Raw genomic sequence first — 115,343 nt, 5'->3', positions numbered from 1 at the left:
AGTACTCATAGTATTTTAGTCATCAGCTTCAATATAGCTTACAATTAATGTTGGAAATGTTAAGCAGAATAAGTACAATTTAAAGCTCAAAAATATTATATCAAATAGATTTGTACCTCAAAATAAATCGGTTAAAATATTGTAAATTCGCAGTCCTTAGAGAATAGACCATGTTAGAGAAATTAAATATAGTAAAACAACGTTTTGATGAAATAAGTGATCTTATTATTCAACCAGATATTATTTCAGATCAAAAACGTTATGTAGAGCTTACTAAAGAATATAAGGATCTTAAGAAACTTATGGATGAGCGTGAAAACTACATTAGAGTTACAAATCGCATTGAAGAAGCAGAGGAAATTATTGCCGATGGTAGTGATCCAGAAATGTCTGAAATGGCTAAAATGCAACTTGATGAGGCAAAATCTGAATTGCCAGCTTTAGATGATAAAATTAGAATGATGCTTATCCCTAAAGATCCAGAAGATTCTAAGAATGCTGTTGTGGAAGTGAGAGCAGGTACTGGAGGAGATGAAGCTAGTATTTTTGCAGGAGATATTTATAGAATGCTTACTAAATTTTGTGAGAGCAAAGGTTGGAACTGCAGTACTGTCGATTTTAGCGAAGGTACAAGCGGCGGTTTTAAAGAAATTCAATTTGAAGTTTCCGGAGACGATGTTTACGGTACTTTAAAGTATGAGGCAGGTGTGCACCGTGTACAACGTGTGCCACAAACAGAAACGCAAGGTAGAGTGCATACAAGTGCTGCCACTGTAATGGTATTTCCAGAAGCAGAAGAGTTTGATGTAGAAATAGATCCAAAAGATGTAAGAATAGATTATTTCTGTTCTTCTGGTCCTGGAGGACAATCTGTAAACACTACATATTCTGCAGTACGTTTAACTCACGAACCAACAGGTTTAGTAGCACAGTGTCAAGATCAAAAATCTCAACATAAAAATAAGGAGAAAGCTTTTAAAGTGTTACGTTCTAGACTGTATGATTTAGAACTAGCTAAAAAGCAAGAAGAAGATGCTGCTAAACGTGGTAGTATGGTGACAAGTGGAGACCGAAGTGCGAAGATTAGAACATACAACTATGCGCAAGGCCGTGTAACAGATCACCGTATTAATCTTACAATATATGACCTTCAAAATATTATAGATGGAGACATACAGCGTATTATTGATGAACTAAGACTAGTTGAGAATACAGAAAAATTGAAAGAAACAGGAGAGATGTTTTAATATAAAACTCTATGAAGATTGAAAGCTTAATTTCAGAAATACATAAAAAGAAATCATTTCTCTGTATAGGATTAGATGTCGATTTAAATAAGATTCCTAAGCATTTATTAGAAACTGAAGATCCAATTTTTGAGTTCAACAAAGCTATAATAAATGCAACGCACCATCTTGCAGTTGCCTATAAACCTAATACTGCTTTTTACGAAGCTTATGGTATAAAAGGATGGCAATCTTTAAAGAAAACGATTGATTATCTTAACGATAACCATCCGGAAATCTTTACAATAGCAGATGCTAAGCGAGGAGATATAGGTAATACATCTACAATGTATGCCAAAGCCTTTTTAGAAGATTTAAATTTTGACTCGGTTACTGTAGCGCCATATATGGGTAAAGACTCGGTTGAGCCTTTTTTAGCTTTTAAGGAGAAGCATACTATATTACTAGCACTTACTTCAAACCAAGGTGCTTTCGATTTTCAATCAATAAATAATACAGACAACCAACCACTTTATAAGAGCGTTTTAAAGACCTCAAAGACTTGGCAAAACAGTGAAAATTTAATGTATGTTGTTGGTGCAACAAAAGCAGAGTACCTAAAAGATATACGTGCAATTTTACCAGAAAGCTTCTTACTTGTGCCAGGTGTAGGAGCTCAAGGCGGTAGTTTAGAAGATGTTTGTAAATTTGGAATGACCAAAAATATAGGCCTTTTGGTAAACTCATCTAGAGGGATTATTTACGCATCACAAGATCAAGATTTTGCTACCAAGGCAATGTTAAAAGCAGAGGCTTTACAGCGAGATATGGCCACACAGATAAATCAATTTACATAGTATGAAAACTTTTAATTTAGAAGAATATATACGTGATGTAAAAGACTTTCCTAAAGAAGGTGTTCTTTTTAAAGATATTACACCTTTATTAAACCATCCTCAAGCTAGCGAACAATGTTTGCAAGAGTTACTGGATTTAATAGGAGATCTAAAGATAGATAAGGTTGTGGGAATTGAGTCGCGTGGCTTTTTTTACGGAACATTATTAGCTAAAGAATTAAATGCTGGTTTTGTGCCAGTTAGGAAACCAGGTAAGTTGCCATATAATACAAATTCTGAAACCTATGATTTAGAATATGGTACAGATACCTTAGAGATTCATAAGGATGCCATTAAAAAAGGTGACAAGGTATTGTTGCATGATGATGTTCTAGCAACTGGAGGAACTGCTAAAGCTGTAGTTAATCTCATTGAAAGCTTGGGTGGGGAAATTGTACAATGTAACTTCTTAATGATTATAGGCTTTTTAAAGGGTAGTGAGAAGCTTAAAGACTATAATGTAGCTTCTGTACTTAGTTACTAATCCTCTAAAGCATTTTTTGTAACCCATAATCTAAAACCAAACACGGCTTTTTGCAAAAGTGTTGCTTTTGTGAGATCTAACTCTTGTTTGCTGTAGCTAGGCAAGAACTTCTTATTAAACTTAGCTAATTTTTTAAAAAACATCTTTTTCATGTAATAAAGTTACAAAATATTACAGACTATTTTAAAATTTCAACCACTGTGCGCGCTACAGTAATTGAAGGTTTTGTAATTGTTAGTCACATACTTATAAGATCAATAATAAAATAAATAAGAGCTGTCATAATACTAATTTTTTTGGTTAGCTAAACACATCTTTTGCGTTTGTCTTTTGAAGATATGTAGTAATAATCCTTCATTACAAACTTTTATATAACTATTATTCTATTTGACTGCTAATTTGTAAGTAAAAAAACACATTGTATTTCGATATGAAATACACGTTTCTTAATTTATGTTTTAATATGCAATGTATTTTGATCTTTTTACAAGTAAACTGTTATAATTGCAGGGTGCTTTTAATCACTTTTTAAATTACCAAGGGCTATTGCATTTAAAAAGTAGGTGTTTTCTGGGGTTCTATTTTTCAGGAATAAAAAAACGTCTTCCATTCAAAAAGGAAAACGTTTGTGTTTTTACAATTAAAACATGCTATTTAAACTCTTCAGAAAGTAGTCTGGCCATTTGTCTTACATTCCAAATTGGATAAATCATTTCGCCACGTTTTCTTACAATGGGTAATTTTACGCTGTAATCTTCTTCGTTTTCAAGTTTTAGCAAAACGTAAAGCGCATCGTAGTATCGTTTGCGGTCATCTATATTAATCACTTTAAAAGGTGTGTGTTCATTTTGCATTAAAGATATCATCTGGTCACAACGAGGACACTCATCTTTTGTAAAGACCACTAGGTCATTGTCTAAAAGCGTAACAAAATCTTGTAATTCAGGGTCATCTTCAAACTCAACTGTAAGATTTTTTTCCTTATCGTTTACAACTAAGAGGTGCGTGTAAGAAGATGTTTCATTTTTTAGAGGTATTAATGTAATCATTTCAACTTGCGCGTTAGCGGGAATATCTTTAATAATAGGTCTGTCACTACTTCTTCTATAGCCAACACCATCAATCTTGAGAAATACATTCAGGCTAGAGTTGGTATTATTTTTAACAGAAATGATAGTTCGTTTTGGTTGTACGTCTTCAACTAATGTTACGCGATCATCTTCAAATTGACCATAACCGGTTGAAAATATGCAGAATATTATTAGTGTTAGTAATAGTTTCATTAATACGTTTAATTTTGAAAAAGTAAATTTAGGCTTTACTGCTTGATGTAAATGTTATCCTTTATTTTTGTTCAACAAGAATGCCAAACTTTAAATAGCAGTAAAAATAGAATATGGAATTAAAACTCACCAAACCCATTTGTTTTTTTGATCTCGAGACAACAGGTGTAAATGTAGCTAAAGATAAAATTGTAGAAATTTCTATACTTAAAGTATTCCCAAACGGTAATAAAGAAAGTAAAACCTGGTTGGTTAATCCAGAGCGACCGATTCCTGCAGAAACTACAGCTGTTCACGGCATAACAGATGAAAAGGTTGCTAATGAGCCAACCTTTAAAGAGTTATCTTCTTCTATATATGAAATGATAAAAGGATGTGATCTTGGCGGTTTTAATAGTAACAGGTTCGATATACCATTGTTGGCAGAAGAGCTTCTTAGAGCAGATATAGATTTTGATATGAAAAATTCTTCTGCAGTCGATGTGCAGACTATTTTTCATAAAATGGAACAACGTACACTAGTAGCTGCCTATAAATTTTACTGTGACAAAGACCTAACAGATGCTCACTCTGCAGCAGCAGATACTGAGGCAACATACGAGGTTTTAAAAGCGCAACTAGATAAATATCCAGATCTACAGAATGATACAAAGTGGCTAGCAGAGTTTAGTTCAAGAAAACGTTTTGCAGATTTTGCTGGGTTTATAGCTTACAATAAGGATGGTGCAGAAACATTCTCTTTCGGAAAGCATAAAGGAAAACTTGTTGAAGATGTTTTAGAAAATGAACCAGGTTATTTTGGGTGGATACAAAATGCAGATTTTCCTCTTTATACTAAAAAGGTGCTAACTGCAATTAAATTAAGAAGCCTAAACAATAAACTCTCTTAACTATGAAAATAATTTGCATAGGCCGTAATTATACAGATCATATTGCAGAGTTAAATAATGAGAAACCTACAGATCCTGTAGTGTTTTTAAAGCCAGATACAGCAATACTATTAAAGAAACAACCATTCTTTATTCCAGATTTTTCATCAGATGTGCATTATGAGGTAGAGGTATTGGTAAAGATTAATAGAATAGGGAAGCATATAGAAAAAGAATTTGCTCATAAGTATTATAATGAGATTGGACTAGGAATAGATTTTACTGCTCGAGACCTACAGAAAAAATTAAAAGAAAAGGGCTTGCCTTGGGAGAAAGCAAAAAGTTTTGATGGTGCAGCTGTAATTGGAGATACGTGGATAAATAAATCTGAAATAGAGGATATTAATAATTTAAACTTTACCTTAGAGAAGAATGCTCAAGTAGTACAAAAAGGAAATACAAGTTTAATGCTTTGGAAGATAGATGAACTTATAGAATATGTCTCCAAGTATTTTACTTTAAAGATTGGAGATGTTATATTTACCGGAACACCATCTGGTGTGGGAAAAGTAAATCCTGAAGATAAATTAAAGGGCTTTATAGAAGATAAGCAGATATTTAATATTAAAATAAAATAGTATGTACAACCTAAACGATATAAAGGATATTGCAAATGGTGATCAGGAGTTCTTAAGAACACTTATAAAGACGTTTATTGTTGAGGTGCCGCCAGATGCTAATGGTCTTTCTGAAGCCGTGGAAAACGGAAATGCAGCCTTGGCATACCAATATGCACATAAGCTAAAGCCTAACTTAAAATCTTTTGGTTTAAACCTAGATTTTGAGATTGGTGTAATTGAGAATTGGTCTGAGCGAAAAACAGAGCAGGAAAATGCGGCTAAAGCATCTTTAGCAATAAGCTCTACAATTCACAAAGTAATTAAGTCACTTAGGGAAGATTACAGTTTATAATGAATGCAGAGATAATAACTATTGGCGATGAGATTCTCATAGGTCAAATTGTAGATACTAATTCTGTCTTTATTTCAAAAGAACTTAATAAAATAGGTGTTTCTGTGTATCAGATCTCATCTATTCAGGACGACCGTCAGCATATTTTAAATGCTCTTGAAGAGGCGTCAAGTCGTGCAGATATAATTTTAATAACAGGTGGCTTAGGGCCTACCAAAGACGATATCACTAAGCATACTTTATGTGAATATTTTAACGATACTTTAGTTGAAAATAAAGATGTTTTAAATCACGTAGAGCATTTGTTTGAAAACTATGTAAAACAACAAATTTTAGACTCAAATAGAATGCAGGCATTGGTGCCTTCTAAAGCAACTGTTTTACATAATCAATTTGGAACAGCTCCAGGAATTTGGATAGAAAAAGATAATAAAGTATACGTATCTATGCCTGGCGTGCCTTATGAAATGAAAGGCTTAATTGAGTCTGAAGTTATTCCACGACTTCAACAAAAGTACAAGCGCCCATTTATTCTTCACAAAACAGTGCTTACATATGGCTTAGGAGAAAGTATTATAGCAGATAAAATAGAAGATTGGGAAACTAATCTTCCAAAATTTATAAAACTTGCTTATTTGCCAAGTTTAGGTAAGGTAAGGTTACGCTTAACAGCTAAAGGAGACGATGAGGAAATTTTAAAGACAGAGATAGAACGCCAAATAGTTAGTCTGCATAAACTTATAGGAGATATTATTTTTGGATACGAAGGAGAAGATAGTATAGAGCAAGAAATAGGTAAGCTATTAGCTACTAAAAATGCAACACTGTCTTTAGCAGAAAGTTGTACTGGAGGATTAATAGCTTCTAGGTTTACTGCAAATCCAGGTGCGTCTTCTTATTTTGTTGGAGGTATGGTAACCTATGCTACCCAATCTAAAGAAGCCTTATTAGGTATAGATATGGCATTTATAACAAAATATGGTGTTGTAAGTGAAGCAGTTGCAAAAGAAATGGCAGATAAGGTAAAACAAAAGTTTAATAGTGAATATTCAATTTCTGTAACAGGAGTTGCAGGACCCACAAAAGGAGATAGTAAACAAGAGGTTGGTACAGTTTTTATTGGCGTTTCTTCTCCTGAAGAAACCAAGGTTCATAAATTTAATTTTGGTAACCACAGAGAAAAAACTACTCGAAAGGCTGTGAACAAGGCATTAGAGTTGCTATTGAAAGATTTGCAAAAACTATAAAATATTTTCTCATAAATAGTTGCCAGTCTTATAAGATTTCTTAATTTTGCAATCTGTTTTGAAATAACGCTAAACAATAGAAACATGTCAAGAGTTTGTGAACTTACAGGAAAAAGAGCGATGGTTGGAAACAACGTATCGCACGCAATGAACAAGACCAAGCGTAAATTTAACGTTAACTTGATCAAAAAGCGTTTCTACATCCCAGAAGAGGATAAGTGGATGACCCTAAAAATATCAACGTCTGCTTTAAAGACTATCAACAAGAAAGGGATTTCAGCAGTAATAAAGGAGGCCCGAGCTAAAGGGTTTTTAAACCAATAAGACCGTCAAAGTTTTAAGATATGGCAAAGAAAGGCAATAGAGTACAAGTGATTTTGGAGTGCACAGAGCACAAGGATTCTGGTAAACCAGGAACGTCTCGTTACATCACTACCAAGAACAAGAAAAATACACCGGACAGATTAGAGATTAAGAAATTTAATCCTATCCTACGTAAAATGACAATTCACAAGGAGATAAAATAATTTACCATGGCAAAGAAATCAGTAGCAAGTTTACAGACAGGATCTAAGCGATTAACTAAAGCCATTAAAATGGTGAAGTCGCCTAAGACAGGAGCTTATACATTTGTTGAGTCTGTAATGGACCCAGACAGTGTGAATGACTTTTTCGCTAAGAAATAAGTCTTACTATAATATTTGTATTTAGCCGTTTCTAAAACAGAAACGGCTTTTTCTATTTTAGTATATTTGCAATACAAATACTTAACAATATAACCGCCTCTTGGCTTTCCGGTTTTAACTATGGCATTATTTAAAAACTTATTCTCTAAAGAAAAAAAAGAAACCTTAGATAAAGGATTAGAAAAAAGTAAATCTTCTTTCTTTGGTAAATTATCTAAAGCAGTTGCAGGAAAATCTAAAGTAGATGATGATGTTCTAGATGAACTTGAAGAAATTCTTGTAGCTAGTGATGTTGGTGTTACTACAACTATAAAAATCATCAAACGTATTGAAGAACGCGTTGCTAAAGATAAATATCTTGGTACAGATGAGCTTAATCTTATTCTTAGAGAAGAAATTGCAGGTCTTTTAAGCGAAACAGAAACCGATTCTAAATTAGGTTTTCATATTCCGGAAGGTAAAAAACCATATGTAATAATGGTTGTTGGTGTTAATGGTGTAGGTAAGACTACAACTATTGGTAAACTGGCACATCAATTTAAAAGTCAAGGTAAGAATGTTGTATTGGGCGCAGCAGATACGTTTAGAGCTGCCGCTATAGACCAACTCCAAGTTTGGGCAGACCGTACAGGTGTTCCTATTGTTAAACAGCAAATGGGAAGTGACCCAGCATCTGTTGCTTTTGAAACTGTGCAAGAAGCTGTGAAACAAAATGCAGATGTAGTCTTAGTTGATACTGCAGGTCGTTTACATAACAAGGTAAACCTTATGAATGAGTTAAGTAAGGTTAAACGTGTAATGCAGAAAGTTGCAGATAATGTACCAGATGAAGTGTTGTTAGTTTTAGATGGCTCTACAGGACAAAATGCATTTGAGCAGGCTAAACAATTTACTGCAGCTACAGAAGTTACAAGTCTTGCTATTACAAAATTAGATGGTACTGCTAAAGGTGGTGTTGTTATTGGTATTAGTGACCAGTTTCAAATTCCTGTAAAATATATTGGAGTAGGAGAAGGTATTGAAGATCTTCAAGCCTTCGATAAATTTGAATTTGTAGACTCTTTTTTCAAATAAAGAACTGTTTAATCACCAAATACAAGGTTTAATTTTTCCCATAACTCATTGTCATAACCAGATGGTCCTTGTAGTTCAGCGTCAGATGCGTCTCCCATTCTTACAATCACTAAGTCTTTGCTAGGTATAACATAAAGTTTCTGATCGTTTTTACCTAAACCAGCAACAAGATCTGCTGGAGCATTTGGAATAAGCTCTCCGTTAAATGTAGCGTTTAAAGTAGGCAATTTGTAAGTAGACTTTCCATTAAGCCACCATAAATAACCGTAAGCTGGATTTAATTCTTGCGAGGATGTTTGGCTTTCTGTAACAAGTTCTGCAGAAAGTAATTCTTCTGTATTCCAAATACCTTTGCTTAAATTTAATAACCCAAATCTTGCCATGCTTCTCGCTGTGCTAAAATATACCCTTACATAACCAAGCTGAATCCAAGCTCCATTCATACCAATTTTATTCTTCAAATTAGTCTCGAAGTATGAATCAAAACCATCTGGGATAGCATTATTTAAAACTGGTTGTAATAATGAGTAAAATGCATTGTGATAATACCAATTGGTGTCAGGATCATTTAAATAATTTAAACATTCAGGGTCTGTACAAGAAGTATTTTCAACAGTAAAATCGCCGCCAGAAGTCATTGTCATTTGGTGCCTTATGGTAATATTCTGTTCCTGTTCTGGTGTCATATTAGTCCACCCAACTCCTAAATAACTAGTTGTCGGATCATCTAAATGAATTAAGTTGTTTTCTGCAGCTTGTAAAATAAAGAACGCTGTAAGTGTCTTACCTGCAGAGTTCCAAGGTAAATTATCTGAAGCTTCACTGTTATTGTAATACTTTTCTAATATTATTTTGCCTTTGCTTAATATTATAAAAGCTTTAGTACCGCTTTGTACTAGAAATTCGTCTAAAACATCAATATTTTCTGTGTGCCAACCTAAAGATTCTGGTGTAGCTGTATCCCAGTTTTCAGAATTAATAGGCGGAAAATATAATGTGCTATTGGTTGGTGTTTCAGGTGTCTCTTCAGTAGGATTTTCAGTTTCATCAACAAAATCTGTAGAGCTAGTGCAGCTCAAGCTAAAGACTATTAAATAAAAGAGATAAATTGCTTTCATAAGTGTTTGACAGCTAAGATATAAAATAGTTTAATGCTCACGCTAAAGTTAACACGTTCGAATTCGCTCTTCTAAATTTAAGGCGCTATCTTTGCACACATTTTTTTCAATATAAGCAATGCGTACAAAAACAAGGAAAAAGAACAAGATTAACGTTATCACTTTAGGCTGTAGTAAGAATGTTTACGACAGTGAGGTGCTAATGGGACAGCTAAAGGCTAACAATAAAGATGTTGTTCATGAGGAAGAAGGTAATGTAGTGGTCATTAATACGTGTGGCTTTATAGATAACGCTAAAGAGCAAAGTGTAAATACCATATTAGATGCTGTAAAGCAAAAAGAAGAAGGTATTATAGATAAAGTCTTTGTTACAGGCTGTTTGTCTGAACGCTATAAGCCAGACTTGCAAAAAGATATTCCAGAAGTAGATCAATATTTTGGAACTACAGAGTTGCCAAGTCTTTTAAAAGCATTGGGAGCAGATTATAAACATGAATTAGTCGGTGAGCGTGTAACCACAACTCCAAAGAACTATGCTTATTTAAAGATAGCCGAAGGTTGTGATAGGCCTTGTTCATTTTGTGCAATTCCTTTAATGAGAGGTAAACACAGATCTACTCCTATTGAGGATATTGTAGCAGATGCTAAAAGCCTTGCAGCAAACGGAGTAAAGGAACTTATTCTTATTGCTCAAGACCTTACTTATTATGGCTTAGATTTATATAAGAAGAGAAATCTTGCAGAGCTGTTAAGAGAGCTTGTTAAGGTTGAAGGTATTGAGTGGATAAGATTACACTACGCATTTCCAACAGGATTCCCTATGGATGTTTTAGATGTTATGAATGAGGAGCCTAAAATTTGTAATTATTTAGATATACCGCTTCAACACATATCAGATAAGATTCTTAAGTCTATGCGTCGAGGTACAACACAGGAGAAAACCACTAAGCTACTTAAAGAATTTAGAGCTAAGGTGCCTACTATGGCAATTAGGACTACTTTAATAGTTGGATACCCAGGCGAAACTGAAGAAGATTTCCAAATTCTTAAGCAATGGGTTAAAGATATGCGTTTTGAGCGTTTAGGGTGTTTTACCTATTCCCACGAAGAAAACACGCACGCCTATAATTTAGAGGATGATGTTCCGGAAGATGTAAAGCAAGATAGAGCTAACCAGATTATGGAAATTCAAGGACAAATATCTTGGGAACTTAACCAGCAGCATATTGGTAAGGAGTTTAAGGTTGTTATAGATAGAAAAGAAGGTGGCTATTTTGTAGGAAGAACAGAATTTGATTCTCCAGATGTAGATAATGAAGTATTAATAGATGCTGAAAAACACTACCTGAAAACTGCAGAGTTTGTAACTGTAAAAATTACTGAAGCTTCAGATTTCGATTTGTATGCAGAACCAGTTATCAATTAAACGTTTCTAAATTATGATAAGGTTTACAGGTTTCTTTTTACTTATATTAAGTTTAATCTCTTGTAAAAACAGCTCTAAGGAAAAGTTAGAGAATATTGAAAACCCCAATTCTAACACAACAACGGTTGAGTTGTTTTCAATGCAGTTGGCCTCCAAAAGTTTAACACCTTATCTTTTAGCTACAGATGAAGATGTGTATGTGAGTTGGCAAGAAACTGAAAATGACAGTGTATTCAAACTCAAATATGCTAAGTTGGGCAACACTTCATTTTCTACTCCAGAAACCATAACTCAAGGTAGTAACTGGTTTGTGAATTGGGCAGATTATCCAGTAATTTCAGGAAATGACAATCTGTTTTTAGCACACACGTTGCAAAAATCTGCTACAGGAATTTATACCTATGATGTTATGCTTAACAGAAAAGTTAAGGATTCGTCTTGGTCACAGTCGTTTAAACTTCATAAGGATAATGTTGAAGCAGAACACGGTTTTGTGTCTATGTTGCCTATGCCAGACCAAGAGTTTTTTGTAACCTGGTTAGATGGTCGTCATACAGTAAATGTTTCTGAAGATAAACGCGCAATGACAATTCGTGGAGCTTTTGTAACACCTGAAGGTGAAATTTACAATAGTGTTGAGCTCGATGGCAAAGTGTGCGATTGTTGCCAAACAACTGCTGCACTTACAGCTAATGGTCCCGTTGTTATTTATAGAGATAGGAGCGATGCTGAGGTACGAGATATGAGTATTGTAAGATTTGTAAATGATACGTGGACAAGTCCTAAAACACTATATAATGACAACTGGAAAATAAATGGCTGTCCTGTAAATGGACCACGTGCGGCATCAATAGAAAACACTTTGGTAGTAGCTTGGTTTGCGGCACCTAATGAAGCCTCACAAGTAAATGTGATTTTCTCTGAAGACGCTGGAGAGCATTTTTTGAAACCTATTAAGGTAGATTTGGGTAACCCTAATGGTCGTGTAGATGTAGATTTAATAAATGAGCAAACAGCAATAGTAAGTTGGTTAGAAGACGCATCTATATATGCAAGAACAGTTTCTAAAGATGGTAAATTAGGAAAGGTGGTTACAATTTCAGATACTTCAGAAAAACGATCTAGTGGTTTTCCTCAACTCGAAATTTTTAAGGATCGCGTATTTGTTGCTTGGACCAAAGTTACTAATGAAAAAGGTAGTAAAATACAAGTTGGTCAATTGCCATTAAATTCATTTTTAGATTAGTTTTTAACGTTTAAGCTCTACAACTTCCAAATCTGAAATAGTTGCATTGTCAACTTTAAAGCGAAGCATTGTTCTCACCTTATGAAAACCGTGCTTTCCAATAGCACCAGGATTCATATGAAGACAGTTTAGGTTTTTGTCATTCATTACTTTTAAAATGTGAGAGTGCCCACATATAAATAACTTGGGTTGTTCGCGTTTTAAAATAGGGTAAACTCTCGGTTTGTAGGTTCCAGGATAGCCACCTATATGTGTCATATATACTTTCACGCCTTCAACAGTAAAAACAGAATCTAAGGGAAACTCTTGTCTTGCTTTGGTGTCATCTATATTACCATACACAGCTCGTAGTGGTTTAAGCTTTGCAATAGTGTCTGTTACTTTTAAATCACCAATATCTCCAGCGTGCCAAACTTCATCTGCTTGCTTTACATATTTAATAATAGTATCATCAATATGACTATGTGTATCACTAAGTAATAAAATGTGTTTCAAGGCTAAAATTTTAAAAACAAAATAACAATAAATTCAGCATTTCAAGTCTTAATTATAGCCAAGAGATTAGATAAATTGTATGTGAGCCTTTATAATTGTAATCAATACCAAAGCCTATTACTCCTTAAGGTATATGCCTTATCTTTGCATTTCTATATTGTATTAAAGTAAAATTTTGCGCTACTTCTTAGACATAGCTTATAATGGAAAACCCTATCATGGTTTTCAAAGACAACCCGAAGATATCTCTGTGCAAGAGGTGTTAGAGGATGCTATAGCAGTATATTTTCAAAAAGCTGTTACTATTTTTGGTGCAGGCAGAACAGATACAGGTGTTCATGGTAAACAATTAATAGCGCATTTTGACAGTGATACTACTATAAATGAATCACAGTTTTTATATAAGCTGAATAAATTGTTGCCAGATAGTGTAGCTGTTCGAGATGTTTATCTTGTAAATAGTGAAGCACACGCAAGGTTTGATGCTATGGCTAGAGAGTATGAATATGTGGTGACTACAAGAAAAGATCCTTTCTTGTCTGAAAGTGCATTGTACATTATTAAGCCATTAGATGTAGAAGCAATGAATACTGCAGCCAAAGTTCTGTTAGAGTATACAGACTTTGAGTGTTTTTCTAAGGTTAAGACAGATGTAAAAACCTTTAATTGTAAGATTACCTACGCGCATTGGTCACAACATGGACATAAACTCGTCTTTACTATACGAGCAGATCGGTTTTTAAGAAATATGGTGAGAGCAATTGTTGGTACGTTATTAGAAGTAGGACTTGGTAAACGTTTACCAGGAAGTATACACGATATAATTGCAAGCAAAAATAGAGGTGAAGCAGGAAAGTCTGTTGCTGCACAAGGTCTGTATCTTACAAAGGTATTGTATCCAGACTGTATTAAAAATTTATCATTAACAAGAGAAGAATTTACATATAACTAATGGGAAAAGAATCTGGAAATGCATTTGATTTTAGGTTGTTTAAGCGATTGCTTAAATACACAAACCCGTATAGATTAACGTTATACTTTGTAGCATTTTCTGCAATTGCATTATCGGCATTTGGAGTATTAAGACCAATCTTACTTAAACTTACGATAGATGAGTCTATAGTAAATACTAGCATGGAAAACTTAATTTTCTATGTGAGTTTAATGATTGGAGTCTTAATCTTTGAAGTAATTTTTCAGTTTTGTTTTATTTATTACGCCAACTGGTTAGGGCAGGAAGTTATTAGAGATTTAAGAGTTAACCTATTTAGGCATATGCTTAAATTTAGAATGGCTTATTTCGATAAATCTGCCGTTGGTCGGTTAGTAACTCGTGCAGTAAGTGATATAGAAACTATTGCAGGTATATTTAGCCAAGGTTTGTTTATGATAATTGCAGACCTTCTTAAAATGGTTGCTGTTCTTGGTGTTATGTTGTATTGGAGCTGGAAGTTAACATTAATTGTACTTATTGTTCTTCCGTTTATTCTTTATGCTACGCGCATTTTTCAGAAGAAAATGAAATCTGCTTTTGAGGAAGTGAGAACACAAGTTTCTAACCTAAACTCTTTTGTACAAGAGCGTATTACGGGAATGAAGATTGTTCAAATCTTTGCTAGGGAAGAAACAGAATATAAAAACTTTAAGGTTATAAATGACAAGCATAGAAAAGGTTGGATAAAAACCGTTTGGTACAACTCTATCTTTTTTCCAATTGCAGAAATTGCTTCTTCTATAACTATTGGTCTTATTTTCTGGTATGGCGGTTTACGTGTGTTAGAAAGCGATGCTATTTCTTTAGGGGTTATTGTTATGTTTATGGAGTTGGTACAAATGTTCTTTAGACCACTTCGTCAAATAGCAGACAAGTTTAACACCTTACAAATGGGAATGGTGGCTACAAACCGTGTGTTTGGAATTTTAGACACACATTCTTCAATAGATGATGAAGGTAGTACAGTGTTAAGCGGAATTAAAGGAGATATAAGTTTTAAAGATGTAAAGTTTAGCTACGTTGAACATGAAGAGGTTTTAAAAGGCATCTCGTTTGATGCTGAAGCAGGAGAAACCATTGCCATTGTTGGAGCAACAGGTGCCGGAAAATCTACAGTAATTAATTTATTAAGCCGATTATACGATATAAAATCTGGTGAGATTCTGGTTGATGGTATAAATATTAAAGATGCAACATTAGTATCCTTAAGGAAGGAGATAGCGGTTGTACTACAAGATGTTTTCTTATTTGCAGATACTATTTTAAATAATATAACATTAAATAATCCTGAGGTTACAGAAGAGCAAGTTATACAAGCTTCAAAAGAAATTGGGGTGCATGATTTTATTTCAACTCTTCCTAACGGGTATCATTATAATGTAAAAGAACGTGGTGTAATGTTATCTTCTGGACAGCGCCAGCTCATTGCATTCTTACGAGCGTATGTTAGCAATCCTAGTATATTGGTATTAGACGAGGCAACCTCTTCAGTAGATAGTTATAGCGAGCAACTCATACAAGATGCTACAGATAAAATAACTAAGGGAAGAACATCTATCGTAATTGCACACCGCTTAGCCACTATTAAAAAAGCTGATAGAATCTTAGTTATGGATGCTGGTAAAATTGTAGAGCAAGGCACACACAAGCAATTATTAAAGAAAGAAAATGGCTATTACAAAAATTTGTACGAAGTACAGTTTATGGAAGAGGCAATTTAGAATCTTTAAATAGGTTAGTTGTTAAGCGTCATTAAGAAAGATCTTCTTTAAGCTTTAATTTAAGATCTTTTAAATCTTCAAACATTGCAAAATCGCCGTCTTTAAGATAAGATATTTGGCCGCTTTCTTCACTTACAACTAAAGCAATAGCATCAGTTTTTTCTGTGATTCCTACAGCTGCACGATGACGTAAGCCAAACCTTAAAGGAATTTTCCTGTCGTTACTAACTGGTAAAATAGCTCTTGTAGCAGTAATAAGATTGCCTTCAATTATTAACGCACCGTCATGTAGTGTGCTGTTTTTGTAAAAGATAGATTCAATAATAGGTTTGTTAACCTCAATATTCATTTCATCACCAGTATTCTTTACAAACTCCAAGTTGGTGCTTCGTTGTATAATAATTAAAGCTCCAGTCTTGCTCTTACCCATATTATCGCAAGCATCTACAATGGCATCGATATCTGTCTCTGTTTCCTTAGAGCGTCTCATAAATTTAAACTGCCGAATTAAATTTCGTTTTGCGCCAAAATTTGTTGAGCCTATCATTAATAAAAACTTCCTAATCTCTTGCTGAAATACCACGATGAGACCAAAAATACCTACGCCTATAAATTGACCTAGTACATTACTAAGCATTTCCATTTCTAGAAATTGCGTAAGTTTCCACACCAAGTAGATAATTACGATACCAATAAAGATATTAATGGCAACAGTACCCTTTACTAATTTATAAATATAGTAGAGTAGGACAGCAACCAGTAGAATATCTACAATGTCTAATATACGAAGCTCTAAAAAATTGAAATCCATAGTAAATGAAAGTGTCCTATTGTTAGCTCTAAAATAGGAATTCTTTCAAATGTAATGGGAATTTTTGAGTTTCGCATTGTCTGCGAGATCTAAAAATTAAGAAGGTTTTTTAATTGAAGGCTTTTAATTGCTTTTAAGCGCATTATAAAGTGTTATCACTTCCATAGCTTCTTTAACATCATGAACACGTAAGATATTACTGCCTTGTTGTAATGCCCAAGCGTGCATAGCTGTAGTGCCATTTAAAGCTTTTGATGCTGTAGTGTTTAAGGTTTTGTAAATAGTAGATTTTCTTGAAAGCCCTACTAACATTGGCAATCCAGTAATATTAAAACTATCTAGATGGTCTAAAAGCTCAAAATTTTGTTCACGTGTTTTAGAGAAGCCAAAACCTACATCTAAGATGATATCATTTATTCCTAAAGTGTTTGCTTCAGAAATTTTTTCAGAAAAATAGAAAAGAATATCTTTAGTAAGATTGTCATAATTAGTGTTACTTGTCATTGTTTGCGGAGTACCTTTCATATGCATCATAATATAAGGAACTTGCAATGTAGCAACTGTTGGCATCATCTCTTTGTCTAATTGTCCTGCAGAAATATCATTTACGAGACTGGCGCCAGCGTTTACACAAGCTTTTGCTATAGAGCTTCTAAAAGTATCTATAGATATAAGAGCTTCAGGAAATGTTTTACTAATAGCTTCGATTACTGGGACACTTCGCTCTAGTTCTTCCGTTTCAGAAACATCATCTGCGTTTGGTCTACTGCTGTAAGCACCAACATCAATAAATGTTGCGCCATTTGTAAGCATATGTTCAACATGTTTTAAAACATCAGATAGTTTTGAATAGGTACCGCCATCGTAAAAAGAATCTGGTGTCACATTTAAAATTCCCATCACTTTAGGTGACTTTAAATCTATTAAAGAACCGTTGCAATTTATAGTTAAAGATGAGGTGTTGCTAAATGCCATAAGGTGTGAAATAATATTAATAGAAATTATTGGTGTGGTGGTTTAATGTTTCAGATTTGAAATTAAAACTAATGATCTAAATTCAATATACACTTATCACAAAGTTAGGTATACTTTTTAATTCGAACTTCGTACTTTTACAAGGAACTTAACAATGACTAACGCATCTTCAACATGCAAGATACTTCAACGCAATACGACGCAATTATAACGACCTGTCGTACCCTTTTTAAAAATAAAATGAGCGATTATGGTAGTGCTTGGCGCATCTTAAGATTACCATCTTTAACAGATCAAATATTTATAAAGGCGCAACGTATTAGAGGTTTGCAGCAAAATGCTGAGCAAAAAGTAGATGAAGGTCAAGAGTCTGAGTTTATCGGTATCATTAATTATTGTGCAATGGCTCTTATACAGATAGAGCTTGGTGTTATAGAGCAGCCAGATTTAGATTTAGAAAAAGCAGTAGCCTTGTATGATGAGAAAATTAGTGAAACTAAAACCTTAATGATGAATAAGAATCACGACTATGGTGAAGCTTGGCGTGATATGAGAGTTAGTTCTTTAACAGATTTAATTTTACAGAAATTACTTAGGGTAAAACAAATAGAAGATAATCAAGGTAAAACTTTAGTAAGTGAAGGTATAGATGCAAATTATCAGGATATGATAAATTACGCTGTCTTTGCTATGATACATTTAAGCAACAAATAAATATATTAGAATGAAAGTACTAGTTGGCATTGTAAGAATATTTGTAGGAATATTATTTATAATTAGCGGGTTTATAAAGCTTAACGATCCTGTTGGTTTTTCTTATAAACTACAGGAATACTTTAGTCCAGGAGTTTTAGATATTCCATTTTTAGTGCCAATTGCACTTTTTCTAGCAGTATTTTTAGTTGTATTTGAGCTTATTTTAGGTGTCATGCTTATTATAGGGTACAAACCTAAATTTACGGTTTGGAGCCTATTGCTTATGATTCTGTTTTTTACTTTCCTAACATTTTACTCAGCATACTTTAATAAAGTGACAGACTGTGGTTGTTTTGGAGATGCAATGCCACTTACGCCTTGGGAGTCTTTTAGCAAGGATGTAGTGTTGTTAATTATGATAATTCTCCTATTTGTTAAGCGTAAATATATCCAGCCACTAATTCCTAAGTGGACACTTAAGTGGGTTATTTTTGTTGTCTTTATTGGTTGTCTTTGGTTTGCTTACCATGTATTAATGCATTTGCCAGCAATAGATTTTAGAGCTTATAAGGAAGGCGTTAACATACAAGAAGGGATGACTGTTCCCGAAGATGCTCAAGAAGCTATTTATAATTACGCCTGGACTTTTGATGTAAATGGGAAAGAGGTTACTAAAAACACTACAGGAAGTTACCCTAATGTAGATGGAACTTTTCTAGGTGTAGAAACTACACTTTTAGAAGAAGGTTACATTGCACCAATTCACGATTTTAGTCTAGAAAAAAACGATGAAGACTATACAGATGAGATTTTAAATGAGGATAAAGTCCTTATGGTAGTTGCTTATAATTTATCTAAAAGTGAAGCTGCAGGATTAAGAGCAATAACTAACACTGTTAAAAATGCTCAAGCTAAAGGATATAGAGTGATAGGGCTTTCTGCATCTGGAGAAGGAGATGTACAAAAGTTAAAAAGCACCTATAACTTTAATTTCGACTTCTATTTCTGTGATGAAACTGCTATTAAAACCATTGTAAGATCTAATCCTGGATTGGTAACCCTTAAAAAAGGAACCATACAGCAAAAATTACACTGGAATGATGCTGAAGACTTAAACCTTTAATCTTAAATAGGTGGTAAGTTACATCCTAAATAAAATGGGGTACGCAGTACTTACGCTTTTAGGAGTGGTAACCGTAATTTTCTTTTTGTTTACAATTCTTCCAGGAGATCCAGCACAAATGATGTTAGGTCAAAATGAAAGTGAAGAACAATTAGAAATTGTAAGAGCTAAATATGGTTTCGATAAATCTATAGGTACACAATATCTATATTACTTAAATGATTTATCTCCAATTTCATTGCACTCAAAAAATGCTTCAGATTATACTTATCTTTCAGATGGTAAGTATAGTGCTCTGTCAATAGTAAGTTTAGGTAACACAGATCTTGTATTAAAAGCACCATATTTAAGAGAGTCTTTTCAAAAAAGTGGAAAGTCTGTAACATCTGTTATAGGAGATACTTTGCCAAATACTTTTGTGCTAGCAGTGTCTGCAATACTAATTGCAATATGCTTAGGTGTAATTTTAGGAATAATTTCAGCTTTACAAAAAGACACTTGGTTAGATAAGGCCATTCAAATTTTAAGTACACTAGGTATGAGTGTACCTTCATTTTTTAGCGCCATTTTGTTTGCTTGGCTATTTGGGTATGTATTACACCAATACACTAACTTAAATATGACAGGTAGCTTATATGAGCTAGATGATTTTGGAGAACAAAATCATTTAAAACTTAAAAATTTAATACTGCCAGCGATAGTATTAGGGATAAGACCTTTAGCGGTAGTAATTCAATTAATGCGAAACTCCTTGTTAGAAATTTTACAGCAAGATTATATAAGAACTGCTCGAGCAAAAGGCCTAAGAGAGTTTCAAATTATTAAGAAGCACGCCTTAAAAAATGCTTTAAACCCTGTAGTAACTGCAGTTTCTGGTTGGTTTGCATCTATGTTAGCTGGTGCTGTGTTTGTAGAATATATTTTCGGGTGGAATGGTTTAGGTAAAGAAATAGTTGATGCACTAAATACATTAGACCTGCCAATTATAATGGGAGCTGTTTTAGTGATAGCTACAATGTTTATCCTAATCAATATCTTTGTAGATATTATATACGGTTGGTTAGATCCAAAAATAAACACATAAAACAAAACGTAAAATTTAGTGTTATGAAGTACCTGGGAATTATACTTATATGTTTTAGTGTTGGGATTGGCACTCTAAAAGCACAACAATTTCCTGAGAAAGCATTAAATGATACGTTTTTAAATGAAGATGAGACAGTTATATCTTTATCAGAGGTTTTAGAAACTTACAAAGGGAAGACTATTTTAATAGATATATGGGCAACCTGGTGTAGAGATTGTATCGTTGGACTACCAAAATTAGAAGCATTACAACAAAATTTTCCAGACGTAGCTTACGTTTTCATTTCATTTGATAGATCTGTAGAAAATTGGAAAATGGGTATTGAAAAATATAACTTAAACGGCCATCATTATTTTTCGAAAAATGGGTGGAAAAGTAATTTTGCAGCTGCGATAGATCTGGATTGGATTCCGAGATACATAGTAGTAAATTCAAGCGGTGAGATTAGTCTTTATAAGGCTATAAAAGCAGATGACCCTAAATTGATTAAAGCATTACAAGAATAAAAACACATTCAATAAACATATTATGAGAAAGCATATTGTAGCAGGAAACTGGAAAATGAATATGGACTTAGCACAAACGCAGGAACTAATTTCTTCATTAAAATTACAGTTAGTAAAAGAAACAGATGTAGAGATTCTTATTGCACCACCTTTCACTAACCTTTATCCAGCATTTGAAGCGTTAAGAGAAACGCCAATTAAGATAGCTGCCCAAAATATGCACCAAAGTGATAATGGTGCCTTTACTGGAGAGATTTCTGCTAAGATGCTAAAAAGTGTAGGTGTAAAAACTGTTATTTTAGGCCATAGTGAGCGTAGAGCTATGTTCCATGAGTCAAACGAAAGTCTTTCAGAAAAAGTAAATACAGCTATTGCAAACGAGATGACTTCAATTTTCTGTTTTGGAGAAGAATTGGAAGATCGTAAATCAGACAATCATTTTAATGTCGTGAAAAAACAAATTCAAGATGGTTTGTGTCATATTAATGAAAAAGATTGGAGTAGTATTGTTTTAGCCTATGAGCCAGTTTGGGCAATTGGTACTGGAGAGACAGCCTCACCAGAGCAAGCTCAAGACATGCATAAATTTGTAAGAAACTTAATTGCTGAAGAGTATAGTGATGAGGTGGCTCAAAATGTGTCCATATTATATGGTGGTAGTGTTAAACCAAATAATGCCAAAGAAATTTTTAGCCAACCAGACGTAGATGGTGGTCTTATAGGTGGCGCAGCTTTAGATGCTGTAAGCTTTATGCAAATTGTTCACTCTTTTTAATAGTATATGAATTATATAGAATTCAATTTTAAGGTAACACCGCTTCAGCCAGCTTCAGATATTCTTTTAGCAGAATTGGGAGAATTAGGTTTTGATAGCTTTGTAGAGACTGAAGATGGCTTACAAGCTTATATTTTAGAAGAGTACTATAAGGAAGATTTACTTAAGTATGTTTTTGTGCTAAATAATCCAGAGTTTGAGATTACATATAATACAAAGACTATTGAGCAAGTAAACTGGAATGCAGAATGGGAGAAGAATTTCACGCCAATTGTTGTAAGTGACAATTGTAGAGTAAGAGCTCCTTTTCATGACAAAGGCAATGAGGAGTATGATATTATCATAGAGCCTAAAATGTCATTTGGTACAGGTCATCATGCTACAACGCATATGATGATACAGCATATTCTTAAAGATGACTTTATTGGTAAAAAGGTTCTAGATATGGGTTGCGGTACTGCTGTATTAGCAATCCTAGCCGAAATGCGTGGTGCAGGACCATTAGATGCAATAGATATAGACGAATGGTGTTACCTCAATTCAATTGAAAATGCAGAGCGTAATAACTGTACTAAAATTACTGTAGAGCAAGGAGATGCTTCGTTATTAAGTAATAGAAAATATGATATTATTATTGCTAATATAAATAGAAACATATTGCTTAATGATATGAAGACATATGCAAATTGTCTGTCTAAAGATGGTGTTATCTATTTAAGCGGATTTTATGAAGAAGATCTCGATCTTATAAAATCCGAATGCACTAATCAAGGCTTAACCTATGTTAATCATTACGTTAAAGACCAATGGGTAGCTGCAAAATTTATAAAAGACTAATAAGAATTTTTTATCTTTGCACTTGAAGAAGATAGGTTATGAGTCCAGAAGAAAAACTTTTAGAAGCACTAGACATTAAAACAGTTGAGAAAAAGGAGAATGAGATCGTACTCTATAATGACGATGTCAATACTTTTGATCACGTAATAGAAACTCTCATCTCTGCTTGTGATCATCAACCTTTACAAGCAGAACAATGTGCACTTTTGGTTCACTACAAAGGAAAGTGCACGGTAAAATCTGGTTCTTTTAATGATCTTAAACCGAGATGTTCTAAATTGTTGCAAGCTGGTCTAAGCGCAGAAATAGTTTAAATACACATTTACCCCATTAAATTCATAGGCTTTATAGGGCTTGAGCGTTAATTTAACACCAATTAACTCATGTCTAATGCATTATGCTGCTCATTAACATAATCTTAAAATTTTCTTAATATTCAGGTCTGATTTATATTATTCGAATTAAAATTCAGAATTTAGTGTCATAACCACAAATGGTGATGTTGTAACACACCAAAATATTACAAAACCAAACTAAATTTTAATTTAAATTCAAATCAATTATGAAATTCAGAAAATTATTGATCATACCTGCAATCTGCGGGATGGTATTCGTTTCTTGTGAGAAAGATAATGATACAAACAACGCAGAGGTTGCAGACACTAATGAAGTTACAACAGGTTCTCTTGAAACTTTAGGTGTTAATACAGACCTTACCCCAACAAATTTAGATCAAGCTACTTTAGATTTAATTGCTTCTAAACATCTTAGTCCTATCGGAGCTCAAGAAGAGTTAAGATATTTACCAGACGGTACATCAGAAAAAGCTATACGTATAGAAGGTGATATCGTAATGACTAAAGCTGAACTTGAAGAGTTGGAGTTTAATGGTTATTCAAATGAAAATGCTCAATATAGTACTAACGCATTAGTTAGTCCTCAAACAATTACAATTATTGGTTATACTGGTGGAAGCCAGGCGTTAACTAGTAGCGAGCAAACTGCATTACAATGGGCAGTTGCAAACTATAATAGATTAAACCTTAACATCAATTTCTCTTTAACTTTTGGTACAAACTACCAAAACAAAGATATGGTTGTTTACAACAATACTGTAAATAACCCAAGTGGTGCAGGAGGATCTGCAGGTTTCCCAAGTGGAGGAAACCCACATAAATTTGTACAGATTTATGGATTAAGTAACTATAACACAAATGTAATTGAGCACGTTATTACTCACGAAATAGGACACTCTGTAGGATTCCGTCACACAGATTACTTTAGCCGTCAGAGTTGTGGTCAAAATACAAACGAAGGAACTGCAGGAGTTGGTGCTAACCACATCCCAGGAACTCCAACAGGATATGATTCTACGTCTATTATGTTAGCTTGTTTTAGCAGTGGTGAAGATGGAGAGTTTAACAGTAATGATATTACTGCTTTAAACTACCTTTATTAAGCAAAAATCTTAGCACGTGTTACAACACTAAAGCGCTCTTTTAAAGAGCGCTTTTTTTTATTTATTATTTTAAATGTAACAGCTTTTTATTTTAAAAGAAAGTTATATATTTGCACCCGCATTTAATTATGCTAACGGCCGCGTGGCGCAACTGAATAGCGCACTTGATTACGGCTCAAGAGGTTCCAGGTTTGAATCCTGGCGCGGTCACAAAAATTAAACTCCTATTTGCATATTGCTTTTAGGAGTTTTTTTTATGTTTTATCTTTTAACTATTTAATTGAAGTAGGAAGATGAGTTTTGTGTATTAAAAAAACATAGAAGTTTATCTAGTAGTTCCTACAAAATATCAAATATAACACCTAATAATATTCGAGTAATAGTTACTCGAATGAGTATTTATTACCCAGTAATATTATATTCTTATGGTTGTAATTGGTTAAATAACAACTTGTTGTAGTTATGACTGCTTTGTTTGCTTGAATTTTGCATTATGCCATTACTAAATACAATTAAATGGCAACAAAAGAAAAATATAACTTTAGGCAAAAGTTTAATTTAGCACTCGCTTTATTAGCAGTTTTTTTCTTAATCCTCGCAACCAATTTAGTTGATAGGAGGCATTTTGAAACAGCACAAGAAGCACTAACCTCTGTTTATGAAGACCGTGTAGTTGCACAGCATTATATATTTGAGATAAGTACAATTGTTTATCAGAAAGAGCAGCAATTTATTGAAAACAATACCAATAAATGGTCGGTAGAGAATGATGCCCGCATAGAAGAGTTGATGGAGAAATTTGCTGGCACTAAACTTACAACTTCAGAACGTAGACAGTTTGAGTCTTTAAAAGAACATCTTACTACACTAGAGAGAATTGAATTAAAGTATAGAGAAAATTCTATAAATAATAATACTCATGTTATTCCTGAAATATTTAAACATATTAAGAACGACCTTAATGATTTAGCTGAAACACAAATACTTGAAAGCAAAAGTAAAATGTTCTTGGCACAAAAATCTTTAAATACTACAAATCTTCTCTCAAACCTTGAATTAGGATTGCTCATTATAGTTGGTATTGCCATCCAATTTGTTATATTCTATAGAATCAAGAAAACATCGTACGGCTCTAATTTAAAGACTGTCGACTAGTATTAAATTTTTCTTTTTAAAACATTATTAACTTTAAAAATTAAAGTCATTTAATGACTACCAAACTATTATCCCCTTTTCAAAAATTTGTAAAAATTGAATCCCTAAGTGGTATTCTACTTTTAGCAACTACTATATTAGCATTAGTCTGGGCAAATTCTCCTTACGCAAGTAGTTATGATGCAATCTGGAATTACGAATTAGGTATCACCACACAGAGCTTTGAATTCACAAAACCTGTTATACTATGGATAAATGATGGGCTAATGGCTATCTTCTTTTTCCTCATTGGTTTAGAGATTAAAAGAGAAATCCTAATCGGCGAATTAAACTCCGTAAAAAAATTAGCCTTCCCATTATTTGGAGCATTAGGTGGTATGATTATTCCTATTGCATTATTCTTTTTAATTAATCAAAACCCCGAAACGCAAGATGGTTGGGGAATTTCTATGGCAACAGATATTGCATTTTCACTTGCTGTACTCAACGCCTTAGGAAAGAGAATTCCGTTAAATCTAAAAATATTTCTTACAGCGTTTGCAATTGTAGATGATTTAGGTGCAGTTATGGTAATTGCTCTATTTTACAGCGGAACAATTAAAATGGGTTTACTTGCTATTGCTTTTGGAATATTAGGGCTCTTATATATACTTGCTGCACGCCAATTCTTTTCAAAGTTTTTACTTTTAATAGCAGGAATCGCTGTGTGGTTTTTATTTTTAAAGGCAGGTATTCATCCAACAATTGCAGGAATATTACTGGCATTTTCTGTACCCGTAAGACAAAAAATGGTTACAGATGATTTTATAAATTCATTAGGTAAATTTTATAATGACTTTAAAAAAGCTCGTATTCTTAAAAAACCAATCTTATCTAAACAACAACTTGCTCAACTTAATAATCTGGATGAAACGACAGATCAATTTCGATCACCGCTTCAAAGCTTAGAACATGACTTACATGGTTGGGTGGCTTATTGTATTATACCAATTTTTGCTCTTGCTAATGCCGGCATTTCTATAAATGGTGTAGAGTCTGTAAACAGTTCATTTGCTATAACCATTATCATTGCTTTGGTATTAGGAAAAGGGATTGGTGTTAGCGGTATTGTATTATTAGCACAAAAACTAAAATGGATTACAATCCCTAAAGATATTAGCAAGCAACAAATAATTGGCGTCTCATTTCTCGCAGGTATTGGGTTTACAATGGCCATATTTATAGCAAATTTAGCATTCTCATCATCTATCTATTTAAATTCGGCAAAAATAGGAGTGCTTATTGGATCCTTAATTGCTGCAGTTATTGGATATATAATTTTACGCCGAACATCTTAATTTCACTAAATTGTATTTTTAAAACGCTATGAGTTAATGATGAATCTTCAAAACAAAAGCAATACAGAAGCGGCTTTAAAAGAGCGTATTAAAGAGTTAACTTGCCTTTATGAAGTATCATCTATCATTTCAAATGCTACTATAGAGCAGTTACAAGAAAGCTTAGATGCTGTAGCTTATAGTCTAAAAAAAGGCTTTCAATATCCTAAGCAAACCGAGGTTAATATTGTTACCTCTATCTGTTCAGCTAAAACAGATATAATAAATAAGTCTAACAAATTAACATCAAATATTCAGGTTTTTAATAAGCCAGAAGGTTTCATAATCGCCTCATTAAAAGATAATAAGTATTCATTTTTAAAAGAAGAAAGTCAATTACTTGATAATGTGGCTTTAAAAATTGGAAACCTTATTGAGCGTATCGAAATTCAACAAAATGAAATTTCACTTAAAAGGCAGATGGAGCACGCAGATCGTCTAGGTATATTAGGGGAAATTACTGCAGGTATAGCACATGAGCTTAATACACCTCTGGCAAATATTTTAGGATTTTCAGAATTAATTAAAGACGAAGTAAAGGGTAATAGTAATATTGCTGAAGATTTAGATAAAATTATTAAGAATGCTATTTTCTCGAGAGAAGTGGTAAAAAAGCTTTTGTTCTTTTCTTGTGAGATGCCACAGGAAATGCAAGAACTAAATTTGGTAACTAGTGTTTATAATTCACTTTCTCTTCTTGAGGCTTCATTCAAAAAAGCTAATGTAGAGTATAATGTAAAAATTGAAGACAAGGAGCTTTTTGTTCGAGCAGATAAGGTTCAACTTATGCAGATTATTTTTAATCTTATAATTAATGCAATCTATTTTACACCAGAGCATGGTTTAGTGACAATTTCGGTATCAGAAACTAAAATGCACATCGTTTTTAAAGTGTCAGATGAAGGATTAGGATTACCTGAAGAAATAATTGAAAAAGTTTTTCAACCTTTTTTTTCAACCAAACCAACAGGAGAAGGTTCGGGTTTGGGATTAAGTGTGGTGCACGGTATTGTAACTAGTCACAAGGGAACAATTACTGCAAAGAATAACAAAATCAAAGGTGCTACTTTTACAGTATGCCTTCCAAAAGTATAATGGTTTAAATGGAGCTAAGAAAAGAAAATATTTTAATTGTAGATGATGATATTAATATCCTCGAATTGTTGCAGCGCCATCTAAAATCATGGAGCTACCATACATATAAGGCACTTTCTGTAAAAGAGGCTGTTCAAATTTTACGGGACACTAAAATAGACTTACTAATTACCGACTTAAAAATGCCGCAAGTAGATGGTTCAGAACTCATCAAGTTTGTTTCAGAGCATTATCCAACATTACCAAAGCTCGTGGTTACGGGTTATCCATCTATTCAAGATTCTCTTGTAGCTATAAAGTCTGGTGTTGCAGATTATCTAACAAAACCATTTACTAAAGATGAGCTAAAAAGTGCTGTAACTAATTCGTTAGGTAAACGTGATAATTTAAATTCTTCCTCTTCAAACTTAAAACCTACAAATGATAATTCTTATGGTGAAATTATAGGAAAGTCAGAAAAGATTAATGATGTTATTCAGGTTATAGAGCGTGTTAAGGATAATAAGGCTACTATATTTATTAAAGGCGAAAGCGGTACAGGTAAGGAGCTTGTAGCGCGTGCTATACATTATCAAGGGAAATTTTCTAGAGCACCATTTATTGCCGTTAATTGCGGCGGTATTCCTGAGAACTTGTTAGAGGCTGAACTTTTTGGGTATACAAAAGGAGCTTTCACTGGAGCCGACAAGAACCGAGACGGTTTTTTTCAGGCTGCAAATGGTGGAACTATTTTTTTAGATGAAATTGGCAATGCATCTAAAGCTGTGCAAACACGATTGTTAAGAGTCTTACAAGAAAAAGAAGTGGTGAAGTTAGGCGCACAGAAAGCAAGCAAAATAGATGTTCGCATAATAGCTGCTACAAATGGTAACCTAAAGGAGATGATAAAAAAAAATACCTTTAGGGAAGATCTTTTTTACCGTCTTACTGTCGTTGAGATTAATGTTGCACCACTTCGTGAAAGAAAAGAAGATATCCCATTGCTCATCGAAAAATTCCTATTTAAATATGGCGTAGAGTACAAAGATCGCTTTGTACGTATAACACAAGAGGCAACAGCAATCCTGCAGCGCTATAACTGGCCAGGAAATATTCGAGAACTGGAGAATGTAATACAACGTGCTGTAATTATGTGTAACAAAATTATAGGTGTAGAACATTTACCAGATAACTTAAAATTTGATATCAGTTTCCCTGAAGATTCTTTATTGCCATTAAAACAAATTGAAAAGGAGTATATCCAGAAAGTTTTGAATGCTTGCAACAACAACAAAACAAAGGCTGCTGAAATTTTAGGAATCACCCGAAAAACTCTACGAAGTAAGATGGAAAATTAACTTTTCTATAAACGTTTACTTTCTACTCATCTGAGTAATTATTTACCAAATAATTTTCACTTTAAGTTTTTTAGAAATCAAATGAACCCTTATACAATAAGGGTTTTTTATTAAAGCCAATGTTGAAAAATTAATTGGCATATCGATTGCCTTTACTATAAAGAATCTTAAAACTAAATCTTTCACTCGCCATACCGCGAATTGAAATGATATAAATATAGTATGAGTGTTTATTAAATTAAATAAGATTTCAAGATATGAAATACGGAAGCTTAATAATAGAAAAAAAAGAATATGTGCTTTTAAAGCGCATACTTAATATTTCAAGCTATGCTAAAGATTTTGATACTCAAAGAGCAATAAAATGTTTAAATGATAATCTTAAGAATGCCCAAATTCTGGATGAGGAAGATGTCCCTACAGATGTTATTAGGTTTAACTCAAATATTTTGGTAGAGTTTAATGAAAATTTAAAGAAACACTTACATCTTGTTATTCCAGCAAGTAAAAATATAAAAGAAGATAAAATATCTGTTATTACACCATTGGGAGCCTTACTCTTTGGGTGTGCAGAAGGAGATGTGTTACACGAGAAATTAGGCTCTGGTATACAACATCTGCAAATTAAGAAAGTAATACAGGACAATATGCAGGGTAAAATAGACTTGGTAATATAAATATATAACGAAATGGAATTACAAAATATAGAAATCCATACTCAAGATTCTGATGTTGAGGTAGCACACAAAATTAATTCTATGGAATTGCACAATTGGATAAATCATCTCGCTTATGTGGGTGAAGAGTTAAAAAGCCTTGTCACATTTTTTAACTCTCAATCTTCTAGAAAATGGATGGAGAGAGAAAAATTATCTCAACGCTTTCAAATTATTATGTTTGATAATAATGTTATACATCGCCAGTTGCAAAACTTTTTGGATTCGCGTACTTCTATTGTTGAATGTCTGGATATGAAATGCAATATTTCTTTTATACAAGAACATGAGAAATGTAGAAGAATGTATCAATTTCATATAGATAAGTATAGAAAAATGAAAGATACTTTCTTTACAGATCTTCAGAGAAAAATAAACGAACAAGTAAAATCTGCATAAATTAAAATGAAAATTATGCCAAACATTAAAAATATAAAAACTGAAGCTCAAGACTATCTTAATGCTAAGATGAATAATATGACAACGAGTGATCGCGTAAAAGCTTCACGTGAAGGAAAAAGACTCATTTTGGTTATCAATGAGTTTTTTAAATCTACTAATGAAAAATCATTAATGGATTTAATGAAAGCTATCACAGTTAAAAAAAAGAAAATTGAAGTTCGTCTTAATGGGAAATAAAGACAGCTCTCTTAATTAATAAAAATGTCTATTATCGTTTAAGAGTGAAATGACCTTTTAATTGTTGACTCATAGGTAAACCACTAGAATCTTCATTAATTAATTGAACTAAATACCAATAATCATTAGAAGGCATTTGCTTGCCATGAAATGTTCCATCCCAAAATGGTTCAGATTGGGATAAAGCTTTTAATAACTTACCATATCTATCAAATATGTAAACCTGTGCTTTAGGGTCTATAGTAAAAACATTTCGAACATTCCATACATCATTAAAACCATCATTATTTGGTGTAAGAAATTCTGGAATTAAAATTTCATTAGGCGGTAGTATTACAGGAGGCTCACAGTCCTGTAGTGTTAATGTAAAAGTTTCTTCACTAAAGCAACTAGGTGTTGTCAATGCTTCATCATAAATATATAAAGTTACAGGGTAATTTTGAAAATCTTCAAAATTAAGTACAGTACCTGAAGAATAAGATGTTCCTGCACCATTTGAGCCTGTATAATACATTTCGTTTCCAGATAAATTATTTCCTGTAATTGTAGGTAATGTAAATGATTGGCATTCATTTACGTTTGCCATGCTATCAATTTGAGGAAAATTGATGACCACATCCTGATCCTGCGTCGATGAGTTTCCGTTGGAGTCCGTATAGGTCCAGGTCACGGTAGTTGACGAGGTGATCGGGAATGGCGTCGATGTAGTGGCGGTAACCTGTCCGTCACAGTTATCCGTCGCCGTCGGAGCAGCAATTGAATCGACCTGGCACTCCTCAGTGACCGTCGGTAGAGGATCGTTGTCTGCAACAGGCGCAGTGGTATCATTGATGACCACATTTTGATCCTGCGTCGATGAGTTTCCGTTGGCATCGGTATAGGTCCAGGTCACGGTTGTGGATGACGTGATTGGGAATGGCGTTGTCGTTGTACCTGTAACCTGCCCGTCACAGTTATCCGTCGCCGTCGGAGCAGCAATTGAATCGACCTGGCACTCCTCAGTGACCGTCGGTAGAGGATCGTTGTCTGCAACAGGCGCAGTGGTATCATTGATGAGCACATCCTGATCCTGCGTCGATGAGTTTCCGTTGGAGTCCGTATAGGTCCAGGTCACGGTTGTGGACGAGGTGATCGGGAAAGGTGTTGTCGTTGTACCTGTAACCTGTCCGTCACAGTTATCCGTCGCCGTCGGAGCAGCAATTGAATCGACCTGGCACTCCTCAGTGACTGTCGGTAGAGGATCGTTGTCTGCAACAGGCGCAGTGGTATCATTGATGAGCACATCCTGATCCTGCGTCGATGAGTTTCCGTTGGAGTCCGTATAGGTCCAGGTCACGGTTGTGGATGACGTGATTGGGAATGGCGTTGTCGTTGTACCTGTAACCTGCCCGTCACAGTTATCCGTCGCCGTCGGAGCAGCAATTGAATCGACCTGGCACTCCTCAGTGACCGTCGGTAGAGGATCGTTGTCTGCAACAGGCGCAGTGGTATCATTGATGAGCACATCCTGATCCTGCGTCGATGAGTTTCCGTTGGAGTCCGTATAGGTCCAGGTCACGGTTGTGGACGAGGTGATCGGGAAAGGTGTTGTCGTTGTACCTGTAACCTGTCCGTCACAGTTATCCGTCGCCGTCGGAGCAGCAATTGAATCGACCTGGCACTCCTCAGTGACTGTCGGTAGAGGATCGTTGTCTGCAACAGGCGCAGTGGTATCATTGATGACCACATTTTGATCCTGCGTCGATGAGTTTCCGTTGGAGTCCGTATAGGTCCAGGTCACGGTTGTGGATGACGTGATTGGGAATGGCGTTGTCGTTGTACCTGTAACCTGCCCGTCACAGTTATCCGTCGCCGTCGGAGCAGCAATTGAATCGACCTGGCACTCCTCAGTGACCGTCGGTAGAGGATCGTTGTCTGCAACAGGCGCAGTGGTATCATTGATGAGCACATCCTGATCCTGCGTCGATGAGTTTCCGTTGGCATCGGTATAGGTCCAGGTCACGGTTGTGGATGACGTGATCGGGAATGGCGTTGTCGTTGTACCTGTAACCTGCCCGTCACAGTTATCCGTCGCCGTCGGAGCAGCAATTGAATCGACCTGGCACTCCTCAGTGACCGTCGGTAGAGGATCGTTGTCTGCAACAGGCGCAGTGGTATCATTGATGAGCACATCCTGATCCTGCGTCGATGAGTTTCCGTTGGAGTCCGTATAGGTCCAGGTCACGGTTGTGGACGAGGTGATCGGGAAAGGTGTTGTCGTTGTACCTGTAACCTGTCCGTCACAGTTATCCGTCGCCGTCGGAGCAGCAATTGAATCGACCTGGCACTCCTCAGTGACTGTCGGTAGAGGATCGTTGTCTGCAACAGGCGCAGTGGTATCATTGATGACCACATTTTGATCCTGCGTCGATGAGTTTCCGTTGGAGTCCGTATAGGTCCAGGTCACGGTTGTGGACGAGGTGATCGGGAAAGGTGTTGTCGTTGTACCTGTAACCTGTCCGTCACAGTTATCCGTCGCCGTCGGAGCAGCAATTGAATCGACCTGGCACTCCTCAGTGACTGTCGGTAGAGGATCGTTGTCTGCAACAGGCGCAGTGGTATCATTGATGACCACATTTTGATCCTGCGTCGATGAGTTTCCGTTGGAGTCCGTATAGGTCCAGGTCACGGTTGTGGACGAGGTGATCGGGAAAGGTGTTGTCGTTGTACCTGTAACCTGTCCGTCACAGTTATCCGTCGCCGTCGGAGCAGCAATTGAATCGACCTGGCACTCCTCAGTGACTGTCGGTAGAGGATCGTTGTCTGCAACAGGCGCAGTGGTATCATTGATGACCACATTTTGATCCTGCGTCGATGAGTTTCCGTTGGAGTCCGTATAGGTCCAGGTCACGGTTGTGGATGACGTGATTGGGAATGGCGTTGTCGTTGTACCTGTAACCTGCCCGTCACAGTTATCCGTCGCCGTCGGAGCAGCAATTGAATCGACCTGGCACTCCTCAGTGACCGTCGGTAGAGGATCGTTGTCTGCAACAGGCGCAGTGGTATCATTGATGAGCACATCCTGATCCTGCGTCGATGAGTTTCCGTTGGAGTCCGTATAGGTCCAGGTCACGGTTGTGGATGACGTGATTGGGAAAGGCGTTGTCGTTGTACCTGTAACCTGCCCGTCACAGTTATCCGTCGCCGTCGGAGCAGCAATTGAATCGACCTGGCACTCCTCAGTGACTGTCGGTAGAGGATCGTTGTCTGCAACAGGCGCAGTGGTATCATTGATGAGCACATCCTGATCCTGCGTCGATGAGTTTCCGTTGGAGTCCGTATAGGTCCAGGTCACGGTTGTGGACGAGGTGATCGGGAAAGGTGTTGTCGTTGTACCTGTAACCTGTCCGTCACAGTTATCCGTCGCCGTCGGAGCAGCAATTGAATCGACCTGGCACTCCTCAGTGACTGTCGGTAATGGATCGTTGTCTGCAACAGGCGCAGTGGTATCATTGATGACCACATCCTGATCCTGCGTCGATGAGTTTCCGTTGGCATCGGTATAGGTCCAGGTCACGGTAGTTGACGAGGTGATCGGGAATGGCGTCGTCGTTGTACCTGTAACCTGTCCGTCACAGTTATCCGTCGCCGTCGGAGCAGCAATTGAATCGACCTGGCACTCCTCAGTGACCGTCGGTAGAGGATCGTTGTCTGCAACAGGCGCAGTGGTATCATTGATGAGCACATCCTGATCCTGCGTCGATGAGTTTCCGTTGGAGTCCGTATAGGTCCAGGTCACGGTTGTGGACGAGGTGATCGGGAAAGGTGTTGTCGTTGTACCTGTAACCTGTCCGTCACAGTTATCCGTCGCCGTCGGAGCAGCAATTGAATCGACCTGGCACTCCTCAGTGACTGTCGGTAGAGGATCGTTGTCTGCAACAGGCGCAGTGGTATCATTGATGAGCACATCCTGATCCTGCGTCGATGAGTTTCCGTTGGCATCGGTATAGGTCCAGGTAATTGTAGTTGAACTTGTAATAGGTGTTGTAGTAGTGGTAGTTCCAGTTACTGAACCAACACAATTATCTGTTGCTGTAGGTGCAGTCAGCATATCTATTTGACATTGATCTGTAAGCGTAGCCAATGGAGTTATATCTGGAACTGGAGCTATATTGTCTTGGTAAGTAAATATTGCGGTATCACTATAATTACTACAACCACCAACTTCAGTAATCAAAACAAAAAACTGATAGTTATCTATACTATTAGTATTTCCTGTAAGTGTTAACATTGTGCTTGTTTCACCACTTATAGTCACACTTGGTAAATTGGTGGAGTTAACTTCAATAAAATTTGTATTACTTCCATTATTTTCATTGAAATACCATTGGTAAGAAAGCATACCTCCATTTGAAGCTGTAGCCGAGACTGAAAAACTTGCGGTACAGTCTGATGAGTCACTAGGTTGTGTGTTAATCAATGGTGGTACACTAGAAGCATTGTAAATACCTAAGTCAGATTCATCGCCTTCTGTAAAGGTTGTCCATTCTGAAGTTGTAAAATTAGGGTTAGGTCCTGAGATATCTGTGTTTCTTCGGTACACATAACCTACTGTACCATCAATCTCATCGTGAAAATCATCTATTAGAGTTCCATTATTAAAAAGTTCTAATCTATCATCTGCGTTAAAACCATTGGTTGTATTTTCATAATCAAAATCTTCAATACCAGATCCACCACTATTAATTCTTCCAACTAATGCTTCTTGATCTTGAATTATTAACCCATTAGGAAACGTATACGTATGAGTAACTGTTGTAGTACTTAAATCACCATAACGATCTATAGTATAGTTTGACAGGTTTACAGGACTGCCTGTGCCATTAAATACTTCGATATAACCAAGAGAACCTCCATTATTATCAAAAACTTCTGAGATTATAATGTCTGAAAACATTACACTACAACTATTAGCATCGTTTAATTCTGTAAACGTTCCAAATGTGGTAGTACAACTTGAATCTGTTACTTCTATAGGACCACTTGTAGTTCCGTTTGCTACTGAGGCAATTAGTGTATTTGCATCAATAAATGTAACACTGCTTGCAGGATTACCATTTATAGAAACTATGCTAGACGCTGTAAAGTTTGTTCCATTAATTGTTACTTGTGTGCCATTAGTACCTTGTAAAGGAGTGGCATTTGTAATGGAGTGAACGCAAACCTGCGAAAAAGATGAAAAGCTTATAAAAAGCGTAAGAACTAATTGTAGAATATGTTTCATAAAAAAAACCTCACTAAACTAAACAGTTAAAACCTGCAATTTATGTTTTTAAGATTACCTGAATGTTAATAGTGACAGTTTTAGGAGCAACGGCATATTTTTTCGGTAAGTGTCTTAGTGATAGGGTGTTTTTAATAATTTATTAGTTAGCTTTTTTAATTTCAGACTTCATGTTTTCATTATAAAATTATTAGTTTAAAAATGAGTTTAGTGATGCCTAAAACATAAAAGACATTGTATTTTTGCTACTTCAAATACGATATATGACAAAAGGATTAACCATAATTATTCCTGTTTTTAATGAAATTGAAAATTTAGATAGGGTAGAGGAGCAGCTTTCAACGTATATAAGTAATTCTAAATTCCCATGTAATGTTTTATTTATTGATGATGGTTCTTTGGATGGAAGCTTATTTAAAATTGAAGAAATTTGTAACAGAAATTCAGCTTTCAATTTTATAGCTTTTGACACAAACTATGGTTTGAGTGCGGCAATTAAAGCTGGTTTTGATACCGTTGAAACTAACTTAACTGGTTATATAGATGCCGATTTGCAAACGGATCCTAACGATTTTGATATTTTACTAGAATATATTGAAGATTATGATCTTGTAACTGGTACAAGAACTAATAGAAAAGATAGCTTTCTTAAAAATGCCTCATCTTTCATAGCAAATTCTGTAAGACGATTATTTACAAAAGATGGTATGGATGATACGGGTTGTCCTTTAAAAATTTTAAAAACTGAAACAGCAAGACGTATTCCTATGTTTAGAGGTTTGCATAGGTTTTTACCGGCTATGGTATTGCTACAAAAAGGGACAATTAAGCAAGTGCCAGTGTCACATTTTCCAAGATTGGCAGGACAAGCTAAATTTGGGTTATGGAATCGATTAATAAGTCCGTTATTAGATTGCTTTGCTTTTAGCTGGATGAAATGGAAATATATAAACTACAGAATAAATAAACGCGGATGAATGATTGGTTAATCTATGCAGTAGGTTTTTTTGCACAACTTTTATTTTCAGGACGTACGTTACACCAATGGTTAACTTCAGAAAAAAAGAAAAAAGTTGTAACTCCGAGTCTCTTTTGGAAATTAGGACTTTTAGCAGCATTTATACTTTTAATTTATGGGTATTTAAGACAAGATTTTGCTATAATCCTAGGACAGTTTTTTATGTACTACATTTATGTAAGAAACCTACAGATTCAAAAAGTTTGGGATAGTTTTTATAATTTTTTTAAAGTTTTAATTTTAGCACTTCCAGTTTTATGTGTGTTAGGAGTTGTGTTATTTGGAACTATGGATACAGAAATGTTGTTTAAAAATGAAGACATTCCTTTTTGGTTATTATCCATAGGTGTTGTTGGGCAAATAGTATTTTCAACACGCTTTATATATCAATGGTTGTATTCTGAAGCAAGACAAAAATCATCTTTACCATTTGGCTTCTGGTTACTTAGTTTAATAGGTTCTGTAATTGTAATTTTTTATGCATTGTTCAGAAAAGATCCTGTATTGTTTGTAGGTCACTTTTTTGGACTCATAGTTTATGTGAGAAATATAATACTTATAAGAAATGCTAAGTCATAATAAAACCACGCATATCATACTGTTAGTTACGGTATGCCTATTGGTGTTTTTTGTTCACTTAGATGTGCTCTATGTAAATATTATGGAAGCCAGAAATTTTCTTTCTGCTAGAGATATGCTTAGAGAAAATAATTGGCTGCTTACAACCATGAACGCTTTGCCAAGATATGAGAAGCCACCTTTGCCAACCTGGTTAACGGCTATTTCTGGAGCTATCTTTGGATTAAAGAATGTTGCAGCTCTTAGATTGCCTTCTGCATTAGCCTCGCTACTATTGGTATTAGTAAGCTACAATTTTATATTAAAACTTACCAAATTACGAACACAAGCCTTTATAACTTCTTTAATACTGGCCACTTCATTTTATATAGTTTTTTCTGGTCGTCAAGGTACTTGGGATATTTACACGCATAGTTTTATGATGGTTGCTATATATGCGCTCTATAGTTATTTGCTTTCAGAAAAATTTAATTTAAAGTATGCACTATTAGCAGGAATTTTTATTGGCTTTTCTGCTTTGAGTAAAGGACCAGTTTCTATGTACGGTTTATTACTTCCATTTTTAATAAGTTATGGTGTCGTCTATAAGTTCAAATTGAAAAAGAATCTTGCAATTGGTCTTGTGGTTGTATTAGTATTAGCTATTGGCATATCTATGTCATGGTATATCTATATAATTATAAATGATGCTGAAACATTATTAGAAATAGCAAATAAAGAGACTAACGCTTGGAGTCATAAAAACATAAGGCCATTTTATTATTATTGGAGCTTTTTTACACAATCTGGTTTGTGGACAATTCCTGCTTTTATAAGTTTACTTTATCCGTATTTAAAATATAGAGTAAGCAATTTAAAAGCTTATCAATTTACGTTGCTATGGACGGTCTTTTCAGTTGTTTTATTATCTGTGATCCCAGAAAAGAAATCTCGGTATCTCTTACCAGTATTAATACCACTTGCATTTAACTGTAGTTTTTACATTCAATATTTATTTAAAAATTTTAAAACCTCAAAGTCTAGATACGAGGTGCTACCAGTATATATTAACTACACGATAATAGGTTGTGTTGGTTTACTGTTTCCCGTACTTGGGATTGTCATTATAGACGATTTAAGTGGTTATTGGTTCTGGTTTTTATTGGCATCTTTAAGTTTGGTAGGAGTCAGCATTTTTTTGTTAAGAGCACTATATAAACGAGAGATTAAAACCGTGTTCTATTTAAGTATTGTTTTTATACTATGCATAACAACATTTGGTTTGCCATTAGCAACAGCCTTAAGTGTAAATACCAATATGAGGTTGCCCGAAACAGTACAACCTGGAATAGAACAGAGACAACTACCAGTTTATGTGTTTAATAATGAAATGGTAGAGATATTATGGAGTTATGGTGAAAATATTCCTGTTGTTTATCACGAAGGGATGATAAATCTACCTACAGAAACTAAGTTTATAATTATTAGCCCTTTTGAATGTAATGAAGAACTATATGCTTTTTTTGAAAATTATAACCTTGAGCAAATAGATTATATAGACCTAAATACAATGCAAAGTAATCAAAGACATTACAATAAAAGATTTATAGCAAATGTGTTTAAGGCAACTCTTAGTAATTAAATTTGGAATATTTCCATAATTACGTATATTTACCTTATGGGACTACCACCAACACTTGAGGCAAAGCGTTTTAAACAAATTCGCGAAGAAAATAATTATACCCAAACTGAGTTTGCAGAGCTCTTAGGGGTTAAGAATACAACTGCAGATATAGAGCGAGGTCGTACCAAGTTATCGGGAAAAGTGATTGCAGAACTTTTAAGGCAGTTTAATGTTAATCCGTTATGGGTTTTTGGTGACAGCACAAAAAAATTCTTAACAACTACAAATGGTGATGTTAGTCCTCGTATATTAACTGTAGATTCTGATAACGAAGATGCTATGGTTTTTGTTAACCAAAAAGCAGCTGCCGGATATCCACAAAACATTCACGATGTAGAGTGGTATCAAAAACTTCCAGCCTTTAATATACCATTACCACAATATAGAAATGCAACCTATAGAGGTTTTCAGGTAGAAGGAGATAGTATGACTCCAAATTTACAGCCTGAAGATTGGGTGTTGGCAAAGGCAGTATCTAATATTACAGACTATAATATTAATAAAGTACACGTTGTGGTATTACAAGACTCTGTTCTTGTTAAAAAACTTCAGAAATTACCAGACCCTAAAAAAGTATTGCTTGTATCTTTTAATGAAGAGTATTTACCAATTACCGTTAATGTAGATGATATACAAGAACTTTGGCAAGTGAGTAGTAGATTAACTTTTGGAGTTGAAAACACTTCAGAAAGCACATTAATGAGAGAACTGCAACAAAGTATGGAGGATCTTAAAAAACAGATAAATAAATTTAGTGCATAAAAAAAGCCGCTCATTTGAGCGGCTTAACTTTTTTAAGATGATGACCTAATTTCCGTCTGTATCGACTTTAATTTTTGTGTCGCCATCTGCGTCTTTTTTAATTTTCACTTCTTTTTCTTCGGTTTCCATTTTTATTTTAACGTCACCGTCGTCTGAAGATCTTTCAATTTCTGCGCCTTCATTTTTCATTTCTTCAATGATTTTTTCTTCTTCGGTTTGTTCTTCTCTGCAAGATGCTAATCCTACAATTGCAAACATAGAAGCAAAAAGAAAGCCTTTATATATAATAGATTTCATAAATCTTTATTTTAAGATTAATTATCATCGGTACCACCTGTACCAGTGTTTTCTTCAACTTCATTTACACCTTCTTGTATGGTGTTTTCAATTTCATCGTCTGCATCATCATCTGTTTTTGCTTCTCTGCAAGATGTAACAGATGCAGTAATTGCAGCTAAAAATGCGATTGTTGCTATATACTTTTTCATAATTTTAAGTTTTAAAAATAAAAGCCACTTTTTAAAGTGGCTTTTAAGAGTTTATTATTAGTCGTCGTTTCCGATTTTGTCGATTTCCTCGTCAATTTCTTCATTAACTTCTTTGTCAACTTCTTCAGCCGCACGCTCTAAAGCGCCTTTTGTTTCTTCAGCTTCAACCTCAACTTCTTTTACAATAGTTTCAGTTTCTTTTTCTGTTTCTCTACAAGATGTAAAGCTTAAACCTGCAACTAGTACTAATGCAAGTGATAAGATTACTTTTTTCATAATTGATAGTTTTATTTAATGCCTCAAAATTAGGGATTCTTTATATGCACTTATGTATGGTTATTATTAAAGTTTTGCTAATTTTCTAAAGATTTTATATAAAACCTAAGAAATATTCGACATATATGAGTTTCAGAACATTATATCAATTTTTGAATGACTTACAAGCAAACAATTCGAAGGAATGGATGGACCTAAATAGATCTTATTATCATGATGTTAGAGATTGGTATATAGATTGGTTAAATGGTTTAGATATTGAGCTAGGTAAAATTGATCCAGACTATACGTATACACCAGGCAGGAAAGCAATAAATAGAATTAATAATAATCTTATGTTTCATCCAGAAAAACCAACTTACAAAAATCATTTTGGAGCAGGTTTAGATCACGAAGGTAAACAAGGAGATTTTTATATTCATTTAGGTACAACAGAATCTTTTATTGCTGGAGGTTATTGGAAACCTCCAACTAATACACTTACAAGTATTAGGGAAGCATTAGATTATAATGGCGAAGAGTTTGTGGCTATAATTGAAAAGCCTTCTTTTAAAGCTATGTTTGGAAGCATAATAAATCAAGATCCTTTAAAAACAGCTCCTAAAGGATTTTCTAAAGATCATAAGTATATAAACTTATTGCGCCATCGTACGTTTGCGGTGTCTCATGATGTGTCCCAACAAGAAGTAGTTGGAGGTGGTTTTAAAGAGAAAGTTATTTCTGTTTATAAAGAAATGTTACCCTTTAGAAGATATTTAAATCAAGCGACAACAGTTTAATCTTTTTATATTGAAGGTCTTAAAGTGTTATTAATATAATCTACAGTAATTTTAGTAGCACCAGTATTACTATTTATAAAATGTTCGGCTATTAAACCTGTTGTTTCTCTAAATGAATCATCATAGATTAGCTTGTTAAAAATTGAAGCTACATCGTCTTCATTTTTAACACTATATAATCCTGCAAGTTGTCGTAATCGGTTTGCTTCTGGAAATTTTTCATAATTACAGCCAATTACAATTGGAACACCAAAAGTTGCAGGTTCTAAGATATTATGTAAACCGCTAGTGCCCATAGCACCACCAACATAGGCAATGTTTGCATAGCTATAAATTTTTGTAAGTAGACCAATAGTATCTATTATAAAAACTTGATGGTCTTTTAAATTAGATGCATCCTTGTTTGAATAACTTACAGTTGGTAGTTTAAGCTTTTCCCTTAGTTTTTTAATTTTTTCAGGTTTAATCTCGTGAGGTGCTATTATAAACTTAACAGGTTTTGCTTTTTTCTCCTTAAAGCTATTTACGTAATTTATTAAGATAGCATCATCTTCCGGCCAAGTGCTGCCACAAACTACACAAAGGTGCTCATCTAAAAACTCTTCAATAAAAGCCAAGGTGTTGTTCATCTCAATTTGATGTGATACACGATCAAACCTTGTATCTCCACTAACGCTAACTTGATCTATGCCTATAGATTGTAATAAGGTTTTAGAAGCATTGTCCTGAACAAAATAATAATCAAAAGAGCATAGAGCTTTTTTCATAAAACCACCATAAGGCTTAAAGTATATTTGAGAAGACCTAAATAATCCTGAAGCCAAAATAGTTGGGATAGCTTCCTTCTTTAATAGCCTAAGGTAGTTAGGCCAAATCTCATATTTAATAAATACTGCAATATCTGGATGTGCTAATTTAATAAATTGTTTTGCGTTTTTTATGCTATCTAATGGCAGGTAAACTACAACATCTGCTATGCTGTTGTTTTTTTTCACTTCATAGCCAGAAGGAGAGAAGAAACTCACTAAAATTTTATGAATAGGATGGTTCTTTTTAAGAGCGTTTATTATAGGCACAGCTTGTTCATATTCACCTAAAGAAGCTACATGAAACCAGATTATATGATCGTTGGCCGCTATCTTTTCTTCAAGAGTATCAAATACGTGCTGCCTGCCCGTTACAAAAAGTTTCATCTTAGGGTTAAAGTGCGCTACTAGCTTTAAGAGATAGGACGCACAAATTATGAGACTGTTATATATAAAATTCAAAAGCTTGGGTTGTAGTTTCTGCTAATGTAAGGCATTCTATAAAAATGCTGACTTTCGATGCAACTTTTTGTATTTTCGTTGGGTTACAAATTATAGACAATGAAAAAAATTCAGATGGTTGACCTTAAGGGTCAGTATGAACACATAAAAGACACTGTAAATACTTCAATATTAAATGTTTTAGATACAACAGCATTTGTAAATGGACCAGAAGTGCACAGTTTTCAAAAAGAATTAGAAGATTACCTAGGTGTAAAACACGTTATACCTTGTGCTAATGGTACAGATGCACTTCAAATTGCAATGATGGGCTTGGGTCTTGAGCAAGGTGATGAAGTGATTACTGCAGATTTTACGTTTGCGGCAACAGTAGAAGTTATTGCATTACTTAAACTAACACCAGTATTGGTAGATGTAAATCCTAGTGATTTTAATATAGATATTAACGCCATTAAGAAGGCTATTACTCCAAAAACAAAAGCAATTGTACCTGTACATTTATTTGGTCGCTGTGCTAATATGGATGAGATTATGGCGCTAGCTAAAGAACATAATCTTTATGTTATAGAAGATAATGCACAAGCCATAGGTGCAAATTACACTCACAAAGATGGTACTAAGACTAAAGCTGGAGCTATTGGTCATGTAGCTTCAACTTCTTTTTTTCCTTCAAAAAACTTAGGCTGTTATGGTGATGGTGGTGCAATCTTTACAAATAATGATGATTTGGCACATACTATTAGAGGTATAGTTAACCATGGTATGTATGAGCGTTACCATCATGACGTTGTTGGTGTAAATTCAAGATTAGATAGTATTCAAGCAGCTGTGTTAAGAGCAAAATTACCACATCTGGATACCTATAATGCAAAACGCCAAGATGCTGCGAGACAATATACCGCAGCTTTAAAAGATCATAAGTATATAGATGTGCCAAAAGGAAAATGTAATGGCGTAGATACTATTTGTGATACCTGCGATTGTCATGTATTTCATCAGTATACTATAAAAATAACCAATGGAAGGAGAGATGAGTTGGTAAAGCATTTAAATGAACAAGGAATTCCTTGTGGTGTATATTATCCTATACCGTTGCATAAACAAAAAGCGTATCAAGATGATCGTTATAACGAAGCAGATTTCCCAGTTACCAATCAATTAATTCAAGAGGTTATGTCGTTACCAATGCATACAGAATTAGAAAATGACCAAATAGAATTTATCACAACGACCATTAAAGAGTTTTTAAACGATTAATTACCAATTATGAAACGTCTCATATTACTACTATTAATTTTTAGTTGTGCATCAATCTTTGCGCAAGATACTTACATTCATTGTGGTAAGTTATTTAATTCTGAAACTGCTAAAATTGAAACTGAAAAAACGATAGTTGTAAAAGGCGATAAAATAGATGCAGTTTTACAAGGTTATGCACAACCAAAAAATGCAGACGCAATCATAATTAACTTAAAAGATAAAACAGTGTTGCCTGGTTTAATAGATATGCACGTGCATATTGAAAGTGAAACTGGTGCCAATAAATATTTAGAGCCATTTGTATTAAATGAAGCAGATGTAGCTTACAATGCGCAAGAAATTGCACAAAGAACGCTAATGGCTGGTTTTACAACTGTAAGAGATTTAGGTGGCACAGGCGTAAATGTGTCTTTAAGAAATGCAATTAATCAAGGAAAGGTACAAGGCCCAAGAATTTTAACTGCAGAAAAAGCTTTAGGAACAACTGGCGGTCACGCAGATCCTACAAATGGCAGGAACAAAGAACTTATTGGAGATCCAGGTCCTAAAGAAGGAGTTGTAAATGGTGTGAGAGATGCTCGTAAAGCAGTTAGACAACGTTATAAAAACGGAGCAGATTGGATAAAAATAACTGCAACTGGTGGTGTTTTAAGTGTAGCCAAGAGTAGTAAAAACCCTCAGTTTACAGATGAAGAAATTGCTGAAATCTGTAATACTGCTGCAGATTACGGTATGAAAGTGGCTGCTCATGCACACGGTGATAAAGGTATGCAACGTGCTATAAATAATGGCGTAAAAACTATTGAACACGGCACATTAATGAGTGATGAAACTATGGATATTATGAAAGAAAAAAAATCTTTTTTAGTGCCTACAATCTCTGCAGGGAAATATGTTTCAGAAAAGGCAAAAATTAAAGACTATTATCCAGCTATTATAGTCCCAAAAGCTTTAGAAATAGGGCCAAAAATTCAAGATATGTTTGGTCGTGCTTATAAAAGAGGTGTGCCCATAGCCTTTGGTACAGATGCAGGCGTATTTCCTCATGGTGAAAATGCTAAAGAGTTTATGTACATGGTTGAAGCTGGTATGCCCGAACACATTGCGTTACAGACGGCAACATTCATAAATGCAGAAGTATTAGAAATGCCATTTCAAATAGGGCAATTAAAAAAAGGCGCTTTTGCAGATATCATTGCTGTAAACGAAGATCCTACTAAAACAATTACCGCTATGCAAAATGTTAGTTTTGTTATGAAAGGTGGCACTGTTTATAAGAAGGAATAATATTTTTTAAGCAGTTGGTTAATAATTGTTTAGCTTTATAGTGTTGCTAAAACATCGCTATTATGAAATCAACTATTACTCTTGTTATTCTATTCATATCCTTTTTAGCTTTTGGACAAACTACAACAGTACCAGATGATGTCTTTGAGCAAGCATTGATTGATCAAGGTATAGATAGTGATGGGACATTGAATGATACAGTCCTGACAAGTGACCTTGAAGCAGTTACTGAACTTTTAATATTCTCGCCAACAAGCTCTATTCAAGATATGACAGGTATTGAAGCATTCGTAAATTTAGAATCTTTAGAACTTCTTGAACACGACTTTAATAGTTTAAATATTTCGAATAATGTTAATTTAACGTTCCTTAACATTTCGACAGTATTTAACTTAACAAGTATCGATGTGTCCTCAAATATTAATTTAACTCATTTATTTATTTCTGAGACTTCTTTATCTTCAATTAATTTATCTAATAACATAGATCTTCAGTTTTTAGAATTATCACAAAATAGATTATCTGAAATTGATATTACAAACAATACAGAGCTTATTGAGGTTGATTTTTCAAACTATAATTTTGATACTTTACCAGGTAATATATTTACAACGGTTGATTTATCAAATAACCAACTACTCACAAAATTCTCTTGTTTTCATTGTGATGATTTATCCTCTCTAGATGTAACACCTTTGCCAGATTTAAGGGAATTGCATGTGGCGTTTTGTAATCTTGAAACTATAGATGTTTCAACAAATATATTTCTTGAAGAAATAACATTAGGCGCAGGCTTTAATTCATTTTTTGAAAATTCTAACGAGTTAGAATCTGTTGACTTAAGTCAAAACCCTAATTTAACAAGAGTGAATGTTACAAATACTTTGATTAGTTCATTTAATTTAAATAATGAAAATAATGAAAGTATAATTTCTATGAGAGCTGGTGATAACCCAGATTTAAACTGTATTCTTGTAGATAATGAAGACCAAGCGGCATCTGGTACTGGCAATTACGCCAATTGGATTTATGATGAAGAGGTCACTTCGTTTTCAGATACCGAATGTGTCTTGTCTGTTCCAGAAAAGCGGTTGCAGGAATTACAGGTGTATCCTAATCCTGTTACAAATAGATTATTTGTTCAATCAAATCAACCATTACAACACTTAGCTGTATATAATTTAAGGGGACAACTTTTAAGACAAAGTGAACAGAGTCAATTTATAAATGTGTCATCATTAGCTTCTGGATTGTACATTGTAAAATTAACTACATTAGAAGGCATTCGTCACGTTCAATTTATTAAAGAATAATTTTAGTATTTATATATGAATAAAAAAAAGCGTCTTAATAAGACGCTTTTAATATAGGTTTAAGCAATTACTAAATAGTACCGCTTTCTTTTTCAACAGTTCTGTCAATCTTACCAAGTAAGCCTTGTAAGACTTTGCCTGGTCCAACTTCTGTAAACTTAGTAGCACCATCTTTAATCATCTGTTGCATACTTTGTGTCCATTTTACAGGAGCTGTTAGTTGAAAGATTAAGTTTTTTTGTATTTCTTCTGGGTTAGTTACACCAAATGTTGTCACATTTTGATAAACAGGACAAATAGGTGTATTAAATGTAGTTGCTTTTATTGCTGCTTCTAACTCTTCTCTTGCTGGTTCCATAAGTGGTGAGTGAAAAGCACCACCAACAGGTAATACCAATGCACGTCTTGCACCTTCTTCTTTTAAGCGTTCACAAGCTGTGTGGATAGCGTCAATTTCACCTGAGATTACCAATTGTCCTGGACAATTATAATTTGCTGCTACTACAGTACCATCAACATCTGCACAGATAGCCTCAACCACATGATCGTCTAATCCTAAAACGGCAGCCATAGTACTTGGTTGAGCTTCACATGCTTTTTGCATAGCTTGAGCGCGTTGAGATACTAATTTAAGAGCATCTTCAAACTCTAAAGTTTTATTGGCTACTAAAGCAGAAAACTCACCTAATGAGTGACCTGCAACCATATCTGGCTTAAATTTATCACCCATAACTTTACTTAAAATAGTAGAGTGTAAGAAAATAGCTGGTTGTGTAACTTTAGTTTGTTTTAGATCTTCTGCAGAACCTTCAAACATAATATCACAGATGTTAAATCCTAATATTGAGTTTGCTTTGTTAAAATAGTCTTGAGCTTCGTTAGAGCTTTCGTATAAATCTAATCCCATTCCAGAGAATTGGGCACCTTGTCCAGGAAATATAAATGCGTGCATAGGTTGGTTTTTAAAGTTCAAAAATAGCAATAAAAAACAGGGTTTAAAAAAGAACCGTTATGCGTGTGCCTAAAAACCCTCTTAATTAATTTGTGGTATTTATGACTCTGCAGAAGATGTTGCTCTTACTTTAAATAGATTTATATATTTATTCTGTGTTGAATCCCAAAACTCTGCTTCTTTAGGTGTAAATTTTATTGCGGTAAGGTTTGGATCTGTAACACCATCAAACCAGCGATCATCGTCTTTGCTATATAAGTCTTCTAAAATAGATTGATCTGTAGAGATAAAAGCATTACCATAGACGCTTATAAATTCCATTTGCTTTGGATCACTATATACCAACTGTGTTTTTGGGTTATTTACAATATGCCCATTATGATCACTATGACCACCACTTAAAAACCAGATATTACCTAAGTCGTCTACCTTTTTAGTCATCATAGGAACAATATGAAGCGGTGTTTCTCCTAGTTTTGTAGCCATCATGGCTACTGTTATCTCCGTGACTAGATTTTTAAATTTAGCTTTGGTGTCTTTGTCAAACTCTTGTGTATTGCTCATAATAGTATCTTTTTAACTAAAGATACTTAGGATGACTAACTTGTGTAGTATTTAACCTGCTAAATGATTTCTAATGAGTGTTAAGGATTGTTAAGAAGCTGTTTTCTTAACATAAGTAAGGTATGTAAATGAAACGCTGTGGCGTTCATCTATTTCGTGAAACTCTTCGTTCATGAGCTCCCATTTAGAAAGATCTATTTCTGGAAAAAAGGCATCTGCTTCAAACGTATCATGAACTCTTGTAAGTTCAATTTTTTCAGAAGCATTTAGAGCAAGTTTATAAATTTCTCCGCCACCAATAATAAATGGCTGTGTGTCTTCTTCGGCAATTTTTAAGGCATCTTCTAAATTATGAACAACAATACAGCCTTCTTTAGTGTAATCTCTGTTTCTAGTAATTACAATATGAGTTCGGTTTGGTAAAGGTTTAGGAAAAGACTCAAAGGTTTTCCTGCCCATAATAATGTGATGGCCAGTTGTAAGTTTTTTAAATCTTTTAAAGTCGTCTGGCAAGTGCCAAACTAAGTCGCCGTCTTTACCTAAGGCATTATTTTCTGCTGCAGCAGCAATCATGGTAAGCATAGGATTCGTTATGAGTTTAGTGGTAGGTTGGGATCTGTAGGCCTCTGGTTTTGAAGATTGCTTTTTTTTTCTGGAACAGGCATATCTACAGCAACCTTTTGGCGCATTTCTTCAATCTTTTTCTTTTGCTTTTCTACTAATTTATCCATTTGTTTTTGCTCCCAATCTTTACCCATAAACTTGTTGGTAATTACAACGTTTAGTGCGTGAACCAAGAAGAAGAATGTCCAGAGTAAAATAGCCCATACAAACCAATCTGCTCCAAAAAGCTTTACATCTTTTCCATAGCCCAATACCACATTAATAACTATAAGTAAAATAGAGCCTGCTAAGAAAATAACAAAGTGTTGTGTAAGTCTTTTTTTCTGTTTTATGCGATCTTGAGCATGTTCAAAAAGCTCGCGTTGATCTCTGTCTAAGTCTTTAGATTTGGTATTTTTAGAAAACATATTATGAGTACTTTTATAACACTACTCAAATGTACCAATTTTTACCTTAGATATAATGAAAAATAGGATAGAAGCTGAATTTCCCATACTAAAGACCACTACTTACTTAAATACAGCAGCATCTGGGTTACTCTCTAAATCTGTCTTAGATTTTAGAAAAGATCATGATGAGCAGTTCTTTAAATATGGTAGTAAATTTAAAGACTATCAAAGTGAAATGCTCTCACAAACAAGAGAAGCAGTTGGTAGTTTTTTTACTTGTGAGCCCAATCAAATAGCTTTGGTTCAAAATTTCTCTCTAGGTTTTAATACCTTTTTAGAAGGGTTGCCAAACAAGAGTTTGTTTTTGCTTTTAAAAGGTGATTATCCTTCAATAAATTGGCCTATTGAAACTAGAGATTTCAAAAGAAACTATATTTCTATTTCAGCAAATTTAGAACAAGATTTAATAGCCGAATTTAAGCGCCAACAACCAGACGTGTTTGCATTTAGTATTGTGCAATATATTTCTGGTATAAAAATAGACTTACAAGTTATAAATACTTTAAAAGCGCAATATCCTGAAACTTTATTTGTAGCAGATGGTACTCAATACTGCGGTACTGAGTCTTTTAATTTTAAAGATTCTGGAATTGATGTTTTGGGCGCCAGTGCATACAAATGGCTTAATGCGGGTTATGGTAACGGATTTTTATTATTTAAAGATGAGGTGCCTAATAAGGTCTTTCCTAAAACTATTGGTTTTAACTCTAGCTTTGGTAAATACAAACAACAGGATAATAGTTTTTTAGGAAGGTTTGAACCTGGTCATCAAGATACCTTAAACTTTGGAAGCTTAAAAGTTGCATTAACTGTTAGTAATCAAATTGGTGTAGAGAATATAGAACGTTCAATAAAAGTTTTGTCTACATCTGCTAAACATCAATTTGAAAAGCATCATTTATTAGATGAAGCTGTGTTAAAACGAAATGCGCATTCTTCAATCTTTAATATTAAAGGTGATGATAAACTATACAATACGCTAATCAAAAATGAGATACTATGTTCACAAAGAGGTAATGGTATACGTGTTAGTTTTAATTACTTTAATACTGAAGAAGATTTAGAAAAATTAATGAGTGTTATAACAGCTACTCTGTAATACTTACACCTTTCCAAAAGGCTACATAATCTTTAATATCTGAAGCTTTTTCTTTTGGGTTAGGATAATACCAGGCAGCATTTTTATTGATGTCCTCATTTACTTTAATAGTGTAATAAGATGCTTCTCCTTTCCAAGGACATACTGTTGTAGTTTCTGATGGTTTTAAGAAAGCACTATTTACTGAGCTTGGAGGAAAATAATGGTTATTCTCTATAATAATTGTAGAGTTACTTTCAGCAATTACTGTGTTATTCCAAATAGCTTTCATAATCTAAATGTTGGGATTAGTTTTCAATAGAGAAAAGCATAAGCTCTTCATTTTCATATGGTAAGGTAATCATACTCTCAAAATTTAGACCTAGTTTTATTAATAAATTTTGAGATGGCATATTATGCTTGGAGGTTATAGCAATAACTCGGTTTAATTTATAGTCCTTAAATGCTGTTTGTAATAACGCACTAGCACTTTCGTAACCATAACCTTGCCCTTCAAAACCCGGTAAAAAAGCAAATCCAATATCTATACCTTCTAAACCATCACGATCATAAAGACCACAAGCACCAATTTTCTTACCATCGGCTTTTCGTATAACTACATTGTTAGTAAATCCTAACCGCTCAAATTGTGGTAGCATTCGTTCTTTTATGTATGCTTCTGCTTCTGCAATAGACTTTACATTTCTGTCTCCAATAAATTTTAACCATTTAGGAGAATTTAAGAGTTCTAAAATAAATGCTGCATCTTCAACAGTTGTAGGCTTTAATACAAGACGTTCTGTAGCTATTGAAGACATATACTAAGATTTAGTTGGCGTTAAAAATATAGTTTTTATAATACTTGTTTTCATCTGTAAAGTTAGTGACAACTTTAAGTCCAGATTCTTCAGCTAACCACTCTACAACAGCATCTGTATACTTCTGAGATATTTCTGTATGTATACTTTCCCAAGCATTAAAATTTACAGTAAGATCTAAAGCTTTTATATAAACAGTTTGGGCTTCCTTGCTTACCAGGTAACTTTTTGCAGATCCGCTTTCAGGATCATATACTTCCCAATGTAAGAAGTTGTCCACATTAAAATTAGCTTCTAGTTCATTATTAATTCTATGAAGTATGTTTTTATTAAATGCCTCTGTAATTCCAGCTTTGTCATTATAGGCATCTAAAATTGTTTGAGGATGTTTTTTTTGATCAAAGCCCATAAAAAGCATATCGTCACCACTCATAACATCTTTTACTTTCGTTAAAAAGTTGATAGCTTGTTCATGAAGTAAATTACCAATGTTGGAGCCTAGAAAAAGGATAATTTTTTTTCTTTTATTGTATTCTGAAATCTTTTCTAAAACTTCAAAGTAAGTACCTTGTTGAGTTTTTACTGAAACCTTTGGAAATTCCTTTGTTAAGCTTTCTTCAAGTTGATCTAAAGCATTTTGGCTTATATCAATTGGCAGATAATCAAAATTTACATTTTGGTCTGATAAATATTTTAAAAGCAATTTAGTTTTCTTGCCATCTCCTGCACCAAGTTCAATTAAATCAAATCCTTCTGGGCTATTAAATTGATTGGCAATAGCAGCAGTGTGAGTGTCTAAAATATTATACTCACAATCTGTGAGATAATATTCTGGCATTGCCATGATATCTTGAAAAAGTTTATCTCCTTTTTTGTCATAAAACCATTTAGAAGATAGGTACTTAGGAAACGCAACTAAACCTTCATTAACTTCTTTCTCAAATGTAGAGTTGAAGGTTTTTGTATTAGAGTTTGTCATATGTTATGTTGTGGTCTGTAAAAAGAAAGAGTAGTCGTGTTTATTTAGCTAACCTTAATCCTGTATACTGCCATCTTAAATTTGGATGAAAAAAATTACGGTATGTTGGTCGTGTATGTTTAGATGAAGTAGCAACAGAACCACCTCTTAACACCTTTTGGCTAACCATAAATTTACCATTATACTCGCCTAAAGCACCATCTGCTTTTTTATAGTTTGGGTATGGTAAATAAGCACTTTCTGTCCATTCCCAACGCTGTCCCCAATTAAATAAATGTTGAGAGACTTCCCACTCAAACTCTGTTGGTAGTCTTAAGCCTTTAAATTGAGCAAACGCGAATGCCTCATAATAAGAAATATGTGTAAGTGGTGCATTAGGATCTATCTCCTTTAAGCCTTGTAGAGTATAATGTTGCCAAATATTATTATCAAAATGCCAATATTGTGGTGCTGAAATATTTTCTGTGCTAAGCCAATCCCAAGCTTCTGCGTGCCATAATAATGCATTTTTATAACCATCTGCTTCCATAAACTCCATAAACTCACCATTGGTAACTAATGTATTGGAAATCTGAAAGGCGTTAATAAATACTTGGTGTCTGCCCAATTCATTATCATAGCAAAAATCTTTAGAGTTGTGACCTATGTCATATAACCCTTCATTTACAGAAAGCCATTCTCTATTGTGATTTTCTGCTGTATGCTCTGTAAATGTATCATTGTATTTAGGCAATAAGGGGTTATTACCTAAAATGTATTTTATATCTGTAATTAATAATTCCTGATGTTGCTTTTCGTGATGTATACCAATTTCAACAAGTTCAATTAATTCTTCGGAGTCATTGTCTTGTAATAGAAGCTCCATTTGTTTGGTGATATAATGTCTGTATTTATAAATATCATTTACAGTTGGCCTTGAGAGGTTACCTCGATTTGTTCTTACAACACGTTTACCAAAACTTTCGTAATAGCTATTAAAAACAAAACCATAACTATCGTTAAAGCATTCGTAGTTATCTTTAAAAGATTTTAAAATAAACTCTTCAAAAAACCACGTGCTATGACCTAGATGCCACTTTGGTGGAGATACATCTACAATGGGTTGCACCACATAATCTTCAATTTCAAGTGGCTTGCAAATGGTTTCTGTTGTATGTCTAGTTTCTAGGAAGAAATCTAGGATTGTATTTGTAGCTATCATAAAAAAAAGAGTGCAAGCTTTAGGCTTACACTCAAATTTACTAAATATTTTTCAAGACAGTTTTAAACAAAAACTAAAAATTAAAAGGAACTTTGTATTGAATAGCTCTTGGTTTTCCGCCTAACATTCCAGGTTTCATTTCAGGAATTTGCAATATATTACGCTTTGCTTCTTCTTGTAAATAAGGTTTTCCGCCAGTAACTTCTTTAATTTCAGGTTTCCCTTCTTCATTAATTATAAAAGTTACAATTACTTTAGTGCCTTTATCCTCTGCTTTATATTCTTTTGGAAATTTAAAGTTTTTACCAATGTGTTGTGCTAGCTTTTGATTAAAGCAATTTTTCTTTTTTAACTCGCTTCCAGTACAACCTGGCCAAGTTGGTGGGATTTCTCTCATAGAAACTGTATTTCCAGATACACTAACACCATCTTGGGCAAAGCTCATGCCGCTAATTAAAAATACAACTAGTAATAGTAGGTTTTTCATAGTAAAGTTTTAAATGGCAACAGCACCTTTAATGTGCGGATGCGGATTATAGTTTATTAACGTAAAGTCATCAAATTTAAAGCCAAAGATATCTTTTACGTCTTTATTAATTTGCATTTTTGGTAATGGTCTGCATTCTCTAGAGAGTTGCAGCTCAACTTGTTCAAAATGATTGTTATAAATATGGGCATCACCAAAAGTATGTATAAAATCTCCAGCTTCATAACCACATACTTGAGCTATCATCATAGTAAGTAGGGCATAAGAGGCTATATTAAAAGGCACACCCAAAAATATATCTGCACTACGTTGGTATAATTGACAAGACAGCTTTCCCTCTGCAACATAAAACTGAAAGAAAGCATGACAAGGTGGTAATGCAGCTTTTCCTTTAGCTACATTTTCACTAAAACTTTCAGAAGTATTTGGCATCACACTAGGATTCCAAGCAGAAACTAACATGCGTCTGCTGTTAGGGTTATTTTTTAATGTATCTATTATATCCTTAATCTGGTCTATTTCTTCAGAGTTCCAATTACGCCATTGGTGGCCATACACTGGTCCTAAATCGCCATTTTCATCTGCCCACTCATTCCAGATACGTACGCCGTTATCCTGCAGATACTTAATATTGGTATCTCCATTTAAAAACCATAATAGCTCATATATAATAGATTTTAAGTGAAGTTTCTTAGTAGTAACCATAGGGAAACCTTCACTCAAATTAAATCTCATTTGATAACCAAAAACACTCTTGGTACCAGTACCAGTACGATCTCCTTTTTGTACGCCTGCTTTTAATACATGGCGCATTAAATCATGGTATTGCTTCATTTTAAAGTCTAAGTTTTAGTTATGAGGCTAAAGTATTAAATTAAATTTCAAGGTCTTAATTAGAGTCCTAAAAAATATTATTTACTTATTAACCAATATATTTTAGGAATACCTTAACATTGTTTAGGAAAATATTATAATTTTGTAGAATTGTAATTAATGCTATGAAAACAATACAATATCCATTCGGGAATTTTCATTTATATGAAACTTACTGTCATCTCGATTTAGTTGAGAATAAATTTCTTTCGTTAGAAGAGTGCAAAATCGTTATGAACGATATTAATGACTTTTATAAGAAGAACCCTCACGTAGTTATTTCAGACAGAAAGTTTGCATCTTCAATTGATATAGATGCATACAAGTATGTAAACCATAAACGTATGGTAGGAATAGCTATTGTGACTAGTAAAGAAAATGCTAGTGAAGACTTAATTAAAGAACAAGAAATGTATAAAGGCTCTTTTGCATTCTTTAAAAGTTTAGAAGAAGCAAAAGATTGGGCGGCATCTTTTGTGGCCTATGCAGTTAAATAATAGCTATGTTTAAGAAGATAGATTACGGCTTCGCAACACTTGAGCTTACAGAGCATTACTCTTTTGTAAACTTAAAAGAAAACTGTAATATGACGCTTGAGCAGTCTAAAGACGTGCTTAATCATTTTGGTAAACGTAAATATGTAATTATTGTAGACCGAAAAGAGGAAACAACTATAGATTTAAAATCCTATAAACTTGCTAATCCTAAGCAGGTAATTGGTATAGCCATAGTTTCTAAAGCAGAGAAAATATTTGATCAGCTAATTAAAGAACAGCGTCTTTTTAAAAACTCCTTTGCGTTTTTTAAAACGGTAGACGAAGCTAAAGATTGGGCTGAAAGTTTTGTTGAGCGTTATGGTTAACCTATAATCATTCCTGCTATTGTTGCAGAAAGTAAAGATGCTAGTGTACCGCCAATAAGTGCCTTCATTCCAAATCGCGACAAGGTTTTTCGTTGTCCAGGCGCTAGTGATCCTATACCACCAATCTGTATACCTATTGAAGCAAAATTTGCAAAACCACACAACATATACGTTGCCATGATTACAGACTTTTCGTAGTTGAGACTTAATGCATTTGCAGAATTCTTAAGATCTGCTAATTGTATATACCCAACAAACTCACTTGCAACTAACTTGATACCTAGCAATTGTCCCATTAGAGCAATATCATCTGTTGCTACTCCAATTAACCACATAAGTGGTGCAAATGTATAACCTAGAATAAATTCTAAAGACAATGCATTATAGGTTGTATTGTTTGCAATGACTTCATTTAAGGAAGTAAAGTGCCAGTCTATATTTAAAAATGCAATTGTAAACCCATCAAAACCTGCTGCATATCCAAGAATACCATTTACCATTGCTATAAGAGCTATAAATACTAATAGCATTGCTCCAACATTTGCTGCAAGCTTTAAGCCTTCTGTAGTACCATTTGCTATGGCATCTAAAATATTAGATCCAATCTTGTCTGAGGAAACTTCTACATCTTTGTTTACTTTTTCCTGTTGTGGAAAAAGTATTTTAGAAATAATAATTGCACCAGGTGCAGCCATCACAGATGCAGCGAGAAGGTGTTTGGCAAACTCTAAACGTAATGCAGGATCATCTCCACCCAAAAACCCGATGTAAGCCGCCAATACGCCACCAGCTACTGTAGCCATACCGCCAACCATGACTAATAAAATTTCAGACTTGGTCATGCGCTCTAAATAAGCCTTGATCATTAAAGGTGCTTCAGTTTGACCTAAGAATATATTACCAGCAACACTTAGGCTCTCAGCTCCAGATATACCTAATAATTTTGTTAAGGCCCAAGCCATGCCTTTTACTACTATTTGTATAACACCTAAATAAAATAGGATAGAGGTTAGCGCTGAAAAGAAAATAATTGTTGGAAGTACTTGAAACAAAAAGATGAAGCCAAAGCTATCTACATCCATCATTCCTCCTAAAAGGAACTCACTACCAGCAGCAGTAAAATCTAAAATCTTCACAAATATCTTACCTACAAATTCAAAAATACTTTGAACAAAAGATATTTTTAAAACTCCAATTGCAAGAAGAAGTTGTGCGCCTAATCCTACACCAATAGTTTTCCAATTAATAGCTTTTCTATTGCTGCTAAATATAAAAGCAATAATAAGTAGGGATAGCATACCTATAGCGCCACGCCAAAAGCTATTAAATGTAAAGCCTCCATTAGGTATTAATTCTTTAGAGGTATTAACCGGTAAAACTTCTGTTACATTTTGAGAGGTCGCTTTAAAGTTATAGGTATTCTCATTTTCCTTAAAAGATAATTCAGAGTCACTTTCGTAAGTTATTCTAAATCTTCTAATTGTATCTTTTGGTTGAGAGTAAAAGAAAACTAACAAATCGTTTTGGAGCATATAATCTCCACTTGCTTCTATATTATTAGCCTCAAGGCTGTAGTTAAAACGACCTTCTTTTATTGTTAGGATGTCGTTTTCGCTGTTTATTTGAAATAGCTCTTCTCCTTGTGCATTGGTAACACTTGTAAACTCCCAAGTGTTTTGTATTTGTGCAGATGTAAGATTAGAAAAGGCCAGACATAAGCAAATAATGCTTAAAGAGATGTAGTGTTTCAACATAAATTTAATTTCGTTTAGAAATCTCGTCCCTTAATAGCGCAGCCTGTTCATAGTCTTCTTTGCTAACAGCTTGGTCGAGCATCTTGTTTAATTCCTTGAGAGATAAATTTGAATAATCTGAAGAGCTGCTCGATGATAAAGGTTCATCTGGCATTACACTGTCTAAAATAGTGTCTGCTTCTTCACGTTGTTCTTTTGCAGATTTTGGTTCTGCATTCAGGTAAATACCTGCTTTGTCTAATATATTCTGATATGTAAAAATAGGTGCATCAAACCTAAGTGCTAATGCAATGGCATCACTTGTGCGGGCATCAATTGTTTCCTCTACACCTTGGCGTTCAGAAATTAGGCTAGAGTAAAATACGCCATCAACTAATTTATGAATGATAACTTGTTTAATATTAATCTCAAAACGTTCAGAAAAATTCTTAAACAAATCGTGTGTAAGTGGTCTTGGTGGTTTAATATCCTTTTCTAAAGCTATGGCTATAGATTGTGCTTCAAAAGCACCAATAACTATTGGTAGCTGTTTGTTGCCTTCCTGCTCGTTTAAAATAAGTGCATAAGCACCATTCTGTGTTTGGCTATAGGAAATACCCTTAATGTCCAAGCGGACTAAACTCATGTGATTTCAATTAAAAAGACTGTTTAAAGATAGGCTATACCTAAGTTTAAACAGCCTTAATTTGTGGCACAATTTATAAAAATTATGCGTTAAAGACTTATATTATCTTTATTTTATTGGTTTGCTTTAAATGTTTTAAGCTTCTCAATTAATTTTGGTACAACTTCAAAAGCATCTCCAACAACACCGTAGTCTGCAGCTTTAAAGAATGGTGCCTCAGGATCGTTGTTAATTACTACTTTAGTTTTAGAGGCATTTATACCTGCTAAATGTTGTATTGCTCCAGAGATTCCTATTGCGATATATAGGTTAGATGCAACTGGCTTTCCAGTTTGTCCTACGTGTTCACTATGTGGTCTCCATCCCATATCCGAAACTGGCTTAGAGCATGCTGTTGCAGCACCTAAAACGTCTGCAAGCTCTTCAATCATACCCCAATTTTCTGGGCCTTTAAGTCCTCTACCTCCAGAAACAACTACTTCTGCATCTGCAATTGTTACTTTGTCTGTAGCTTTATCTACACTTTCTACATTAACTGTAAAATCTTCTGAGCCTAATTCTGGAATAAAATCTTCATTTGTTCCGCTAGCTTCTGTTTCATGTAAACCATAAGCATTTTTAGAAACACCGATTATGGCTCTGTCTGTAGTAATTTCTGTAATATTAAACGCTTTGTTTGTAAAAGCAGTTCGCTTAACTGTTACAGGAGATGTGTTTTCTGGAAGAGCAACAACGTTTGATGCGTATCCAGCTTCTAGATCTACAGCCAATAATGGTGCTAAATATTTTGCATTAGCGCTTTGGCTTACAATAATGACTTTAGCATCTTCTTTCTTAGCTGCTTGAGCTAATGCATCTGCATAAGCTTCTGCATTAAATTTTTCTAGCTTGTCATTTTTTACATTTAATACTTTATCTACACCATAAGTTGCAAGTGTAGAAGTATCTTCGGCATTAAATGCTACGGCTGTAACAGATACGCCTAACATTTTAGCAACTCCTTTAGCGTAAGAAGCTACTTCTAAAGCGGTCTTTTTAAATTGACCTTGTTCTGATTCTGTATATACTAAAACTGACATGTTTTTATTTTATAAGTTAAAATGAATAATGATAAAATTGTAAACTACAATTATATCACCTTAGCTTCATTATGTAATAAGTCTACAAGTTGGTCTAAGTTGTTTGCTTCAACAAGTTTAACAGCACCTTTAGGGGCAGGCTTTTCAAACTTTACGGCTTGAGTTTCTTTAGACGCTCCAGTAGGTTCAACTACATTTAATGGTTTTTTACGAGCCATCATAATACCTCTCATATTAGGAATACGTAAATCACTTTCTTCAACTAAACCTTTCTGGCCACCAACTACTAAAGGTAATTTAGCAGAAAGTGTTTCTTTACCACCATCTATCTCTCTTGTAGCAGTTGCAGTTTCGCCATCTATTTCTAAACCAGTACAGGTATTTACAAAGTTAGCATCTAATAATTTTGCTAACATTCCTGGTACCATTCCACCATTATAGTCAATAGACTCACGTCCAGCAATAATAAGGTTGTAGTCGCCATCTTTAGCTACTGCAGCTATTTCTTTTGCTACTTGGTAACCATCTAAAGCAGGTGTGTTAACACGTATAGCTGTATCTGCTCCAATAGCTAATGCTTTTCTTAACGTAGGTTCTGTTTCTGGGCCGCCAACATTAATAATATCTACACTGGCACCTTGTTTTTCTTTAAACCACATAGCACGAGTTAAACCAAATTCGTCATTAGGGTTTATTACAAATTGTACACCATTGGTATCAAACTTTGTGTCGCCATCTGTGAAATTGATTTTAGACGTTGTGTCTGGCACGTGGCTTATACATACTAGAATTTTCATATATAATAGACTGTTTTTTAAACTAATTTTATTGTGATGCGAATATACTAAATTGAAATGAAAAATGCTATGCGCGCATAATAAAATATTCTATTTTATAATACATCGATATTCATTGTTATTGCTATTTTTGTTGACCTTAAAATGCATGATAGTTTTACTATCTCAATTTGACATTTATATAATATGAGAGAAATACAATTTAGAGAAGCCGTTTGCGAAGCAATGAGCGAAGAAATGCGTGCAGATGAAAGCGTCTTTTTAATGGGTGAAGAAGTAGCAGAGTACAATGGTGCTTACAAAGCCTCTAAAGGCATGTTAGATGAGTTTGGCGCTAAGCGCGTTATAGACACACCAATTTCTGAACTTGGTTTTGCTGGTATAGCAGTAGGATCTGCAATGAATGGTAATAGGCCAATTGTAGAGTTTATGACCTTTAATTTCTCTTTGGTTGGTATAGATCAAATAATAAACAACGCTGCTAAGATGCGACAAATGTCTGGCGGTCAATTTAATATTCCTATTGTATTTAGAGGTCCTACAGCTTCTGCTGGGCAATTGGGCGCTACACACTCACAAGCTTTTGAAAGCTGGTACGCTAATTGTCCTGGATTAAAAGTAGTAGTGCCATCTAATCCTTATGATGCAAAGGGACTACTTAAGGCATCTATAAGAGATGATGATCCAGTTATCTTTATGGAAAGCGAGCAAATGTATGGTGATAAAGGTGAGGTTCCAGAAGAGGAATACACTATCGAGTTAGGGAAAGCAGATATTAAGCGTGAAGGAGAGCATGTAACTATTGTTTCTTTTGGTAAGATTATAAAGCAGGCTTATGAAGCAGCAGAGGTTTTAGCTAAAGAAGATATTTCTTGTGAGATTATAGATTTAAGAACGGTTCGTCCTTTAGATTTTGATGCCATATACAAGTCTGTTAAAAAAACTAACAGATTAGTTATTCTAGAAGAAGCTTGGCCATTTGGTAATATTTCTTCTGAAATTGCATACAGAGTGCAAGAAGAAATTTTTGATTTCCTTGATGCACCAATCATAAAAATAAATACAGCAGATACACCAGCACCATACTCACCAGTTCTTTTAAAAGAATGGTTGCCAAATAGTGACGATGTTGTTGCGGCTGTTAAAAAAGTGATGTACAAGTAATTCAAGATTTTAAATCTTGGCGTTCTGTTTAGGGATAAAGCACAGGTTGTTTTTTACTGTATGTAAATAAAGAATTTTATAAAGGTGAAAGGTTTTTAATATTTAAAGACCAAGTAACCTTCTAAAAGTAATGATGAGATACAGTTTATTTTTTTGTTTTAGTTTATTTACACTGTCTGTGTTAGCTCAAACTAAAGCTAGTGGTGAGGTTTTTGACTCTAACGGAGAACCTGTCCCTTTTGCTAATGTAATTTTAGAAGGTTCAACTGTTGGTACAATTACCAATGAAGAAGGTCGCTTTTATGTAGAGTCTGATAATAATTACGACGCATTAACAGTTAGTTTTGTGGGGTTTGAAACTCAGCGATTTGTTCTTGAAAAACGCAGTAATTACAACTTGAAAATAACACTTAAAGAAGAAGAAAACTCTTTGAGTGAAGTTATTATTTATCAAGGTAAAACTTCTAAAAAGAATAATCCTGCAATAGATATTCTCAAGAAAATTTGGGAAAACAGAAGAGAAAATGGTGTAAAGAAATTTAAACAATACCAATACGATAAGTACGAAAAGCTAGAATTTGATTTAAATACAATTGATAGCACGCTTATTGAAAGTAGAATTTTTAATGGTATGGAGTTTATCTTTGAAGAAACAGACACCAATAACATTACAGGAAAAACTTACCTTCCAATTTTCATAAATGAAGAGTCCTCTAAGATTTTTGGAGATAACACTCTAAACGAAGAAAAAAAGGACCTTCTTGGAAATAAGAATTCAGGGTTTAGTAACAATCAAAACCTTATTGCATTTATAAAAGACCTGTATGCAGATTATGATGTTTACGATAACTACATAAAATTTTTCGATAAAAGTTTTACTAGTCCATTATCTAAAACAGGTGTAGGTGTGTATAATTATGTGCTCTCAGATAGTGCTTATATAGACAATAAGTGGTGTTATAATATTGTGTATTATCCAAGACGTAAAAATGAACTCACGTTTAAAGGAGATTTTTGGGTAAATGATTCTACTTGGGCTATAAAAGATATTAACTTAAGAGTATCTAAAAGTGCAAATATCAATTGGGTAAAAGAAGTTTATATTGAACAAGAGTTTGATGTTTTAAACGATTCAACATTCCTTATAACAAGAGACTACTTTATGTCAGACTTTTCTTTTAGAAAGAAAGAAGAGGCTAGAGGTATTTATGGTAAACGAACAACCTTATATGATAATTATAAGTTCGATATAAAGAAACCAAAAGACTTTTATGATAATGAGGTAGACCCTTTTAATGAAGCTATTTACAATAGGGATGATGCCTTTTGGCATAACAAGCGTCAAGAAGCACTTAATAAAGATGAAAAGGGTGTATATAAAATGTTAGATACCTTAAAAACTGTAAAAGCATTTAAAAGACTTTATGATATAGGAACTATACTAGCAACAGGATATATAGATTATGATGGTTGGGATTATGGTCCTGTATTTTCAACATTTGGATATAACACTGTTGAAGGCTTACGGGTACGTTTTGGCGGTAGAACTTATGGAACACTTAATGACCTTTGGCGTTTTCAAGGTTACGGTGCTTATGGCTTTAAGGACAACCAATTTAAATATGGTGTTTCTGGAAAAGTACTTTTAGATAGAAAATCTAGGCTTATCCTATCTGCTGGTAATAGGCGAGATATAGAGCAATTAGGTGCTAGCTTGACCAACAGTACAGATGTGCTAGGGAGAAGTTTGGCATCATCATCTTTAATTACAGTTGGTAGTAATGATAGGTTAAGTTCTATTAATCTTACCAATGTTGCCATAGAGTTTGAACCAAAAAAGAATTTTAGCTTCAGGACAGATTTTACATATAAAACTTTAAAATCTGCATCACCTACGTTTAGTTTGGATTACTTTATAGATGAAGCAAGAACACAGATAGCCTCAGAATTACAACAAGCAGAGATTTCTACAAAGCTATCTTATACGCCAGGAAGAAAAACTACAGGTTACGGAGTGGAGCGCACGCTTATTAATGAAGGTGAATATGCTAATGTATTTTTAAATTATACATTGGGTGTTAAAAATTTAATTGATAGCGATTTTGATTACCAAAAAGTACAACTGTTTTACAGGCAACCTTGGAAAATAGGTGGAATAGGAAGAATGACAACTACGCTAGAAGCTGGTAAAACTTATGGAGAAGTGCCATTGGCACTGTTAAGTGTTGTACCTGGTAACCAAACGTTATTCTCTATATTTAATTCTTTTCCTTTATTAAACTTTTATGAGTTTGTAACAGACACCTATACCTCATTTCATTTAGAACATAATTTTAATGGAAGGTTCTTTTCTAGAATTCCATTGATTAGAGATTTAAACTTGAGAGAGATTGTAGGAGTCAGAGGTGTATACGGAACACTATCTGATGAAAATAGAGCATTAGATGCTTCAGGTATATTTTTACAAGCACCAGACCTAGAACCTTACTATGAATACAGTTTCGGAGTAGGCAATATTTTTAGAATATTTAGGTTAGATTTTCATTTTAGAGGGAACTATTTTAATAATACAGATGCCAGAAGTTTTGGTGTTACAGGAGCCTTTGGGTTTAGTTTTTAAAATTTTATTTACAAAAAAATATACAATAAATTAGTATGTATTTTCAAGTTTAAGTAACATTAAGCAATGCTGGTAGGTTCTTTAAAGTGAGGTTTAACTGAGGTTTAACTGAGGTTTAAAAATACAGATATAATCTCTTAGTATAAAAAAAAAGCCAGCTATTTAGCTGGCTTTCATTAGTATTGAGCTTGGTAAATTAATTACTCTACAATTAATCGTTTAGTAGTAGTCTTACCATTATCAGTTTTAATTTGCACTAAGTAAGCACCTGTTGCTAAGTTAGAAACATTAACCGTATTGTTAGCTTGAGATAGTGTTGTTTTTAAAACAGATCTTCCTAACATATCAAATAATTTCACATCTAAATTTTTAGAATTAGAGAAACTAAAGTTTACAGTTGTATTAGAAGGATTAGGGTACATAATGATATCATTAGTTAATGTTACATCATTTGTTGTCAACACTTCGTCAATGCCACAATATTCAATAGCCCAATAATCAAGTGTACCATCATCCCCAATAAATGAATCTGAAATAGTTAATGTCCAGGTTCCTTGAGTACTTTCATTATTAAAAGCAGAAAGGGCATCTTGTGGTCTTACAGTACCATTTACTGTTGGTGTTCCAGAACATGAATTTACATTACCAGCATCATCAAATGTTGCTAAAATATCATCTTCTTCTCCACAAGCACCACTAATTAATACTACTGTTGTACCTGAAGGGCTTTCGAGTTCTAAAGTAAGGTCTGAAACATATGTGTGCTTTAAATCTATTAAAACATTAATATCAGAGATAGGTAAATCATCATCTATTGTTATAGAACTTGTTACTGAAACTATTGAGCTTGTTAGTGTTGCAGATGTATTTTCTTCACTATTACATGTTGAAACACCAGTTGTAAATTGATTTGAGTTTGTAAACTCAGCTTCACCGCAATCATTAAATGGTTTTACTCTCCAATAATAGTTAGTTGATTCATTTAAGACTATAGAAGAATTGTACATTGTTGTTTCAACTGTAGCTGTTTCAATAATATTTGTAAAAGTTTCGTTTGTAGAAACTTCAATAGTATAAGATTCTGAAGCACCTGTTGAATCTTCAGACCACATATATTGTGGAGAAGTACTTTGGTTCTCGCTGTTATTTGCAGGAGCACTTAAGCTTGGTGTGTCAAAGTTTGTACCTATAAGTGAAATTGTAGCATCTTGAGTTTTAGATAAGCTACCAGAATCACCTTGATATGTAATTACATAATCTCCAGAAGAAGCATTCTCAAAACCACTTATTGTCATTGTTACAGTTTCTGTAGTCGTACTAGAAGTCTCTGGTGAAAATGTAGCAGAAGCTCCTGTAGGTAATCCTGTTGCAGAGTATGTTACAGTTTCTGTAAACGATGATGAAGGTGTGTAAGTAAATGTAAGAGTTTCTGAACCAGCATTAGAACAAGCGTCTTTTTCTACCTCATTTGCAGTTAAAAAGAATGTAGCTTCAACAGCTTCTTCAATAGTAATAGCACTATCATTAACATCTAAAAACACATTATCTGCTGCCTTTACCATAAGTCTTCCAGTAGTAGTTAAAGTTGGCGGCACAGTAATGTCTTCATCACCATCATTTAGGGTGTTTAAAGCTAAAACAACAGTATCAGAAAAATCACCTGCTGCAGAAAACAGGATGTTTACAATTTGACAATTTACTGATGTGCCATCTGTTCCTGCAACATTCCATGAGATGGTTTCTGTTTCTCCTTGTATCCAAGTTGTTGCATTGTTTTGAGAAGAAACTTCAAAAGGACCAGCTAAAATATCAGTAGATAAGGTCATCAAATCATCTGCCGTTTGCCCTGCATACATGACATTATCTCTTACAGTTAATGCAAATTCAAAATCTCTTTGGTTGCTAGGGATTACTTCCCAAGTAGGAGTAAGGTTGTTGTCTAAAATATCACTTAATTGAGGAAAAAACCTAAAAGGTTCTACAGTACCTCTTCTAGATCTAAACATAGGTCCAGCTGTAGCTAAAGCTATAGGAAGTAATGGTGATTGCATGTCTTCATTGTCATTTTGTTCCCAAGTGTAAGTTAATATATCATCTGAATCTGGATCTTCACCAACACCGGTAAGTTGAAATGCAGTGTTAATAGGAATTGTATAATCTGCGCCAGCATCTGCTGTTGGTGCATTGTTAATTGTAGATGTTTCTATTATATCAGGACAAAATGAGCTTACCCCAGATTGTATATTAGCACTTATATCTCTTATGTTTACGTAGTTAAAATAATCATCAGATTGATCTTGAACATTTTGACCAAGGCAAATCCCAGCATACCCCATTATTGTAGAGCCACTTCCTGGTTCTACTTCAGTATTATTACCAGATTTTAAACACGTTAGTGTTCCATTGTTGGTGTGGTATCCTCCAATTTGGTGTCCCATTTCATGTGCTACGTAATCAATATAAAAAGGATCGCCTGTTGGGTTTGGAAGACCTGTATAACCACTACCTTTATTTCCTGAATTACAAACACACCCTATACATCCAGCATTACCACCACCAGAAGTATTAAAATTATGACCTATATCATAATTCTCGTCACCAATTACCATATCTATTACCTCTTGAGTTTTGTCATTATACTCACCATCCCATGGATCTGTCTCTGGATCTAAATAAATGATTAGGTCTGTATTTGGTATCAACTCAAATGTAATTCCCATTTCTTTTTCATAAACACTATTTACTCGGCTCATAGCAACCACCATTTCGGATAGTACATTAGCTTTCTGTGTAGCTTCATCACCAGTGCCTGCAAAAAGTTGAGCATATTCTCCAGTACAAGATAATGCTAGCTCAAACACTCTAATTTTAGTGTCGTTTGTAGCTCTTAACGTGTTAGAAGGGAAAGAACCTCTATCTACTTCTACAAAAGAATTGTCTGTCTCACAAGAAAATTCTCCTACAGACAAGTTTACCAAATGGTCTCTTTTATAAACCATATAGACAGACTTGTCTTTTGTATAAGGGTCAATGTAAACTGTAGATTGTCCAGGTCTTGAAATACTAGCATGTAAACCGCTATTAGTAACACTAAAACGCATATAGTTACCAGGATTGTCTAAAGACTGAGCAACATAACTTCTTATGTTTGGATATTTAGCTTGTAGCTCTGGATGTAATGTTTGAGTATCTAAAACTCCAAATCTTTCAAAATTTCCTCCAGTTGTAGGAACACTAATAATATGATTAGATTTTCCGAAAAACTCACCTCGTTTAGGCGCGTTATATAATTTGCTTTTTAAGTTTTCAATATCTAAATTGAAAAGCTCAAAAGTTGTTGGCATATGATCATTTCTAAAGCCAACTTCTTGTTGTGTAATTTGTCTAGTCGATCTAGACCAATCGTTCCCGTTTTGAGCGTGCAATCCTGACAAGAATAAGCAGGCTAACACAGAGAAAAGTAAGGTAGTTTTCAAGTTCATAATACTATTGATTTTTTAATAACTATCAATGATATTAATTATCTGATTAACATAATAATAATTTAATATTATTTAATATAATACAACTAAACTTACTGATGAAAGGTAAAATACTTCGTTGAGAGATTGATTTTTTGAGGAATCAAATTTTAAAGACGAGCTTCATTCTTTCCATACTCATTCTTATAAATTTTCACAATTAACAAGAAAAGAGAGATTAATAATGGTCCAAAAATTAAACCAATAAATCCGAAAAGTGGTACACCTACAACTACTCCAAATAATGTAATTAATGGGTGTACATTAGAAAGCTTTTGTAACATATATAAACGTATAAAATTATCTGTAGCACCCACGACTACCATACCGTAAATAAATATAGCTATAGCTTGCCAATGCATACCTTGTGCATAAAGTAAAATTGTGACAGGTATGATACCAATTGCTGTACCAATAAAAGGAATCATAGATCCTATGGTAGTTATAACAAACCAAAAGAAAGGATCTGGTACACCAAATATTAAAAACCCAATAAGAGCTATAATACCTTGGCAAATTGCAACTAATGGAATACCAATTGCATTTGCTCTTACCAAATCACTACTTTCCTTACCAATAAGAATTAAATTATCGTGACCAATTGGTATATATTCATCTAAAGCTTCTCTTAGTTGGCTACGGTTGGTAAGCATATAATACAACATAAAATATAATATACCTATTGCAATAAAAGCATCAAAAGTACCTCCAGCTAAATTCTTTAGATTATCTCCAACCCAACTTGCTATTTTTCCAGTATCTATTTGTGAGCTTAGGTCATAACCAACGCTTAACTCCCATTTGTCAACTTGTGTTTTTACAGCTTCAATAACACGTTCAGAGTTATCTACAGCTTTACCAATCTTTGAGGTTAGCATAATGATAATTAAACTAATTGGGACTAAGATCCCTACAAATGAACCAAGCATTAATAAACCGCTTGCTAGGTTTTCGTTCCAACCTTTACGCAATAATATTACCATCCATTTTCTTAGAAGAACATAAAATGTAATAGCACCTAAAACACCACCCAGATAAGGGATAATTTCTCTAAAAATTAAAATAAGTAAAAACAGGATAATAATTATGACAAATAGTTGTCTTACAAGTGTTGGAGAAAGTTTTTTCATGGGTTGTTAGGATGCAAAAAGTTGAGACATATCTTTAAAGGCTTTAAATTCTAATGCATTGCCACAAGGATCATAAAAAAACATAGTCGCCTGTTCACCAGTTTTTCCTTCAAACCTAATATAGGGCTCAATTACAAAATCAATATGTTTACTCTTTAGGTCTTTTGAAAATTTTTGAAATACAGCCCAATGTAACACAACGCCAAAATGGGGTATAGGTACATCCTTACCATCAACAGGATTAGTATTGCTTGATTCAGATTTAGATTGTTCTTTATAATGAATAACTAATTGGTGCCCAAAGAAATTAAAATCTACCCAATGGTCTGAGCTTCTTCCTTCCTGGCAACCTAAAACGTCTCTATAAAACTCACGCGCTTTCTGAAGGTTGTGTACTGGTATTGCTAAGTGAAAAGGGTTAATTTTAGACATTTAATACTGTTTGGTTAGTTATTTCTTAATGCTTTAATAAGTTCTTTTTTAGACATGTTTGATCGACCATCTATACCTACTTTTTTGGCTTGCTTATATAATTCGTCTTTTGTCCTATCCTCATAAGTATCTGCTTTACCACCTTTTTTACCAGAATCTGGTGTATTGGCAATTCGTGCAGATTTTTCTTTACTATAGCCTTTGTCTCTTAGTGCTTCATATTGCTCCTCATTCTTAACACTAGGTATATCGTTCTTCTTTGCCATTTTAATTTTAAAGATAAGTGCTTCAAAATAAAAAATATTTAAAAATAACTTAAAACCAATATGTCTTTAGCAATTAAGCATTTTAGTTATTTTCTGGAGCGGTTTTCTCTGAGTCTTCTAATAAATCTTGCAGCTCTTTAAATTCTTGATCTGTAAAATCTCTATATTCTCCAACTGGAATATCTAGAGTTACATTCATAATTCTAATACGTTTAAGGGTTAGTACCTCGTAACCCAAATACTCACACATACGTCTAATTTGTCTGTTAAGACCTTGAGTCAACACAATTTTAAACATATAATCAGTAATTTTTTCTACTTCGCATTCACGTGTTACAGTATCTAAAATAGGAATTCCAGATTTCATTCTATTTACAAAATCATCAGAAATAACACGATCTACAGTAACAATGTATTCTTTTTCGTGGTGGTTTCTTGCTCTTAATATTTTGTTTACAATATCTCCATCATTGGTTAAGAAAATAAGACCTTCACTAGGTTTGTCTAATCGTCCTATTGGGAATATACGGCTAGGATAATTAATGTAATCTATAATATTATCTTTCTCTACGTGTGTATCTGTGGTACAAACAATACCAACGGGTTTATTAAAAACTAAGTACACAGGTTTTTCTTCTTCTTGTCCAACAAGCTTTCCATTAACGCGTACTTTATCTTTTGCAGGATCTATTTTTTGACCCATTTCTGGGCGTTTACCGTTTACGGTTACGTAACCAGCTTCAATAAGCTTATCTGCTTTTCTGCGAGAGCAAAAGCCAATTGTTGTAAAGTATTTATTAATTCTAATTGGTTCCATGAAATGTTTAGTAATTAGTCTTCTTGTGTAAGTGTAAATTGTTGTCCTGCTTGGGTAAAGGTAAACTCCTTGTAAATTCCTTCTTCCAATTTATCAAACATAATTTTAATACCTGCACCAGAAAACTCGAATTGTGTTTTTGATTTTGCTGTTAAAGGAAAAGCACCTTGTCCTTTTGCTTGGGCTTTAAGTGAATTACCGTCTGAAGATATAGTAATTTTAAGAGGAAAACTCGGTGAGCTAAATGTTCCTTCATACTGTGATAATAGTTCTGAAGAGATATTGAATTCTGAAAAATCTGGCAACTCAACGTCTTTATTGTAAGCTATATTTAACACTGTAACTAAAACATCATTTAAGTTAAGTGCTAAGCCATTAGATAATATTGAAACTGCAATTTTAGAAGCAGGGAAATAATATAGCTCAGATTTAAAACCGTCTATAGAGCCGCCATGGCCAAAACCAGAATCTTCATAAAAAGGAACTTTAAATAAACCGTGACCAAAATGATCTATAGTAGTTTTCATTTGATCTAATGATGTACTTGTAATAAGTTTCTCTGTAGTTAAAAGTGAGTTTATAAAAATAGTTAAGTCTGAAACTGTAGAAACTATTGCTCCAGCACCGCTAGGAATACTTAAATGAGAATCGTCTAATTTACTCCAAGATGAAACATATTGAAATGATGAGGCTTCATTATTTGCTATTTCTATTCCCTTACCATAATACGTATTTTTTAAACCTAAAGGTTCTGCTATCCTAGACTGTAAACTTTTTGCATAGTCTTGGCCTTCAATTTCTTCAATTATATAACTTAAAAGTACATAGTTGGTGTTGCTATATTCAGACTTATCGTTTGGATAAAAAGCAGGTTCTAAATTATAAATTAACTCTAATAAATCTTCGTGAGAAGTTTCATTATACATCATATAAGGAAATGCAGGACTAGTTGTGAAATTATAAATACCACTTCTATGATTTAGCAGCTCTTTTATGGTTATTTCTTCTGAATGTTTAATTTTAGGAAAATATGTAGAGAGTTTTGTGTCTAATGATAATTTCCCAGCTTCGATAAGTTGATAAATAATAGTAGCAGTAAACGTTTTACTAATAGAGCCAATCCTAAATTTTGTATCTACATTATTTTTAATGCTATCTGTTACAGAAGCATATCCTATGGCATTACTGTAAAGGTTTTCACCATCTTTTGTCACTTTTACAGCACCCATAAATTTGTTATGCTTATCTAATAAATTAAAATAGGCATCTGCTCTTGCATTATTAAAATTGTCTTGCGCTAACAAAGACATATTTATGCAGATAAATAGTATAAAGCTAATTAAGATTTTCATGATGCTTGTTTTAATAACGTGATACTGCTATACGGTTACAATTGCCACTTTTTGATTATAGATTTGGCTACAGTTTCATCTTCTATGCCTAATATAACATTTTGCCCAGAAGAATCATAATTGTTATACCAAGTTAAAAGCATCTCTATACTTGCTGGATAACAATCTTTCCATTCTTTAAATGATTCTATATCTAAAATACGATCTGAGCTGTTGGAAGGAACAGCAATAATTTTATCATCTTCTTCCTTCATCTACAATTCTTATAACAGCTATAGGAATAACGCTTAAAATTGTCCCAGTTGACTTAGTTTCTGAGATGACAATAATGTCTAGAGGATCACCATCACCACCTTTGGCGGTATCGCTTAATGTGCTAGGTATAAAACCATAATTACCTATGTATGGTAAAAATTTAATGATCCTATCTTTACCATCAATTTGGTCTACATTAAACTCAAGTGTTTCTTTATTGTACTCAATTTTTTTTGTGGTACCTGCAGGAATTTCTATAACTGCATTTATTGAACCTTGTGAAGTATAGGTATCAATCTTGCTGAGGTCTTTGTTTTTACAACCAAAAAACAACACGACTACGCAAATGCAGGTAATTTTTAATATTATTTTAGAGCTTGCTGGCATAAATATAAGTTTAGCTATTAACTGGTCTTTTATGCTTCCAGCGTTTATGAGTCCATAAATAATGCTCTGGTTTTTCTCGTATTTGGTCTTCTAAATAATTGAAATAAGCATCTGTAATTTTATAATTCTCAACGGTTTTTGGTTCTGTTGTTATAGTTTTAAATGTAGCTTCATAATGACCGCGTTTCACTTTTTCTATATGCAGGTATGTAACAGCAAGGTCTAAGCGTTTGGCTAAAACTTCAGAACCTACAAATACAGGTGTATTTATGCCCATAAATTCTCTCCAATAATCTGTTTTACCACCTTTAGGAGCTTGGTCTGCAATCATACCATAACTAGCTAATGTACCTTTAGCCTTGTTACGCATCATAGTTTTAGGTGTCTCTAATGTTGTGATAATGGTAGAGTCATATCTGCTTCTTATGTCTTTAACTAGTTTATCAAAATACGGATTCTTAATTTTTTTATAAATACCGTAAGTCTTGTATTTAAAGTTGTAAAAAGCTGCAGAAAGTATCCATTCATAACTTGCATAGTGTGCACACATAATAATATTTCCTTTGTTAAGGTTTTCTAACTCTCTTAGGGCTTCAAGATTGGTGTAAACAAAACGCTTTTTTAATTCTTTGTCTGAGATAGAAAGCGTTTTAATCATCTCTAAAAACATATCGCACATATGTTTGTAAAACCCTTTTCTAATTTTAGCTATTTCAGAATTAGTCTTGTTAGGAAAAACGCGTTTAAGATTAGAGTCTACAACATTTCGTCTGTATCTTATAATGTAATACACAATAAAATAACAACAGTCTGAAACTCTATAAAATAACCAAAACGGAAGTTTGGATAACCCCAAAAGTAAAGGGTAAATAAGTATAAAGGCTAGTCTTTGCATGTTAAAGATTTCGGCAAAAATAATGTATTTTTGAGTCTTAAATTACATATTTATGGGCGATATAGCCATAGTTACTATTATTATCATTGCAGCAAATGCATTAGTGTCTTATAAAGGCTTTAATGATTTTGAGTTTTTCGAATCATACAAATTTAATATTGGTGCTATTAAGAGAGGCGAGAAGGTAAGAATGATTACTTCTGGGTTTTTGCACGCCAACGTGCCGCATCTTATTTTTAATATGATAACGTTATATTTTTTTGCCAATGTTGTAATTAATAGGCTAGGGACTTTTTCGTTTGTAATCATTTACCTCGTAAGTCTTGCTTTAGGTAGCTTATTGTCTTACTATTTTCATAAGGATGAATACCATTATAGTGCTGTTGGCGCAAGTGGTGCAGTGTCTGGTGTAATTTATGCTTCTATATTATTATATCCAGAGATGAGCCTGTATTTCTTCTTTATTCCAATTCCTATTCCAGCTTATATTTTTGGTATAGGGTATTTACTATATTCTATTTATGGAATGAAAAAACAAGTAGGGAATATTGGTCATGATGCGCACTTTGGCGGCGCAGTAGGTGGTTATATCATGACATTAGCATTTGCGCCATGGGTTTTAAGCCAAAACTTATTAATGGTTGTGTTGCTAGCATTACCTATAGTTGTGCTTTACCTACTTCATCGTACAGGTAAAATATAGATTATTTTATTTAAGTGCAGTTTAGTTGAGACTCTTGTAAGCTATAAATTGGTTCAGGTTTTTAACTTTGGTATCTTTATTGTAATTAACCAAAGAAAACAAAAACTATGAAACAGCTAACAGTATTATTAGCCTTAATTTTTACCACAACTATGATGACAGCTCAACAAAATCCACAACCTACAATTTCTGTAAAAGGAGAAGGTGTAATTAATGTTGTTCCAGATCACGTCATTGTAAAGGTTAGGGTAGAAGAAGAAGGAACATCTGCAGTTGATGTTAAAACTAAAACAGATGCCTCTGTAGATAATGTCATTAAATTTTTGAGAAAGCTAAAGATTGAAGATAAGAACATACAAACCAACTTTGTACGTTTAGATAAAAGCTACAACTACAACACCAAAGAATATAAGTATTCTTCAAACCAATCTATTAGTATAAAGATTGAAGACTTAGAGCAATACGATGCAACAATGAGTGGCTTATTGCAGTCTGGTATTAATAGAATAGATGGAATTGAATTTGGCGCAAAGAACTTAGAAAGCTTGCAGGTAGAAGCTCGTAAAAAAGCAATGCTTAATGCAAAAGATAAAGCAGAGCAGTATGCTAGTACATTAAACCAAACAATAGGTAAGGCAATAAGTATTTCTGAACAGGGAACAGCTAATCCTATAGTTCCTAAAGTAAGAATGATGGCTATGGAGTCTGACTTTGCTGGAAGTGAACCTCAAGAAACTTTAGCTAAAGGAGAAATTGCAATTAAGATTGATGTTAATGTTGTTTTTGCACTCAACTAATATTTAAATTGTCGCAAATAAAAACGCCTAAGTTTAAAACTTAGGCGTTTTTTTATTTTGATAACTATCAATCGTAAGTGCTTAATTTAAAAGCTCTGCCATTTTATCTTCAAGGTCTTTGCCTCTTAAATTTTTTGCGATAATTACGCCATTTTCATCTAATATAAATGTAGCTGGAATAGATCTTACACCGTATTGTTGTGCTATTGGTTCTTGCCAAAACTGTAAGTTAGAAACATGTTGCCAAGTAAGGTTGTCATCTTCAATAGCTTTTAACCAACGCTCTTTTTGAGTGCTTTTATCTAAAGAGATTCCAACAATATTTAAACCTTTATCGTGATATTTTTCATACACCCTTACAACATTAGGATTTTCAATTCTACAAGGTTTACACCAAGATGCCCAGAAATCTAATATAGTAACTTTGCCCAACGCATCTTTTAAAGAAAGCGTTTCTCCATTTGGAGTAGGACCAGAAAAATCTGGAGCTTTTGCACCTATATCTGTAGCGCTACGAGCAGATAACATTTTAGACAAATTCTTACCAAGGCTAGAGGTTTTAACTTCATCAGAAAGCTCATCGAACATCTCCTTAGCTTCAATACTCGAAATAGTTTTAAGGTTAGTTAAATCTGTAAGCGCCAAAACAGCAACTAAAGATGTTTTGTGTTCTTTAGCTACGTTTATTTTATAAAGCTTGTCATTTTCTATAATCTCTTCACGTTCCATTTTAATAGAAGAGATTGTAGCAGTATCTCCTTGAGACATAGCTTCTCTTGCTTTTTGAGTGCCTTCAGAAATACGTTTATTAGTTTCTGTTAAATGATTTAGGTAATCTTTGAAGACTTTATTTTGAGCACCACCTTTAATTACAGATTGGCGTAAACTGTCTTTATAAACAGTCATACTTATAGCTTCGTTTTCTGCTATAAATGGTAAGTTTAGGCTAATACCTTCAATATTTAAGAAAGCAAGGTATTGTCTCTCTGTGTCTTGAGGGTCTAATTTAAATTTACCTTCAGCAATTACTGCAGAGTCAATTTTTGTAGTAGCATTATTTTCTTCTAAGTGGCTTATGTAAACTTTTTTGCCATTAAACGACTCATCTATAGTACCATTAACGGCATAGCCTGTATCTTTTTTACAGCTAAAGCATAATGCTATGGTTGCAATAAGTAGTATCTTTTTCATTTTGTGTAATTTTGTAAACAAAAATAAGGAGAAGACATCTATTTACAGAAGATTTACGTAAATCTTTATTTTTAAATGAATGTAGTTATAAACATTTGGTGTAATGCCAAGGGAATTAGAATATGAAACAGCAACTAGAAGAGTTTCCATTAGATATTAAGGTGAGCTTTCACAAAGTTATAGAGCAATACAAGTCTGAGATTGGCTCTGTAACGAGCAGTATTGCTAAAGCTAATATGGAGAATATACTTAAGTATGCCTCTTCATTCCCTAAGCTTACAGAAGGTATTAATGACTTAGAAGAGCTTACAAAACACCAAGCTGCTATTAAAATCTTATTGGATGATCTTTTTCCGTCTATCTTAACAGACAATGAGATTAAGGCTGCATCAATCCCATTTCACGATATTATCTTTAATGCTTCAAAACGTTTTAAAAGTATAATTAATAACGCAGGAGAAGACTTTCAGTTAGATGCAAGGAACTTTGATGAGAACTTATATTACATCTATGCCTGTATCATAATTATAAAGCAGTATTACAAATATCCTATTGATTTTTCTAGACCGCTTTATTATGATATACCCGATGAAGATGGATTAATGAGGCATTATCGCATCGCGATGAATGCAGATTTTATAGATATTGAACCAACAGATCGCTCTATAGATATTTCTAAAGATGATATAGAACTTCTTATTCAGAACTATAATGATATAGATCTTTGGAAATCTAAATTTCCTCCTAAGAGCTGGATTTTAAAAGGCTTTACAATTGTAAACCTTACTGATGTAACTATAGATGATGAAATTTCTAATCTAAAAACTACACTTCTAAGTCGTGAAAATAATTCAGACGAAGAGATGCAACGTTTTCAAAGTATCTTTAGATCTATTTTCGGACTAAGAGATTTAAGAGCTGGATTTACAGCTTTTAATAAAACAGATGAAACCCTATCTTATTTAGAAGGCAAGTCTGCAAGAAGTTATATATTAGATTCAAAGAGTAATCAAGATTGTGGTACTGTACTTTGTGAGAGTTCATATAAAAACTTAGTAGAAGATAAGTCTTACTTTACAATTGTAGATGTAGATAAATATGCAGATGCAACCGATCATAACCTACTCTCTAAAAACCTTCTAAAAAACAATATAAAGAGCTGTATTTTGGCTCCTATTGCTAAAAATGGAGAACTTTTAGGAATATTAGAACTAGTGTCTGATAAGCCATATGAGCTAAATAGCATTAATGCAATTAAGTTAGAAGACATCTTACCATATATTGTTACTGCGGTAGAGCGTAACAAAAGAGATTATGAAAATAGAATAAAAGCTGTTATACAAAACGAATGCACATCTATACATCCTAGCGTACATTGGGTTTTTGAACAAGAAGCAAAACGATTTATTGAAGATTTAGATGATGATGGTATTGCATCTTTTAGAGATATAGCTTTTGAAGATGTGTATCCATTATACGGCCAAATTGATATTGTTGGATCTTCTGATGCTCGAAATGATGGCATTCAACGCGATTTAGATGAACAACTAAATGCAGTATTAGATATTTTAGAACTTGCGTGTTCTGAAGAAGAGCTGCCTATTTATGAGCAATTAAAATATAAGATTATAGAGGTTAAAGATGAATTGTCAGATTCTTTAAATGCCTCTACAGAGCAAAATATTTCTAATATGTTTAAGCACGAAATAAAACCCTTGTTTAAACATCTTTCTAAACGCTCTAAGTCCTGTAAAGCTGCAATTTTAGAATATAGAACATCAATTAATCCAGATACAGGATTATTTTATCATCACCGTAAGGATTATGATCTTACTGTGGAGCGTATAAATAAGAACTTAGCAAGATATATAGATAATAAGCAGTTAGATGCTCAAAAAATTTATCCTCATTATTTTGAACGCTATAAAACAGATGGTGTAGATCATAATATTTATATAGGAAACTCAATGACTCAAAAGAATAAGCCTTTTGATGAGCTTTACCTATCTAATCTCAGATTGTGGCAGCTAAGCACTATGTGTGAGATGGAAAACAGATTTTACCGTATACAGGAAAGTATGCCGTTACAGTTAGATGCTGCATCATTAATATTGGTGTTTAGCAGTACACTTTCCATACGATATAGAATGGATGAGAAGAAGTTTGATATAGATGGTGCTTATAATGCACGCTATGAGATTATCAAAAAACGTATAGATAAAGCCTTTGTGAAAAACACAGAAGAGCGTGTAACTCAAAAAGGTAAAATAGCAATAGTATACACTCAAGATGCAGAACAAAGAGAATACCTAAGCTATATTAAATTTTTACAGCGTAAAAAATACCTTGGAGATCAAGTTGAAATCCTAGAATTAGAAGATGTACAAGGTGTTGTTGGTTTAAAAGCTATACGAGTAAATGTCCTCTATACATCTTCAGATGATGAGTCTGGCAATAAGAGCACAATAACTTATGAGGAGTTAATGCAACAGCTAGATTAACTAGATTAATACAGTCTAGATAGACCAGAATGCAATAACAAAACTTATCACAGAAACAATAATACCTGTCATAAATATAGTATAGGTTAGTCTTAAAAGCCTATACTTTCTATTAAGAACAACACCCAATAAATACAAATCTTTTGTAAGAGACTCATAAACGTAATTTTTATCGTTTATAATCTCATTCATTGCCCATTGGTATTGGTCGTAAGCCATTTTGTGAAAGTTTCCAAAGAATAAAATGTTCACCTCTCGTTTCTTCACTTGTTCTTTTGTGAACTCTCCACTAGTGACATTTGGTCTTGTAGACATAATAGATAGTATGATTGAAGCTACACTAAATAAAACTAAAATAAGTGTAGGGATCATAAGGTGTCTGTTAGTAACAGAATCTAATTTTGGAATTATGTTAGCAAGTGCTAAAGATATAATTATAGCATTTACAGAAAGTAATATGTTGGCTTTAGTATCTGCAATATCACTTAGTTTTATATGGTTTCTTAGCGTTACTCTGTAAAGTGTTTGTATGCTTCGTTCAGGGCTTTCATTTTTGTATTTTGCCTTAAGCTGTGCTTTAGTTTCTTCTTTCCTTATTTTTTTAGCCTTCTTCTTTTTAGACTCTAATAAGTCTAGAAGGTTTTGGTCTTTTTGCTCCTTCCAGTTTTTAAGCGCATAATCTGTATGAAACTTATGCTGCTCTGTAAACATTTTTATGTTTTCATTAATCCACTCTGTAGGCGTGTAATTGGCAATACCTTGTAATTGTAGTTCTTGTCTTAAAAACTCGCTGGTTTCTTCAAAATAATCTTTAGCAAAGTGAGAAGCATCTGCATCCTTTAAAATAGACTCTAAATCGTCTGAAGTTTCAAAGTCGAATTTAGTAGCTAAAATGAGTTTTTTAACTTTTTCAATAAGTTCACTGTCTGCATTATTTTCTTTTAAAAACTCTTCTGCAAACCTAGCGCTCTCTTCTTCATGACCATCTACTTTAACCACATAACCAGTATCATGCAGCCAAGCTGAAAGTAAAAGAGCTTCTTTGTCTTTAACATGAATTTCAGAGTGTTCAATAATTTCTTTTGTACTTTTAACGACTCTTAAAGTATGATTGTAGTTGTGATACAAAAAGGTATTAGGAAGTTTTTCCTTAAATAATTTAAGGACAAATTCATCGGCTTTTTGAACAAGTTCAGATGGTTTTTCAGCGACTTCAGACATAATTATAAGATAATTTATTGCCTGCAAATTACAAAAAAAAAGAACGATAAAATTTATATGAAATACAATAAACTTCTCTGCCTAGCACTAGTGTTTACAATACTTTTAGGTTGTGCGCCATTTCAAACTACTTATAAAGAAGACGAGAAAACAAGCAATTGGGATTATCCTACACAAAAAGAAAAGGATAAATCCTTTTTTCTTATTGGAGATGCTGGTTATAGCCAGCCAGGCGGAACCTCTTTAGGCTTATTGGCATTTAAAACCTTTCTAGACTCTGTAAAATCTAAAGATAATTATGCAGTATTCTTAGGAGATAATATTTATCCTGCAGGAATGCCTCCTAAAGGAGACAAACTAAGATCGCAATCAGAATACAGGTTAGATGCTCAATTAGATGCTGTTGAAAATTTTGATGGTAAAGTTATTTTCCTTCCAGGAAATCACGATTGGTATAATGAAGGGTTAGAAGGGTTAGAACGTCAAGAAAAATACTTTGAAGAACGCCTAAAAGACAAAAAAGTATTTCACCCTACAGATGGTTGTGCCTTTGAAAGTTTTGAGATAGGAGATAATATACAGCTGCTAGTTTTAGATTCTCAATGGTATTTAGAAGATTGGGATAAGCATCCTACAATTAATGATAAGTGTCCTCAACTTAAATCTAGAGAAGCTGTGCTTTTAGAAATTGAAGGTGAGCTTAAAAAGAATAACGACAAAACTATAATCTTTGCCTTACACCATCCATTATATACAAATGGTGTTCACGGTGGCCAATATGCACCAGTAAAGCACTTGTATCCTAGCCAGAAAAAAATACCGTTACCAATATTGGGTTCTTTAGCTATGCAAATAAGAACTAGTGGTGGTGTGTCTAAACAAGATAGACAAAATGATAAGTATAAAGGATTGGTAAAGCGTTTAGCTACGCTTGCTCAAGATAACGACCGCGTTATTTTCGCATCTGGTCACGAACATAGTTTACAGTATATTATTAATGAAAATATTAAGCAAATAGTTTCAGGGTCTGGATCAAAGGCTTCTTATGCAGTATTAAGTAACGACGGGTTGTTTTCTCATCCAGGACAAGGTTTTGTTGTTCTAGATGTTTTTAAGGACGGTTCTTCTTGGGCTAGTTTTTATGGCAGTGAAAAAGGTAAACCAGTATTATTGTATCAGAAAGAAGTTCATGAAGCTCCTAAAGATTTTGACGTGTCAACACTGCCAGACACATTTAACCCAGTAACAAAAGCCTCTGTTTATAGGAGTGAAGATACAGATAGGTCTGACACGTATGAAAGTATATGGGGAGATCGTTACAGAGATGTTTATGGCGCAAACATAGATGTGCAAACTGTAAATTTAGATACACTTTATGGTGGGATGACTGTTGATAGAAAAGGTGGTGGTCACCAAACACGTTCTTTACGTTTAAAAACTAAAGACGGAAGAGATTTTAATATGCGTGCACTTAGGAAGAGTGCGGTACAGTTTTTACAAACCACGGCATTTAAAAACAGCTATATAGAAGAAGACTTTAAGAATACAATTGCAGAAGATATTTTATATGATTTTTATACGGCTGCACATCCGTATGGGTTTATGGCAATACCAACATTGTCTGATGCAATAGGACTTTATCATACAAATCCAAAATTGTTTTATGTGCCTAAGCAAAAAGCTCTCGGTAAATACAATAATGAATATGGAGATGAAATCTATATGATTGTTGAACGTCCTGAAGAAAATCACGCCGATGTAGAAAGTTTTGGAAAGCCTAACGATATAGAGAGTACAGCAGATGTTTACGAACGTTTGCGTAGAGATGAAAAATATAAGATAGACGAGCCTGCTTACATTAAGGCAAGAATTTTTGATATGCTTGTTGGAGATTGGGACAGGCACCAAGACCAATGGCGTTGGAGTGAGTTTGAAAAAGAAGATGGTACACATGTGTTCCAACCTATTCCTAGAGATAGAGATCAAGTATTTTCAAATTTTGATGGCGCATTCTTTTCAACATTAAGAGGCTTAATAGGCTTTACAAATCAATTTGCTGAGTACGGAGAAAATGTAGATAATGTAAAGTGGTTTAACTCTGCGGCTGTAGGTTTAGACCGTTCTTTAATTCAGAATAAAGGAAAAGAAGAGTGGCTTGCACAAGCAAGATATATTAAAGAAAATATTACAGATGAGGTTATTGAAGAGGCTTTTTCTAAAATGCCTTTAGAAGCACAAGAGCTTACTAAAGAAAGTCTTGTTGAAAAGATGAAGGGCAGAAGAGATAACATTGTAAATATTACAGAACGTTATTACAACTATGTATCCCAATTAGCTATCATTACTGCTACAGATAAAGATGACTATATAGATATTACACGTTTAGAAGATGGTAAAACTCGTGTTAAGATTACCCGTAACAAAGATGGTGAGAGAGCAGATGTTGTAAGTGATAAAACATACAGCAAAGACGAAACAAAAGAATTGTGGATTTATGGTTTAGATGATGATGATGTCTTTACGGTTACCGGAGATGGAAACAGACCAATTTTTACCAGAATAATTGGAGGTCAGAATAATGACATTTATGATATTCAAGAAGGTAAACGTATTAAAGTTTATGATTATAAGTCTAAGCCTAATACAGTAAAAGAAAAAGGTGGTGCTAATTTTAGCTTCTCAGATAATTACGAAGTAAACAACTATAACAAGGATAAGAAGATTGTAAGACAAAATGTATTGTTACCAGGATTCGGGTTTAATCCAGATGATGGGTTTAGGTTAGGCTTACAAAATATTTATACCATAAACTCTTTTAGAAGAAACCCATTCACGCAACAGCATACTATATCTGGAGGCTTCTATTTTGCAACAAGTGGTTTTGATGTAAAGTATACTGGTGAGTTTGCAAATGTGTTAGGAAACTTCAATCTTTTTGTTGGTGGAGAGTTTACTAGTGAGAATTTCTCTGAAAACTTCTTTGGCTTCGGAAATGAAACTGTAAATAATGATGATGATCTTTCAATGGATTATAACCGCGTGAAAATTGGTAAATTAATTGGTAAAGTTGGAGCCATAAAAAGAGGAGATTTTGGTAGTACATTAAAATATACTGCCTCTATTGAAGGTATTGAAATTGAAGATACTGCAAACAGATTTGTAACAGACCAGTTTATACCCGCAGGTGCTAGTTTTTATGATAGAGAGTTTTTCTTAGGAGCAGAAGCAATGTTTCGTTATGAGAGTTATGACAACACATTAAACCCAACAAGAGGTATGAAGTTTGAATTGTCTGGAGGTGGTAAGTATAGCTTAGAAGATGAAAATGCCTATGCATATATAAAACCTTACCTAGGCTTTTTTAATGCGCTTACAAACAATCGTAAATTAGTATTGAAGACAAAAGCACAAGGACAAGTAAACTTAGGTGATGAGTTTGAGTTTTATCAAGCAGCACATTCTGGAGGAAACACTGGAAACAGAGCGTATAGAACACAGCGTTTTTCTGGTGAATCTGCACTTACTTTTGGTGGAGATTTACGATATAGCTTTGACCAATTTAAAACTAGCTTCTTACCATTTCAAATTGGGGTGTTTACTGGTATAGATACTGGTAGAGTATGGTTTGATGGTGAGGATAGTGACAAGTGGCACTCAAGTTATGGTGGTGGTTTCTGGGTAAATAGCGCAGATGCCATTAACGGTACATTTAACCTGTTTACAGGAGAAGATGGACTAAGATTTTCGTTTGGCTTCGGATTTAAATTTTAAGCTACTCTAAAGTGAATTCATAAAGATTACCGCCAGTTTTTTTACGGCGTTCATCTGTTATATAAAGGGTGTTATCTTCTTTAAAGGTAACACCTTCTTTTTGGCTCGTATGTTCTAAATCTATTGTTTTAATTGTGCCATTAAAGAAATCGTCGCCTTTAAAATCTGTGATCACAAATAACTTATTATAAGTTAACAGCACAAGTGTTTTATTATCCTTGCTAATAGTAGCACTAGTTATAAAACAATCTTCTGGATCATTACAAGTAGAATAAGATGCAATGAGTTTAGCTTTAAAATCTCCTTTTTTAGCTGGCACTTTATATACTTTAGTAACGCCATTAAAATCTTTAGATCGGTTTTTCGTGAAGATGTAAAAGTAGTCACCAAGCTTAATAAAGGCTTCAGCATCAAAATTACGTTCAGTTTTCTTAGGAGGAAATTCCTTTTGGTCTTCAAAATAAAACTCTGTTTGTTGGGCTTCAAGATGCGTATCTTCTGCAGTACTTATTCCGGACACTGTGTATATTGATAGAGTTTTACGATCGTTCTTATTGTTTCCAAAGTTTCCAATATATAAAGCACCAGAAGCATCTGTAGCTAAATCTTCCCAATCTATATTTTCAGCATTATCTAAAACTATTTCTCGCTCTATACTACCGTTAGTATTATAACCAAATAGCACATTAGTATTTCCAGAATCGTTAATCATCCAGATGAGGTTACTGCCTTCAATAACAGATACGCCACTAACCTCGATCATTAAATCTGAAAGATGATGTAGCTTTTTGAGTTTGCCATACTCTTGAGCGTAGGTTTGTTGTGAAAGTATTGCGATAAATAATATATAAAGCAGTCTCATAATTTAAGGTATAAAAAAACCGAAGTATGTAAAACACTTCGGTTTGTAATTAAGTCTAAAACGGTTACTCTTTGTTTGAAATAGTTAATGTTTCAGATCTAAATTTGTTTTTTCCAAAATCCAAAGTTCTAATTGGGAAAGGAATGTTAATATCGTTAGCATCATAAAGCCTTTTAATTTCTAGGATGGCTTTGTTTTGTGCAACAAGATTGTCCCTATTCTTAGTAACATCTACCCAGAATCTTAAGACAAAGTTAATTGAGCTGTCTCCAAATTCTTGATAAAAGAACTCTACTTCTTCACCAGGTTTTTGAGGGAACACTTTTTCAATTAATTCAATAGTCATATCTCTTACACTATCTAAATCACTTTCATAACCAACACCACAATTTACAAAGACACGAGATCTTGGTGTTTGTGAAAAGTTTTTAAAAGGTTCATCGATAATTTTTGAGTTAGGAATCATAACTAAATTATTGTCTGATCCTTTAACTATTATACTTCGTAAGTTAATATCTACAACAGATCCCGCAAAGCCATTAGTCTCAACCCAATCTCCTAATTGTATATTTGGTAAAAAACTAAGGATGACACCCGAAAAGGTATTGTTTAATGTGCCTTGTAAGGCTAAACCAATTGCTAAACCTACAACACCAGCACCAGCTAAAACAGAAGTAAGCACTTTATCTAAGTTTAATAAGCCTAGCGCAAAGAAAAACCCAACAAGAATTACTAGAGCTTTTATAACACGTACGGTCATAGAGCGTATAGAGTCTTGTTTTACGCGCTTTAAAATTACTTTATTAAAAAGCTTACCAATATACTTACTGGCAATTATAAATAAAATAAAAACTACTATAGCTAATACAATATTTGGTAGGTTGGTTATAAAAGAATCTAACCAACGCCCAAGTTTTCCTAAGATTAACTCTCCGGCATTGTTCCAGCTAAAAGGTTCATTATTAACTATGGCCTCTTCGGCAGTTTTGGTGGTGTCGTCTTGTAGAAATATCATAATTATGCTGTTGGGTGTGTGTCGTTAGTTTTCATTCGCCAAGCATCTAACATCCAACTTGTCTTTTCTAACTCACCTATGTAAGCACCTAGTAAATCTATGGTACCCTCATCACCATTATCGTCTGCAACATTTACAGTTTTACGCATTTGCTTAATTATCTTACCGTGGTCATCAAGTAAAATATCTATCATTTTGGTATCAGACAATTTACTTTCAGATTCCTTTAAATTACTATGCTTTAAATAGTCGGAATAGTTACTTACTGGTTGATACCTAAGCGTTAAGATGCGCTCAGCAATTTCGTCAACTTTCATTTTAGCATCATCATACATCACTTCAAACTTTTCGTGAAGATCAAAGAAATTTTTTCCAACAATGTTCCAGTGAAAGTTTCTAAGTTTTTGATAGTATAAATGATAATCGGCTAACAGAATGTTAAGCTCGTTAACTGTATTCTGTGTTTTCTCTTTATCAAGATTGAGATAGTTCATAGTTTTTATTTATTGTTCTGTATTGTTTCTATTCAAAAATACAATGATAAATAGGGAATAGCAACTATTGAATTTGGTTTAATATAACTTTAACGTCTAAGGAATTATCTTCTAATTTAAACAAAAAAATAATGCAAATGGCTTTTGTTCTTAGCTATGCAGTGCTACTGCCATTTGAAATTATATATTTGTACTCTTAATTTTTTTAAGAATCAATTTTTAAGATTATTTACATATTTCTATGAAATCTATTTCTCATATCTGTTGTATTGGTGCTGGCTATGTTGGAGGACCAACAATGTCTGTTATTGCACAAAAATGTCCACATATAACAGTAACTGTTGTTGATATTAATGAAAAGCGTATTGCTGCTTGGAATGATGAAAATTTTGATAATCTTCCTATATATGAGCCAGGCTTAGCAGATGTTGTTAAAGAAGCTAGAGGTAGAAATTTATTTTTTACTACAGAAGTAGATGCTGCTATTGATAAAGCAGATATGATTTTTATTTCTGTAAATACACCTACCAAAACTTATGGTAAGGGTAAAGGTATGGCTGCAGATTTAAAGTATATAGAACTTTGTGCAAGGCAAATTGCAAGAGTTTCTACTACAGATAAAATAGTTGTTGAAAAATCTACATTACCAGTAAGAACAGCTGAAACTCTTACTAGTATTTTACATAATACCGGTAATGGTGTTCACTTCGAAATATTATCTAACCCAGAGTTTTTAGCAGAAGGTACTGCCGTACAAGATTTATTAAATCCAGATAGAATTTTAATTGGTGGTGATAATACTCCAGAAGGCCAAGAAGCAAAAGATGCATTAACTAGCGTCTACGCCAATTGGATAGACAGAGATCGTATTTTACAGACCAACGTTTGGTCTTCAGAACTTTCTAAACTAACTGCAAATGCCTTTTTAGCACAGCGTGTATCTTCCATAAATTCAATTAGTGAGTTGTGTGAAGAAACAGGAGCAGATGTTAATGAGGTTGCCAGAGCTATTGGTACAGATAGTAGAGTAGGTTCTAAATTCCTAAAAGCATCAGTTGGTTTTGGAGGTTCTTGTTTTCAGAAAGACATCTTAAACCTTGTTTATATTGCAAAATCTTACGGTTTAGATAAGGTTGCAGATTATTGGGAACAGGTAATTATTATGAACGACCATCAAAAAAAGCGTTTTGCAGAGAAGATGATTGCTTCTATGTATAATACTGTTGCAGGCAAAAAAATTGTGCTTTTTGGATGGGCCTTTAAAAAGGATACTAATGATACAAGAGAATCTGCAGCAATATATGTAACAGATTATCTTTTAGATGAGCAGGCAGAAATAGTTGTTTATGATCCTAAAGTTAAAGAAGAACAAATTTACGCAGATCTAGATTATCTTAACACAAGATCTGAAGAAGAAAATAGAAGACTAGTTACTGTTGTTAGTTCTCCAGAAGAAGCTACAAAAGATGCGCACGCAGTAGCGGTATTAACAGAATGGGATGAGTTTACAACTTACAACTGGGAAACTATTTACAACAATATGCTTAAACCAGCTTTCTTATTTGATGGGCGTAAAATATTAGACTCTTCTGCAATGAAAGAAATAGGGTTTAAACATTTTGCGATAGGCGAATAGTTTTAAAATTCACTTAAATTTTTTCGCAGACTAAGACTACTTTATCAGATTGGTTTTGCGTTGTGAAAAATAAATAGGTTGTACCACCATCTTTAATTTGAAGCGCAGATTTTAGCTGCGATACTGTAAGCGGAAAATTACGCGTTGTAATATTAGCTTTTGTGTTTTTAAAAACTCGCTTCAATGATTTTTTGTGAAATGGAAGAGTTTCAAGAATTTTAAATCGCCTTCCTGAGAAATCTATCAATCGTTCAGAGGTGTATAAGTGACTATTTTGATGAAGTTTAAAAAGGGAGTATTGTTCACTTATGGTGTTAAATAACCCAGATTTCATAAGTGCAGAATTTGGTTCATAAAGATAGCTCAAGGCTTTACTGTAATTAACTTGCGCTAATGACTCATAGGTTAGCTTTGCCTTAAATTCTTCTTTATAATCAGCTTTAAAATTTACTGTTATAATCTCTGTAGGTGAGTTGTGTTCTTGATCTATAATCCAGAGTAGCTCTTTTACATCATTGTTAATAGCTACAATATGTATTTCTGAGACAGACTTAAGCTCTCTTAATCCTGCAGTTATATCTAAAAGCGGTGAGGTTTTTAAAAGAATACGCTTCCCTTTTTCTAGTAATACATCTAGATGTTTAGGGATGTTTGGTTCACAATCACTTAGTTTAAATACTTTACCACCAGTATCGTCACGCCTAGAAGGGTCACTGTAAACCCAATCAAATTTAGTTGATTCCTGTTTAAGAATACTTATGCCATCACCTACTTTAAATGTTATATTATGAGCTCCTAAAACATTACTGTTATGAGCGGCTAATGCACTTAGGCTTACGTTGAGTTCACAATGTGTTACAGTATCAAAAACTTTAGAGAAATAATAATCATCTATTCCCAAACCTCCAGTAATATCAATTATGGTTTTTCCGGAAATTAAAGATGCTTTATAACGTGCCGTTTTAGAAGACGAGGTTTGCTCTATATTAACTTTTGGTGGAAATAAAATGCCTTTTGTACTATGCCATAAAGAAAGCTTGTCTTTGCTTTTTAATATACCTGTATGCTGCTGTGCCAGTTCTTGAGCCGTTATGTTTTTAAATGGGCTACCCTTTAAAACAATATTTGCTGCAGATAAAGAGGCGTTGTCTTTTAAATAATTAACAACTTCAGCATTTAATAAGGCTAAATTTAAATAAGACAATACTAAAGGTTTCTGGTAAGGTTTCTAACAATTTTATACTCACCCAAAGATTCTTTTGCAATTACTTTTAAGGCTGTATAAGCAGGTACAGCTACTACCATTCCTAGTACTCCAAACACCAAGCCTGCTATTAGTATAACTAAGAATATTTCAAGAGGATGCGAGCGTACACTCTTTCCAAAAATTAATGGCTGAAATATAAAGTTATCTAGTATTTGACACGCAATATACAACGACCCAACTTTAATTAATTTAGGTAGAATTATAGCTGAAAAATTAGATCCTAAATTGCTTGAGATAACAAACATCATCATTAAAACTCCAGCAATAGTTGGTCCTAAATACGGGATTAAATTAAGGAAAGCACAGATAAATGCAATTGCAATAGCGTTATCTATACCAAAGGACATAAGTATAATGGCATATAATAGAAACAATATCGTTATTTGAAACGTTAACCCTACAAAGTATCTAGAAAGTAATATCTTAATAGTATGAAACACGCGTTTAAAACGATCTTCATCTCCTCTGTTAGAAAATGCCAAAACACTGTTTAATAGTAGTTTGCTATCCTTTAATAAGAAGAAAGAAATAAAAATAATTGAGAACAACCCAATTAATCCTGATCCTAAACTACCAAAGACATTATTTAAAAACTTTGGGACAGATGTGATTTCAAAATTCTTGACAAAATCAGACTGTTTAAAGCCTTCAACAATGTTTATTTGATTTACCCCTAAGAACTCATTAATTTGTCGGTTTAAGTCATTTAAATCTGTTCTAAAAGCATCTATGTCTATTTGGCTAAGATTTTGGCTCTGCTCTACAATTATGGGAACAAATAACAAGATAAGACCAATAAATATGCTGAGGAATATGACGAGTACAATGATAACTGCCACAAGGTTTGGCAATTTTAATTTGTGCCTCATAAATAAGACTGCTGGTCTTCCTATTAATGAAAGTACAGCGGCAATACCTATATAAATAATAACCGATTGTATTTCCCACAAAAAGAAAAGTAGTATTAAGATACCAAGAATAATACCTAAGGCCTTTAATATCCCGTAAGAAATAGTTTTGTAAGTCATTGCGTACAAAGATATTTTAAAATTAAAGCTTTGGTGTTAAGGTTTTGGTAATTTGAAATAATGCAATACCAGTTGCCTGCGCAACATTCATACTACTGTTTTTACCAAACATGGTTATATGTGTAGCAAAATCACAATGCTTAAGAAGTTGCTCAGAAACTCCTTTACGTTCAGAACCTATAATTAAAATAAGTTTGTTTTCTGATGATAATGGTATAGCATCGATAGGTTTGCTGGAGTCTGTTATTTCTAGAGCTATTGTTGTATATCCATCAGATTTTAGAGAGGTTATATAGCTACTAATGTCATCAATACGTTCAGAAGGCACAGTTGTATTGGTAGTTCTAGCGGTTCGTTTAAAGCGGGAACTATTCATGTCAATATCACAGCGATATTGTACAATTTTGGTTATTCCAAAAGCATCTGCTAGCCTAAAAATACTTCCAAGATTTGCAGGACTTGTAAGTTGATCTAAAACAAGAACAATAGGAAATTGTGTGTTCGGAAATTCGGTTTGGTGGTGTGTAAGTTGGCTCAATGTTCAAAAGCGTATTTAATAATATTGGCGCCCATTTGTAATGCTTTAAGCCTAACAGACTCTGGGTCGTTATGTATTTCAGGATTTTCCCAACCATCGCCAAGATCACTTTCAAACGTAAATAAAAGTACCAATCTGTCTTCGTGATATATTCCAAACGCTTGCGGCCTTAAGCCATCATGTTCGTGAATTTTTGGCAAGCCATTAGGAAATGGATATGCTATTGAAAAAATAGGATGATTTGCTGGTAACTCTTGCAACTCCTTATTTGGAAATACCTTTACCAACTCTTTACGTATAAACTCGTTCATACCGTAATTATCGTCTATATGCAGGAAGCCTCCACTTATAAGATAGCTTCTTAAGTTGTCTGCATCTTCTTCAGAAAAGAAAACATTACCATGTCCTGTCATATGAAGAAAAGGGTATTGAAAAATATCAATACTGCCAGTATCTACCACATTGGGTTTTTCGGAGATAGATGTGTTTATCTGTGCATTGCAAAACGCAATGAGATTAGGCAATCCTGTTGGGTTTCCGTACCAATCTCCACCGCCACCATATTTTAGGGTAGCAATGTCTTGTGCATTACAAAACCCAAGTGTGAGTAGGGCAATAAGTGTAAGTTTTAGGCATTTCATCGTCTAAAAGTAACAAAGAAATTAGTTATGAAAAAGATATTGTTCACAATACTTTTGGCAATAGGTATTGTTCTCGCATTTCAGTTTACAACTACAGAAGTTTCAGAAGAAAATCCGACGTCCAACACGCGTACAGACCAAGTTATATTATTGGAGCTATTTACATCTCAGGGTTGTTCGAGCTGTCCTTCAGCAGATAGGTTATTAGATAAAACTTTAGCAAATCATAAGAATGTAATAGGGTTGTCTTATCACGTAGATTACTGGAATTATATAGGTTGGAAAGATCCGTTTAGTTCTAAAGTTTACTCTAACTACCAGCGTGCCTATGGGAGCAAGTTTAAGTCTTCTTCAATTTACACACCTCAATTGGTTGTTAATGGTAGTTCACATTTTACAGGAAGTGATGCTTTAAAATTAAATAGAAAACTTAATGAGGAAAGTAATTATGTTTCAAATGCCATCACATTTAAATCTGTTGAAAGCGTAAATGGCAGTATTAATTTGTCATTAGAAACTGAGGCTCTAGCAGAATTGTTAACGGTTGTGTTAGTAATTAAAGAACGTGAAACTAAAATACCAAGAGGAGAAAACCGTGATAGAACGCTATTAAACACAAACATCGTGGTGGCAAGAGAAGTAATCTCTAATTCTAAAAATGCTTCAGTAGCCTTAAAGATCCCTGAAATTGTTACTGAAGAAGATGAGGTGATGTTAATTGCTTTTTCTCAAGATAAAGACCTACGTGTTAATGCAGCTTCACAATACGAGCTTTAATCGGTAAACTTTAGGTTGGCTATGGTTGTTGCAACAATTCCTGCAGTCTCTGTGCGTAACCTTGTGTTTCCTAAAGTTACGGGCAACCAATTATAATCTAACGCTTGCTGTATTTCTTCTAAAGAAAAATCGCCTTCTGGACCTATAAGAATTGTAAGTCGGTTTGAAGTAATTTCATTTTGCATTGGCAATCGTTTCTTATCGTTTTCGCAGTGTGCTACAAACTTTTGGCCTTCAATATTCTGGCCAATGACTTCTGAAAATGGAGTAAGTGCATTTAATTTTGGTAGGTGTAACTGTAAAGATTGCTTCATTGCACTTTGTAAGACACGCTCAAATCTATCAGTCTTAATAGTCTTTCGTTCGCTATGGTCACAAAGAATTGGCGTTATTTCTGAAATTCCTATTTCGGTAGCTTTCTCTAAGAACCATTCCATACGGTCGTTCATTTTAGTAGGCGCTATTAAAACGTGTAAATACAGTTGTTGTGACTCCTGATATTTTTTCTCTGTAATTACACCAACACATTTATTATGGTTATCACTAATGATTTCTACAGTAAACAACCATCCCTTGCCATTGGTTACATGTAGAGTATCTCCAGCTTTTTTACGCAGAACTTTTACAATGTGTTTACTTTCATCTCTTTCAAAATGAACGTTTATGCTTTTGTTATCTATATGTTCTTGATAAAATAGCTGCATTATATGGCTAATCTCGCTTTTGCAACCACTGTAATGTCTGCAAAATCTTGTTTTAAATATTTATGATATCCAGTAATGGCTATCATTCCGGCATTATCTGTGGTATATTCAAACTTCGGAATATACGTTGTCCAACCTAACGTATGTTCTGCTTGCTTTAGTGCATCTCTAATGCCAGAGTTTGCAGAAACACCACCACCAATTGCAACTTGTGTAATTCCAGTCTCTTTAACAGCTTTTTTAAGCTTAGCCATTAATATGCTAATGATGGTATATTGTATAGAGGCACAAATATCTGCTAGGTTCTCTTCAATAAAATTTGGATTTTCTTTTACCTTCTTTTGTATAAAATAGAGAATGGCAGTTTTTAGGCCACTAAAGCTAAAGTCTAATCCACCAACTTTGGGTTTCGAAAAAGGGAATGCTTTAGGATTGCCCTGTTTTGCAAGTTTGTCTATTTCTGGACCTGCAGGATATTTTAAACCAAGAAGTTTTCCACTTTTATCAAAAGCTTCGCCTACAGCATCATCAAGTGTTTGGCCTATAACATCCATATCAAAATAATCATTAACCTTTACAATTTGAGTATGACCTCCACTTATGGTCATGGCCAAAAAAGGAAATGTTGGTAAGGTATAGCCATCTTCTTCTATAAAATGGGCTAAAATATGACCTTGCATATGGTTAACATCTAATAGCGGAATATTTAATCCCATTGCTAAAGACTTTGCGAATGAGACACCTACCAAAAGTGACCCCATTAAACCAGGACCTTTGGTAAACGCAATACCGTGCAAATCTTCTTTTGTTATTCCTGCTTGTTCTAAAGCTTGATGAACAACAGGAACAATATGTTGTTGGTGTGCTCTAGAAGCAAGTTCTGGTACAACACCACCATATTTAATATGTATTTGCTGTGTGGCTACAACGTTGCTTAAAATCTCTCCGTTGCAAATCACAGCTGCTGCAGTATCGTCACAAGACGACTCAATGCCAAGAATGTATATTTTTTGTGAACTCATTAAAGAATTAGGGCATAAAAATTGTATAATTTTGAGCAAAGTTACAATATAAGCTCGCCTATTAAAAAGTTTTGGAACATACTAAAGAAAACCATAGTAGCCATCTTGCTGCTTTTTATCATTTTGGTGGTTTTATTTTCCATTCCTTGGGTGCAAACCACTGTGGCTAAAAAGCTGGCAAACAGTATTAATGATACGTATAACACCAATATACAAATAGATAAAGTAAGCATTACATATTTTGGTGATGTTAAATTAGAAAAAGCGTTTGTCGAGGATCATCATCAAGATACTTTAATTTATGTGAATGAATTAAAAACATCGATTCTAAGCTTATCGGGTCTTTTGGACAATCATTCTACGTTAGGAAATTCATCAATAGATAGTTTAACCTTTAGAATGAAACGTTATAAGGGTGAAGAGTTAGATAATTTTGCAGTGTTTCTTCAAAAATTTGAACCAGAACAACCTAAGCCAAGTTCAGATTTTTATCTTTCTGTAAGCCATATAGATGTAACAAACAGTAAATACAGCTTTGAGGATGAAAATATTTCAGATCCTAGAGCCTTATTTTTAAATGATGTAGATATAAACGCAGATAATCTTGTTGTAAATAATAAGAACGTAAGTGTTAGTATTAACACATTGGACTTTCTAGAAGAACGAGGCTTAACTATTAAAAACCTTAATGGAGATTTTACATATTCTCCGACCCAAATGGGTTTTGAAGAACTGAGAATTGTTACAGAAGACTCAAATATAAAAGGAACACTTTATTTTAACTATACTATTGAAGATCTTTCAGACTTTGTAAATAAAGTTAAATGGGATTTCACCTTGGAGGAAAGCGTCATAAATACAAACGATCTAAAGCCATTTTATAATGAGTTTGGAAATAACGTTCAGTTTGTAATGGCTTCCAATATGCAAGGAACCCTAAATGACTTCGAGCTTACAAATCTTGAGCTACAAGGAATGAACCGTAGTGAGATTTACGGTGATATAAGAATAAGAGATGCTGTAACCAATCCTGAAGATTTAATTATTAATGGTACGTTAAGCAACCTTTCAACAAATTACTATGACCTTGTATCTCTATTGCCAAATATTCTAAGACCTAATTTACCAGAGAGTTTAAAAGAACTAGGAAACGTAAGGCTAACAGGTACGGCAAGAGTAACACCAACAACAGTAACAACTAAAGCAGATTTATTTTCTCAACTAGGAACAGCTAAAGTTGATATTGACCTTGCCAGGCTTAACGATTCTGAAAATGCCACTTATAAAGGAAACTTAAACTTTAAAGATTTTAATGTAGGGCGTTTGGCAAAGACCACTAATTTAGGAACAACCACATTTAATCTAGATGTAGATGGTAAAGGCTTTACTACAGAAAGTTTAAATACCAATGTAAAGGGAACCATTACAAAGCTAAAGTTTAATAATTACACCTATAAAAATATAAAGGTTTTAGGAACGTTAAGAAACCCTGTTTTTAATGGAAACTTACTTATTGATGATCCTAATCTTCAAATGGAGTTTAATGGTTTGGCAGATGTTTCAAAAGATATAAATATTTATGATTTTGAAGCTTCTGTAAGAAATGCAGACCTTAATGCACTAAACTTTGTACGCAGAGACAGTATTTCCAATTTTCAGGGTGATGTCTTTATGAGGATGAAGGGTACAACCATTAATGATGCCTTTGGAACCATCTCACTATCTAATGCTACCTACGAAAATCAGAATGATATTTATGCATTCGAAGATTTAAGGATTCAATCCAGTTTTGATAATGGTGTAAGAACAATAGACATTAACTCTCCAGATGTTATAAACGGAAAAGTGGTAGGAGTTTTTGCTGTTGAAGAGGTGCCAGCTTTGTTTGAAAATGCGGTAGGTAGTTTGTATACCAACTATAAGCCAAATACCATAACTACTAATCAATTCTTAGAATTCGATTTTGATATTTACAACAAAATTGTTGAGGTCTTTTATCCTGAAATAAATTTTGGCCCAGAAACCTTTATTCGTGGTCGAGTAGAGAGTGATGAAAGTGAATTTAAGCTCACCTTCAGGTCTCCTTTAATTGAAGCATTTGGTAACCGAGTAGAAAAAGTAAACATTCAAGTAGATAATAAAAACCCGTTATTTAATACCTATGTCGAAGCAGATAGCATAAGCACAGACTATTACAATGTATCAGAATTCAATTTAATTAATGTAACCTTAAAGGACACGTTATTTATACGCTCCGAAATTGTTGGCGGTAAATCTAATGATGATGCATTTAACCTAAACTTATACCATACCATAAATGAAAATGGAAACTCTGTTGTGGGTATTCAAAAATCTGATGTTAAGTTTAAAGAGAAGGTTTGGTATTTAAATGCCCAAGAAAATAAATCGAATAAAATAATCTTTGAGAATAACTTTAAAGATCTCAAAATAGACTCTTTAGTTTTAAGTCATCAAAGTGAAGAAATAAGGCTTGCAGGACAAATGCGAGATAGTACCTATAAAGATTTCAATATTGCGTTTAAAGATGTAGATCTAGGTAAAATCACACCGGATATAGACAGCTTAGCACTAGCCGGAAATGTAAATGGTACCTTAAACTTTAAAGAAGAAGATGGCGCGTATTATCCAAAATCAGAATTAACAATTGATGCACTTTCTATTAATAAAGGAAAGCTAGGCGATTTATCTATAGATATTGATGGTAACGAAGATTTATCCCAATATGCTATAAATGCCTTGTTGCGGGATGATGGTTTCGATTCCTTTTCTGCAGTGGGAACTATAGATGTTGTAGGAGAAGAACCAACCATAAATATGGATGTTGAGATGAAACAGCTGGACATTTCTGTATTCAGCCCATTAGGAGGTATTGTTATTAGTGATTTAAGAGGTATAGCAGATGGAAGGGCAAAAGTTACGGGTAATTATAAAAACCCAGATATAGACGGTAAAATTATATTAGATAAAGGTGGCTTGCTTGTACCATATCTAAATACAGATTTCGATTTTAAAGAGAAAGCAATAATTACGCTTACCAAACAGCAATTTAAATTTAATCAAGTAAAAATTGAAGATACCGAGTATAAAACCCAAGGACAATTAAATGGTATTATCTCTCATAAAAGTTTTAGTGATTGGTATTTAGACTTGGGTATACGAGGTAACCAGTTGTTGGTCTTAAATACAGATTATCAGGAGGATGCATTATACTATGGTACAGCATTTATAGATGGTGAAGCTACCATCGTAGGGCCAACAGATGAGTTGGTGATAGATGTTATTGCAGAAACAGAACCTGGTACAATATTTAAAATACCATTAAGTGATACAGAAAGTATAGGAGACAACTCATTTATTCACTTTTTAAGTCCAGAAGAAAAAGAAGCACGCTTAGCAGGAGAAGAAGTTATTTTTGAAGAGGTAAAAGGACTCTCTATAAACTTTGACTTAGATATAGATAAAGATGCTGAAGTTGAAATTGTTGTGGACCAAGTTAGTGGTAGCACATTAAAAGGAAAAGGTGCAGGAACATTACTCATTGAAATAGATACCAATGGTAAGTTTAATATGTGGGGAGATTTTGTTGCCTATGAAGGAGTTTATAATTTTAAATATGGCGGATTGGTACAAAAGCAATTCGAGGTGGTTTCAGGAGGAAGTATAAACTGGGATGGTAGTCCTACTAGAGCTCAGTTAGATGTGCAAGCAGTATATAAAGTACAGGCAAACCCCTCAATAATTCTCGAAAACCCTTCAATTAACAGAAAGATTCCGGTTGAGGTGGTTATTTCGCTTAATGGAGAAATTGTTCAACCAGACATTAGTTTTGATATTAATTATCCAAACGTTAGCTCAGTTGTAAGATCAGAGTTAGATTATTTAATAGATGATAGAGCAAGTAGAGAACTGCAAGCCTTGTCTCTAGTAACGCAAGGAACTTTTTATAGTGAATTTGCATTAGGTAATAATATTGTATCAGGAACACTGGCAGAGCGTGCTTCTAGTTTGGTGAATGATGCTTTTTCAGATGAAAATGGTAAATTTCAAGTAGGCTTAAATTACACCACTGGAGATCGTACACCAGACCAAGAAACTGCAGACAGGTTTGGACTTACCATAACAACACAAATTTCTAATAGAGTATTAATAAATGGTCAGGTTGGGGTACCAATTGGCGGTGTTAGTGAAAGTGTGGTGGTAGGTGATGTGGAAATAGAATTTCTGTTAAATGAAGAAGGGACCTTAAGAGCAAGCATCTTTAATAGAGAAAATAATATTCAATACATTGGTGAAGAATTAGGGTACACGCAAGGTGCAGGCTTATCTTATAATGTCGATTTCAATACATTTAAAGAATTGATTGATAAAATAACAAACAGACAGGTTAGGATAGACGCAGACATACAGACAGAAAAGCAACCTGAAACCTTAGCGCCAGATTATATTAAGTTTCCTGGAGGCGATGGTGGTAATTAAACCACTTTTTTCCAGAAAGTCCATATGATCCAACCGCAAAGAATAACAACTGCTAAACTTATGCAGGCGTAAATAAAATCACCATATATAAAGAATCCTGTGGTAAACAAAAGGTTGTAAACGCCAATTATACTGGCAAAAAAAGCAACGATCTTATAACCGAAGTTATGAAATTTTGAGTCGCCTTTAAATACAGTGTCTTCATAATGTGCTATAGTCTTTGCGTTACTAGGTTTGGTTAGTAAAGAAACTGCAACCCACGCAATAGTAGTGACAACTACTCCAAAAACAAGTTGCCAATGCGAGGCAAGTTCAACAATTGGGGTTTCTAATTTTCCATTAATAAAAAAGAATACAGCTATAAGAAATGAAACTGCCATAGCGGTTATTTCACTAAATGGATTAATACGATACCAAAACCATCTCATAATAAAGAGTAAACCTGTACCGGCACCTATCTGTAATAAGAGGTTAAAGGCGTCTCTTGCTTCTTCTAAAATTAAAGCAAGGCAGCCTGCTAACACCATCATAATTACTGTAGAAATACGTCCTACAAGCACTTGTTCTTTACCAGATGCTTTTGGTTTTACAAAGCGTGCATAAAAATCATTAACAACGTAAGAACTTCCCCAATTTAAATGCGTAGAAATTGTACTCATAAAAGCAGCTATTAAAGAAGTAATGACCAATCCTAATAATCCTGCAGGTAAATACGTAAGCATCGCAGGATAAGATAAATCGTCTTTTACATAAGAGCTGCTAAGATTTGGAAATGCCGCCTGTAAACTTTCTAGATTGGGAAAAACAATTAAAGATGCTAATCCAATTATAATCCAAGGCCAAGGTCTAAGGGCATAATGCGCAATATTAAAAAATAACGTTGCACCAGTAGCATGCTTTTCATCTTTTGCGGCAAGCATACGTTGGGCAATATAACCACCGCCACCTGGTTCTGCACCTGGATACCAAACACTCCACCATTGTACAGCAAGCGGTATAATAAGTAGTGGAATAACAATGTCGAGATTCGTGAAATCTGGGAACAGGGATGTCTTGGTAGAAACAACAGGATGAGATAATAAAGCATCTAAGCCACCAATTTCTGGCATATTAACGATATAAACAGTAGCCCAAATACTACCTACCATAGCAATAATAAATTGTATGAAATCGGTAAGTAATACACCTCGCAATCCGCCTAACATCGAATATAATACTGTGATGATAGAAGCGACAATTAAGGTTTCGCTTTCAGAAAAGCCAAACATGACATGACCTATTTTTATGGCAGCAAGACAAACATTGGCCATAATAACAATATTGAAAAATACACCGAGATAAATAGCTCTAAACCCACGTAAAAAAGCAGCAGACTTTCCCGAGTACCTAAGTTCGTAAAACTCGAGATCTGTTGTTATACCACTTCGGCGCCACAATCGTGCATAAAAGAAAACGGTGAGCATACCTGTTAATAGGAAACTCCACCATATCCAGTTACCATAAACTCCATCTTGTCTAATAACTCCTGCTACAAAGTTTGGTGTGTCTGCAGCAAAGGTTGTAGCTACCATAGATACCCCTAATAGCCACCAAGGCATATTACGCCCAGACAGAAAGAAACTCTTGGCATCTTTTCCACTTTGCCTAGCAACGGCAATACCAATGGTTAAACTAATTATAAAGAAGCCGATGATTAATGCCCAGTCAATTGCAGATAGAATCATAAAAATATATACTTTTCAAAAGCTAAAGTAGTTATTTTTTTAAGCTGAGGCACAACAGGAAGAATTAAAGACTCATATACATTAAAATTTAAGAACTTTGTAAAATGAATAGTAATCTTGAAGCAAATTTTGTAGTGGCAGTTAAAGCTTCTGTTTTGGCTGGTAAGGAAATTATGAAAGTGTATCAGCAGGAGTTTGAAGTTTCTAAAAAGGCTGATAATTCCCCAATTACAGAGGCTGATAATAAAGCTAATGATTGTATTAATAAATTTTTAAAGCAAACTGAAATACCAATCATTTCAGAAGAGAACGAAGATATTTCATTTGAGATTAGAAAACATTGGACAAAGTGCTGGATTGTTGACCCTTTAGACGGTACAAAAGAATTTGTAAATAGAAATGGAGAATTTACGGTAAACATTGCTTTAGTAAATAGAGGCGTGCCTACCTTCGGTGTCATATATTGGCCAGTTAAACAACTATTATATGTTGGTGATGTAAGTCAAAATCTTGCATTTAGACTACAGTTAATAAACCATCAATTTTCTAATAGATTATTAAAAGATGTAAAGGTATTGTCACCGAAGAGAGACCATAAATCGTTAAAGGTGTTGGTAAGTAGATCGCATGCAAGCAATGAAACAAAAAAATATATAGACAATTTGCAAAAGACAGGGCATCCTATCGAATTAAAATCTATTGGGAGCTCTCTTAAATTTTGTCAAATCGCCGAGGGAAACGCACATCTTTATCCTAGATTTGCACCAACCATGGAATGGGATACTGCTGCAGGACATGCTATTTGCAACGCTGTAAATATCAAAGTAATGCAAGTAAATTCAACAAATGAATTAGAGTATAATAAAGAGAATCTTTATAATCCTAACTTTATTGTAACATTTAAACAATAGTATTTTGAGTAAAAAACAAATTTTAATTACAGGAGGCGCAGGCTTTATAGGGTCTCACGTTGTTAGGAGGTTTGTTAAAAATTACCCTAACTACCACATTTATAATCTTGATGCCTTAACCTATGCGGGAAACTTAGAAAACATTAAGGATATAGAAGAGTCCTCTAATTATACCTTTGTGAAAGGTGATATAACAGATGAGCCTTTTATTAATTCGCTATTTGAGAAACATCAATTTGATGGTGTTATACATCTTGCTGCAGAGTCACACGTAGACCGATCAATAACAGACCCATTAGCGTTTGTGAAAACTAATGTTATAGGGACAATGACGCTTTTAAATGCTGCTAAAACAATCTGGAAAGATGATTTTGAAGGAAAACGTTTTTACCATGTAAGTACAGATGAGGTGTATGGTGCATTAGGAGATACTGGATTATTTACAGAAGATACAGCCTATGATCCTAACTCACCATATTCAGCGTCAAAAGCTAGTTCAGACCATTTTGTAAGAGCATATGGAGAGACCTATGGCTTGCCTTATGTCATTTCAAATTGCTCAAATAATTATGGGTCGTATCATTTCCCAGAAAAATTAATCCCACTATTCATCAATAATATTATTCAAGAAAAACCTTTGCCAGTTTATGGCGATGGTAATTATACAAGAGATTGGTTGTTTGTTGAAGATCACGCAGTTGCAATTGATTTGGTATTCCATAAAGGTAAGAACCATGAGACGTATAATATTGGAGGGTTTAACGAATGGAAAAATATTGACCTTGTAAGATTACTATGCCAACAGATGGATGAAAAATTAGGGCGTGATAAAGGCACTTCAGAAGAGCTTATTACATTTGTAAAAGACAGACCAGGTCACGATTTGCGTTATGCTATTGACGCTTCTAAAATTAATAAAGAATTAGGTTGGGAGCCAAGTGTAACATTTGAGCAAGGCTTAGCTAAAACTATAGATTGGTATTTAGATAATGAAAAATGGCTTAAAAATGTAACATCTGGTAATTACCAAAACTACTATAAAGAACAATACGGTTAATATAGGGTTATGACTATTAAAGAAACACCACTTAAAGACTGTTATATTATAGAACCTAAGGTGTTTTATGATGAGCGTGGTTATTTTTATGAGCAATTTAATGAGCAGGTATTTCAAGCCGAAACTAAATTGAATGTAAAGTTTGTTCAGGATAATGTATCTGAATCAAAATTTGGAGTAATTAGAGGGTTACATTATCAACAAGGGATGCATTCGCAAGCTAAATTAGTGACTGTTTTAGAAGGCGAAGTTTTAGATGTGGCTATAGACTTAAGAAAAAACTCGCCAAGCTTTGGCAAGCAGTTCTCTATGATTTTATCTTCAGAAAATAAAAAACAATTATTTGTACCAAAAGGCTTCGCTCATGGCTTTTCTGTATTAAGTAAAACAGCACGTTTCTTTTATAAATGTGATGCATATTATAATAAAGAGAGTGAAACAGGGATTAAATATAATGACGAAACTTTAAATATAGATTGGCAACTAAAGGATGGTGAAATTATAGTTAATGATAAAGATAAACACTTACCTGATTTCAAAAGCGCAATTTACTTTTAATGAAGTCTTCCAAAGCAAATACAATTTTAGTAACAGGAGCTAATGGTCAATTAGGAACCTGTATAAAAGCAATAGCTAATAACTATCCCTCTTGTAACGTTGTATTTGAAGACAGTTCCAGTTTAGATATTACAAACAGAAATCAAGTAGTGCAATACATGTCAAATTCACAATTTGACTATATTATAAATTGCGCAGCTTACACTGCAGTTGATCTGGCCGAAGATAACAAAGAGAAGGCTTTTGAGATTAATGCTAAAGCTGTGGAAAACCTAACTATTGCATGCAAGCGTTTTTCCAGTACACTACTTCATGTGTCGACAGATTTCGTGTTTGATGGAAAAAAAAATGCACCGTACCTAGAGAGAGATAGCACGCACCCTTTAAATTATTATGGAGCGTCAAAACTAAACGGCGAACAAATTATTCAACAAGCATTAAGTAAATATGTTATAATTAGGACGTCTTGGTTATTCTCAGAATTTGGAAATAATTTTGTAAAAACAATGGTGAGATTAGGGCAAGAAAAAAAAGAATTAAGCATTGTGGCAGATCAATACGGATCACCGACCTATGCAATAGATTTAGCGCATATATTGCTTACGTTTATAGCATCATCTTCAACAAGCTATGGGCTGTATCATTTTTCAAACCATGGAGCAACCACGTGGTATAATTTTGCAGCAGAAATTTTTAAGTTGCAAAATCAAGATATACGCTTACATAAAACGACATCTAAGCAATTTGCAAGCAGAGCAATACGTCCTAAATACAGTGTTCTGGAAACTAAAAAGGTTAAGGAAACATTAAATGTTGAAATTAGGAATTGGCAAAGTGCTTTAAAAGAGATGATTAGTCGATTATAAGTTAATTGTAATCTTGAGATTTCATGCTAAGATTAAAAGAATAAGTCGTTTAACTATCTTACATTTGCCATCTTAAAGGAATAACAATATAAGGTCAAATTGTGACTTTAAATTATTTAAAATGAAGGGAATTATATTGGCTGGTGGTTCTGGTACACGTTTACATCCACTAACAAAAGTGACATCAAAACAGTTATTACCTGTTTATGATAAGCCGATGATATATTATCCATTGTCTACATTAATGTCTGCAGGAATACAGGAAATTCTTATCATTACGACCCCAAGAGACAAACATCAGTTTAAAGAACTTTTAGGAAATGGAGAGCAATTAGGATGTCAGTTTTCCTACGCAACCCAAGAAAATCCCAACGGCTTAGCAGAATCTTTTATCATAGCAGAAGATTTTATAGGAGATGATGCTGTAGCACTTATTTTAGGAGATAACATTTTTTATGGCTCTGGTCTTTCACAACTATTACAAAGTAATTTAGAGCCAGACGGCGGTATTATCTATGCATACCACGTACATGATCCAGAACGTTATGGAGTAGTAGATTTTAATGATAATGGAGACGTAGTGTCTATCGAGGAAAAGCCCAAATCTCCTAAAAGTAATTATGCGGTTCCTGGAATATACTTTTATGACAACTCAGTTATTAGCATTGCAAAAAGTATTAAGCCAAGCCAGAGAGGAGAGCTAGAAATTACAGATGTTAATCGAGAATACCTAAAAAGAGGAAAACTAAAAGTAAGTATTCTAGATAAAGGTACTGCGTGGTTAGATACAGGAACATTCGAATCATTAATGCAAGCTTCTCAATTTGTTGAGGTTATAGAAGAAAGACAAGGTTTAAAAGTTGGAGCTATTGAGGCTATCGCCTATGAAATGGGTTATATAAATAAAGAACAACTTAAAAAATTAATAGAGCCCCTATTAAAAAGTGGTTATGGCAATAACCTGTTGGTAAATATAAAATAGGATGGCAAAAACAAAACACTTAATAGTCTTCGGTACACGTCCTGAAGCTATTAAAATGGCACCTTTAGTAAAAGAATTTCTTAAGAATAACTTACATTTTGAGACTAAAGTGTGTGTAACAGCACAACATAGAGAAATGCTGGATCAGGTTTTAGAGTTTTTTGAAATCACACCAGATTTCGATTTAGACTTAATGAAACCCAATCAAAACTTATACAATCTTACAGCTGAAATTATTGTGCAGCTAAAAGAGGTTCTAGAGGAGTTTAAGCCCGATTATGTGTATGTACACGGAGACACAAGTACAACTATGGCCACAAGTATTGCAGCGTTTTATTCTGGTGCAAAAGTCTGTCATGTAGAAGCAGGCTTAAGAACGCATAACAAATGGTCGCCGTTTCCAGAAGAGATTAATAGACAAGTAACGGGCAGGATTGCAGATATTCATTTTGCACCAACTGAAACGTCTAAGGCAAATTTACTGTTAGAAAATATAAATAAGGAGTCTGTAGTAATAACAGGAAACACCGTTATTGACGCCCTAATGGAAAGTGTGGAGAAAGTAACAGAAAAGCCTTCAAAAACAATTCAAGACTTAGAAAAAACCTTAGGAAAGAAAGATATTATTTTAGTGACTGGACATAGACGTGAAAATCATGGCGATGGTTTTGAGAAGATTTGTAAGGCATTAAAAACGATAGCGATTCAAAAGCCAGAGCTACTAATTGTATATCCGGTACATTTAAATCCTAAAGTAAAAGAGCCAGTAAACAGAATATTAGGCGAAATAAGTAATATTATGTTAATAGACCCGTTGGCATATCAAGACTTTATTTGGATGATGAATCGCTCAAAATTAATTATTACAGATAGCGGCGGCGTACAAGAGGAAGCGCCAAGTTTAGGAAAGCCAGTTTTAGTTATGCGTGATACAACAGAACGTCCTGAAGCAGTCGATGCTGGTACCGTGATCTTAGTAGGTACAAATACCGAGCTAATTGTATCAGAAACCTTAGATTTGCTAAATAATACAGAACGTTTTAAGCATATGAGTACACTACATAATCCTTATGGAGATGGCAAGGCTTGTGAGCGTATAGTAAACCATATTCAATCTTTAGAATCATGAAACCAGAAGTCGTAATGATTGGGTTAGGCTATATAGGTCTACCTACAGCAGCACTTATTGCTTCAAACAAGGTTTTTGTTTATGGAGTTGATATTAATTCAGATGTAGTTGAGACTATCAATAGAGGAGAGATTCATATTGTAGAGCCAGAATTAGATAGTGCAGTGGCTAATGCTGTAAAAAATGGGTTTTTAAAAGCAGGTCTTAAAGCACAGGAAGCCAACACGTATTTAATTGTAGTACCTACCCCATTTAAAGACAAGAATGAGCCAGATATCTCTTTTGTCGAGGCTGCTACAATAGGTATTTTACCATTGTTAAAGGAGAATGACCTATACATAATAGAATCAACATCGCCAGTAGGGACTACGGAAAAAATGATGAATTATATATATGCAGAACGTCCAGAACTTGAAGGGAAACTGCACATCGCATATTGTCCAGAACGTGTGTTGCCTGGAAATGTCATGCATGAGTTGGTACATAATGATCGCGTCATTGGAGGTGTAAATAAAGAAAGTACAGATCGTGCTTTGGCATTTTATAAAAACTATGTAAAAGGTGAACTTCACGCGACAAATGCACGTACCGCAGAAATGTGCAAACTAGTAGAAAATTCGTCTAGAGATGTGCAAATCGCTTTTGCTAATGAATTGTCTTTAATATGTCACAAAGCAGGCATAAATGTTTGGGAATTAATTAAACTGGCAAATAAACATCCTAGAGTAAATATTTTACAACCAGGAAGTGGTGTAGGAGGGCACTGTATTGCAGTAGATCCTTATTTTATTGTTGCAGATTTTCCAATGGAATCTCAAATTATAGGTAAAGCTCGAGAAATAAATAACTACAAATCATTTTGGTGTGCAGAGCAAGTAAAAAATGCTAAACTGCAATTTCAATTGGACCATGGTAAAAAACCTAAAATTGCGTTAATGGGCTTGGCATTTAAGCCAAATATAGATGACTTAAGAGAGTCTCCAGCTAAATACATAGCACAAAAAGTATTACAAGACGCACAAGATGAAGAATACTACATTGTGGAGCCAAACATTCAAGAGCACAAAGTGTTTAAATTAACAGAGTATAATAAAGCAGCGGAGAATGCAGATATAATTGTATTTTTGGTGGCTCATAATCAGTTTAAATACTTGACAAACTTAAATAGTAAGATAGTATTAGACTTTTGCGGAATCTCACAAAATAAACTTTAATGAACTTAACCAATCAACAAAAAGAAAAACTTAAGGGAGCAAAAATCCTTATAACCGGCGGTGCTGGTTTTATAGGATCAAATCTATGCGAATTCTTTTTAAAGCAAAATGCAATAGTGACTTGTTTAGATAATTTTGCGACAGGACATAAACACAATATAGCGCATCTTATGACTCATGAAAACTTCAGTTTAGTTGAAGGAGATATTAGAGATGTAGAAACATGTCAAAACGCTGCAAATGGTCAAGATTATATTTTACACCAAGCGGCTTTAGGCTCGGTACCAAGATCTATTAATGATCCGATTACGTCTAACGACGTTAATGTTGGTGGGTTTCTTAATATGTTGATTGCTGCAAGAGATCAAAAGGTGAAGCGTTTTACATATGCAGCAAGTTCATCAACGTATGGCGATTCTGTAAAATTACCTAAGATAGAAGAAGAGATAGGACAGCCACTATCGCCTTACGCAATTACCAAATATGTAAATGAGTTATACGCGACCAATTTTAAGCTAACTTATGGTTTAGATACGGTAGGCTTGCGTTATTTTAATGTATTTGGCAGGAAACAAGATCCAAAGGGTGCATATGCAGCAGTGATACCTAAGTTTGTCATTCAATTTATGAATCATGAAAGCCCTACCATTAACGGAGACGGTACATTTTCTAGAGATTTTACATATATAGACAATGTCATTCAAATGAATATGTTAACCATTACAACAGATAATGAAGACGCATTAAATAAGGTGTACAATACGGCTGTAGGAGACAGAACAACCATTAAAGATGTAGCGACACAATTAAGAAAGCAACTTTCGAAATTTGACACTAAAATTAAAGAAGTAGAAATATTAAATGGCCCAATTAGAAAAGGTGATGTACCACATTCATTGGCCTCTATAGATAAAGCAAAAAGATTATTAGACTACAAACCAACCCACGAATTTAATGATGGGTTAAAGGAAGCTGTAGACTGGTATTGGAATAATTTAAATAAATAATCATGGCAAAAACAACAATTGCTATTATTGGATTAGGTTACGTAGGATTACCATTAGCAAGACTTTTTGCTACTAAGTATCCCGTAATAGGGTTTGATATAAATGAAAATAGAGTAGCTAAGTTAAACAAGGGTCATGACGATACACTAGAGGTTGAAGATGATATTTTGCAAGAGGTACTGGTTCAAGACAAGAGTCAATTAGAAAACAAAGGCCAAGGGCTTTTGTGTACTTCAGAAGTTAGTGATATTAAAGATTGTAATGTTTTTATAGTAACGGTGCCTACACCTGTAGATAAAAATAACAGACCAATTTTAACACCATTATACAAAGCTAGCGAGACTATTGGTGGCGTGTTAAAGAAAGGCGATATTGTAATTTATGAATCGACAGTATATCCTGGTGCCACAGAAGAAGAATGCGTGCCAGTGTTAGAACGTACTAGCAATCTTAAATTTAATGAGGACTTCTTTGTAGGATATTCACCAGAGCGAATTAATCCAGGTGATAAAGAGCACACAGTCGAAAAAATATTAAAAGTAACGTCAGGTTCAACACCCGAGATAGGAAAAAAAGTAGATGCACTCTATGCAGAAGTGATTACTGCAGGAACGCACCTTGCACCTACAATCAAAGTAGCAGAAGCGGCTAAAGTGATTGAAAACTCACAACGTGATATTAATATTGCATTTGTAAATGAGCTGGCTAAGATTTTCAATATGATGGATATTAATACCCATGATGTTCTTGAAGCTGCAGGTACAAAATGGAATTTCTTACCCTTCAAACCAGGCTTAGTAGGAGGACATTGTATAGGGGTAGATCCGTATTATCTGGCACAAAAAGCACAAGAACTAGGCTATCATCCTGAAATTATATTAGCAGGCCGTCGTATGAATGACAGTATGGGGCAGTATGTGGCAAGTGAAGTGGTGAAGTTGATGCTAAAACATGATTTAAAAGTAAAGAATGCTAAAATTTTAGTGTTAGGAATTACGTTTAAAGAAAATTGTCCTGATGTAAGAAATACCAAGGTGGTTGATGTGGTTAAGCATCTAAAAGACTATGGAACTAACGTAACTATTTACGATCCTTGGGCAAATCCAGAAGAAGTACAACATGAGTATGGTCTACCTTGTCATGCTGAACTCGATTCAGCATCTCATAAAGCCTACGATGCGATCGTACTCACAGTAGCACATAAGCAATTTTTAGAATTAAATTTAGATGATTACAAATCAAATAACGCTGTTGTCTACGATGTTAAAGGTATTTTAGGCGGCAAAGCAGATAATAAATTATAACTAATTTACTTTTTAGTAAAATTATACTATTCACGATTTGACAGAGAGTAATTCTAAGCCAATAGAAAACTTAAGACGAAGTGCCTTTTTAAACAGTTTAACAGGCATGATAGATTACATCTCTAAAATAGGTGTTGGTTTTTTTTTAAATCCTATCATGGTAGCCGTATTAGGTCCCGTATATTATGGGGCTTGGCAAGTTATAAGTCAATTGAATTCTTATATGGCTACTGCAGATATTAGGGCAGCAACATCACTTAAGTTCATATTATCCAGAGACCGGAGTGTTAGTAATGAATTAGAATTAAAAAAATCTGTTTCTTCAGCATTATATGCAAATCTAATATTTATTCCTTTTTATCTAATAATAGGACTTGTTATAATTTGGTTCGCACCAATTCTTGCAGGTGTTGATAAACAATATTTCAACAATGTTAGAATAGCATCTTCACTTTTGGTATTATCATTTATAATAACTCAATTCTTTTTTTTATTCGAATCTACCTTACACGGTATGAATTTGTCTTATAAAAGAATTGGTATAAGAGCAATTATTGTCATACTTGGAGGGATATTAACAGCTGTAGTTTTATACTTAGGTTTTGGTATTATTGGAATGGCAGCTATACAAATATTTATAGCTACAACAATAGGTTTATCTTTTTGGTGGATAGTGAAGAAGAACATACCTTGGTTTGAATTTGTTAAAGTAAAAAAATCTAATGTTGTAAGTTTTATAAGGCTAAGTGGTTGGTATATGCTTTTAAAATTTTCGGATTTATTTAGTCAATCAATAGATATGATTTTATTAGGGTTTTTAGCAGGTCCTAAATATGTAGCTGCTTATGCAATTTCTAAATATATGATGATGGCTACTTCTGGAATTGTCAGAACGGTTTCTAATTCAACTTCAATTGGAATAAGTAAATTTATAGGAGAAAAAAAATTTGAAAAATTAATTGAAGCACGATCCCAAATAGTTTCTATACAATGGGTGTTAATTATTGTAGGTGGTTCTTTAGTTTGTTTATATAATAAATCATTTGTTAGCATTTGGACTGAAGATGATTTATTTTCTGGTCAACTAGAAACTTTTTTTATAGTTATGATTTCTTTAGTTATGGTTTTATATCAAGTTGATAGTGGTATTATAAACTCAAGTTTAAACATTAAACGAAAAATTCTATTAACATTATTATCAGCAACCATATCTGTTATATTATCATTTGTATTGATACCTTATTTTCAAACTTTAGGTATGTTAATTAGTATTTTTATTGGGATATTGTTTTTGGCATTTTCAAATACCTTCTTAGTAATGAGATTTACTTCAAATAAAAGTGTGTTTAAAAATTTATATTTTTCTCGCTTAAGTCTTGTCGGATTTATTATAATACTATTATCTAGTTACTTATCTTTATTAATTAATGTTGAAACTTGGCTTTTACTTTTTATATATACAGCTGTCACATCAATTATCCTAATACTTCTAACTTGGTTTTTTGGAATGAATAATTACCAAAGAGTTTTAATACTTAATACTTTAAAAAAAATAAAAAAATAAAATACAATGCTTAGAGACAAATCATTACTTATAACTGGAGGTACAGGATCATTGGGTAGAGCTTTAACATCACATATATTAGAGTTATACCCTTCAATTAAACGATTAGTCATTTTTTCTAGAGATGAACAAAAGCAATTTGAGATGGCTCAAGAGTTTCCTGCAAATGAGTTTCCTCAAATTCGTTTTTTTATTGGTGATGTAAGAGACTATGATAGAGTTAAAAGAGCATTAAAGGGGATTGACTATGTGATTCATGCTGCAGCAATGAAACACGTGCCAATTGCTGAATATAACCCAATGGAATGTGTTAAGACAAATATTATGGGTGCAGAGAATATAATTAATGCTTGTTTAGAAACCGAGGTTTCTAGGGTAGTAGCATTATCTACAGATAAAGCTGCAGCACCTGTAAACCTTTATGGAGCAACTAAATTAGCTTCAGATAAATTATTTGTAGCCGCAAATAACATTACGGGTTGGAATCCCATTAAATTTAGTGTTGTCAGGTATGGTAATGTGATGGGTTCTAATGGTTCTGTAATTCCATTTTTCTTAAAAAAGAAAAAAGAAGGTGTGCTTCCAATTACAGATACAACAATGACACGCTTTAATATATCATTACAGGGTGGTGTAGATATGGTAATGCACGCATTAGAAAATGCTTGGGGAGGTGAAATTTTTGTCCCAAAAATCCCTAGTTATCGTATCACAGATGTAGCAGAGGCTATAGGTCCAGAATGTGAAAAACCCGTTGTTGGAATAAGGCCTGGTGAAAAAATTCATGAAGAAATGATAACATCATCAGATAGTTACTATACATACGATTTAGGTAAATATTACACCATTATTCCAGCTACACATAGATGGAAGTTAGAAGAATTTATAACTAAATTTAGCGCGAAGAGAGTAGCAGACGGTTTTAAATATAATAGTGGTGAAAATGAGGATTGGGAGACAGTGGAAGGACTAAGAAATCTGATTAAAGAACACGTTGATCCTAATTTTTCTTTATAATGAGTTTCTCTATTCCATACGGTAAGCAAAACATTACTCAAGAAGATATAGATGCTGTAGTTGAAGCTTTAAAAGCAGACTATCTAACTCAAGGTCCTAGAATACTTGAGTTTGAGAAAGCCTTTGCAAATTATGTTAATTCCAAATATGCTATTGCGGTATCAAATGGTACTGCAGCATTACACTTAAATGCATTAGCTTTAGGTGTAAAAAAAGGAACTAAAGTCATTACAACACCTATTACTTTTGCAGCATCTGCAAATTGTGTGCGCTATTGTGGTGGCGAGGTTGTATTTGCAGATATAAATCCAGATACATATTTGTTAGACATTAATGCAGTCAAGAAATTACTTGAAGCGTCTCCTAAAGGAACGTATTCAGGTATAATTCCCGTGGACTTCGCAGGTCGCTCAGTAAACTTAGAAGCCTTTAAAAAATTAGCAGATGAGTATGATCTTTGGATAATTGAAGACAGTTGTCACTCTCCTGGTGGTTATTTTATAGATTCTAAAGGTGACAAACAACATTGCGGTAACGGTAAATTTGCTGATTTAGCAATTTTTTCATTTCACCCAGTCAAACATATTGCAAGTGGTGAAGGAGGAATGATTACTACTAATGATGAAGCACTTTATAAGAAACTTATGGCGCTTCGTACACATGGGATTTATAAAGATGATAATGCCTATACCAATTCCCAAATGTTTGCGTCTGCAGGTGAAAGTGACACTACCTATCCTGGGTGGTACATGGAAATGCAAGACTTAGGATATAATTATAGGATTACAGACTTTCAATCAGCACTAGGTTTGAGCCAACTTAATAGAGCAGAAAAAGGTTTAGTGAGACGTAAAGAAATAGCGGCAACATATTTTGAAAACTTCAGGAATAAAGATTTTATTATAGGACAATCTGGTGTTGTTGAAGGCCATGCGTATCATTTATATATTATAGAAGTCAATAAAAGGTTAGAGCTTTATAATTTCTTGAGAGAGCATAATATTTATGCACAAATTCATTACATCCCTACACACCTTATGCCATACTATAGGCAATTAGGTTGGGATGAAGGAGACATGCCTAATGCGGAAAATTATTATAAGCATTGCATAAGCTTACCTATGTTTCCAACACTAACAAATGAGGAGCAAAGTTTTGTGATATCTAAAATTAACGATTTTTACAATGGTTAAATCACTTTGTATAATACCAGCTAGGGGTGGAAGTAAACGTATACCAAGAAAAAACATAAAGGACTTTTTAGGGAAACCAATTATAGCTTATTCTATTGAAGCTGCAATTAAAAGTAATTTGTTTGATGAGGTTATGGTGTCTACTGAGGATAGTGAAATCGCAGAAATCGCTAAACAATATGGTGCCAGAATCCCATTTATGCGCAGTAAGGAAAAAGCAAATGATTTTGCTACGACTTATGAAGTGATTGAAGAGGTACTTGATAATTATGAAAAAATGGATATGAATTTTGAAAAAGCTTGCTGTTTATATCCGTGTGCGCCATTAATTACTTTTGAAAAATTACAAGAAGCTCATGATAAATTAGATAGCTTTGACGTAGCTTTTCCAGTAGTCAAGTATAGTTTTCCTATTCAGCGTGCATTACTTAAGGATAAAGATGGTAAAGTAATGTTTTTTCAACCTGAGTATGAAACTACCCGTTCTCAAGACTTAAAAGAAAGTTATCACGATGCGGGTCAATTTTATTGGTTTGTGGTTAAAAAAATTATTAAAAATAAAGGCTTATTTACCAATAACACTGGTGTATTAGTTTTATCTGAATTAGAAGTTCAAGATATTGATAATACTAAAGATTGGAAATTAGCAGAATTAAAATATAAACTAGTACATGGTTTTTCCTGACAAATATAAAGCTTTGAAAATTAAAAGCTTATCGGAGTTGGAGTATTCCATTGTTCCCATACGGTATAAAGATCGTTTTAAAATCATGCAATGGCGTAATGAACAGCTCTTTCATTTACGACAGGTAAAACCACTTACAGAAAAAGATCAAGAAAACTATTTTAGAAATGTAGTGGCTAAGCTCTTTGAGCAAGAAAAACCAAATCAACTTTTATTTTCCTATTTAAAAAATAATGAGTGTATTGGATATGGTGGTTTAGTGCATATTAATTGGTTTGATAAAAATGCAGAAATATCATTTATTATGAAAACTGAATTAGAAAAAAATGAGTTTAAAAAAAATTGGAAAATTTATTTGAATTTACTTGAAAAAATGGCTTTTGAAGAGTTAATGTTACATAAGATTTACACTTATGCTTTCGACCTAAGGCCATTATTATATGAAGTATTAGAGGAGTTTGGTTATTTAAAAGATGCAGTTTTAAAAGATCATTGCTTGTTTAATGGAGAATATAAAGATGTTATTATTCATTCAAAAATTAAATACTTATGAACGATATAAAACTAGTTTCCTTAAGTGAAGAGCATTTGGAAATGGTAAGAAACTGGAGAAACTCCGATGAGGTTTCTTATTATATGTATACTGATAAAAAAATTACTAAAAAACAACAGGTAGAGTGGTTTAAAAACGTAAAACAAAGTGAATCTTGTAAATATTGGTTGATTGAGTTTAATGGAAACTATCTTGGACTAGCTAGTTTAACAGATATTAATAAAACCCTTAGCAGTTGTTATTGGGCGTTCTATCTTGGTGAGTCATCTATACGTGGAGCTGGAATTGGTGGGAAAGTTGAGTTTAATGTATTAAAATATGTATTTGAAGAATTAAACTTAAATAAATTGAGATGTGAGGTCTTTGAGTTCAATGACAAAGTTATAAGAATGCATGAAAAATATGGATTTCGAAGAGAAGCATTTTATCGCGAACACTGCTTTAAAAACAATCAATGGCATAATGTTGTAGGTCTTGCACTTTTAAAACGAGAATGGTTGTTACTAAAAAATATAATACATGAACAAGTTTATAAGTAAATTAAATGAAGGAGATACTTATCATGAGTTATTCTCTTATTCTCAAAAAGATGTAGATAACTTCGCTGAAATTTCAGGAGATAAAAATCCTATACACCTAGACGAAGTTTATGCATCTAAATCAATTTTTGGTAGAAGAATTGTGCACGGATATTTAGGAACGAGTATTTTCTCTAAAGTTTTTGCAACTAATTTTCCAGGAGAGGGAACTATATATCTTAAGCAAGATCTTAAATTTTTAAAACCAATGTATGCAGATCAGCAGTATAAAGCTTACTTTTTAGTTAAGGATATTAGGCTTAATAAGCATAGAGCACTTGTTTTAACAGAAATTTTTGATTCAGATGCGACTTTAGTGGTGTCGGGAGAAGCTTTAATTCAAAATAGAAATTTTATAATTTAATATATTGAAAAATTTAAATACAGTATTTATTATAGCAGAACTCTCCGCAAACCATGGTGGAAATATAGAAATAGCTAAGAACACGATTAGAGCAGCTAAAAGAACTGGTGCAGATGCTATTAAGTTACAAACCTATACTCCAGATACAATTACTTTAAATTCTGAGAAGGATGACTTTATTATAAAGGGAACTATATGGGAAGATAGGAAACTATATGATTTATATAAAGAAGCTTCTTTGCCTTGGGAATGGCACAAAGAACTATTTGAAACTGCAAAAGAAGAAGGATTAGTATGTTTTTCTTCACCGTTTGACGTTACTGCTATAGATTTTTTAGAAGACTTAGAATGCCCTATATACAAAATTGCGTCTTTCGAGATTACAGATGTAAATTTAATTGCTTATGCTGCATCTAAAGGTAAACCAATGATAATGTCCACAGGTATAGCAACGAAAGAAGATATACAATTAGCAGTGGATACATGTCGAGAAGCTGGTAATAATGATATCACGTTATTAAAGTGCACATCATCATACCCAGCACCAATTGATGAGGCTAATTTGGTAATGATGCAACGCTTTGCTAAAGATTTTAATGTTAAAGTGGGGCTTTCAGACCATACCTTAGGGACAACCTTACCGGTTGTAGCAACTGCATTGGGTGCAAAAGTCATAGAAAAACACTTTATTTTAGATAAAAGTATAGGCGGTCCAGATGCTAGCTTTTCTTTAGATGAAGAAGAATTTACACAAATGGTTTCTGAAGTTCGTAATGCGGAAATTGCTATAGGTAAAGAAACCTATGAGCTTACGGCTAAACAACAATCTGGAAAGGTTTTTTCAAGATCTTTGTATGTTACAGAGCCTATTTCTGCAGGAGAAAAAATAACTGAAAAAAATGTAAGATCTGTTAGACCAGGTTTTGGCCTACACCCTAAATACTTAAACGAAATTATTGGAAAAAAAACCAATAAGGATTTAGATAAAGGAGACCCATTGTCTTTGTCTATTTTAGAATAGTAATTGTATGAAGCATGTTTTGTTAGATCCGGGAATGTTACCCTCAAATCAACTAAGTGATATTTTTGATAGGTTTTCAGAGAAAAATAATTTAACATTATTAACGAATAAGGGTTCTGAAAGCAAAGTATTAAAATCAAATATATATTCTAAAATTTTATATTATGAAGATTTTAAACTTATTTTTCAAAATCAAAAATTAAAAAAAGAATATTTATCAAAATATACCGATATACTAAACGATGTCCTAAATGATCATCGTACACTTTTAATTGCAGAGCGCGTTAACAAAATTATAGCTTGGAACAGTTTATTTTCAATCACCTCAACAATTGAAAAAATTGTGTACAATAGTTTATTTTACTTTCAAGAAAATAAAATAGATTATATCTTATTTCAGGCAACTCCTCACAATTTACCCAACTGGGTTTTGTCAAAGGTGGCAGAATACCTAGGAATCCCCGTTAGAATGATTCAAACTTCTCCACTGCCATGGCGCTATTGGATTGTTGAGGGTCTTGATATTCAAAAACCTGTATTTCCAAAAACATTTCCTGTTAATGAGTTTGATACTTACCTTTCAAAAACCTATATAAAATTAAATCAAGCAGATTATAATAATGCTTTACCAGAATATGAGAAAAAACGTTTAGATCAGTCTAAAGGAAAATTTTGGTCTTGGAGTAAAGA

Annotated in this window: 113 protein-coding genes, 1 tRNA gene and 1 pseudogene (2 of these 115 running past the window's edge); 69 read left to right on the top strand and 46 right to left on the bottom strand. The window is 33.8% G+C overall.

Annotation, left to right across the window (positions count from 1 at the left end):
- Nucleotides 1-9 carry the start of a peptide-methionine (S)-S-oxide reductase gene (locus CA2559_RS13425; RefSeq protein ID WP_013188462.1) on the bottom strand. It extends 507 nt beyond the left edge of the window, so the window shows 9 of its 516 coding nt (coding positions 1-9); its start codon is at nt 7-9; its stop codon lies off the left edge, out of view.
- Nucleotides 10-170: 161 nt separating this feature from the next.
- On the opposite strand from CA2559_RS13425, the gene prfA reads away from it, so the two are divergent.
- Genes prfA through CA2559_RS13410 form a run of 3 tightly spaced genes read left to right on the top strand, consistent with a single transcriptional unit; the run spans nt 171 to nt 2,606 of the window.
- Nucleotides 171-1,247, top strand: coding sequence for a peptide chain release factor 1 (gene prfA / locus CA2559_RS13420; protein ID WP_013188461.1), 1,077 nt, complete (start codon nt 171-173; stop codon nt 1,245-1,247).
- A gap of 11 nt (nt 1,248-1,258) precedes the next feature.
- Nucleotides 1,259-2,083 (top strand): orotidine-5'-phosphate decarboxylase, encoded by an 825-nt coding sequence (gene pyrF, locus CA2559_RS13415; protein ID WP_013188460.1) that lies wholly within the window; start codon nt 1,259-1,261, stop codon nt 2,081-2,083.
- A gap of 1 nt (nt 2,084) precedes the next feature.
- A complete protein-coding gene (locus CA2559_RS13410) occupies nt 2,085-2,606 on the top strand; it encodes an adenine phosphoribosyltransferase (RefSeq protein WP_013188459.1) in 522 nt (173 codons plus the stop codon).
- Here the strand turns inward: CA2559_RS13410 and CA2559_RS13405 are convergent.
- Entirely contained in the window at nt 2,603-2,758 is a 156-nt protein-coding gene (locus CA2559_RS13405) for a hypothetical protein (RefSeq protein ID WP_013188458.1), read from the bottom strand. The genes CA2559_RS13410 and CA2559_RS13405 overlap by 4 nt on opposite strands.
- Nucleotides 2,759-3,256: 498 nt before the next feature.
- Complete coding sequence (locus CA2559_RS13400; protein WP_013188457.1) at nt 3,257-3,889, bottom strand: glutaredoxin domain-containing protein; 633 nt, start codon at nt 3,887-3,889, stop codon at nt 3,257-3,259.
- 113 nt (nt 3,890-4,002) lie between these two features.
- Here CA2559_RS13400 and CA2559_RS13395 point away from each other — a divergent pair, with 113 nt between their 5' ends.
- From CA2559_RS13395 to ftsY, 8 genes are all read left to right on the top strand, one after another.
- Nucleotides 4,003-4,779 (top strand): 3'-5' exonuclease, encoded by a 777-nt coding sequence (locus CA2559_RS13395; protein WP_013188456.1) that lies wholly within the window; start codon nt 4,003-4,005, stop codon nt 4,777-4,779.
- Between the two features lie 2 nt (nt 4,780-4,781).
- A complete protein-coding gene (locus CA2559_RS13390; protein ID WP_013188455.1) occupies nt 4,782-5,396 on the top strand; it encodes a fumarylacetoacetate hydrolase family protein in 615 nt (204 codons plus the stop codon).
- A gap of 1 nt (nt 5,397) precedes the next feature.
- Entirely contained in the window at nt 5,398-5,730 is a 333-nt protein-coding gene (locus CA2559_RS13385) for a hypothetical protein (RefSeq protein ID WP_013188454.1), read from the top strand.
- Nucleotides 5,730-6,977, top strand: coding sequence for a competence/damage-inducible protein A (locus CA2559_RS13380; protein ID WP_013188453.1), 1,248 nt, complete (start codon nt 5,730-5,732; stop codon nt 6,975-6,977). Before CA2559_RS13385 ends, CA2559_RS13380 begins: the two co-directional genes overlap by 1 nt.
- Nucleotides 6,978-7,061: 84 nt before the next feature.
- Nucleotides 7,062-7,301, top strand: coding sequence for a 50S ribosomal protein L28 (gene rpmB / locus CA2559_RS13375; protein ID WP_013188452.1), 240 nt, complete (start codon nt 7,062-7,064; stop codon nt 7,299-7,301).
- Nucleotides 7,302-7,321: 20 nt separating this feature from the next.
- Nucleotides 7,322-7,504 carry a 50S ribosomal protein L33 gene (rpmG, locus tag CA2559_RS13370; protein WP_013188451.1) on the top strand — a complete coding sequence of 61 codons (183 nt, stop codon included), beginning with the start codon at nt 7,322-7,324 and terminating at the stop codon, nt 7,502-7,504.
- Nucleotides 7,505-7,510: 6 nt separating this feature from the next.
- The gene (locus CA2559_RS13725) at nt 7,511-7,663 is read left to right on the top strand and encodes a DUF4295 domain-containing protein (protein ID WP_013188450.1); all 153 of its coding nucleotides are present in this window, start codon (nt 7,511-7,513) and stop codon (nt 7,661-7,663) included.
- A 120-nt stretch (nt 7,664-7,783) separates the two neighbouring features.
- Nucleotides 7,784-8,737 (top strand): signal recognition particle-docking protein FtsY, encoded by a 954-nt coding sequence (ftsY, locus tag CA2559_RS13365; protein ID WP_013188449.1) that lies wholly within the window; start codon nt 7,784-7,786, stop codon nt 8,735-8,737.
- 8 nt (nt 8,738-8,745) lie between these two features.
- On the opposite strand, the gene CA2559_RS13360 is transcribed toward ftsY, so the two are convergent.
- A complete protein-coding gene (locus CA2559_RS13360) occupies nt 8,746-9,855 on the bottom strand; it encodes a serine hydrolase domain-containing protein (protein ID WP_013188448.1) in 1,110 nt (369 codons plus the stop codon).
- Nucleotides 9,856-9,973: 118 nt separating this feature from the next.
- Here CA2559_RS13360 and rimO point away from each other — a divergent pair, with 118 nt between their 5' ends.
- Together rimO and CA2559_RS13350 are read left to right on the top strand one after the other, a co-directional pair.
- Nucleotides 9,974-11,281 carry a 30S ribosomal protein S12 methylthiotransferase RimO gene (gene rimO / locus CA2559_RS13355; RefSeq protein WP_013188447.1) on the top strand — a complete coding sequence of 436 codons (1,308 nt, stop codon included), beginning with the start codon at nt 9,974-9,976 and terminating at the stop codon, nt 11,279-11,281.
- A 13-nt stretch (nt 11,282-11,294) separates the two neighbouring features.
- Entirely contained in the window at nt 11,295-12,527 is a 1,233-nt protein-coding gene (locus tag CA2559_RS13350; protein ID WP_013188446.1) for a hypothetical protein, read from the top strand.
- Nucleotides 12,528-12,530: 3 nt separating this feature from the next.
- Here the strand turns inward: CA2559_RS13350 and CA2559_RS13345 are convergent, their stop codons facing one another.
- Nucleotides 12,531-13,022 (bottom strand): metallophosphoesterase family protein, encoded by a 492-nt coding sequence (locus CA2559_RS13345; RefSeq protein WP_013188445.1) that lies wholly within the window; start codon nt 13,020-13,022, stop codon nt 12,531-12,533.
- Between the two features lie 175 nt (nt 13,023-13,197).
- Here CA2559_RS13345 and truA point away from each other — a divergent pair, with 175 nt between their 5' ends.
- Together truA and CA2559_RS13335 are read left to right on the top strand one after the other, a co-directional pair.
- Nucleotides 13,198-13,974, top strand: a complete 777-nt coding sequence (gene truA / locus CA2559_RS13340) for a tRNA pseudouridine(38-40) synthase TruA (protein ID WP_013188444.1) — start codon at nt 13,198-13,200, stop codon at nt 13,972-13,974.
- Nucleotides 13,974-15,737, top strand: coding sequence for an ABC transporter ATP-binding protein (locus tag CA2559_RS13335; RefSeq protein WP_013188443.1), 1,764 nt, complete (start codon nt 13,974-13,976; stop codon nt 15,735-15,737). The genes truA and CA2559_RS13335 overlap by 1 nt, the downstream gene beginning before the upstream one ends.
- A gap of 31 nt (nt 15,738-15,768) precedes the next feature.
- Here CA2559_RS13335 and cdaA read toward each other — a convergent pair whose 3' ends face one another.
- Complete coding sequence (gene cdaA, locus CA2559_RS13330; protein ID WP_013188442.1) at nt 15,769-16,548, bottom strand: diadenylate cyclase CdaA; 780 nt, start codon at nt 16,546-16,548, stop codon at nt 15,769-15,771.
- Between the two features lie 123 nt (nt 16,549-16,671).
- Nucleotides 16,672-17,523, bottom strand: a complete 852-nt coding sequence (gene folP, locus CA2559_RS13325) for a dihydropteroate synthase (protein WP_013188441.1) — start codon at nt 17,521-17,523, stop codon at nt 16,672-16,674.
- 174 nt (nt 17,524-17,697) lie between these two features.
- Here folP and CA2559_RS13320 point away from each other — a divergent pair, with 174 nt between their 5' ends.
- From CA2559_RS13320 to CA2559_RS13245, 16 genes are all read left to right on the top strand, one after another.
- On the top strand, nt 17,698-18,237 hold the full coding sequence (locus CA2559_RS13320; protein ID WP_013188440.1) for a DUF1599 domain-containing protein: 540 nt from the start codon (nt 17,698-17,700) through the stop codon (nt 18,235-18,237).
- Nucleotides 18,238-18,247: 10 nt separating this feature from the next.
- On the top strand, nt 18,248-19,342 hold the full coding sequence (locus tag CA2559_RS13315) for a BT_3928 family protein (RefSeq protein ID WP_013188439.1): 1,095 nt from the start codon (nt 18,248-18,250) through the stop codon (nt 19,340-19,342).
- A gap of 10 nt (nt 19,343-19,352) precedes the next feature.
- Nucleotides 19,353-20,426 (top strand): ABC transporter permease, encoded by a 1,074-nt coding sequence (locus CA2559_RS13310; protein ID WP_148232825.1) that lies wholly within the window; start codon nt 19,353-19,355, stop codon nt 20,424-20,426.
- Between the two features lie 23 nt (nt 20,427-20,449).
- Complete coding sequence (locus tag CA2559_RS13305) at nt 20,450-20,935, top strand: TlpA family protein disulfide reductase (RefSeq protein ID WP_041241240.1); 486 nt, start codon at nt 20,450-20,452, stop codon at nt 20,933-20,935.
- A 22-nt stretch (nt 20,936-20,957) separates the two neighbouring features.
- Nucleotides 20,958-21,710, top strand: a complete 753-nt coding sequence (gene tpiA / locus CA2559_RS13300; RefSeq protein ID WP_013188436.1) for a triose-phosphate isomerase — start codon at nt 20,958-20,960, stop codon at nt 21,708-21,710.
- 6 nt (nt 21,711-21,716) lie between these two features.
- Nucleotides 21,717-22,547, top strand: coding sequence for a 50S ribosomal protein L11 methyltransferase (prmA, locus tag CA2559_RS13295; protein ID WP_013188435.1), 831 nt, complete (start codon nt 21,717-21,719; stop codon nt 22,545-22,547).
- Between the two features lie 38 nt (nt 22,548-22,585).
- A complete protein-coding gene (locus CA2559_RS13290; protein ID WP_013188434.1) occupies nt 22,586-22,861 on the top strand; it encodes an ATP-dependent Clp protease adaptor ClpS in 276 nt (91 codons plus the stop codon).
- Nucleotides 22,862-23,109: 248 nt separating this feature from the next.
- Nucleotides 23,110-24,006 (top strand): zinc-dependent metalloprotease, encoded by an 897-nt coding sequence (locus tag CA2559_RS13285; RefSeq protein ID WP_041241042.1) that lies wholly within the window; start codon nt 23,110-23,112, stop codon nt 24,004-24,006.
- Nucleotides 24,007-24,142: 136 nt separating this feature from the next.
- Nucleotides 24,143-24,216: transfer RNA gene (locus tag CA2559_RS13280), tRNA-Arg, on the top strand.
- Nucleotides 24,217-24,522: 306 nt separating this feature from the next.
- The gene (locus tag CA2559_RS13275; RefSeq protein WP_013188432.1) at nt 24,523-25,161 is read left to right on the top strand and encodes an MCP four helix bundle domain-containing protein; all 639 of its coding nucleotides are present in this window, start codon (nt 24,523-24,525) and stop codon (nt 25,159-25,161) included.
- Between the two features lie 53 nt (nt 25,162-25,214).
- On the top strand, nt 25,215-26,498 hold the full coding sequence (nhaA, locus tag CA2559_RS13270) for a Na+/H+ antiporter NhaA (RefSeq protein WP_013188431.1): 1,284 nt from the start codon (nt 25,215-25,217) through the stop codon (nt 26,496-26,498).
- Between the two features lie 39 nt (nt 26,499-26,537).
- Nucleotides 26,538-27,632: a sensor histidine kinase gene (locus CA2559_RS13265; RefSeq protein ID WP_013188430.1), complete on the top strand. Its 1,095-nt coding sequence runs from the start codon at nt 26,538-26,540 to the stop codon at nt 27,630-27,632.
- Between the two features lie 8 nt (nt 27,633-27,640).
- Nucleotides 27,641-28,969, top strand: a complete 1,329-nt coding sequence (locus tag CA2559_RS13260) for a sigma-54-dependent transcriptional regulator (RefSeq protein ID WP_013188429.1) — start codon at nt 27,641-27,643, stop codon at nt 28,967-28,969.
- 257 nt (nt 28,970-29,226) lie between these two features.
- Nucleotides 29,227-29,646, top strand: a complete 420-nt coding sequence (locus CA2559_RS13255; protein ID WP_013188428.1) for a GreA/GreB family elongation factor — start codon at nt 29,227-29,229, stop codon at nt 29,644-29,646.
- Between the two features lie 12 nt (nt 29,647-29,658).
- The gene (locus CA2559_RS13250) at nt 29,659-30,084 is read left to right on the top strand and encodes a hypothetical protein (RefSeq protein ID WP_013188427.1); all 426 of its coding nucleotides are present in this window, start codon (nt 29,659-29,661) and stop codon (nt 30,082-30,084) included.
- Nucleotides 30,085-30,099: 15 nt separating this feature from the next.
- The gene (locus CA2559_RS13245; protein ID WP_041241041.1) at nt 30,100-30,324 is read left to right on the top strand and encodes a hypothetical protein; all 225 of its coding nucleotides are present in this window, start codon (nt 30,100-30,102) and stop codon (nt 30,322-30,324) included.
- 31 nt (nt 30,325-30,355) lie between these two features.
- Here CA2559_RS13245 and CA2559_RS13240 read toward each other — a convergent pair whose 3' ends face one another.
- A complete protein-coding gene (locus CA2559_RS13240) occupies nt 30,356-35,587 on the bottom strand; it encodes a T9SS type B sorting domain-containing protein (RefSeq protein ID WP_083798879.1) in 5,232 nt (1,743 codons plus the stop codon).
- Nucleotides 35,588-35,850: 263 nt separating this feature from the next.
- On the opposite strand from CA2559_RS13240, the gene CA2559_RS13230 reads away from it, so the two are divergent.
- From CA2559_RS13230 to CA2559_RS13215, 4 genes are all read left to right on the top strand, one after another.
- Nucleotides 35,851-36,564, top strand: coding sequence for a glycosyltransferase family 2 protein (locus CA2559_RS13230; RefSeq protein WP_013188423.1), 714 nt, complete (start codon nt 35,851-35,853; stop codon nt 36,562-36,564).
- Complete coding sequence (locus CA2559_RS13225; RefSeq protein ID WP_013188422.1) at nt 36,561-37,184, top strand: lipid-A-disaccharide synthase N-terminal domain-containing protein; 624 nt, start codon at nt 36,561-36,563, stop codon at nt 37,182-37,184. The genes CA2559_RS13230 and CA2559_RS13225 overlap by 4 nt, the downstream gene beginning before the upstream one ends.
- An 82-nt stretch (nt 37,185-37,266) precedes the next feature.
- On the top strand, nt 37,267-38,805 hold the full coding sequence (locus CA2559_RS13220) for an ArnT family glycosyltransferase (protein ID WP_158305535.1): 1,539 nt from the start codon (nt 37,267-37,269) through the stop codon (nt 38,803-38,805).
- Between the two features lie 36 nt (nt 38,806-38,841).
- A complete protein-coding gene (locus CA2559_RS13215; protein WP_013188420.1) occupies nt 38,842-39,609 on the top strand; it encodes a LexA family transcriptional regulator in 768 nt (255 codons plus the stop codon).
- A gap of 45 nt (nt 39,610-39,654) precedes the next feature.
- Here CA2559_RS13215 and CA2559_RS13210 read toward each other — a convergent pair whose 3' ends face one another.
- Genes CA2559_RS13210 through CA2559_RS13205 form a run of 3 tightly spaced genes read right to left on the bottom strand, consistent with a single transcriptional unit; the run spans nt 39,655 to nt 40,373 of the window.
- Nucleotides 39,655-39,906, bottom strand: a complete 252-nt coding sequence (locus tag CA2559_RS13210) for a hypothetical protein (RefSeq protein ID WP_013188419.1) — start codon at nt 39,904-39,906, stop codon at nt 39,655-39,657.
- Between the two features lie 17 nt (nt 39,907-39,923).
- Nucleotides 39,924-40,097 (bottom strand): hypothetical protein, encoded by a 174-nt coding sequence (locus CA2559_RS13905; RefSeq protein ID WP_013188418.1) that lies wholly within the window; start codon nt 40,095-40,097, stop codon nt 39,924-39,926.
- Nucleotides 40,098-40,154: 57 nt separating this feature from the next.
- The gene (locus CA2559_RS13205; RefSeq protein ID WP_013188417.1) at nt 40,155-40,373 is read right to left on the bottom strand and encodes a hypothetical protein; all 219 of its coding nucleotides are present in this window, start codon (nt 40,371-40,373) and stop codon (nt 40,155-40,157) included.
- A gap of 125 nt (nt 40,374-40,498) precedes the next feature.
- Between CA2559_RS13205 and CA2559_RS13200 the strand changes: the two genes are divergently transcribed.
- Nucleotides 40,499-41,152 carry a DUF2461 domain-containing protein gene (locus tag CA2559_RS13200; protein WP_041241039.1) on the top strand — a complete coding sequence of 218 codons (654 nt, stop codon included), beginning with the start codon at nt 40,499-40,501 and terminating at the stop codon, nt 41,150-41,152.
- 5 nt (nt 41,153-41,157) lie between these two features.
- On the opposite strand, the gene CA2559_RS13195 is transcribed toward CA2559_RS13200, so the two are convergent.
- On the bottom strand, nt 41,158-42,345 hold the full coding sequence (locus CA2559_RS13195) for a 3-deoxy-D-manno-octulosonic acid transferase (protein WP_013188415.1): 1,188 nt from the start codon (nt 42,343-42,345) through the stop codon (nt 41,158-41,160).
- A gap of 174 nt (nt 42,346-42,519) precedes the next feature.
- On the opposite strand from CA2559_RS13195, the gene CA2559_RS13190 reads away from it, so the two are divergent.
- The 3 genes from CA2559_RS13190 to CA2559_RS13180 all read left to right on the top strand — a co-directional run bounded on the left by CA2559_RS13190 (nt 42,520) and on the right by CA2559_RS13180 (nt 46,280).
- Nucleotides 42,520-43,677, top strand: coding sequence for a DegT/DnrJ/EryC1/StrS family aminotransferase (locus CA2559_RS13190; RefSeq protein ID WP_013188414.1), 1,158 nt, complete (start codon nt 42,520-42,522; stop codon nt 43,675-43,677).
- Nucleotides 43,678-43,686: 9 nt separating this feature from the next.
- Nucleotides 43,687-44,967: a metal-dependent hydrolase family protein gene (locus CA2559_RS13185; RefSeq protein WP_013188413.1), complete on the top strand. Its 1,281-nt coding sequence runs from the start codon at nt 43,687-43,689 to the stop codon at nt 44,965-44,967.
- Nucleotides 44,968-45,029: 62 nt separating this feature from the next.
- Nucleotides 45,030-46,280: a T9SS type A sorting domain-containing protein gene (locus tag CA2559_RS13180; RefSeq protein WP_013188412.1), complete on the top strand. Its 1,251-nt coding sequence runs from the start codon at nt 45,030-45,032 to the stop codon at nt 46,278-46,280.
- Nucleotides 46,281-46,350: 70 nt separating this feature from the next.
- Here CA2559_RS13180 and fabD read toward each other — a convergent pair whose 3' ends face one another.
- The 4 genes from fabD to CA2559_RS13160 all read right to left on the bottom strand — a co-directional run bounded on the left by fabD (nt 46,351) and on the right by CA2559_RS13160 (nt 48,827).
- Nucleotides 46,351-47,232, bottom strand: a complete 882-nt coding sequence (gene fabD / locus CA2559_RS13175; RefSeq protein ID WP_041241038.1) for an ACP S-malonyltransferase — start codon at nt 47,230-47,232, stop codon at nt 46,351-46,353.
- A gap of 99 nt (nt 47,233-47,331) precedes the next feature.
- Complete coding sequence (locus CA2559_RS13170) at nt 47,332-47,796, bottom strand: pyridoxamine 5'-phosphate oxidase family protein (protein WP_013188410.1); 465 nt, start codon at nt 47,794-47,796, stop codon at nt 47,332-47,334.
- Between the two features lie 90 nt (nt 47,797-47,886).
- Nucleotides 47,887-48,378, bottom strand: a complete 492-nt coding sequence (locus CA2559_RS13165; protein ID WP_041241037.1) for a dihydrofolate reductase — start codon at nt 48,376-48,378, stop codon at nt 47,887-47,889.
- A gap of 8 nt (nt 48,379-48,386) precedes the next feature.
- A complete protein-coding gene (locus tag CA2559_RS13160; protein WP_013188408.1) occupies nt 48,387-48,827 on the bottom strand; it encodes a 2TM domain-containing protein in 441 nt (146 codons plus the stop codon).
- 55 nt (nt 48,828-48,882) lie between these two features.
- Here CA2559_RS13160 and CA2559_RS13155 point away from each other — a divergent pair, with 55 nt between their 5' ends.
- Nucleotides 48,883-49,968, top strand: coding sequence for an aminotransferase class V-fold PLP-dependent enzyme (locus CA2559_RS13155; protein WP_013188407.1), 1,086 nt, complete (start codon nt 48,883-48,885; stop codon nt 49,966-49,968).
- Here CA2559_RS13155 and CA2559_RS13150 read toward each other — a convergent pair.
- From CA2559_RS13150 to CA2559_RS13125, 6 genes are all read right to left on the bottom strand, one after another.
- Nucleotides 49,958-50,239: a DUF427 domain-containing protein gene (locus CA2559_RS13150; protein ID WP_013188406.1), complete on the bottom strand. Its 282-nt coding sequence runs from the start codon at nt 50,237-50,239 to the stop codon at nt 49,958-49,960. The two genes, CA2559_RS13155 and CA2559_RS13150, sit on opposite strands and share 11 nt — an antisense overlap.
- Before the next feature lie 16 nt (nt 50,240-50,255).
- On the bottom strand, nt 50,256-50,765 hold the full coding sequence (locus CA2559_RS13145) for a GNAT family N-acetyltransferase (protein ID WP_013188405.1): 510 nt from the start codon (nt 50,763-50,765) through the stop codon (nt 50,256-50,258).
- A 10-nt stretch (nt 50,766-50,775) separates the two neighbouring features.
- Nucleotides 50,776-51,744, bottom strand: coding sequence for an L-histidine N(alpha)-methyltransferase (egtD, locus tag CA2559_RS13140; RefSeq protein WP_013188404.1), 969 nt, complete (start codon nt 51,742-51,744; stop codon nt 50,776-50,778).
- A gap of 40 nt (nt 51,745-51,784) precedes the next feature.
- The gene (gene egtB, locus CA2559_RS13135; RefSeq protein WP_013188403.1) at nt 51,785-52,945 is read right to left on the bottom strand and encodes an ergothioneine biosynthesis protein EgtB; all 1,161 of its coding nucleotides are present in this window, start codon (nt 52,943-52,945) and stop codon (nt 51,785-51,787) included.
- Between the two features lie 73 nt (nt 52,946-53,018).
- The gene (locus CA2559_RS13130; protein WP_013188402.1) at nt 53,019-53,432 is read right to left on the bottom strand and encodes an energy transducer TonB; all 414 of its coding nucleotides are present in this window, start codon (nt 53,430-53,432) and stop codon (nt 53,019-53,021) included.
- Nucleotides 53,433-53,441: 9 nt separating this feature from the next.
- Nucleotides 53,442-54,266, bottom strand: coding sequence for a thymidylate synthase (locus tag CA2559_RS13125; protein ID WP_013188401.1), 825 nt, complete (start codon nt 54,264-54,266; stop codon nt 53,442-53,444).
- Nucleotides 54,267-54,430: 164 nt separating this feature from the next.
- On the opposite strand from CA2559_RS13125, the gene CA2559_RS13120 reads away from it, so the two are divergent.
- Both CA2559_RS13120 and CA2559_RS13115 read left to right on the top strand, forming a co-directional pair.
- Entirely contained in the window at nt 54,431-54,802 is a 372-nt protein-coding gene (locus tag CA2559_RS13120) for a hypothetical protein (protein ID WP_148232824.1), read from the top strand.
- Nucleotides 54,803-54,807: 5 nt separating this feature from the next.
- The gene (locus CA2559_RS13115) at nt 54,808-55,167 is read left to right on the top strand and encodes a hypothetical protein (protein WP_013188399.1); all 360 of its coding nucleotides are present in this window, start codon (nt 54,808-54,810) and stop codon (nt 55,165-55,167) included.
- Here the strand turns inward: CA2559_RS13115 and CA2559_RS13110 are convergent.
- From CA2559_RS13110 to CA2559_RS13095, 4 genes are all read right to left on the bottom strand, one after another.
- Nucleotides 55,164-56,921, bottom strand: coding sequence for a NupC/NupG family nucleoside CNT transporter (locus tag CA2559_RS13110; protein ID WP_013188398.1), 1,758 nt, complete (start codon nt 56,919-56,921; stop codon nt 55,164-55,166). The genes CA2559_RS13115 and CA2559_RS13110 overlap by 4 nt on opposite strands.
- 4 nt (nt 56,922-56,925) lie before the next feature.
- Complete coding sequence (locus CA2559_RS13105; RefSeq protein ID WP_013188397.1) at nt 56,926-57,546, bottom strand: bifunctional nuclease family protein; 621 nt, start codon at nt 57,544-57,546, stop codon at nt 56,926-56,928.
- Nucleotides 57,547-57,659: 113 nt separating this feature from the next.
- The gene (locus CA2559_RS13100; protein ID WP_013188396.1) at nt 57,660-58,625 is read right to left on the bottom strand and encodes an electron transfer flavoprotein subunit alpha/FixB family protein; all 966 of its coding nucleotides are present in this window, start codon (nt 58,623-58,625) and stop codon (nt 57,660-57,662) included.
- Between the two features lie 50 nt (nt 58,626-58,675).
- Nucleotides 58,676-59,422, bottom strand: coding sequence for an electron transfer flavoprotein subunit beta/FixA family protein (locus CA2559_RS13095; protein WP_013188395.1), 747 nt, complete (start codon nt 59,420-59,422; stop codon nt 58,676-58,678).
- 186 nt (nt 59,423-59,608) lie between these two features.
- Between CA2559_RS13095 and CA2559_RS13090 the strand changes: the two genes are divergently transcribed.
- Nucleotides 59,609-60,586: a pyruvate dehydrogenase complex E1 component subunit beta gene (locus CA2559_RS13090; protein ID WP_013188394.1), complete on the top strand. Its 978-nt coding sequence runs from the start codon at nt 59,609-59,611 to the stop codon at nt 60,584-60,586.
- A gap of 133 nt (nt 60,587-60,719) precedes the next feature.
- Complete coding sequence (locus CA2559_RS13085) at nt 60,720-63,206, top strand: DUF5686 and carboxypeptidase-like regulatory domain-containing protein (protein WP_013188393.1); 2,487 nt, start codon at nt 60,720-60,722, stop codon at nt 63,204-63,206.
- A gap of 200 nt (nt 63,207-63,406) precedes the next feature.
- Here CA2559_RS13085 and CA2559_RS13080 read toward each other — a convergent pair whose 3' ends face one another.
- From CA2559_RS13080 to CA2559_RS13045, 8 genes and pseudogenes are all read right to left on the bottom strand, one after another.
- Complete coding sequence (locus CA2559_RS13080) at nt 63,407-66,688, bottom strand: reprolysin-like metallopeptidase (protein WP_013188392.1); 3,282 nt, start codon at nt 66,686-66,688, stop codon at nt 63,407-63,409.
- A 149-nt stretch (nt 66,689-66,837) separates the two neighbouring features.
- Nucleotides 66,838-67,857 carry an AI-2E family transporter gene (locus CA2559_RS13075; RefSeq protein WP_013188391.1) on the bottom strand — a complete coding sequence of 340 codons (1,020 nt, stop codon included), beginning with the start codon at nt 67,855-67,857 and terminating at the stop codon, nt 66,838-66,840.
- Nucleotides 67,858-67,863: 6 nt separating this feature from the next.
- Nucleotides 67,864-68,289 (bottom strand): VOC family protein, encoded by a 426-nt coding sequence (locus tag CA2559_RS13070; RefSeq protein ID WP_013188390.1) that lies wholly within the window; start codon nt 68,287-68,289, stop codon nt 67,864-67,866.
- A gap of 14 nt (nt 68,290-68,303) precedes the next feature.
- A complete protein-coding gene (locus CA2559_RS13065; RefSeq protein ID WP_013188389.1) occupies nt 68,304-68,555 on the bottom strand; it encodes a DUF7218 family protein in 252 nt (83 codons plus the stop codon).
- 82 nt (nt 68,556-68,637) lie between these two features.
- Nucleotides 68,638-69,372: a 23S rRNA pseudouridine(2604) synthase RluF gene (gene rluF, locus CA2559_RS13060; protein ID WP_013188388.1), complete on the bottom strand. Its 735-nt coding sequence runs from the start codon at nt 69,370-69,372 to the stop codon at nt 68,638-68,640.
- 14 nt (nt 69,373-69,386) lie between these two features.
- Nucleotides 69,387-70,724, bottom strand: coding sequence for a serine hydrolase domain-containing protein (locus CA2559_RS13055; protein ID WP_041241036.1), 1,338 nt, complete (start codon nt 70,722-70,724; stop codon nt 69,387-69,389).
- Nucleotides 70,725-70,759: 35 nt separating this feature from the next.
- A pseudogene (locus CA2559_RS13620) lies at nt 70,760-71,366 on the bottom strand (inorganic diphosphatase).
- 10 nt (nt 71,367-71,376) lie between these two features.
- Nucleotides 71,377-72,261, bottom strand: coding sequence for a lysophospholipid acyltransferase family protein (locus CA2559_RS13045; RefSeq protein WP_013188384.1), 885 nt, complete (start codon nt 72,259-72,261; stop codon nt 71,377-71,379).
- A gap of 52 nt (nt 72,262-72,313) precedes the next feature.
- On the opposite strand from CA2559_RS13045, the gene CA2559_RS13040 reads away from it, so the two are divergent.
- Both CA2559_RS13040 and CA2559_RS13035 read left to right on the top strand, forming a co-directional pair.
- The gene (locus CA2559_RS13040) at nt 72,314-72,964 is read left to right on the top strand and encodes a rhomboid family intramembrane serine protease (RefSeq protein ID WP_013188383.1); all 651 of its coding nucleotides are present in this window, start codon (nt 72,314-72,316) and stop codon (nt 72,962-72,964) included.
- A gap of 107 nt (nt 72,965-73,071) precedes the next feature.
- Nucleotides 73,072-73,761 (top strand): SIMPL domain-containing protein, encoded by a 690-nt coding sequence (locus CA2559_RS13035; RefSeq protein WP_013188382.1) that lies wholly within the window; start codon nt 73,072-73,074, stop codon nt 73,759-73,761.
- 81 nt (nt 73,762-73,842) lie between these two features.
- Here the strand turns inward: CA2559_RS13035 and CA2559_RS13030 are convergent, their stop codons facing one another.
- The gene (locus tag CA2559_RS13030; protein WP_013188381.1) at nt 73,843-74,952 is read right to left on the bottom strand and encodes a TlpA disulfide reductase family protein; all 1,110 of its coding nucleotides are present in this window, start codon (nt 74,950-74,952) and stop codon (nt 73,843-73,845) included.
- 122 nt (nt 74,953-75,074) lie between these two features.
- Here CA2559_RS13030 and CA2559_RS13025 point away from each other — a divergent pair, with 122 nt between their 5' ends.
- Entirely contained in the window at nt 75,075-77,453 is a 2,379-nt protein-coding gene (locus tag CA2559_RS13025; protein WP_013188380.1) for a hypothetical protein, read from the top strand.
- 15 nt (nt 77,454-77,468) lie between these two features.
- Here the strand turns inward: CA2559_RS13025 and CA2559_RS13020 are convergent, their stop codons facing one another.
- The gene (locus tag CA2559_RS13020; protein ID WP_013188379.1) at nt 77,469-78,674 is read right to left on the bottom strand and encodes a Pycsar system effector family protein; all 1,206 of its coding nucleotides are present in this window, start codon (nt 78,672-78,674) and stop codon (nt 77,469-77,471) included.
- A 57-nt stretch (nt 78,675-78,731) separates the two neighbouring features.
- Between CA2559_RS13020 and CA2559_RS13015 the strand changes: the two genes are divergently transcribed.
- On the top strand, nt 78,732-82,445 hold the full coding sequence (locus CA2559_RS13015) for a metallophosphoesterase (RefSeq protein ID WP_013188378.1): 3,714 nt from the start codon (nt 78,732-78,734) through the stop codon (nt 82,443-82,445).
- Nucleotide 82,446: 1 nt separating this feature from the next.
- Here the strand turns inward: CA2559_RS13015 and CA2559_RS13010 are convergent, their stop codons facing one another.
- From CA2559_RS13010 to CA2559_RS13000, 3 genes are all read right to left on the bottom strand, one after another.
- Nucleotides 82,447-83,307, bottom strand: coding sequence for a hypothetical protein (locus tag CA2559_RS13010; RefSeq protein ID WP_013188377.1), 861 nt, complete (start codon nt 83,305-83,307; stop codon nt 82,447-82,449).
- Between the two features lie 64 nt (nt 83,308-83,371).
- Entirely contained in the window at nt 83,372-84,322 is a 951-nt protein-coding gene (locus CA2559_RS13005; protein WP_013188376.1) for a mechanosensitive ion channel family protein, read from the bottom strand.
- A gap of 2 nt (nt 84,323-84,324) precedes the next feature.
- On the bottom strand, nt 84,325-84,816 hold the full coding sequence (locus tag CA2559_RS13000; RefSeq protein ID WP_013188375.1) for a Dps family protein: 492 nt from the start codon (nt 84,814-84,816) through the stop codon (nt 84,325-84,327).
- Between the two features lie 241 nt (nt 84,817-85,057).
- On the opposite strand from CA2559_RS13000, the gene CA2559_RS12995 reads away from it, so the two are divergent.
- Complete coding sequence (locus CA2559_RS12995) at nt 85,058-86,452, top strand: UDP-glucose 6-dehydrogenase (RefSeq protein WP_013188374.1); 1,395 nt, start codon at nt 85,058-85,060, stop codon at nt 86,450-86,452.
- A gap of 13 nt (nt 86,453-86,465) precedes the next feature.
- On the opposite strand, the gene CA2559_RS12990 is transcribed toward CA2559_RS12995, so the two are convergent.
- Genes CA2559_RS12990 through CA2559_RS12975 form a run of 4 tightly spaced genes read right to left on the bottom strand, consistent with a single transcriptional unit; the run spans nt 86,466 to nt 89,926 of the window.
- Nucleotides 86,466-87,656 carry a class I SAM-dependent methyltransferase gene (locus tag CA2559_RS12990; RefSeq protein WP_013188373.1) on the bottom strand — a complete coding sequence of 397 codons (1,191 nt, stop codon included), beginning with the start codon at nt 87,654-87,656 and terminating at the stop codon, nt 86,466-86,468.
- 2 nt (nt 87,657-87,658) lie between these two features.
- On the bottom strand, nt 87,659-88,747 hold the full coding sequence (locus CA2559_RS12985) for an AI-2E family transporter (RefSeq protein ID WP_013188372.1): 1,089 nt from the start codon (nt 88,745-88,747) through the stop codon (nt 87,659-87,661).
- A gap of 22 nt (nt 88,748-88,769) precedes the next feature.
- Nucleotides 88,770-89,285 (bottom strand): TrmH family RNA methyltransferase, encoded by a 516-nt coding sequence (locus CA2559_RS12980; protein ID WP_013188371.1) that lies wholly within the window; start codon nt 89,283-89,285, stop codon nt 88,770-88,772.
- Complete coding sequence (locus tag CA2559_RS12975; RefSeq protein ID WP_013188370.1) at nt 89,282-89,926, bottom strand: DUF4159 domain-containing protein; 645 nt, start codon at nt 89,924-89,926, stop codon at nt 89,282-89,284. The genes CA2559_RS12980 and CA2559_RS12975 overlap by 4 nt, the downstream gene beginning before the upstream one ends.
- A gap of 27 nt (nt 89,927-89,953) precedes the next feature.
- Here CA2559_RS12975 and CA2559_RS12970 point away from each other — a divergent pair, with 27 nt between their 5' ends.
- A complete protein-coding gene (locus CA2559_RS12970; protein ID WP_013188369.1) occupies nt 89,954-90,703 on the top strand; it encodes a DUF1223 domain-containing protein in 750 nt (249 codons plus the stop codon).
- On the opposite strand, the gene CA2559_RS12965 is transcribed toward CA2559_RS12970, so the two are convergent.
- A complete protein-coding gene (locus CA2559_RS12965) occupies nt 90,700-91,407 on the bottom strand; it encodes a 16S rRNA (uracil(1498)-N(3))-methyltransferase (protein WP_013188368.1) in 708 nt (235 codons plus the stop codon). The genes CA2559_RS12970 and CA2559_RS12965 overlap by 4 nt on opposite strands.
- The gene (tsaD, locus tag CA2559_RS12960; RefSeq protein WP_013188367.1) at nt 91,407-92,429 is read right to left on the bottom strand and encodes a tRNA (adenosine(37)-N6)-threonylcarbamoyltransferase complex transferase subunit TsaD; all 1,023 of its coding nucleotides are present in this window, start codon (nt 92,427-92,429) and stop codon (nt 91,407-91,409) included. Before tsaD ends, CA2559_RS12965 begins: the two co-directional genes overlap by 1 nt.
- Nucleotides 92,430-92,534: 105 nt before the next feature.
- Here tsaD and CA2559_RS12955 point away from each other — a divergent pair, with 105 nt between their 5' ends.
- Complete coding sequence (locus CA2559_RS12955; RefSeq protein ID WP_238524714.1) at nt 92,535-96,926, top strand: translocation/assembly module TamB domain-containing protein; 4,392 nt, start codon at nt 92,535-92,537, stop codon at nt 96,924-96,926.
- Here CA2559_RS12955 and CA2559_RS12950 read toward each other — a convergent pair.
- Nucleotides 96,923-98,650 (bottom strand): sodium:solute symporter family protein, encoded by a 1,728-nt coding sequence (locus tag CA2559_RS12950; protein WP_013188365.1) that lies wholly within the window; start codon nt 98,648-98,650, stop codon nt 96,923-96,925. The two genes, CA2559_RS12955 and CA2559_RS12950, sit on opposite strands and share 4 nt — an antisense overlap.
- A 104-nt stretch (nt 98,651-98,754) precedes the next feature.
- On the opposite strand from CA2559_RS12950, the gene cysQ reads away from it, so the two are divergent.
- The 18 genes from cysQ to CA2559_RS12860 form a co-directional block, all read left to right on the top strand.
- Entirely contained in the window at nt 98,755-99,561 is an 807-nt protein-coding gene (gene cysQ, locus CA2559_RS12945; protein WP_013188364.1) for a 3'(2'),5'-bisphosphate nucleotidase CysQ, read from the top strand.
- Nucleotides 99,562-99,565: 4 nt separating this feature from the next.
- Complete coding sequence (rfbB, locus tag CA2559_RS12940) at nt 99,566-100,618, top strand: dTDP-glucose 4,6-dehydratase (protein WP_013188363.1); 1,053 nt, start codon at nt 99,566-99,568, stop codon at nt 100,616-100,618.
- Between the two features lie 9 nt (nt 100,619-100,627).
- Nucleotides 100,628-101,176, top strand: a complete 549-nt coding sequence (gene rfbC / locus CA2559_RS12935; RefSeq protein WP_013188362.1) for a dTDP-4-dehydrorhamnose 3,5-epimerase — start codon at nt 100,628-100,630, stop codon at nt 101,174-101,176.
- Nucleotides 101,176-102,042 carry a dTDP-4-dehydrorhamnose reductase gene (rfbD, locus tag CA2559_RS12930; RefSeq protein WP_013188361.1) on the top strand — a complete coding sequence of 289 codons (867 nt, stop codon included), beginning with the start codon at nt 101,176-101,178 and terminating at the stop codon, nt 102,040-102,042. Before rfbC ends, rfbD begins: the two co-directional genes overlap by 1 nt.
- 121 nt (nt 102,043-102,163) lie before the next feature.
- Nucleotides 102,164-103,024: a glucose-1-phosphate thymidylyltransferase RfbA gene (gene rfbA / locus CA2559_RS12925; RefSeq protein WP_013188360.1), complete on the top strand. Its 861-nt coding sequence runs from the start codon at nt 102,164-102,166 to the stop codon at nt 103,022-103,024.
- Nucleotide 103,025: 1 nt separating this feature from the next.
- Nucleotides 103,026-104,153 carry a non-hydrolyzing UDP-N-acetylglucosamine 2-epimerase gene (wecB, locus tag CA2559_RS12920; RefSeq protein WP_013188359.1) on the top strand — a complete coding sequence of 376 codons (1,128 nt, stop codon included), beginning with the start codon at nt 103,026-103,028 and terminating at the stop codon, nt 104,151-104,153.
- Entirely contained in the window at nt 104,150-105,367 is a 1,218-nt protein-coding gene (wecC, locus tag CA2559_RS12915; RefSeq protein ID WP_013188358.1) for a UDP-N-acetyl-D-mannosamine dehydrogenase, read from the top strand. Before wecB ends, wecC begins: the two co-directional genes overlap by 4 nt.
- Complete coding sequence (locus tag CA2559_RS12910; protein ID WP_013188357.1) at nt 105,367-106,374, top strand: SDR family oxidoreductase; 1,008 nt, start codon at nt 105,367-105,369, stop codon at nt 106,372-106,374. Before wecC ends, CA2559_RS12910 begins: the two co-directional genes overlap by 1 nt.
- A 2-nt stretch (nt 106,375-106,376) precedes the next feature.
- Nucleotides 106,377-107,678 (top strand): nucleotide sugar dehydrogenase, encoded by a 1,302-nt coding sequence (locus tag CA2559_RS12905; protein WP_013188356.1) that lies wholly within the window; start codon nt 106,377-106,379, stop codon nt 107,676-107,678.
- Between the two features lie 106 nt (nt 107,679-107,784).
- Entirely contained in the window at nt 107,785-109,242 is a 1,458-nt protein-coding gene (locus CA2559_RS12900; protein WP_148232823.1) for a lipopolysaccharide biosynthesis protein, read from the top strand.
- 6 nt (nt 109,243-109,248) lie between these two features.
- Nucleotides 109,249-110,259, top strand: a complete 1,011-nt coding sequence (gene pseB / locus CA2559_RS12895) for a UDP-N-acetylglucosamine 4,6-dehydratase (inverting) (RefSeq protein WP_013188354.1) — start codon at nt 109,249-109,251, stop codon at nt 110,257-110,259.
- Nucleotides 110,259-111,452: a UDP-4-amino-4,6-dideoxy-N-acetyl-beta-L-altrosamine transaminase gene (gene pseC / locus CA2559_RS12890; protein ID WP_013188353.1), complete on the top strand. Its 1,194-nt coding sequence runs from the start codon at nt 110,259-110,261 to the stop codon at nt 111,450-111,452. The genes pseB and pseC overlap by 1 nt, the downstream gene beginning before the upstream one ends.
- Nucleotides 111,445-112,137, top strand: a complete 693-nt coding sequence (gene pseF, locus CA2559_RS12885) for a pseudaminic acid cytidylyltransferase (protein WP_013188352.1) — start codon at nt 111,445-111,447, stop codon at nt 112,135-112,137. Before pseC ends, pseF begins: the two co-directional genes overlap by 8 nt.
- Nucleotides 112,124-112,690 carry a GNAT family N-acetyltransferase gene (locus CA2559_RS12880; protein ID WP_041241035.1) on the top strand — a complete coding sequence of 189 codons (567 nt, stop codon included), beginning with the start codon at nt 112,124-112,126 and terminating at the stop codon, nt 112,688-112,690. Before pseF ends, CA2559_RS12880 begins: the two co-directional genes overlap by 14 nt.
- The gene (gene pseH, locus CA2559_RS12875; protein ID WP_013188350.1) at nt 112,687-113,229 is read left to right on the top strand and encodes a UDP-4-amino-4,6-dideoxy-N-acetyl-beta-L-altrosamine N-acetyltransferase; all 543 of its coding nucleotides are present in this window, start codon (nt 112,687-112,689) and stop codon (nt 113,227-113,229) included. The genes CA2559_RS12880 and pseH overlap by 4 nt, the downstream gene beginning before the upstream one ends.
- Nucleotides 113,210-113,632, top strand: a complete 423-nt coding sequence (locus CA2559_RS12870) for a MaoC family dehydratase (RefSeq protein WP_013188349.1) — start codon at nt 113,210-113,212, stop codon at nt 113,630-113,632. Before pseH ends, CA2559_RS12870 begins: the two co-directional genes overlap by 20 nt.
- Nucleotides 113,633-113,636: 4 nt before the next feature.
- Nucleotides 113,637-114,653 carry a pseudaminic acid synthase gene (gene pseI / locus CA2559_RS12865; protein ID WP_013188348.1) on the top strand — a complete coding sequence of 339 codons (1,017 nt, stop codon included), beginning with the start codon at nt 113,637-113,639 and terminating at the stop codon, nt 114,651-114,653.
- Between the two features lie 7 nt (nt 114,654-114,660).
- Nucleotides 114,661-115,343 carry the 5' portion of a capsular polysaccharide export protein, LipB/KpsS family gene (locus CA2559_RS12860; RefSeq protein WP_013188347.1) on the top strand. 697 nt of this gene lie beyond the right edge of the window, so the window shows 683 of its 1,380 coding nt (coding positions 1-683); its start codon is at nt 114,661-114,663; its stop codon lies off the right edge, out of view.

Source organism: Croceibacter atlanticus HTCC2559, from assembly GCF_000196315.1.
GTDB lineage: Bacteria > Bacteroidota > Bacteroidia > Flavobacteriales > Flavobacteriaceae > Croceibacter > Croceibacter atlanticus.
Note: the sequence above shows the minus strand (reverse complement) of the source record. Positions and strands in the feature narration are given on the sequence as shown.

Bases quoted from the DNA above. Each gene is read 5' to 3' on its own strand.
- CA2559_RS13120 (WP_148232824.1), top strand. From the start codon at position 54,431: ATGAAAACAATACAATATCCATTCGGGAATTTTCATTTATATGAAACT.
- rfbA (WP_013188360.1), top strand. From the start codon at position 102,164: ATGAAGGGAATTATATTGGCTGGTGGTTCTGGTACACGTTTACATCCA.
- cdaA (WP_013188442.1), bottom strand. From the start codon at position 16,548: ATGGATTTCAATTTTTTAGAGCTTCGTATATTAGACATTGTAGATATT.
- pyrF (WP_013188460.1), top strand. From the start codon at position 1,259: ATGAAGATTGAAAGCTTAATTTCAGAAATACATAAAAAGAAATCATTT.
- CA2559_RS12970 (WP_013188369.1), top strand. From the start codon at position 89,954: ATGAAAAAGATATTGTTCACAATACTTTTGGCAATAGGTATTGTTCTC.
- CA2559_RS13725 (WP_013188450.1), top strand. From the start codon at position 7,511: ATGGCAAAGAAATCAGTAGCAAGTTTACAGACAGGATCTAAGCGATTA.
- CA2559_RS13125 (WP_013188401.1), bottom strand. From the start codon at position 54,266: ATGAAGCAATACCATGATTTAATGCGCCATGTATTAAAAGCAGGCGTA.
- cysQ (WP_013188364.1), top strand. From the start codon at position 98,755: ATGAATAGTAATCTTGAAGCAAATTTTGTAGTGGCAGTTAAAGCTTCT.
- ftsY (WP_013188449.1), top strand. From the start codon at position 7,784: ATGGCATTATTTAAAAACTTATTCTCTAAAGAAAAAAAAGAAACCTTA.
- rpmB (WP_013188452.1), top strand. From the start codon at position 7,062: ATGTCAAGAGTTTGTGAACTTACAGGAAAAAGAGCGATGGTTGGAAAC.
- CA2559_RS13085 (WP_013188393.1), top strand. From the start codon at position 60,720: ATGAGATACAGTTTATTTTTTTGTTTTAGTTTATTTACACTGTCTGTG.
- fabD (WP_041241038.1), bottom strand. From the start codon at position 47,232: ATGCACGCATTTATATTTCCTGGACAAGGTGCCCAATTCTCTGGAATG.
- pseC (WP_013188353.1), top strand. From the start codon at position 110,259: ATGAGTTTCTCTATTCCATACGGTAAGCAAAACATTACTCAAGAAGAT.
- CA2559_RS13145 (WP_013188405.1), bottom strand. From the start codon at position 50,765: ATGTCTTCAATAGCTACAGAACGTCTTGTATTAAAGCCTACAACTGTT.
- CA2559_RS13070 (WP_013188390.1), bottom strand. From the start codon at position 68,289: ATGTCTAAAATTAACCCTTTTCACTTAGCAATACCAGTACACAACCTT.
- CA2559_RS13350 (WP_013188446.1), top strand. From the start codon at position 11,295: ATGATAAGGTTTACAGGTTTCTTTTTACTTATATTAAGTTTAATCTCT.
- CA2559_RS13000 (WP_013188375.1), bottom strand. From the start codon at position 84,816: ATGAACTATCTCAATCTTGATAAAGAGAAAACACAGAATACAGTTAAC.
- CA2559_RS13190 (WP_013188414.1), top strand. From the start codon at position 42,520: ATGAAAAAAATTCAGATGGTTGACCTTAAGGGTCAGTATGAACACATA.
- CA2559_RS13215 (WP_013188420.1), top strand. From the start codon at position 38,842: ATGGGACTACCACCAACACTTGAGGCAAAGCGTTTTAAACAAATTCGC.
- CA2559_RS13110 (WP_013188398.1), bottom strand. From the start codon at position 56,921: ATGTTGAAACACTACATCTCTTTAAGCATTATTTGCTTATGTCTGGCC.
- CA2559_RS13185 (WP_013188413.1), top strand. From the start codon at position 43,687: ATGAAACGTCTCATATTACTACTATTAATTTTTAGTTGTGCATCAATC.
- CA2559_RS13150 (WP_013188406.1), bottom strand. From the start codon at position 50,239: ATGAAAGCTATTTGGAATAACACAGTAATTGCTGAAAGTAACTCTACA.
- CA2559_RS13390 (WP_013188455.1), top strand. From the start codon at position 4,782: ATGAAAATAATTTGCATAGGCCGTAATTATACAGATCATATTGCAGAG.
- CA2559_RS13090 (WP_013188394.1), top strand. From the start codon at position 59,609: ATGAGAGAAATACAATTTAGAGAAGCCGTTTGCGAAGCAATGAGCGAA.
- CA2559_RS13200 (WP_041241039.1), top strand. From the start codon at position 40,499: ATGAGTTTCAGAACATTATATCAATTTTTGAATGACTTACAAGCAAAC.
- CA2559_RS13040 (WP_013188383.1), top strand. From the start codon at position 72,314: ATGGGCGATATAGCCATAGTTACTATTATTATCATTGCAGCAAATGCA.
- CA2559_RS12905 (WP_013188356.1), top strand. From the start codon at position 106,377: ATGGCAAAAACAACAATTGCTATTATTGGATTAGGTTACGTAGGATTA.
- CA2559_RS13075 (WP_013188391.1), bottom strand. From the start codon at position 67,857: ATGAAAAAACTTTCTCCAACACTTGTAAGACAACTATTTGTCATAATT.
- CA2559_RS13320 (WP_013188440.1), top strand. From the start codon at position 17,698: ATGCAAGATACTTCAACGCAATACGACGCAATTATAACGACCTGTCGT.
- CA2559_RS13400 (WP_013188457.1), bottom strand. From the start codon at position 3,889: ATGAAACTATTACTAACACTAATAATATTCTGCATATTTTCAACCGGT.
- CA2559_RS12870 (WP_013188349.1), top strand. From the start codon at position 113,210: ATGAACAAGTTTATAAGTAAATTAAATGAAGGAGATACTTATCATGAG.
- CA2559_RS13335 (WP_013188443.1), top strand. From the start codon at position 13,974: ATGGGAAAAGAATCTGGAAATGCATTTGATTTTAGGTTGTTTAAGCGA.
- CA2559_RS13005 (WP_013188376.1), bottom strand. From the start codon at position 84,322: ATGATATTTCTACAAGACGACACCACCAAAACTGCCGAAGAGGCCATA.
- CA2559_RS13155 (WP_013188407.1), top strand. From the start codon at position 48,883: ATGAAAAATAGGATAGAAGCTGAATTTCCCATACTAAAGACCACTACT.
- wecC (WP_013188358.1), top strand. From the start codon at position 104,150: ATGAAACCAGAAGTCGTAATGATTGGGTTAGGCTATATAGGTCTACCT.
- CA2559_RS12985 (WP_013188372.1), bottom strand. From the start codon at position 88,747: ATGACTTACAAAACTATTTCTTACGGGATATTAAAGGCCTTAGGTATT.
- CA2559_RS13255 (WP_013188428.1), top strand. From the start codon at position 29,227: ATGAAATACGGAAGCTTAATAATAGAAAAAAAAGAATATGTGCTTTTA.
- CA2559_RS13015 (WP_013188378.1), top strand. From the start codon at position 78,732: ATGAAATACAATAAACTTCTCTGCCTAGCACTAGTGTTTACAATACTT.
- egtB (WP_013188403.1), bottom strand. From the start codon at position 52,945: ATGATAGCTACAAATACAATCCTAGATTTCTTCCTAGAAACTAGACAT.
- CA2559_RS13290 (WP_013188434.1), top strand. From the start codon at position 22,586: ATGAGTCCAGAAGAAAAACTTTTAGAAGCACTAGACATTAAAACAGTT.
- CA2559_RS12880 (WP_041241035.1), top strand. From the start codon at position 112,124: ATGGTTTTTCCTGACAAATATAAAGCTTTGAAAATTAAAAGCTTATCG.
- CA2559_RS13170 (WP_013188410.1), bottom strand. From the start codon at position 47,796: ATGAGCAATACACAAGAGTTTGACAAAGACACCAAAGCTAAATTTAAA.
- CA2559_RS13275 (WP_013188432.1), top strand. From the start codon at position 24,523: ATGGCAACAAAAGAAAAATATAACTTTAGGCAAAAGTTTAATTTAGCA.
- wecB (WP_013188359.1), top strand. From the start codon at position 103,026: ATGGCAAAAACAAAACACTTAATAGTCTTCGGTACACGTCCTGAAGCT.
- CA2559_RS13160 (WP_013188408.1), bottom strand. From the start codon at position 48,827: ATGTTTTCTAAAAATACCAAATCTAAAGACTTAGACAGAGATCAACGC.
- CA2559_RS13165 (WP_041241037.1), bottom strand. From the start codon at position 48,378: ATGCTTACCATGATTGCTGCTGCAGCAGAAAATAATGCCTTAGGTAAA.
- CA2559_RS12950 (WP_013188365.1), bottom strand. From the start codon at position 98,650: ATGATTCTATCTGCAATTGACTGGGCATTAATCATCGGCTTCTTTATA.
- CA2559_RS13225 (WP_013188422.1), top strand. From the start codon at position 36,561: ATGAATGATTGGTTAATCTATGCAGTAGGTTTTTTTGCACAACTTTTA.
- CA2559_RS13100 (WP_013188396.1), bottom strand. From the start codon at position 58,625: ATGTCAGTTTTAGTATATACAGAATCAGAACAAGGTCAATTTAAAAAG.
- CA2559_RS13010 (WP_013188377.1), bottom strand. From the start codon at position 83,307: ATGAGACTGCTTTATATATTATTTATCGCAATACTTTCACAACAAACC.
- CA2559_RS13245 (WP_041241041.1), top strand. From the start codon at position 30,100: ATGCCAAACATTAAAAATATAAAAACTGAAGCTCAAGACTATCTTAAT.
- CA2559_RS13045 (WP_013188384.1), bottom strand. From the start codon at position 72,261: ATGCAAAGACTAGCCTTTATACTTATTTACCCTTTACTTTTGGGGTTA.
- tsaD (WP_013188367.1), bottom strand. From the start codon at position 92,429: ATGAGTTCACAAAAAATATACATTCTTGGCATTGAGTCGTCTTGTGAC.
- CA2559_RS13115 (WP_013188399.1), top strand. From the start codon at position 54,808: ATGTTTAAGAAGATAGATTACGGCTTCGCAACACTTGAGCTTACAGAG.
- CA2559_RS13080 (WP_013188392.1), bottom strand. From the start codon at position 66,688: ATGAACTTGAAAACTACCTTACTTTTCTCTGTGTTAGCCTGCTTATTC.
- CA2559_RS13220 (WP_158305535.1), top strand. From the start codon at position 37,267: ATGGAAGCCAGAAATTTTCTTTCTGCTAGAGATATGCTTAGAGAAAAT.
- egtD (WP_013188404.1), bottom strand. From the start codon at position 51,744: ATGACAAACTCTAATACAAAAACCTTCAACTCTACATTTGAGAAAGAA.
- CA2559_RS12910 (WP_013188357.1), top strand. From the start codon at position 105,367: ATGAACTTAACCAATCAACAAAAAGAAAAACTTAAGGGAGCAAAAATC.
- CA2559_RS13905 (WP_013188418.1), bottom strand. From the start codon at position 40,097: ATGAAAAAGTATATAGCAACAATCGCATTTTTAGCTGCAATTACTGCA.
- rfbD (WP_013188361.1), top strand. From the start codon at position 101,176: ATGAAGTCTTCCAAAGCAAATACAATTTTAGTAACAGGAGCTAATGGT.
- folP (WP_013188441.1), bottom strand. From the start codon at position 17,523: ATGGCATTTAGCAACACCTCATCTTTAACTATAAATTGCAACGGTTCT.
- CA2559_RS13385 (WP_013188454.1), top strand. From the start codon at position 5,398: ATGTACAACCTAAACGATATAAAGGATATTGCAAATGGTGATCAGGAG.
- CA2559_RS13130 (WP_013188402.1), bottom strand. From the start codon at position 53,432: ATGAAAAACCTACTATTACTAGTTGTATTTTTAATTAGCGGCATGAGC.
- prmA (WP_013188435.1), top strand. From the start codon at position 21,717: ATGAATTATATAGAATTCAATTTTAAGGTAACACCGCTTCAGCCAGCT.
- CA2559_RS13055 (WP_041241036.1), bottom strand. From the start codon at position 70,724: ATGAAAATCTTAATTAGCTTTATACTATTTATCTGCATAAATATGTCT.
- CA2559_RS13020 (WP_013188379.1), bottom strand. From the start codon at position 78,674: ATGTCTGAAGTCGCTGAAAAACCATCTGAACTTGTTCAAAAAGCCGAT.
- rimO (WP_013188447.1), top strand. From the start codon at position 9,974: ATGCGTACAAAAACAAGGAAAAAGAACAAGATTAACGTTATCACTTTA.
- CA2559_RS12975 (WP_013188370.1), bottom strand. From the start codon at position 89,926: ATGAAATGCCTAAAACTTACACTTATTGCCCTACTCACACTTGGGTTT.
- CA2559_RS13025 (WP_013188380.1), top strand. From the start codon at position 75,075: ATGAAACAGCAACTAGAAGAGTTTCCATTAGATATTAAGGTGAGCTTT.
- CA2559_RS13395 (WP_013188456.1), top strand. From the start codon at position 4,003: ATGGAATTAAAACTCACCAAACCCATTTGTTTTTTTGATCTCGAGACA.
- CA2559_RS13035 (WP_013188382.1), top strand. From the start codon at position 73,072: ATGAAACAGCTAACAGTATTATTAGCCTTAATTTTTACCACAACTATG.
- CA2559_RS13380 (WP_013188453.1), top strand. From the start codon at position 5,730: ATGAATGCAGAGATAATAACTATTGGCGATGAGATTCTCATAGGTCAA.
- rfbC (WP_013188362.1), top strand. From the start codon at position 100,628: ATGACTATTAAAGAAACACCACTTAAAGACTGTTATATTATAGAACCT.
- CA2559_RS13030 (WP_013188381.1), bottom strand. From the start codon at position 74,952: ATGAAAAAGATACTACTTATTGCAACCATAGCATTATGCTTTAGCTGT.
- prfA (WP_013188461.1), top strand. From the start codon at position 171: ATGTTAGAGAAATTAAATATAGTAAAACAACGTTTTGATGAAATAAGT.
- CA2559_RS13315 (WP_013188439.1), top strand. From the start codon at position 18,248: ATGAAAGTACTAGTTGGCATTGTAAGAATATTTGTAGGAATATTATTT.
- pseB (WP_013188354.1), top strand. From the start codon at position 109,249: ATGCTTAGAGACAAATCATTACTTATAACTGGAGGTACAGGATCATTG.
- pseF (WP_013188352.1), top strand. From the start codon at position 111,445: ATGGTTAAATCACTTTGTATAATACCAGCTAGGGGTGGAAGTAAACGT.
- CA2559_RS13410 (WP_013188459.1), top strand. From the start codon at position 2,085: ATGAAAACTTTTAATTTAGAAGAATATATACGTGATGTAAAAGACTTT.
- CA2559_RS13240 (WP_083798879.1), bottom strand. From the start codon at position 35,587: ATGAAACATATTCTACAATTAGTTCTTACGCTTTTTATAAGCTTTTCA.
- CA2559_RS12965 (WP_013188368.1), bottom strand. From the start codon at position 91,407: ATGCAGCTATTTTATCAAGAACATATAGATAACAAAAGCATAAACGTT.
- pseH (WP_013188350.1), top strand. From the start codon at position 112,687: ATGAACGATATAAAACTAGTTTCCTTAAGTGAAGAGCATTTGGAAATG.
- CA2559_RS13195 (WP_013188415.1), bottom strand. From the start codon at position 42,345: ATGAAACTTTTTGTAACGGGCAGGCAGCACGTATTTGATACTCTTGAA.
- CA2559_RS13230 (WP_013188423.1), top strand. From the start codon at position 35,851: ATGACAAAAGGATTAACCATAATTATTCCTGTTTTTAATGAAATTGAA.
- CA2559_RS13260 (WP_013188429.1), top strand. From the start codon at position 27,641: ATGGAGCTAAGAAAAGAAAATATTTTAATTGTAGATGATGATATTAAT.
- CA2559_RS13210 (WP_013188419.1), bottom strand. From the start codon at position 39,906: ATGAAATCTATTATATATAAAGGCTTTCTTTTTGCTTCTATGTTTGCA.
- tpiA (WP_013188436.1), top strand. From the start codon at position 20,958: ATGAGAAAGCATATTGTAGCAGGAAACTGGAAAATGAATATGGACTTA.
- rluF (WP_013188388.1), bottom strand. From the start codon at position 69,372: ATGGAACCAATTAGAATTAATAAATACTTTACAACAATTGGCTTTTGC.
- CA2559_RS13285 (WP_041241042.1), top strand. From the start codon at position 23,110: ATGAAATTCAGAAAATTATTGATCATACCTGCAATCTGCGGGATGGTA.
- CA2559_RS13105 (WP_013188397.1), bottom strand. From the start codon at position 57,546: ATGAGTTTAGTCCGCTTGGACATTAAGGGTATTTCCTATAGCCAAACA.
- rpmG (WP_013188451.1), top strand. From the start codon at position 7,322: ATGGCAAAGAAAGGCAATAGAGTACAAGTGATTTTGGAGTGCACAGAG.
- CA2559_RS12900 (WP_148232823.1), top strand. From the start codon at position 107,785: ATGATAGATTACATCTCTAAAATAGGTGTTGGTTTTTTTTTAAATCCT.
- CA2559_RS13205 (WP_013188417.1), bottom strand. From the start codon at position 40,373: ATGAAAAAAGTAATCTTATCACTTGCATTAGTACTAGTTGCAGGTTTA.
- CA2559_RS13095 (WP_013188395.1), bottom strand. From the start codon at position 59,422: ATGAAAATTCTAGTATGTATAAGCCACGTGCCAGACACAACGTCTAAA.
- CA2559_RS13305 (WP_041241240.1), top strand. From the start codon at position 20,450: ATGAAGTACCTGGGAATTATACTTATATGTTTTAGTGTTGGGATTGGC.
- CA2559_RS13180 (WP_013188412.1), top strand. From the start codon at position 45,030: ATGAAATCAACTATTACTCTTGTTATTCTATTCATATCCTTTTTAGCT.
- CA2559_RS13405 (WP_013188458.1), bottom strand. From the start codon at position 2,758: ATGAAAAAGATGTTTTTTAAAAAATTAGCTAAGTTTAATAAGAAGTTC.
- CA2559_RS12995 (WP_013188374.1), top strand. From the start codon at position 85,058: ATGAAATCTATTTCTCATATCTGTTGTATTGGTGCTGGCTATGTTGGA.
- CA2559_RS13065 (WP_013188389.1), bottom strand. From the start codon at position 68,555: ATGGCAAAGAAGAACGATATACCTAGTGTTAAGAATGAGGAGCAATAT.
- CA2559_RS13265 (WP_013188430.1), top strand. From the start codon at position 26,538: ATGAATCTTCAAAACAAAAGCAATACAGAAGCGGCTTTAAAAGAGCGT.
- nhaA (WP_013188431.1), top strand. From the start codon at position 25,215: ATGACTACCAAACTATTATCCCCTTTTCAAAAATTTGTAAAAATTGAA.
- CA2559_RS13250 (WP_013188427.1), top strand. From the start codon at position 29,659: ATGGAATTACAAAATATAGAAATCCATACTCAAGATTCTGATGTTGAG.
- CA2559_RS13360 (WP_013188448.1), bottom strand. From the start codon at position 9,855: ATGAAAGCAATTTATCTCTTTTATTTAATAGTCTTTAGCTTGAGCTGC.